106 protein-coding genes, 2 tRNA genes and 1 riboswitch (1 of these 109 cut by a window edge) are annotated in these 112,129 nt (G+C 57.0%); of the genes, 59 read left to right on the top strand and 49 right to left on the bottom strand.

The window, feature by feature from the left end:
- Nucleotides 1–265, bottom strand: the beginning of a protein-coding gene (locus tag MDHKLMBL_RS13800; protein ID WP_104271045.1) for a DUF938 domain-containing protein. It extends 338 nt beyond the left edge of the window; only the first 265 of its 603 coding nucleotides appear in the window; it begins with the start codon at nt 263–265; its stop codon lies off the left edge, out of view.
- Between the two features lie 28 nt (nt 266–293).
- Here MDHKLMBL_RS13800 and MDHKLMBL_RS13795 point away from each other — a divergent pair, with 28 nt between their 5' ends.
- Complete coding sequence (locus MDHKLMBL_RS13795; RefSeq protein ID WP_062784479.1) at nt 294–887, top strand: GNAT family N-acetyltransferase; 594 nt, start codon at nt 294–296, stop codon at nt 885–887.
- Here the strand turns inward: MDHKLMBL_RS13795 and MDHKLMBL_RS13790 are convergent.
- On the bottom strand, nt 884–1,159 hold the full coding sequence (locus MDHKLMBL_RS13790; RefSeq protein ID WP_008174451.1) for an acylphosphatase: 276 nt from the start codon (nt 1,157–1,159) through the stop codon (nt 884–886). The genes MDHKLMBL_RS13795 and MDHKLMBL_RS13790 overlap by 4 nt on opposite strands.
- 85 nt (nt 1,160–1,244) lie before the next feature.
- Here MDHKLMBL_RS13790 and MDHKLMBL_RS13785 point away from each other — a divergent pair, with 85 nt between their 5' ends.
- The gene (locus tag MDHKLMBL_RS13785) at nt 1,245–2,018 is read left to right on the top strand and encodes a fructosamine kinase family protein (RefSeq protein ID WP_104271044.1); all 774 of its coding nucleotides are present in this window, start codon (nt 1,245–1,247) and stop codon (nt 2,016–2,018) included.
- On the opposite strand, the gene MDHKLMBL_RS13780 is transcribed toward MDHKLMBL_RS13785, so the two are convergent.
- The 3 genes from MDHKLMBL_RS13780 to MDHKLMBL_RS13770 form a co-directional block, all read right to left on the bottom strand.
- A complete protein-coding gene (locus MDHKLMBL_RS13780) occupies nt 2,015–2,962 on the bottom strand; it encodes an AEC family transporter (RefSeq protein WP_104271043.1) in 948 nt (315 codons plus the stop codon). The two genes, MDHKLMBL_RS13785 and MDHKLMBL_RS13780, sit on opposite strands and share 4 nt — an antisense overlap.
- 152 nt (nt 2,963–3,114) lie before the next feature.
- Nucleotides 3,115–5,448, bottom strand: coding sequence for a xanthine dehydrogenase family protein molybdopterin-binding subunit (locus tag MDHKLMBL_RS13775; protein WP_104271042.1), 2,334 nt, complete (start codon nt 5,446–5,448; stop codon nt 3,115–3,117).
- On the bottom strand, nt 5,445–5,906 hold the full coding sequence (locus MDHKLMBL_RS13770; protein WP_008174459.1) for a (2Fe-2S)-binding protein: 462 nt from the start codon (nt 5,904–5,906) through the stop codon (nt 5,445–5,447). The genes MDHKLMBL_RS13775 and MDHKLMBL_RS13770 overlap by 4 nt, the downstream gene beginning before the upstream one ends.
- A gap of 161 nt (nt 5,907–6,067) precedes the next feature.
- Here MDHKLMBL_RS13770 and MDHKLMBL_RS13765 point away from each other — a divergent pair, with 161 nt between their 5' ends.
- A complete protein-coding gene (locus MDHKLMBL_RS13765; protein ID WP_014576954.1) occupies nt 6,068–6,472 on the top strand; it encodes a DUF1330 domain-containing protein in 405 nt (134 codons plus the stop codon).
- Nucleotides 6,473–6,483: 11 nt separating this feature from the next.
- Here MDHKLMBL_RS13765 and MDHKLMBL_RS13760 read toward each other — a convergent pair whose 3' ends face one another.
- Nucleotides 6,484–6,813: a branched-chain amino acid transporter permease gene (locus MDHKLMBL_RS13760; RefSeq protein ID WP_008174462.1), complete on the bottom strand. Its 330-nt coding sequence runs from the start codon at nt 6,811–6,813 to the stop codon at nt 6,484–6,486.
- Nucleotides 6,806–7,510, bottom strand: a complete 705-nt coding sequence (locus MDHKLMBL_RS13755; RefSeq protein ID WP_104271041.1) for an AzlC family ABC transporter permease — start codon at nt 7,508–7,510, stop codon at nt 6,806–6,808. The genes MDHKLMBL_RS13760 and MDHKLMBL_RS13755 overlap by 8 nt, the downstream gene beginning before the upstream one ends.
- A 168-nt stretch (nt 7,511–7,678) precedes the next feature.
- Between MDHKLMBL_RS13755 and MDHKLMBL_RS13750 the strand changes: the two genes are divergently transcribed.
- From MDHKLMBL_RS13750 to pgsA, 5 genes are all read left to right on the top strand, one after another.
- Nucleotides 7,679–9,298: a methyl-accepting chemotaxis protein gene (locus MDHKLMBL_RS13750; protein WP_104271040.1), complete on the top strand. Its 1,620-nt coding sequence runs from the start codon at nt 7,679–7,681 to the stop codon at nt 9,296–9,298.
- 84 nt (nt 9,299–9,382) lie between these two features.
- A complete protein-coding gene (locus MDHKLMBL_RS13745; RefSeq protein WP_008174466.1) occupies nt 9,383–9,634 on the top strand; it encodes a hypothetical protein in 252 nt (83 codons plus the stop codon).
- Between the two features lie 99 nt (nt 9,635–9,733).
- Nucleotides 9,734–10,396 carry a UvrY/SirA/GacA family response regulator transcription factor gene (gene uvrY / locus MDHKLMBL_RS13740; RefSeq protein ID WP_008174467.1) on the top strand — a complete coding sequence of 221 codons (663 nt, stop codon included), beginning with the start codon at nt 9,734–9,736 and terminating at the stop codon, nt 10,394–10,396.
- Nucleotides 10,380–12,242, top strand: coding sequence for an excinuclease ABC subunit UvrC (uvrC, locus tag MDHKLMBL_RS13735; protein ID WP_053115088.1), 1,863 nt, complete (start codon nt 10,380–10,382; stop codon nt 12,240–12,242). Before uvrY ends, uvrC begins: the two co-directional genes overlap by 17 nt.
- Before the next feature lie 7 nt (nt 12,243–12,249).
- On the top strand, nt 12,250–12,828 hold the full coding sequence (pgsA, locus tag MDHKLMBL_RS13730; protein WP_053115089.1) for a CDP-diacylglycerol--glycerol-3-phosphate 3-phosphatidyltransferase: 579 nt from the start codon (nt 12,250–12,252) through the stop codon (nt 12,826–12,828).
- Here the strand turns inward: pgsA and MDHKLMBL_RS13725 are convergent.
- From MDHKLMBL_RS13725 to MDHKLMBL_RS13710, 4 genes are read right to left on the bottom strand one after another with little or no spacing between them, the layout of a single operon-like run.
- A complete protein-coding gene (locus MDHKLMBL_RS13725) occupies nt 12,761–13,414 on the bottom strand; it encodes an ABC-type transport auxiliary lipoprotein family protein (protein ID WP_141201851.1) in 654 nt (217 codons plus the stop codon). The two genes, pgsA and MDHKLMBL_RS13725, sit on opposite strands and share 68 nt — an antisense overlap.
- Complete coding sequence (locus MDHKLMBL_RS13720) at nt 13,411–14,349, bottom strand: MlaD family protein (RefSeq protein ID WP_053115091.1); 939 nt, start codon at nt 14,347–14,349, stop codon at nt 13,411–13,413. Before MDHKLMBL_RS13720 ends, MDHKLMBL_RS13725 begins: the two co-directional genes overlap by 4 nt.
- A gap of 2 nt (nt 14,350–14,351) precedes the next feature.
- Complete coding sequence (locus tag MDHKLMBL_RS13715; RefSeq protein WP_227507910.1) at nt 14,352–15,185, bottom strand: ABC transporter ATP-binding protein; 834 nt, start codon at nt 15,183–15,185, stop codon at nt 14,352–14,354.
- A 2-nt stretch (nt 15,186–15,187) separates the two neighbouring features.
- The gene (locus MDHKLMBL_RS13710) at nt 15,188–16,354 is read right to left on the bottom strand and encodes an MlaE family ABC transporter permease (protein WP_053115093.1); all 1,167 of its coding nucleotides are present in this window, start codon (nt 16,352–16,354) and stop codon (nt 15,188–15,190) included.
- Between the two features lie 224 nt (nt 16,355–16,578).
- Here MDHKLMBL_RS13710 and MDHKLMBL_RS13705 point away from each other — a divergent pair.
- The 9 genes from MDHKLMBL_RS13705 to MDHKLMBL_RS13665 all read left to right on the top strand — a co-directional run bounded on the left by MDHKLMBL_RS13705 (nt 16,579) and on the right by MDHKLMBL_RS13665 (nt 31,952).
- A tRNA-Gly gene (locus MDHKLMBL_RS13705) sits at nt 16,579–16,654 on the top strand.
- A gap of 60 nt (nt 16,655–16,714) precedes the next feature.
- Nucleotides 16,715–16,788, top strand: a tRNA-Cys gene (locus tag MDHKLMBL_RS13700).
- A gap of 168 nt (nt 16,789–16,956) precedes the next feature.
- The gene (locus tag MDHKLMBL_RS13695; protein WP_104271039.1) at nt 16,957–18,672 is read left to right on the top strand and encodes an NAD(P)H-dependent oxidoreductase subunit E; all 1,716 of its coding nucleotides are present in this window, start codon (nt 16,957–16,959) and stop codon (nt 18,670–18,672) included.
- A gap of 11 nt (nt 18,673–18,683) precedes the next feature.
- Nucleotides 18,684–21,575, top strand: coding sequence for a formate dehydrogenase subunit alpha (gene fdhF / locus MDHKLMBL_RS13690; protein WP_104271038.1), 2,892 nt, complete (start codon nt 18,684–18,686; stop codon nt 21,573–21,575).
- A 136-nt stretch (nt 21,576–21,711) separates the two neighbouring features.
- On the top strand, nt 21,712–22,836 hold the full coding sequence (locus MDHKLMBL_RS13685) for a metallophosphoesterase family protein (protein WP_104271037.1): 1,125 nt from the start codon (nt 21,712–21,714) through the stop codon (nt 22,834–22,836).
- Nucleotides 22,833–25,481 carry an AAA family ATPase gene (locus MDHKLMBL_RS13680; protein WP_104271036.1) on the top strand — a complete coding sequence of 883 codons (2,649 nt, stop codon included), beginning with the start codon at nt 22,833–22,835 and terminating at the stop codon, nt 25,479–25,481. The genes MDHKLMBL_RS13685 and MDHKLMBL_RS13680 overlap by 4 nt, the downstream gene beginning before the upstream one ends.
- 312 nt (nt 25,482–25,793) lie before the next feature.
- Nucleotides 25,794–28,922 carry a DEAD/DEAH box helicase gene (locus MDHKLMBL_RS13675; protein WP_104271035.1) on the top strand — a complete coding sequence of 1,043 codons (3,129 nt, stop codon included), beginning with the start codon at nt 25,794–25,796 and terminating at the stop codon, nt 28,920–28,922.
- Nucleotides 28,919–30,601, top strand: coding sequence for a class I SAM-dependent methyltransferase (locus tag MDHKLMBL_RS13670; RefSeq protein ID WP_104271034.1), 1,683 nt, complete (start codon nt 28,919–28,921; stop codon nt 30,599–30,601). The genes MDHKLMBL_RS13675 and MDHKLMBL_RS13670 overlap by 4 nt, the downstream gene beginning before the upstream one ends.
- Nucleotides 30,602–30,629: 28 nt before the next feature.
- Nucleotides 30,630–31,952 carry an NADH:flavin oxidoreductase/NADH oxidase family protein gene (locus MDHKLMBL_RS13665; protein WP_104271033.1) on the top strand — a complete coding sequence of 441 codons (1,323 nt, stop codon included), beginning with the start codon at nt 30,630–30,632 and terminating at the stop codon, nt 31,950–31,952.
- Here MDHKLMBL_RS13665 and MDHKLMBL_RS13660 read toward each other — a convergent pair.
- The 5 genes from MDHKLMBL_RS13660 to MDHKLMBL_RS13640 form a co-directional block, all read right to left on the bottom strand.
- The gene (locus tag MDHKLMBL_RS13660; RefSeq protein ID WP_008171225.1) at nt 31,945–32,763 is read right to left on the bottom strand and encodes an SDR family NAD(P)-dependent oxidoreductase; all 819 of its coding nucleotides are present in this window, start codon (nt 32,761–32,763) and stop codon (nt 31,945–31,947) included. The genes MDHKLMBL_RS13665 and MDHKLMBL_RS13660 overlap by 8 nt on opposite strands.
- The gene (locus MDHKLMBL_RS13655) at nt 32,760–33,296 is read right to left on the bottom strand and encodes a CIA30 family protein (RefSeq protein WP_008171223.1); all 537 of its coding nucleotides are present in this window, start codon (nt 33,294–33,296) and stop codon (nt 32,760–32,762) included. Before MDHKLMBL_RS13655 ends, MDHKLMBL_RS13660 begins: the two co-directional genes overlap by 4 nt.
- Before the next feature lie 79 nt (nt 33,297–33,375).
- A complete protein-coding gene (locus MDHKLMBL_RS13650; protein ID WP_199185513.1) occupies nt 33,376–33,636 on the bottom strand; it encodes a ZIP family metal transporter in 261 nt (86 codons plus the stop codon).
- Nucleotides 33,637–33,721: 85 nt separating this feature from the next.
- Nucleotides 33,722–34,012 (bottom strand): type II toxin-antitoxin system RelE/ParE family toxin, encoded by a 291-nt coding sequence (locus MDHKLMBL_RS13645; protein WP_008171220.1) that lies wholly within the window; start codon nt 34,010–34,012, stop codon nt 33,722–33,724.
- Nucleotides 34,012–34,236 (bottom strand): addiction module protein, encoded by a 225-nt coding sequence (locus MDHKLMBL_RS13640; protein WP_104271032.1) that lies wholly within the window; start codon nt 34,234–34,236, stop codon nt 34,012–34,014. The genes MDHKLMBL_RS13645 and MDHKLMBL_RS13640 overlap by 1 nt, the downstream gene beginning before the upstream one ends.
- A gap of 112 nt (nt 34,237–34,348) precedes the next feature.
- Here MDHKLMBL_RS13640 and MDHKLMBL_RS13635 point away from each other — a divergent pair, with 112 nt between their 5' ends.
- From MDHKLMBL_RS13635 to MDHKLMBL_RS13620, 4 genes are read left to right on the top strand one after another with little or no spacing between them, the layout of a single operon-like run.
- Nucleotides 34,349–35,131 (top strand): hypothetical protein, encoded by a 783-nt coding sequence (locus MDHKLMBL_RS13635; protein WP_104271080.1) that lies wholly within the window; start codon nt 34,349–34,351, stop codon nt 35,129–35,131.
- Nucleotides 35,124–38,063, top strand: a complete 2,940-nt coding sequence (locus tag MDHKLMBL_RS13630; protein WP_104271031.1) for a hypothetical protein — start codon at nt 35,124–35,126, stop codon at nt 38,061–38,063. The genes MDHKLMBL_RS13635 and MDHKLMBL_RS13630 overlap by 8 nt, the downstream gene beginning before the upstream one ends.
- On the top strand, nt 38,056–39,456 hold the full coding sequence (locus MDHKLMBL_RS13625; protein ID WP_053115290.1) for a hypothetical protein: 1,401 nt from the start codon (nt 38,056–38,058) through the stop codon (nt 39,454–39,456). The genes MDHKLMBL_RS13630 and MDHKLMBL_RS13625 overlap by 8 nt, the downstream gene beginning before the upstream one ends.
- Complete coding sequence (locus tag MDHKLMBL_RS13620) at nt 39,449–40,018, top strand: condensin complex protein MksE (protein WP_104271030.1); 570 nt, start codon at nt 39,449–39,451, stop codon at nt 40,016–40,018. The genes MDHKLMBL_RS13625 and MDHKLMBL_RS13620 overlap by 8 nt, the downstream gene beginning before the upstream one ends.
- Before the next feature lie 11 nt (nt 40,019–40,029).
- Here the strand turns inward: MDHKLMBL_RS13620 and MDHKLMBL_RS13615 are convergent, their stop codons facing one another.
- Both MDHKLMBL_RS13615 and MDHKLMBL_RS13610 read right to left on the bottom strand, forming a co-directional pair.
- Entirely contained in the window at nt 40,030–41,736 is a 1,707-nt protein-coding gene (locus tag MDHKLMBL_RS13615) for a putative bifunctional diguanylate cyclase/phosphodiesterase (protein WP_053115292.1), read from the bottom strand.
- A gap of 124 nt (nt 41,737–41,860) precedes the next feature.
- The gene (locus MDHKLMBL_RS13610; RefSeq protein ID WP_053115293.1) at nt 41,861–42,952 is read right to left on the bottom strand and encodes a DUF3336 domain-containing protein; all 1,092 of its coding nucleotides are present in this window, start codon (nt 42,950–42,952) and stop codon (nt 41,861–41,863) included.
- 105 nt (nt 42,953–43,057) lie between these two features.
- A riboswitch (glycine riboswitch) is annotated at nt 43,058–43,150 on the top strand.
- 163 nt (nt 43,151–43,313) lie between these two features.
- Here MDHKLMBL_RS13610 and MDHKLMBL_RS13605 point away from each other — a divergent pair.
- A complete protein-coding gene (locus MDHKLMBL_RS13605) occupies nt 43,314–44,534 on the top strand; it encodes a D-amino acid dehydrogenase (RefSeq protein ID WP_104271029.1) in 1,221 nt (406 codons plus the stop codon).
- Here MDHKLMBL_RS13605 and MDHKLMBL_RS13600 read toward each other — a convergent pair.
- From MDHKLMBL_RS13600 to MDHKLMBL_RS13580, 5 genes are all read right to left on the bottom strand, one after another.
- Nucleotides 44,515–46,074, bottom strand: a complete 1,560-nt coding sequence (locus tag MDHKLMBL_RS13600; RefSeq protein WP_104271028.1) for an FGGY-family carbohydrate kinase — start codon at nt 46,072–46,074, stop codon at nt 44,515–44,517. The genes MDHKLMBL_RS13605 and MDHKLMBL_RS13600 overlap by 20 nt on opposite strands.
- The gene (locus MDHKLMBL_RS13595; RefSeq protein ID WP_104271027.1) at nt 46,064–47,662 is read right to left on the bottom strand and encodes a glycerol-3-phosphate dehydrogenase/oxidase; all 1,599 of its coding nucleotides are present in this window, start codon (nt 47,660–47,662) and stop codon (nt 46,064–46,066) included. The genes MDHKLMBL_RS13600 and MDHKLMBL_RS13595 overlap by 11 nt, the downstream gene beginning before the upstream one ends.
- A 26-nt stretch (nt 47,663–47,688) precedes the next feature.
- Nucleotides 47,689–49,293, bottom strand: coding sequence for an FAD-binding oxidoreductase (locus MDHKLMBL_RS13590; protein WP_104271026.1), 1,605 nt, complete (start codon nt 49,291–49,293; stop codon nt 47,689–47,691).
- Between the two features lie 123 nt (nt 49,294–49,416).
- Nucleotides 49,417–50,079, bottom strand: coding sequence for a transglutaminase-like cysteine peptidase (locus MDHKLMBL_RS13585; RefSeq protein ID WP_008171198.1), 663 nt, complete (start codon nt 50,077–50,079; stop codon nt 49,417–49,419).
- 8 nt (nt 50,080–50,087) lie between these two features.
- Nucleotides 50,088–50,738, bottom strand: a complete 651-nt coding sequence (locus MDHKLMBL_RS13580; RefSeq protein ID WP_104271025.1) for a type II secretion system protein N — start codon at nt 50,736–50,738, stop codon at nt 50,088–50,090.
- A gap of 166 nt (nt 50,739–50,904) precedes the next feature.
- Here MDHKLMBL_RS13580 and gspE point away from each other — a divergent pair, with 166 nt between their 5' ends.
- From gspE to gorA, 11 genes are all read left to right on the top strand, one after another.
- Nucleotides 50,905–52,413: a type II secretion system ATPase GspE gene (gene gspE / locus MDHKLMBL_RS13575; protein ID WP_053115298.1), complete on the top strand. Its 1,509-nt coding sequence runs from the start codon at nt 50,905–50,907 to the stop codon at nt 52,411–52,413.
- Between the two features lie 3 nt (nt 52,414–52,416).
- The gene (gspF, locus tag MDHKLMBL_RS13570) at nt 52,417–53,628 is read left to right on the top strand and encodes a type II secretion system inner membrane protein GspF (protein WP_008171191.1); all 1,212 of its coding nucleotides are present in this window, start codon (nt 52,417–52,419) and stop codon (nt 53,626–53,628) included.
- A 67-nt stretch (nt 53,629–53,695) separates the two neighbouring features.
- Nucleotides 53,696–54,148, top strand: coding sequence for a type II secretion system major pseudopilin GspG (gene gspG / locus MDHKLMBL_RS13565; RefSeq protein ID WP_014576991.1), 453 nt, complete (start codon nt 53,696–53,698; stop codon nt 54,146–54,148).
- 6 nt (nt 54,149–54,154) lie between these two features.
- Entirely contained in the window at nt 54,155–54,685 is a 531-nt protein-coding gene (gspH, locus tag MDHKLMBL_RS13560) for a type II secretion system minor pseudopilin GspH (RefSeq protein ID WP_053115299.1), read from the top strand.
- Entirely contained in the window at nt 54,682–55,056 is a 375-nt protein-coding gene (gspI, locus tag MDHKLMBL_RS13555; RefSeq protein WP_008171187.1) for a type II secretion system minor pseudopilin GspI, read from the top strand. Before gspH ends, gspI begins: the two co-directional genes overlap by 4 nt.
- Entirely contained in the window at nt 55,053–55,832 is a 780-nt protein-coding gene (gene gspJ, locus MDHKLMBL_RS13550; RefSeq protein WP_104271024.1) for a type II secretion system minor pseudopilin GspJ, read from the top strand. Before gspI ends, gspJ begins: the two co-directional genes overlap by 4 nt.
- A gap of 6 nt (nt 55,833–55,838) precedes the next feature.
- Nucleotides 55,839–56,843: a type II secretion system minor pseudopilin GspK gene (gene gspK / locus MDHKLMBL_RS13545; protein WP_104271023.1), complete on the top strand. Its 1,005-nt coding sequence runs from the start codon at nt 55,839–55,841 to the stop codon at nt 56,841–56,843.
- 2 nt (nt 56,844–56,845) lie between these two features.
- Nucleotides 56,846–58,150, top strand: a complete 1,305-nt coding sequence (gene gspL / locus MDHKLMBL_RS13540; protein ID WP_008171184.1) for a type II secretion system protein GspL — start codon at nt 56,846–56,848, stop codon at nt 58,148–58,150.
- Between the two features lie 3 nt (nt 58,151–58,153).
- Nucleotides 58,154–58,684: a type II secretion system protein M gene (locus tag MDHKLMBL_RS13535; RefSeq protein WP_008171183.1), complete on the top strand. Its 531-nt coding sequence runs from the start codon at nt 58,154–58,156 to the stop codon at nt 58,682–58,684.
- 56 nt (nt 58,685–58,740) lie between these two features.
- Complete coding sequence (locus tag MDHKLMBL_RS13530) at nt 58,741–59,412, top strand: GNAT family N-acetyltransferase (RefSeq protein ID WP_008171182.1); 672 nt, start codon at nt 58,741–58,743, stop codon at nt 59,410–59,412.
- Between the two features lie 26 nt (nt 59,413–59,438).
- On the top strand, nt 59,439–60,800 hold the full coding sequence (gorA, locus tag MDHKLMBL_RS13525) for a glutathione-disulfide reductase (protein WP_104271022.1): 1,362 nt from the start codon (nt 59,439–59,441) through the stop codon (nt 60,798–60,800).
- Between the two features lie 38 nt (nt 60,801–60,838).
- On the opposite strand, the gene MDHKLMBL_RS13520 is transcribed toward gorA, so the two are convergent.
- The 3 genes from MDHKLMBL_RS13520 to MDHKLMBL_RS13510 all read right to left on the bottom strand — a co-directional run bounded on the left by MDHKLMBL_RS13520 (nt 60,839) and on the right by MDHKLMBL_RS13510 (nt 65,908).
- Entirely contained in the window at nt 60,839–62,782 is a 1,944-nt protein-coding gene (locus MDHKLMBL_RS13520) for an ATP-binding protein (RefSeq protein ID WP_104271021.1), read from the bottom strand.
- Complete coding sequence (locus MDHKLMBL_RS13515; RefSeq protein WP_241956239.1) at nt 62,775–63,584, bottom strand: ABC transporter substrate-binding protein; 810 nt, start codon at nt 63,582–63,584, stop codon at nt 62,775–62,777. The genes MDHKLMBL_RS13520 and MDHKLMBL_RS13515 overlap by 8 nt, the downstream gene beginning before the upstream one ends.
- 200 nt (nt 63,585–63,784) lie before the next feature.
- Nucleotides 63,785–65,908 (bottom strand): TonB-dependent receptor plug domain-containing protein, encoded by a 2,124-nt coding sequence (locus tag MDHKLMBL_RS13510; protein ID WP_241956238.1) that lies wholly within the window; start codon nt 65,906–65,908, stop codon nt 63,785–63,787.
- A gap of 157 nt (nt 65,909–66,065) precedes the next feature.
- Between MDHKLMBL_RS13510 and MDHKLMBL_RS13505 the strand changes: the two genes are divergently transcribed.
- Nucleotides 66,066–66,710 carry a molecular chaperone DnaJ gene (locus tag MDHKLMBL_RS13505; RefSeq protein WP_104271019.1) on the top strand — a complete coding sequence of 215 codons (645 nt, stop codon included), beginning with the start codon at nt 66,066–66,068 and terminating at the stop codon, nt 66,708–66,710.
- A gap of 14 nt (nt 66,711–66,724) precedes the next feature.
- On the opposite strand, the gene MDHKLMBL_RS13500 is transcribed toward MDHKLMBL_RS13505, so the two are convergent.
- From MDHKLMBL_RS13500 to MDHKLMBL_RS13485, 4 genes are all read right to left on the bottom strand, one after another.
- Nucleotides 66,725–67,720: a bile acid:sodium symporter family protein gene (locus MDHKLMBL_RS13500; protein WP_104271018.1), complete on the bottom strand. Its 996-nt coding sequence runs from the start codon at nt 67,718–67,720 to the stop codon at nt 66,725–66,727.
- Nucleotides 67,721–67,723: 3 nt separating this feature from the next.
- Nucleotides 67,724–68,401: a FadR/GntR family transcriptional regulator gene (locus tag MDHKLMBL_RS13495; RefSeq protein WP_104271017.1), complete on the bottom strand. Its 678-nt coding sequence runs from the start codon at nt 68,399–68,401 to the stop codon at nt 67,724–67,726.
- 81 nt (nt 68,402–68,482) lie between these two features.
- Nucleotides 68,483–69,979 (bottom strand): flavin-containing monooxygenase, encoded by a 1,497-nt coding sequence (locus MDHKLMBL_RS13490; protein WP_104271016.1) that lies wholly within the window; start codon nt 69,977–69,979, stop codon nt 68,483–68,485.
- Between the two features lie 84 nt (nt 69,980–70,063).
- Nucleotides 70,064–70,975, bottom strand: a complete 912-nt coding sequence (locus tag MDHKLMBL_RS13485; RefSeq protein WP_014577006.1) for a LysR family transcriptional regulator — start codon at nt 70,973–70,975, stop codon at nt 70,064–70,066.
- Between the two features lie 100 nt (nt 70,976–71,075).
- Between MDHKLMBL_RS13485 and MDHKLMBL_RS13480 the strand changes: the two genes are divergently transcribed.
- Together MDHKLMBL_RS13480 and MDHKLMBL_RS13475 are read left to right on the top strand one after the other, a co-directional pair.
- Nucleotides 71,076–72,695, top strand: coding sequence for an NADH-quinone oxidoreductase subunit L (locus tag MDHKLMBL_RS13480; RefSeq protein WP_104271015.1), 1,620 nt, complete (start codon nt 71,076–71,078; stop codon nt 72,693–72,695).
- Nucleotides 72,692–75,148, top strand: coding sequence for a YbcC family protein (locus tag MDHKLMBL_RS13475; RefSeq protein ID WP_104271014.1), 2,457 nt, complete (start codon nt 72,692–72,694; stop codon nt 75,146–75,148). Before MDHKLMBL_RS13480 ends, MDHKLMBL_RS13475 begins: the two co-directional genes overlap by 4 nt.
- A 30-nt stretch (nt 75,149–75,178) precedes the next feature.
- Here the strand turns inward: MDHKLMBL_RS13475 and MDHKLMBL_RS13470 are convergent, their stop codons facing one another.
- Both MDHKLMBL_RS13470 and MDHKLMBL_RS13465 read right to left on the bottom strand, forming a co-directional pair.
- Entirely contained in the window at nt 75,179–75,451 is a 273-nt protein-coding gene (locus tag MDHKLMBL_RS13470) for a YebG family protein (RefSeq protein ID WP_008171158.1), read from the bottom strand.
- Between the two features lie 148 nt (nt 75,452–75,599).
- Nucleotides 75,600–76,568, bottom strand: coding sequence for a beta-ketoacyl-ACP synthase III (locus tag MDHKLMBL_RS13465; protein WP_062784387.1), 969 nt, complete (start codon nt 76,566–76,568; stop codon nt 75,600–75,602).
- A gap of 167 nt (nt 76,569–76,735) precedes the next feature.
- Between MDHKLMBL_RS13465 and MDHKLMBL_RS13460 the strand changes: the two genes are divergently transcribed.
- The 3 genes from MDHKLMBL_RS13460 (at nt 76,736) to MDHKLMBL_RS13455 (ending at nt 77,796) form a co-directional block, all read left to right on the top strand.
- Entirely contained in the window at nt 76,736–76,987 is a 252-nt protein-coding gene (locus MDHKLMBL_RS13460; RefSeq protein ID WP_008171152.1) for an HP1242/YdcH family protein, read from the top strand.
- 170 nt (nt 76,988–77,157) lie between these two features.
- The gene (locus tag MDHKLMBL_RS21005) at nt 77,158–77,310 is read left to right on the top strand and encodes a hypothetical protein (RefSeq protein ID WP_008171150.1); all 153 of its coding nucleotides are present in this window, start codon (nt 77,158–77,160) and stop codon (nt 77,308–77,310) included.
- Nucleotides 77,311–77,544: 234 nt separating this feature from the next.
- Nucleotides 77,545–77,796 (top strand): hypothetical protein, encoded by a 252-nt coding sequence (locus MDHKLMBL_RS13455; RefSeq protein ID WP_008171147.1) that lies wholly within the window; start codon nt 77,545–77,547, stop codon nt 77,794–77,796.
- Between the two features lie 3 nt (nt 77,797–77,799).
- On the opposite strand, the gene MDHKLMBL_RS13450 is transcribed toward MDHKLMBL_RS13455, so the two are convergent.
- The 7 genes from MDHKLMBL_RS13450 to MDHKLMBL_RS13420 form a co-directional block, all read right to left on the bottom strand.
- Nucleotides 77,800–78,690, bottom strand: coding sequence for a peptidoglycan-binding domain-containing protein (locus MDHKLMBL_RS13450; RefSeq protein WP_241956237.1), 891 nt, complete (start codon nt 78,688–78,690; stop codon nt 77,800–77,802).
- Between the two features lie 116 nt (nt 78,691–78,806).
- The gene (locus MDHKLMBL_RS13445) at nt 78,807–80,672 is read right to left on the bottom strand and encodes a methyl-accepting chemotaxis protein (RefSeq protein ID WP_241956236.1); all 1,866 of its coding nucleotides are present in this window, start codon (nt 80,670–80,672) and stop codon (nt 78,807–78,809) included.
- Between the two features lie 256 nt (nt 80,673–80,928).
- The gene (locus MDHKLMBL_RS13440) at nt 80,929–81,894 is read right to left on the bottom strand and encodes an ABC transporter substrate-binding protein (protein WP_104271011.1); all 966 of its coding nucleotides are present in this window, start codon (nt 81,892–81,894) and stop codon (nt 80,929–80,931) included.
- 286 nt (nt 81,895–82,180) lie between these two features.
- Nucleotides 82,181–84,019, bottom strand: a complete 1,839-nt coding sequence (locus tag MDHKLMBL_RS13435) for a protein kinase family protein (RefSeq protein ID WP_104271010.1) — start codon at nt 84,017–84,019, stop codon at nt 82,181–82,183.
- 9 nt (nt 84,020–84,028) lie between these two features.
- The gene (locus tag MDHKLMBL_RS13430) at nt 84,029–85,627 is read right to left on the bottom strand and encodes a dihydrolipoyllysine-residue acetyltransferase (protein WP_104271009.1); all 1,599 of its coding nucleotides are present in this window, start codon (nt 85,625–85,627) and stop codon (nt 84,029–84,031) included.
- Nucleotides 85,628–85,653: 26 nt separating this feature from the next.
- Entirely contained in the window at nt 85,654–86,631 is a 978-nt protein-coding gene (locus tag MDHKLMBL_RS13425) for an alpha-ketoacid dehydrogenase subunit beta (protein ID WP_014577016.1), read from the bottom strand.
- Nucleotide 86,632: 1 nt separating this feature from the next.
- Nucleotides 86,633–87,817, bottom strand: coding sequence for a thiamine pyrophosphate-dependent dehydrogenase E1 component subunit alpha (locus MDHKLMBL_RS13420; protein WP_104271008.1), 1,185 nt, complete (start codon nt 87,815–87,817; stop codon nt 86,633–86,635).
- Between the two features lie 277 nt (nt 87,818–88,094).
- On the opposite strand from MDHKLMBL_RS13420, the gene MDHKLMBL_RS13415 reads away from it, so the two are divergent.
- The 4 genes from MDHKLMBL_RS13415 (at nt 88,095) to MDHKLMBL_RS13400 (ending at nt 92,538) form a co-directional block, all read left to right on the top strand.
- On the top strand, nt 88,095–89,564 hold the full coding sequence (locus MDHKLMBL_RS13415; protein ID WP_104271007.1) for a malate:quinone oxidoreductase: 1,470 nt from the start codon (nt 88,095–88,097) through the stop codon (nt 89,562–89,564).
- A gap of 29 nt (nt 89,565–89,593) precedes the next feature.
- Entirely contained in the window at nt 89,594–91,330 is a 1,737-nt protein-coding gene (locus MDHKLMBL_RS13410; protein ID WP_104271006.1) for an isocitrate/isopropylmalate family dehydrogenase, read from the top strand.
- A gap of 115 nt (nt 91,331–91,445) precedes the next feature.
- Complete coding sequence (locus MDHKLMBL_RS13405) at nt 91,446–91,883, top strand: PAS domain S-box protein (RefSeq protein WP_104271005.1); 438 nt, start codon at nt 91,446–91,448, stop codon at nt 91,881–91,883.
- 85 nt (nt 91,884–91,968) lie between these two features.
- Nucleotides 91,969–92,538 carry a pyridoxamine 5'-phosphate oxidase family protein gene (locus MDHKLMBL_RS13400; RefSeq protein WP_014577021.1) on the top strand — a complete coding sequence of 190 codons (570 nt, stop codon included), beginning with the start codon at nt 91,969–91,971 and terminating at the stop codon, nt 92,536–92,538.
- Nucleotides 92,539–92,543: 5 nt separating this feature from the next.
- Here MDHKLMBL_RS13400 and MDHKLMBL_RS13395 read toward each other — a convergent pair whose 3' ends face one another.
- On the bottom strand, nt 92,544–93,038 hold the full coding sequence (locus MDHKLMBL_RS13395) for a MarR family winged helix-turn-helix transcriptional regulator (protein ID WP_227499729.1): 495 nt from the start codon (nt 93,036–93,038) through the stop codon (nt 92,544–92,546).
- A 148-nt stretch (nt 93,039–93,186) separates the two neighbouring features.
- On the opposite strand from MDHKLMBL_RS13395, the gene MDHKLMBL_RS13390 reads away from it, so the two are divergent.
- Together MDHKLMBL_RS13390 and MDHKLMBL_RS21000 are read left to right on the top strand one after the other, a co-directional pair.
- Nucleotides 93,187–94,167: a LysR family transcriptional regulator gene (locus tag MDHKLMBL_RS13390; protein ID WP_014577023.1), complete on the top strand. Its 981-nt coding sequence runs from the start codon at nt 93,187–93,189 to the stop codon at nt 94,165–94,167.
- Between the two features lie 77 nt (nt 94,168–94,244).
- A complete protein-coding gene (locus tag MDHKLMBL_RS21000) occupies nt 94,245–94,415 on the top strand; it encodes a hypothetical protein (protein ID WP_014577024.1) in 171 nt (56 codons plus the stop codon).
- A 68-nt stretch (nt 94,416–94,483) separates the two neighbouring features.
- Here MDHKLMBL_RS21000 and MDHKLMBL_RS13385 read toward each other — a convergent pair whose 3' ends face one another.
- Nucleotides 94,484–95,353, bottom strand: a complete 870-nt coding sequence (locus MDHKLMBL_RS13385) for an AraC family transcriptional regulator (protein ID WP_104271004.1) — start codon at nt 95,351–95,353, stop codon at nt 94,484–94,486.
- Nucleotides 95,354–95,462: 109 nt separating this feature from the next.
- On the opposite strand from MDHKLMBL_RS13385, the gene MDHKLMBL_RS13380 reads away from it, so the two are divergent.
- The 8 genes from MDHKLMBL_RS13380 to ccoG all read left to right on the top strand — a co-directional run bounded on the left by MDHKLMBL_RS13380 (nt 95,463) and on the right by ccoG (nt 101,866).
- Nucleotides 95,463–95,933, top strand: coding sequence for a YHS domain-containing (seleno)protein (locus MDHKLMBL_RS13380; protein WP_062784365.1), 471 nt, complete (start codon nt 95,463–95,465; stop codon nt 95,931–95,933).
- Between the two features lie 84 nt (nt 95,934–96,017).
- Nucleotides 96,018–96,302, top strand: coding sequence for a BufA1 family periplasmic bufferin-type metallophore (locus MDHKLMBL_RS13375; RefSeq protein WP_014421587.1), 285 nt, complete (start codon nt 96,018–96,020; stop codon nt 96,300–96,302).
- 5 nt (nt 96,303–96,307) lie between these two features.
- Nucleotides 96,308–97,219 carry an MbnB/TglH/ChrH family RiPP precursor modification enzyme gene (locus tag MDHKLMBL_RS13370; protein WP_104271003.1) on the top strand — a complete coding sequence of 304 codons (912 nt, stop codon included), beginning with the start codon at nt 96,308–96,310 and terminating at the stop codon, nt 97,217–97,219.
- On the top strand, nt 97,206–97,955 hold the full coding sequence (locus MDHKLMBL_RS13365) for an HvfC/BufC N-terminal domain-containing protein (RefSeq protein WP_104271002.1): 750 nt from the start codon (nt 97,206–97,208) through the stop codon (nt 97,953–97,955). Before MDHKLMBL_RS13370 ends, MDHKLMBL_RS13365 begins: the two co-directional genes overlap by 14 nt.
- A gap of 12 nt (nt 97,956–97,967) precedes the next feature.
- On the top strand, nt 97,968–98,423 hold the full coding sequence (locus tag MDHKLMBL_RS13360; protein WP_062784359.1) for a DoxX family protein: 456 nt from the start codon (nt 97,968–97,970) through the stop codon (nt 98,421–98,423).
- 109 nt (nt 98,424–98,532) lie between these two features.
- A complete protein-coding gene (locus MDHKLMBL_RS13355) occupies nt 98,533–98,871 on the top strand; it encodes a thioredoxin family protein (protein ID WP_104271001.1) in 339 nt (112 codons plus the stop codon).
- An 84-nt stretch (nt 98,872–98,955) separates the two neighbouring features.
- On the top strand, nt 98,956–100,356 hold the full coding sequence (locus tag MDHKLMBL_RS13350; protein WP_104271000.1) for an aminotransferase-like domain-containing protein: 1,401 nt from the start codon (nt 98,956–98,958) through the stop codon (nt 100,354–100,356).
- Nucleotides 100,357–100,471: 115 nt separating this feature from the next.
- A complete protein-coding gene (gene ccoG, locus MDHKLMBL_RS13345; RefSeq protein ID WP_104270999.1) occupies nt 100,472–101,866 on the top strand; it encodes a cytochrome c oxidase accessory protein CcoG in 1,395 nt (464 codons plus the stop codon).
- Nucleotides 101,867–101,932: 66 nt separating this feature from the next.
- Here ccoG and MDHKLMBL_RS13340 read toward each other — a convergent pair whose 3' ends face one another.
- The 3 genes from MDHKLMBL_RS13340 to MDHKLMBL_RS13330 form a co-directional block, all read right to left on the bottom strand.
- Entirely contained in the window at nt 101,933–102,268 is a 336-nt protein-coding gene (locus MDHKLMBL_RS13340) for a hypothetical protein (RefSeq protein WP_241956235.1), read from the bottom strand.
- Nucleotides 102,269–102,629: 361 nt separating this feature from the next.
- The gene (locus tag MDHKLMBL_RS13335; RefSeq protein WP_088557309.1) at nt 102,630–103,100 is read right to left on the bottom strand and encodes a nuclear transport factor 2 family protein; all 471 of its coding nucleotides are present in this window, start codon (nt 103,098–103,100) and stop codon (nt 102,630–102,632) included.
- 46 nt (nt 103,101–103,146) lie between these two features.
- Complete coding sequence (locus tag MDHKLMBL_RS13330) at nt 103,147–103,743, bottom strand: RNA polymerase sigma factor (protein ID WP_049784467.1); 597 nt, start codon at nt 103,741–103,743, stop codon at nt 103,147–103,149.
- Between the two features lie 189 nt (nt 103,744–103,932).
- On the opposite strand from MDHKLMBL_RS13330, the gene MDHKLMBL_RS13325 reads away from it, so the two are divergent.
- Nucleotides 103,933–104,502: a TetR/AcrR family transcriptional regulator gene (locus MDHKLMBL_RS13325; RefSeq protein WP_104270998.1), complete on the top strand. Its 570-nt coding sequence runs from the start codon at nt 103,933–103,935 to the stop codon at nt 104,500–104,502.
- Nucleotides 104,503–104,528: 26 nt separating this feature from the next.
- On the opposite strand, the gene nrtS is transcribed toward MDHKLMBL_RS13325, so the two are convergent.
- Genes nrtS through MDHKLMBL_RS13310 form a run of 3 tightly spaced genes read right to left on the bottom strand, consistent with a single transcriptional unit; the run spans nt 104,529 to nt 106,506 of the window.
- The gene (nrtS, locus tag MDHKLMBL_RS13320) at nt 104,529–104,774 is read right to left on the bottom strand and encodes a nitrate/nitrite transporter NrtS (protein WP_014577039.1); all 246 of its coding nucleotides are present in this window, start codon (nt 104,772–104,774) and stop codon (nt 104,529–104,531) included.
- A complete protein-coding gene (locus tag MDHKLMBL_RS13315; RefSeq protein WP_104270997.1) occupies nt 104,761–106,182 on the bottom strand; it encodes a dihydrolipoyl dehydrogenase in 1,422 nt (473 codons plus the stop codon). The genes nrtS and MDHKLMBL_RS13315 overlap by 14 nt, the downstream gene beginning before the upstream one ends.
- A gap of 30 nt (nt 106,183–106,212) precedes the next feature.
- Nucleotides 106,213–106,506 (bottom strand): glutaredoxin family protein, encoded by a 294-nt coding sequence (locus MDHKLMBL_RS13310; protein WP_241956234.1) that lies wholly within the window; start codon nt 106,504–106,506, stop codon nt 106,213–106,215.
- A gap of 220 nt (nt 106,507–106,726) precedes the next feature.
- Here MDHKLMBL_RS13310 and MDHKLMBL_RS13305 point away from each other — a divergent pair, with 220 nt between their 5' ends.
- Nucleotides 106,727–107,557 carry an alpha/beta fold hydrolase gene (locus tag MDHKLMBL_RS13305; RefSeq protein WP_104270996.1) on the top strand — a complete coding sequence of 277 codons (831 nt, stop codon included), beginning with the start codon at nt 106,727–106,729 and terminating at the stop codon, nt 107,555–107,557.
- Nucleotides 107,558–107,615: 58 nt separating this feature from the next.
- Here MDHKLMBL_RS13305 and MDHKLMBL_RS13300 read toward each other — a convergent pair whose 3' ends face one another.
- Nucleotides 107,616–107,867 carry a hypothetical protein gene (locus MDHKLMBL_RS13300; RefSeq protein WP_088557304.1) on the bottom strand — a complete coding sequence of 84 codons (252 nt, stop codon included), beginning with the start codon at nt 107,865–107,867 and terminating at the stop codon, nt 107,616–107,618.
- A gap of 292 nt (nt 107,868–108,159) precedes the next feature.
- Here MDHKLMBL_RS13300 and MDHKLMBL_RS13295 point away from each other — a divergent pair, with 292 nt between their 5' ends.
- The 4 genes from MDHKLMBL_RS13295 to MDHKLMBL_RS13280 all read left to right on the top strand — a co-directional run bounded on the left by MDHKLMBL_RS13295 (nt 108,160) and on the right by MDHKLMBL_RS13280 (nt 111,633).
- Complete coding sequence (locus MDHKLMBL_RS13295) at nt 108,160–109,185, top strand: lipid A deacylase LpxR family protein (RefSeq protein ID WP_241956233.1); 1,026 nt, start codon at nt 108,160–108,162, stop codon at nt 109,183–109,185.
- Between the two features lie 117 nt (nt 109,186–109,302).
- Nucleotides 109,303–109,626 carry a thioredoxin gene (gene trxA / locus MDHKLMBL_RS13290; protein WP_104270995.1) on the top strand — a complete coding sequence of 108 codons (324 nt, stop codon included), beginning with the start codon at nt 109,303–109,305 and terminating at the stop codon, nt 109,624–109,626.
- 103 nt (nt 109,627–109,729) lie between these two features.
- Nucleotides 109,730–110,683 carry a LysR family transcriptional regulator gene (locus tag MDHKLMBL_RS13285; protein WP_104270994.1) on the top strand — a complete coding sequence of 318 codons (954 nt, stop codon included), beginning with the start codon at nt 109,730–109,732 and terminating at the stop codon, nt 110,681–110,683.
- 191 nt (nt 110,684–110,874) lie between these two features.
- Nucleotides 110,875–111,633 carry a BUD32 family EKC/KEOPS complex subunit gene (locus tag MDHKLMBL_RS13280; RefSeq protein WP_041645203.1) on the top strand — a complete coding sequence of 253 codons (759 nt, stop codon included), beginning with the start codon at nt 110,875–110,877 and terminating at the stop codon, nt 111,631–111,633.
- A 111-nt stretch (nt 111,634–111,744) separates the two neighbouring features.
- Here the strand turns inward: MDHKLMBL_RS13280 and MDHKLMBL_RS20995 are convergent, their stop codons facing one another.
- On the bottom strand, nt 111,745–111,888 hold the full coding sequence (locus MDHKLMBL_RS20995) for a hypothetical protein (protein ID WP_167450406.1): 144 nt from the start codon (nt 111,886–111,888) through the stop codon (nt 111,745–111,747).
- Nucleotides 111,889–112,129 lie beyond the last annotated feature (241 nt).

Raw genomic sequence — 112,129 nt, 5'->3', positions numbered from 1 at the left:
TCAATACCTCCAGGGCAATGGGCGGGTTGATATTCGTAAGGTGCGCGTCGTCGATCCACGCCCGGGAAAGCTGGGCGTTCTGAGGGTGATCGGTCGGCTGCCAAACCACGTGGGGTAAGTGAGCGGCAAAGTGAACGGCGTGCTGGCCAGTGCCCGTGCCGATTTCCAGAATGGTGCCCGGCTGTTTGAAAAGCTCGACAAGTTTTTCCAGAATCGGCGCTTTGTTATTCTCGCAGGCTTGAGAAAACGGCTTGTCTTTTTGCATGCTCCGACCTTTCGACAGGGGGTAGTTTATGGCGGTTTCAATACGCCGGCTCAGCGGTGACCAGATTAAACCATACCTGGATGATCTCGCGCGCCTGAGGATCGAGGTGTTTCGCCATTTTCCCTACCTGTACGACGGTGATATGGACTACGAGCGCAAGTACCTCGATACCTACGCCCGCTCGCCAGAGAGTCTCTTCGTGCTGGCCCTGGATGGCGAATCGGTTGTTGGCGCCGCCACGGGCATCCCGATGGACCACGAAACGGACGAGTTCAAAGGGCCGTTCATCGAGCAGGGTTATGAGCCAGACAAGATCTTCTATTTCGGTGAGTCGGTGCTGCTGCCGAATTACCGGGGGCAGGGCATCGGGGTGGCCTTCTTCGACCACCGGGAAGGCCATGCCCGGGAACAGGGCCGTTTCACGCACTGCTGTTTCTGCGCGGTCGAGCGGCCTCAAGATCATCCCCTGAGACCCGCCGATTATCAGCCGCTGGACTCGTTCTGGCACAACCGCGGCTACCGAAAGGTACCGGAGCTGACCACCACCTATTCATGGAAAGATGTGGATCAGGCGGCGGAAACCGCCAAGCCCATGACGTTCTGGCTGAGGCGTATTGCCTAACGAACGCTGAAGTTGCTGAATTCCCCGGTTGGCGATTCCGGCGCAATATCCACCGCATCCACACGCGCATCCGGTGGGCCTTCGGCGCACCAGGTTCTGAGTTCGTCCAGGCGTTCCTCCGGGCCTTCGGCCACAATCTCAACTCGTCCATCGGGCAGATTGCGAGCGAACCCAGTCAAGCCCAGGGAAGAGGCCTTCTGTTCCGTGGAGGCGCGATAGTAGACCCCCTGTACCCGGCCGGATATCAGAAGTTGCCAGCGTTTGGTATCCATGGTTTGCTCCCGCTCGTTCTGTCGTGTCAGGCTTTATTTCAATCTACCGGTTCGGGCACGACGACTTCAAGGAGAGAGAACGCTGATGGCCTCCACCCACCTGAAACACAATGCAACTGGTTATGCCGATGCCCTGGTCTGCGAGGCGGAGGGATTGGAACGCCTTGCCAGCGCGCTTGATGAGGCCGGGGTGACTGACGTCGGTGTGCCGCACGTTTATCGGGTGAACGAAACCGAACTCGAAATCACCGCCATCCGGTCTTCCGGTGGCTCAGATCGGGCGCGGGAGGTGCTTGGTGAAGGGCTGGCCAGAATGCATGCCCTGCGTCAGGAGGCGTACGGCTGGGGCAGGGACAATTACATTGGCCTGGCACCGCAACCGAATCGCTGGTGCGACAACTGGGGTGAGTTTTTTGTCCACGACCGCCTTGGCTACCAGGTCTCACGTATTCGTGACGCCAGCCAGAGGACTCGCTTCGAACAGGTATTGGACCAGCACGGGGGCTTGCTGATGGACTGGCTGAACGCCCACTGTGAGCACCCGAGCCTGCTCCATGGTGATCTCTGGAATGGTAACGTGCTCTATGGCTCTGACCGCCCCTGGCTGATTGATCCGGCCGTCTACTGCGGTGATCGTGAAGCGGATATCGCCATGACACAGATGTTTGGTGGTTTCGGCGAAGCGTTCTACCGGGCCTACGACTCGTGTTACCCACGTACACCGGTTTATGGCATCAAGCGTGAGGTCTACAACCTCTACCATTACCTGAACCACTACAACCTGTTCGGAGGTGGTTACCTGGAGGGTTGCCAGCTGGGTTTTGCCGCGATTGAAGCAATAGGCCGGGGCAGGGCCTAGATCAGGCCGGTACTGCGAAGCACGAAGACTCCCAGAGTGACAGTAATGCTTGCCAGAAGGGTCGTCAGGGCGATGATATTGGCCGCCAACCGGTCATTACCGCCCAGCGCCTTCACCATCACGAAACTGGCGGCCGCCGTCGGGCTGGCGAAGAACAGGAACATCAGGCCCAGCTCCGAACCCCGAAAACCGGCCAGCCACGCTGCGGCGGTGCAAAGCGCCGGCAGTATCACCATCTTGAACAGGCTGGAACCCAAGGCCGTTTTGCTGTCACTCCGGATGGCGCTCAAGGATACGGTTGCGCCGATGCAAAGCAGCGCCAGGGGCAGCGTGAGTGAGGCAAAGTAATCGCCGCTGGTCATGACCCAGCCCGGCAGTGAGATATCCAGTGCAGCGAAGGGAATCGCCACGAAGACTGCCAGGATGAGCGGGTTGCGTATGATGTCGTGGAAGATCTTCGTCCAGTCCGTTGTTTGCCCCGGTTGGTAGGCCACCAGCACGATCACCGAAAGTATGTTGTAGGAGATGATCACCAGGCCAAGCAGGATGCCACCTGCCGACAGGCCGAAGTCGCCATAGAGATTGGCAGCAAGCGCCAGGCCGACGATTCCGCAGTTACCCCGAAACGCGCCCTGCACGTAAACGCCACGATCCTCCCGAACCACACGCCAGCGGGCCCAGAGCCAGGTGATAACAAAACTCCCCAGAGTCGCGCCCAGGTAAAACACCAGAAGCCCGGGATTGAACGCGGTATCCAGATCGGCCCGGATGATGCTCAAGAATACCAGGGTCGGCAGGGTGGCCTTGAACACCAGCGCCGAAGCAGTATTCACAAACGCGTTATCGATCCAGCCGATCCGGCGAAGTCCCAGGCCGATAAAGACCATGGCAAACACGGGCAGTGTCGTTTCCATGGTTTGCAGGAACAGATCGATCAGGGTCATCAAGGGTGGCCGTCGGGTCGAGGAGAGTGACTGGGTTAACCTGAATTATAAGCGGGGAGAAAGCTAGGATGCTATGGGAATACCACGAAGGTATGGGGCGGAGAGGGGGAGTGCCGTAAAAAAAACAGGGCCCCGAGGGGCCCTGATCACTTTCAGGCTTTCAGTTGGTCGCCAACGGGCAGGCGCCGGATGCGTTTGCCGGTTGCGGCATAGATCGCATTGCACAACGCCGGCGCTACCGGAGGCAGCCCTGGCTCACCAACACCACCCATGGCTTCATCCGGGTTGTCGACCAGGTGAACCCGCAGGGTTTTGGGTGCATCCGGCATGCGCGGGATCAGGTACTTGTCGAAGTTACCCTGCTGCGCCACACCGTCTTCGAATGTCACCTCGCTTTGCAGCGCGATGCCAATGCCCATCACTATGGCGCCTTCCAGCTGGGAGCGAATCCGCTCCGGGTTGGCCTGCGGGCCGCAATCGAAGGCAATGTCTGCCCGATGGATGGTGAGCTCGCCCTGATCATCGACTTCCACATCAAAGACAATCGCGGTGTACGATACGAAGCTGTGGTGGAAGGCGAGGCCCAACCCTCGATTCTTGCCGGTGGATTTACCCCAGTCTGCCTCCTTGGTTACCCGCTCGATTACGTTACGCATGCGCCCGATGTCGATAGGGTAGAGATCCGGGTCTTCGCCATAATTCCAGCCATCGCCCACCGTGAGATTGTGGATCTCCCGGTCCGGGCCGAGCAGGTCCAGCACGTAGTCGCGATGGTCCTTGCCGGCGGCTACAGCCATCTCATGGGCAAAGCTCTGGATCGCCCAGGCATGGGGCAGGTTGTAGACCGAGCGGAACCAGCCGATTCGCACATGGGCGGGCGCATGTGGATTCTCCAGCCTCAGGGCCGGCACCGAGAACGGCATGGTGTTAAAGCCCATGCCCAGTTCGAACTCACCTTTGTGCTTCGGGTCGGGCGCAAACAGCGAGCCAATACTGGGAGAGAGGGTCCGGTGCAGCCAGCCGGTGGCCTGCCCGTTGTTGTCCAGTCCCGCTTCGAGATAATCCACAGACACGGCGTGATAGTAGGCGTGGTGAATATCATCTTCCCGTGACCACTGCAGCCGGACCGGCCGACCTTTGAAGGCCTCGGCGATACTGGCCGCTTCAATGGCAAAATCCGGTTTGGACTTGCGACCAAAGCCACCGCCAAGCAGAGTAACGTGAACGGTCACGGTCTCCGCATCCAGACCCAATCGCCCGGCCACGGTATCGCGGGTCGCCTGCGGATTCTGGACGGGCGCCCACACCTCAGCCTTGCCGTCTTTGATCCGCACGGTCGCCACCGGGGGCTCCATGGTAGCCTGGGCCATGTGGGGCATGTAGTAGGTGGCGGAAACGCGTTTGTCGGCGTTTTCCAGAGCTGTGTCCAGATCGCCATGCTGACGGACGACCTTGCCGGGTTGCTGCGCCGCTTTCTCAAGGGATTCCCTGTAAGTGGCGGACGTATAGCTTGCGTTGTCGCCGGCAGGCTCCAGATTCCAGTCGATCTTCAGAGCCTTGCGACCCTCCATCGCGGCCCAGGTATTCGATGCCACCACGGCAATACCACCGAGCGGGCTGAAACCTGCCGGTTGGCCGGTGCCCTCAACCTTGAGTACTTTCTCAACACCGGGCACCTTGAGGGCCTCGGTGTCGTCGAAATCGCCAACAGTAGCCCCGTAAACCGGTGGACGGGCGATCACCGCATAGAGCAGATCCTCGAACGGAACATCAGCGCCATACACCGCCTTACCGGTGACAATATCCTCACCGTCGATGGCTTTAGGGTATGCGGACTTCAGCTCGCCGTTAATGAGGCCGGTTTCCTTGCCGACAAATCGCAGCTCATCGTCGCGCTTGAGTACCAGTGCATTGCGCCCGGGAACGTCGAGCTCCCGAGCCTTGGCTGCGAGTTCCCCAAAGCCGAGTTCCTTGCCGGAAGGCGTGTGAACGATGGTGTGTACGCCAGCCTGCACCTCACTAACCGGCACGCCCCACTCATTGGCGGCCGCCTGCTCCAGCATCTGTCTGGCCGCCGCTGCGGCTCGGCGCATGGGCTGGTACCAGTGGCGCATGCTGCGGGAGCCGTCGGTGTTCTGATTGCCGTATTTGTCGTGATCGCCTTCGGCCTGCTCGACCCTTACCTGATCCCAGTCTGCGCCAAGCTCGTCGGCACCGACCATCACCAGGCTGGTCCGGATGCCCTGACCCATTTCGGAGCGGTTGTTCACAATGGTAACCAGGCCATCAGCATCGATATGGATGAACACGTTCGGGTCGTCCACCCAGCCGCCGGGCATGGCTCCGGCACCGAATTGAGCCTTTTCATTGCCAGCCAGGGCCACATCCCAACGGGCTGCAAGTACCAGGGCAGAGCCACCCGCCAGGCCCATCAGGAAGCGCCTGCGGCTCACGTTGGCTATCATCAAGTTGTCATCGGCGCTCATGCTTCACCCTCCTTGCCGGAAGCTCGTTCGATCGCCGCCAGAATGCGGTTGTAGGTGCCGCAGCGACAGAGATTCCCTGCCATGGCATCCACAATCTCCCCGGTCTCGGGATTCGGTGTTCTTTTGAGCAACGCTGTGGCGTTCATGATCTGGCCACCCTGGCAGTAACCGCACTGGGCCACCCCGAGATCGAGCCAGGCCTGCTGAACCTTGCTGCCAACCGGGTCGTCGGCCATGGCTTCAATGGTGGTGATCTCGCCACTGGCCGCAGAGACCGGTGTGACGCAGGAGCGGATTGCCGTTCCGTTCAGGTGAACTGTGCAGGCGCCGCACTGGGACATCCCGCATCCGAACTTGGTTCCTTTGAGGCCGACAACGTCGCGGATTACCCAGAGCAGGGGCATGTTGTCGGGCACGTCGAGCTCGTAGCGCTCGCCGTTGATCGTGAGGGTAGCCATAACGTCCTCTCGTTTATGAGTTTTGCGTCTCCTTCACTGTAGCCCTACGAACTGGCAGAGTAAAAACAGCAATCTGGATGAAAGGTAATAAAATCGCTTGCACGCTCGCCTCGGGCCTGGGCTATAGTAGGCCCCGGAAACAAGAGAAGAAGAGGATAAGGATGGACGCCGTTAATCCCACCCCCGAACAGCTGCAAAAAGTCCTGGCGGATACCCCGAAAGACCAGCCCGTTGTCATGCTGAATCTGCTGCGCTTCCGTGATAGGGCCAATTACAAGGAAGAGGCGCCGGAGCGAAGCGGGCGCGAAGCCTACAAGCTCTATATGGAAGAGGCTGCCGCCTGCGTAAAATCGGTCGGCGCAGAAGTCATCTGGTCTGGCCGCAGTGTTGGATCGCTGATTGCGCCCCCGGATGAATCCTGGGATCAGGTGCTTCTGGTCAGGTATCCCTCAATTGATGCCTTCATGGCCATGATCGAAAGCCGGGAATACAAAGGCGTGGTCAAACACCGCACCGCTGCCCTTCAGGATTCACGGCTCGTCGCCAATCTTGAAACCAGGATGTAAATAAAACCGGATCAAAGCCCGGCTTGCTGGATGGCCATGTAGCTGATGGTGCCTGCGGCGATAGAGAGCAGGGCATTGCGGCGCCAGAGGTGAATAATCACCACGAGGACGCCGGGAAGAAGGGCATCGAACCCCATCCATGAGCCGGACCAATCCGCCGAGCGCTGCAGAAATACCGTGGCCAGCAACGCCATCACGGCCGCAGGAAGGTAGCGCCCCAGATGGCGCACCAGCGGATGCTCCGTGTGCCTCTCGAAAAACAGAAAGGGAATCACCCGCGTGGCAAAAGTCGCGACTGCCGCCACCGCAATGAATGCCGCCAGATAGCCGGATTCACCCATGGCTGCTCTCCTCGCCCGGTGCCTGCCCGCGATGCTTCCGGTATTCGAACAGCAGGACGGCAGTGACCAGCGCAATGGCACCGATCAACTGGTGTGCCGGTGGCAAAACCAGCATGGCGACGCCCGCGGCCGCTGCTCCGAGCCAGATCGGGAAACCTTCTCCCAGGGCTTTGAATTGCTCCAGAGTCAGAACAATGAACAGAGCCACCAGCGCGAACTCGATGCCGGTGCTGTCAAAGGCGACATTGTCGCCAAGCAATGCACCAATTGCGCACCCCGCCACCCAGTAACACTGGTTAAAGCCGGTAATTCGGAAATCGACCTCCTGTTCGTGGGCCCGGTCGCTTCCTCGTGGGCGGCTGGTGAGCAGGGAATAGGTTTCATCGGTCAAACCGAAAATCAGATAGAGTTTTCGCCAGCCAGCGCCCTTGAACTGGCCCAGCAATGAAAGCCCGTAAAACAGATGGCGGGCGTTCAGAACAAACATCGCAATGAAGACTTCCAGCAGGCCCGCGTTAACGGCCAGAAGGCTGACGGCCAGTATCTGGCCGGCTCCGGCGTAAATCACGATTCCCATCAACGGCGCAGCCCACCAGGCATACTCGAGCTGGGTTGAGAACAGCACACCAAAGGCCATGCCCAGCGGAAGATAGCCGAACAAGATGGGCAGCGTGAGTCTGAAGACGGACTGGTTCATTAGCATCCAAACGGTCAGAAAGCGGCGATCATAGAGAATCGGTGGAATTTTTTGAAGTGGTTAACACCATTAACGAGGGCGAGCGATGAAAAGCTGACGCTGAGAGCGCAATAAAAGTGTCACAAAATCGGCATACCATCCGCGGCATAGCCCGCTGTTGGAGTTGTCATGTTCGGCACAGTAAGAACCCGCATCCTTTTTTTCGCCTTTCTCTCGGTCTTTGCCGTCGCAGGACTTTCCGCTCTGTCCTGGAGCATCATCCTGAAAGCGGAAGACGCCTCCAAAACCCTGATCCAGACCAACCTCAACGAAGCCTGGCTACTGGCGGATCTCGAACAGGACCATCGGCACCTCCAGGATCTTGCCTACAAGATCAAGGCTCAGCTTCTGCTGTGGGATGAAATCGAGACCGAGTTCACCCGTTTGGAGACCGCTTTGCCGGCACATTGGCAGAGTCTGGAAACGGATCCGGGGTTGAGCGAGTGGGCAGAGGCACATCGTGAGGATTTCGAGCGGGTACTGGCGCTTATCGCCCGGATGAAAGAGGGCATTGCAGAGAAAAGCTATTACCGTGTCGGCCAGGTCGTGGATTTCGATCTGTTCCCGGCCATGGAGCCGATGCTCGAAGCGATTGCTGGTCGCCAGTTTCAAAGCAGGAAGTCTGTATCTGACGGCGCCGACGAGTTGCTGTCGTTTCTGGCTGGCCAGCAGACCTTTGTGATTGCCGGTTCCGTGTCCTTTCTGCTTATTGTTATCGCCATGACCTGGTGGTTGAGGCAGTCGGTTATTCTGCGCTTGCAGGCTATGCAAAACGATCTGGTTGCCATGGAAAAGAACGCCGATCTTACACGGGTGCCAGTCCTGAAAGGGCGGGACGAAGTAGCCGGTGTTGCCAATGCACTGGGTGGCTTGGTTTCCCGGTTCGAGCATTTCATCGCAGACATCCGGTCGGCTGCCGGTGGTCTGGATGAGCGTTCCGGCGCTCTGGATAACGGTGCGGAATCTCTCCAGGCAGCATCAGAGAAGACTCGGTCGCAGATTCACGACGTCAGCCAGTCCATGGCCGCCATTGCCGATCAGGCCTCGGCCATTGAGCGAGCCACAGATGAGTCGGCCAATACCGTGAAATCTGCGGTGGCGGCCAACGAAGAAGTCCAGCATCGACTCACCACCAGCGAGGGCGCTGCGGAACATACGGTGGATGTCATTTCGCGCGTTTCGGGATCCATTCATGCCCTTAACGAATCCACGGGCAAGATTGAGCAGGTCATCGGAGTGATTGCCGATATTGCCGAGCAGACCAACTTGCTGGCACTGAACGCTGCGATCGAAGCGGCTCGAGCAGGGGAGCACGGTCGTGGATTTGCGGTGGTAGCCGATGAGGTTCGGACCCTGTCCCGTCGCACCTCTGACTCTACCCGGGATATATCCCAGTGGGTGCAGGACCTTGTATCCGGCGTAAGCAGCGTCGATGCGCTTTTGGAGGAAATGCGCGATGCCGGCAGCAGCAACCGAGAGCATCTGGCTGCCCTCAAGGGACACCTTCAATCCCTGCAGGGCCAGTTCGTGGATCTTGAGAACCACAGCGCCGAGATCAGCTCTGCGGTTGCGTTTCAACGGGACGAGATCGGTCGGGTAGGCCGCCGTTCCACAGCGCTGGACGAAAGCGCCGATTTCCTCATTGAAACCGTCGAGCAAACCCGGACCATCAGCGAAGCGCTCAGGCAGGAGTCAGTCTCAATGCGGCAATTGATCGCCCGTTTCCGAACGGCCGCAGAGCCAGCCTGATCAAGGATTGTTTGCCCGGATCCCCTCTCCGGGCTTCTACCTCGCCACCATAACTCGTAACATGGTGGCGTCTAAGGAGGTAGTATGACCGACAGCGCCGAAAACCAGCCCGAGCAAGACCCCAGACAGGAAAAATTCGTTGTCGACACCGAATTGCTGACCGAAGACCAGCTCCAGGGCCTGGTGGAAGAGTACTGCACCCGATACCACGGACTGAACGACACCGAAAACCCCATGGGTGAGCAGAGCAGGGTCATGTCTGCGGTGCGCCGGGGCGATCTGGTGGTCTGGTTCGATCCCGTGGAAAACACTGCCGGGCTGGGTGTGCCGGCTTAGGCGTCAGGTGTGTCACGGTATTTGTGTTTGCACCTACCCGGGGCAGGAACTAAACGTTACAATCGCGCTGTTTTCCGAAAGCCGTGTGCGAGGTGAATTTTGATCAGGGTACTGGTTGTAGATGACCATGAGCTGGTGAGGTCCGGTATTACCCGGATGCTGGCTGACAACCCGGACATTGAAGTCATCGGGCAGGCGCCATCCGGAGAGGATGCCATCGATTTCGTCCGCCAGGAGCGGCCGGACATCGTGCTCATGGATATCCGCATGCCAGGCATCGGGGGCCTTGAGGCGACCCGTCGCATACTCCGCATTGATGATTCCATTCGCGTGATCGTGGTAACCGCCTGCGCGGACGACCCCTATCCGACGCGCGTCATGCAAAGCGGTGCCACCGCCTACATCACCAAGGGTGCGGATATCAAAGAGATGGTCCGCGCCATTCGTATGGCTCACACCGGCCAGCGCTATATCAGCCCGGAAATTGCCCAGAAGATGGCCCTGAAACAACTGGGCGGCGGCGATCGGGACGAGGATGGCGAGCTCTCGCTGTTCGACCGGCTTTCCGAGCGGGAAATGCAGATCGCGATGATGGTGGTGGATTGCCAGAAGGTGCAGGACATTTCGGACAAGCTGTGCCTGAGCCCTAAAACCGTGAACAGCTACCGCTACCGGATCTTCGAGAAACTGGAAATTTCCAGTGATGTCGAATTGGCCCTGATGGCAGTGCGGCTCGGGTTGCTTGATGCCGACAAGGTCTGACCCTGAGAGCACCCACATCGGGGAGTTTGACAGCAAGAGCTTCCTGAAACAGTTGACCGAGCGGCCCGGCGTCTACCGAATGTACGACGAGGGTGGCTCGGTTCTTTACGTGGGCAAGGCCCGCAACCTTAAAAAACGGGTTGGCAGCTACTTCCGCAAGACCGGTCTGGCGCCCAAGACCGAAGCCCTGGTTGGCAAGATTGCCTCTATCGAGGTGACGATTACCGGCAGTGAAACCGAGGCGCTGCTGCTCGAACAGAACCTGATCAAATCGTTACGGCCGCCCTACAACATCCTGCTCCGTGACGATAAGTCCTATCCCTATATCTATTTGTCGTCGCACAGCGATTACCCCTCGCTGACGTTTCGCCGTGGGCGCACTAAAAAGGGTGGCGGCACCTGGTTCGGGCCGTTTCCCAGCTCGGGAGCGGTCAAGGAAAGTCTTAATGTATTACAGAAGATTTTCCGCATAAGAAACTGTAGTGAAAGCTTTTTCAGGAATCGCACAAGGCCTTGCCTGCAGTACCAGATAAACCGTTGCACGGCACCGTGTGTTGAATACATCACGCCCGAGGAGTACCAGCAGGACATCCGCCACGCCACCATGTTTCTGGAGGGCAAGAACCCTGCGATTCTCCACGATCTGATGAACGCCATGGAGGCCGCCTCGAAGAATCTTGAGTTTGAAAAAGCGGCAGCCTACCGGGACCAGATCAACCACCTGCGCCACGTGCAGGAGCAGCAATCAATCGAAGGAGAGGGCGGCGAGGCGGATGTCATTGCCATTGCCCAGGATGCGGGTATCGTCTGCATCGTGGTGATCATCGTGCGCGGTGGCCGTGTGCTCGGTACCAAGGACTATTTCCCTCGTTACTCCATCGAGCAGACCGAGGGTGAACTGCTCAGCGCCTTCCTCGGGCAGTATTATTTCGGCGGCAACACCCGACGGGAGATTCCGCGGGATATCCTGGTGCCGGTTGAAGTGGAAGGCCAGGAATTGTTGGCCCAGGCTCTCAGCGAGTCCGCAAACCGGGAAACCCGGATTCGGGGCAATGTTCGCGGTGAACGCCGCCGGTGGCTGGAACTGGCCATGACCAACGCCCGCCAGACCCTGCTCACTCACCTGGCGAGCAAGGAGACCGTATACCGGCGCCTGCTGGCCCTGAGGGATCTTCTGGAGCTGTCGGAGACGCCGTCACGCATGGAGTGTTTCGATATCAGCCACAGCCACGGGGAAAATACCGTCGCATCCTGTGTGGTTTTCGATGAGAATGGCCCCCTGAAGAGTGATTACCGCCTGTACAATATCGAGGGGGTGACGGCCGGCGATGATTACGCCGCTATGCGCCAGGTGCTCTCCCGCCGTTACAAGCGGATGGTGGCCGGTGAGGGCAAGCGGCCGGATCTGGTCTTCATCGACGGTGGTAAAGGACAGCTGAACATTGCCCGGGAAGTATTTGACGAGCTTGAGATTTCGGACATCCCGCTGATCGGCGTCGCCAAAGGCGTAACCCGTCGTGCAGGCATGGAGCAACTGATAGACGCCATGACTGGGGATGTCTTCCGGGTGCCGGCCGATTCGCCCGCGTTGCACCTGATCCAGCATATCCGGGACGAGTCCCACCGGTTTGCGATAACCGGGCACCGGGCGCGCCGTGATAAAAAGCGCCGGCAGTCTACACTGGAAGGCATTGAGGGCGTGGGACCGAAGAAGCGCCGCGACCTGATTCGATACTTTGGCGGGATACAGGAACTCCGCAAGGCCGGGGTCGACGAGATGACCAAGGTTCCGGGCATCAGCAAATCACTGGCCGAAACCATATACGCAGCATTGCACGACGAGTAAGGACAGCATGAATTTACCAAACATCCTCACCCTCTCCCGCATCATCATGATTCCGGTGTTCGTGGTGATTTTCTATCTTCCGGTGGGTTGGAGCTACCTCGTGAGCGCGGCCATTTTCGGATTGGCGGCGGCCACCGACTGGCTGGACGGTTATCTGGCCCGCAAACTCGACCAGAGCACCCCGTTCGGCGCGTTCCTGGACCCGGTCGCGGACAAACTCATGGTAGCCGTTGCACTGGCTGTGCTGATCGAGGAGCACTCGGCGATTCTGCTGACGATTCCGGCCACCGTTATCATCGGCCGTGAGATAGTCATTTCCGCCTTGCGGGAGTGGATGGCGGAAATCGGCAGCCGCGCCAGCGTGGCGGTTTCGTACATCGGCAAGATCAAGACCACCGCGCAAATGGCCGCTATTGTCGGCCTTCTGGCGTTTCCTCCCGGTGTACTCTGGGCCAATGTCGCCCTGGCGTTGCTCTATATCGCCGCGATTCTCACCCTCTGGTCCATGGGCCTCTACCTCAAGGCTGCTTGGGCGGATCTATTCCCGGAGAAGGCCTCAGGTCAGACGGATAGTCACACGTCGTAGCCCATTCAATCACCCTGGCGGCCAGATTGCTGCCAGCGGTTCCGAAGGCCTCAACAATCTGGTCAACCGATGTGCCTGATGCCGGTGCCACAACCCGCACAGAGCGAGTGCACAGCCTGGCCCGCGAGCGGTTGTGAATCATCTGCAGGTGCAGCTCGATAACCACCTGCGGACCGGATTCCGGGGTTTCCGAATGAAATGCCGAGAGTTCGGTGACCAGGGTCAACTCAGCCTGTGCCGGATTGGTATCCGTAATAACATTCGCGTAGGCGCCACTCTGACGAAGGCTGCTGACCAGCATATCCCGAACCACCACCGGTGCCGAATCCCGCCAGCGGGTTCCCTCGTAGGCCCGGAACTCCTGATGCGTGGGTTTGGCCAGAATCAGCGATCCGTTAAAAGGCTCTGAGGCGTAGGGTGTATCAACGCGAAGGGATGCCTGAACCGGTTGCTCCGCCGTTGGAGCCGCCTGGACCACTGCCAGGTCCATAACCCTCGGTGGCTCCGGGTTCGGAAACACCGTGCACCCACTGGCGAGTGCAGCACCGAGGAGAAGCGTCAGGTTTCTGATTGACCTCAATGTCACTGTGCCATCTCCTTCATGGTTTCATTGCCGAACAGAGTGCCCGTGGGATCCTGCTCCAGCCGGTGCGTAAACTGATTCAGGCTGCGCAGGGTTGCCCGAAGCTCCCGTAGCGCGGGCGCCAACTCTCCCATACCCTGCAGTCCGGCATCCATCGCCCCCTGGTTGTTTCGGGTCAACTCATCAATTCGCTCCATGGTGGTGGTCATTACCGCGAGCGCTTGGTCCATGGATTGCAGAACCCGCTGGCCATCGTTTTGCAGCAGTTCGTTGGCGTTATCCGAAACGTTGGAGACTTTGATCGCAGCTTCTTCGGCGCGAATGGCGGCGGCATCGAATTGTTCCAGCAGGGCGATCAGCTGGTCCCGGCGGTCGAGCAGGGCGTCTGTGGCTTCCCGTGTGTTTTCCAGGATGGCCGATGCGTTGTCGATGTTGTCAGCCGATAACAGCGCCGTCGCGCTGGTAAGCAGCTGGTCGGCTTTGGCCAGGAGTTGCTCGCCGTTGGAAAGCAGGCTGGTGAACGCCGAGGGCTCGGCAATGATTACCGGCGGGTTGTCCTCGTCACCTTTCAACGCGGGTTTGTCCGGGCTTCCACCACTGAACTGGACGCTCATGCTGCCGGTGATGTTGGCGAGCACCAGGCCGGCCTTGGTGTTCTCACGAATGGGAACCGACTGATCCACCCGGACCAGCACCCGCACGTGGCCGGGGTTGTCCGGATCCAGGGTCAGCTCTACCACATCACCAATCTGAACGCCGCTGTAAAGCACAGGGTTACCCTCGGACAGGCCACCAACGGCATGGTCGAAGACGATTTCATAGTAGCCCCATTCCCGATCGGCAGAGGATTTCGCCAGCCACAGGGAAAAGATCAGCGCGGCCGCAAAGGCCAGGATGGTAAACAGGCCAATGATCAGGTGGTGGGCCCTTGGCTCCATGGTTACTGCTCCTGATTCCGTTTGTTCGAATGGTCCCTGAATGCGTAGCTCGCTGCCCGGCCCCGGGGGCCGTTAAAGTAGTCCTGAATCCACTCATCTTCCGTGGCGGCAACGGCTTCCAGCGTATCAGCTACCAGCACCTTGCGCTGTGACAGTACCGCAACCCGGTCGCAGGTTGAGTAGAGGGTGTCCAGATCATGGGTGACCAGAAACACAGTCAGCCCCAGGGCATCCCGGAGCGTCACAATCAGCCGGTCGAATGCCGCTGCCCCAATGGGGTCCAGGCCCGCCGTGGGCTCATCCAGAAACAGGATCTCCGGATCGAGTGCCAGGGCCCGGGCCAGGCTCGCCCGCTTCACCATACCGCCGGAGAGTTCGGACGGGTAACGAACCGCTGCGTCAGGTGGTAAACCGGTCAGCGCCAGCTTCATCCGGGCCAGCTGTTCGGCCTCAGACCGCTTCAGGCCCGCGTGTTCGACCAGCGGAACGGCGATATTCTCCTGCAGGTTCAGGGACGTAAACAGGGCGCCACCCTGGAACAGAACCCCGAAGCGTTGCTCTATGCGCGAACGCGCCCGTGCCGAAAGCTGGATAAGATCCTCGCCAAACACCCGGATATGGCCAGAAGCTGGCGTATTCAGGCCAACGATGCTGCGCAAAAGTACCGTCTTGCCCGTACCGGAACCTCCGACCACGCCCAAAATTTCACCTCGCAGGAGATCCAGGTCGAGGTCCTCGTGCACAATGTGATCGCCAAAGCGGTTGCACAGGTCCCGCACCTCAATGACCGGCTCATTGCTTGTTTGAGGATTTGGAGACGCTGCCATATCTGCCATGATCACCAGCCCATTTCCATAAAGAATAGTGCAGCAATGGAATCCAGCAGAATCACCATGAAGATCGACTGAACCACGCTGGAGGTGGTGTGCTCACCTACCGATTGGGCACTGCCCGCCACCTTGAAGCCTTCCAGACAGCCAATTACGGCAATCAGGAAGGCAAAGATAGGCGCCTTTACAATGCCCACAACGAAATGCTGAAGGGCAATGTCCCGCTCAACGATGGCCATGAACTGCGTCGGCGTTATATCCAGCACCAGCGCGCAGACCATGGCGCCGCCCACCATACCCGAGATCATGCCCACAAAGGTGAGAATGGGCAGGCTCACCATCATGGCCATCACCCGGGGCAGCACAAGCAGTTCAATGGGGTTCAGGCCCAGGGTGCGGATAGCATCGAGCTCCTCGTTAACCTTCATGGCGCCAATGTGGGCGGTAAACGCGCTGGCGGTTCGGCCGGCCAGAAGGATTGCGGCCAGCAGCACCCCGAATTCCCGCAGGAAGGAAAACGCCACCAGGTTTACCGTGTAAATGGTGGCGCCGAAATCGTCCAGCACGGTTGCACCCAGAAAAGCCACCACAGCGCCCACCAGAAACGTCAGCAGTGCCACGATGGGCAGGGCATTCAGGCCGGTGTCATGAACCGCAGCCACAAAGGGCGTCATCCGCCAGCGCCAGGGCCGGGGAAGGTTCCAGGCCAGGGTGCCGAGGGTCTGGCCAATAAAGCCCACAAGGATCCACAGCAGCCGGAAGATGCTTTCCACCTTCTGGCCGGTTCCGGTCACAAAGCTCCAAACGAGGGAGGGCGCCCGCCGATCCGCCTCGGGCTGATTTTTCATGGCCTCGCAAACAGCAGCGATCAGGGCGGATGTTTCCCGGGGCAATTCGCTATCGGCCGTAGCGGCTTCGAGCAAACGCTCCGGGCCGATCAGGGTGGCCAGTTGTGAGGCTCCGGCGGTATCAATTCGCGTCAGCCCCGAGAGGTCGATCGACAGTTTATTCATATCCCTGGGGGACATGGATGACGCCAGGGACGCCAGAGACCGGTAATGGCTCAACAGCCAGTCGCCGTTCACACTCAGAGTGCCGGCTTCAACGCTGACGGATCCGGGGTTGGACGTCGGTTGTTGTGGATCGGTCTGCTCGGATGAATCAGGACTGGGCACGTTCTGTCGAATCCCTGAGTGATGTTGCCTGCCAATCCCTAGCTTAAAGAGTGCGGGGGATCTCTGCCAGTGACGAAGGTGCATGTTTTCATGCTGCCGCGCAATTGGCCAAACTTTGCCCACAATCTCCAGTAAAACAAAAACTTGATAAAAAACTATTGACGCCCGAACGGTAATCCGTAGAATACGCAGCCGTTGACGAGGCAATGCCCCGGAAACAAAGAGCGGGAATAGCTCAGTTGGTAGAGCACAACCTTGCCAAGGTTGGGGTCGCGAGTTCGAATCTCGTTTCCCGCTCCAATTTCAAGTCTCTCATTGCCCACCTGAGAGCACAAAGATCCGATCCCTTCGATCTTTTCCGGCGCGGTGGCAGAGTGGTTATGCAGCGGACTGCAACTCCGTGTACGCCGGTTCGATTCCGACCCGCGCCTCCATTATTTCTCCTTCTTTCGATCATTTCAGCTTCAGGCCAGATTCGTCTCGCTATGCAGCAAATTTGCGATCATCTGGCGCCTCAACACCCTGATATGCTTCAATGACTTGTATCTTGTCAGACCAGCCACCACGGCTGTCTGCTGTATCTCGGTGCGTGGTCGAAAATAATGAAAACAGACGAACAGAAGGTCAAACGCAGGCGTTCCGGCCTTCGTGGCCGACAGCTGGAGCCCACTGTGCTGTCGGGGCTTCGGGAACTGATCGGTGACGAACGCGTTGATTCGTCATTGCGTCATCGCGATCGACTGATCGAGCACCTGCATCTGATTCAGGATGCCGACGGCTACCTCTCCATGCCCCGTCTGCGGGCCCTTGCGTCTTTCATGAATTTGCCTATGGCCGCCGTTTATGAAACGGCCACGTTCTACGCCCACTTCGATGTTGTTCACGACGAACAAACGCCGCCACCGGCAATAACCCTGAGGGTCTGCGATTCGCTCTCCTGCCAACTGGCGGGTGCAAGCGCACTCCATAAAACACTGGCTGACGGGACTGACCCTGCCCAGGTGCGTGTGGTTCACGCGCCTTGCATGGGCCGCTGCGATACGGCGCCCGTGGTCGCCGTGGGGCACCATCACGTGGGCAACGCGACTGCCGAAACCGTTGGCGCCGCCGTCGAACAACAGCAGGTGCAACCGGATGAGATCCATTGGCAAAAGCTGGCGGATTATCGCTCCGCGGGTGGTTACCAGTTGCTGAAGGATTGCCGCGACGGACGGGTTACCGTTGAGTCCCTTGCGGAAGAACTTGAGCAGGCCGGCTTGCGGGGCCTCGGCGGCGCGGGTTTCCCCACCTATCGCAAATGGCAGGCCGTGCGAGCCGAACCCGGGCCACGTTACGCGGTAATTAACGCAGACGAGGGAGAGCCTGGCACGTTCAAGGATCGCTATTACCTCGAACGTGAACCCCATGGATTCCTGGAGGGCGCCCTGGTCAGTGCCTGGGCGGTTGAGGCTCAGGCTCTCTATATCTACCTTCGGGACGAGTATCCCGGCCTCCTCGTTGTGTTGAGAGACGCCGTTGCTGAATTGGAAGCTGCCGGCATTGTAGAACCGGGCTTTGTGATCCTGCGCCGCGGTGCCGGTGCCTATATCTGCGGCGAAGAATCCGCCCTGATCGAGTCGCTGGAAGGCAAACCCGGCAAGCCACGCCATCGCCCGCCTTTTGTGGCCCAGAAAGGCCTGTTTGGTCAGCCCACCCTGGTCAACAACGTAGAGACCGTTTACTGGATCCCTCGCATTCACGCCCAGGGCGCCGAGTGGTATGCGAGCCAGGGGCGGCATGGTCGTAAAGGGCTTCGAAGCTTTTCGGTCTCCGGCCGGGTGGCTCGCCCCGGCGTTCATGTGGCGCCTGCGGGGATCACGCTTAATGAGCTCATTGAGGAATACTGCGGCGGTATGGCTGAAGGCCATCGCCTCCTGGCCTATCTGCCCGGTGGCGCGTCCGGCGGCATACTGCCGGCCAGCAAGGCCGATATTCCGATGGATTTCGACACGCTTCAGGAGCACGGTTGTTTCATCGGCTCCGCCGCGGTGATTGTTCTGTCTGATCGGGACAATTTGCAAGCCGCGGCCGCCAATCTTTTGGGCTTCTTTGCGGACGAATCCTGCGGCCAGTGCACGCCCTGCCGTGTGGGCACTGAAAAAATGCTGACGTTGCTGGAGCGGGATACCTGGGATGAACAGACGCTCCAGCAACTGGCCGCCGTGATGGCCGATGCGTCCATCTGTGGTCTTGGCCAGGCCGCTCCCAATCCGGTGCTGAGCCTGCTCCGGGATTTCCGCAGCGAACTGGCCAGCCAAAACCTGATCGCCAAAGGGTAGGGAAGGCAGCCATGAGCGAATCGAAAAAAGCCATGAGTGATTCCAGCACAAGTTTTACCCTCACCCTCGATAACGTCGAGGTTCAGGCCTACCCCGGCGAAACCCTTTGGCAGGTCGCCAAGCGGGCCGGAGAAACCATCCCGCACCTGTGCTTCAAAGACGCGCCGGGCTACCGTGCCGATGGCAACTGCCGGGCCTGCATGGTGGAAGTGGAAGGCGAGCGGGTACTCGCCGCAAGCTGCATTCGGGAGGCCGCACCCGGCATGGTCGTGCGAAGCGCTGGCTCCTCACGGGTTCAGGCAGCCCGTAAAGGCGTTCTGGAATTACTGCTGGCCGACCAGCCTGAGCGGGAGAGCAGCCCTGATCGGTCCAGCCATTTGTGGAACACGGCGGACCAGCTGGCCATCGATGCCGCTGCCGTGCGCCAGCGCCTGCCGGCTCGTTCAGACCGGGACGAGCCTACGGTACACCACGTTGAACCCCGTTCCGATTCGCTGCCACACGCAGGCGGCCACGACGCCACCCATTCGGCCATGAACGTGAATCTGGACGCCTGCATCACCTGCGGCTTGTGCGAGCGAGCCTGTCGGGAAGTGCAGGGCAACGATGTCATCGGACTGGCGCATCGCGGTGCCGCTTCCAAGATCGTATTTGATTTCGATGATCCCATGGGCGACAGCACCTGCGTTGCCTGCGGCGAATGCGTGCAGGCCTGCCCGACGGGCGCGCTCATGCCCGCCACCCTGATGGATGCCCAGGGCCGCGGAGACTCCGCCACGGCCGACCGCACGGTGGATTCCGTTTGCCCCTATTGTGGCGTGGGCTGCCAACTGACCTATCACGTGAAAGACGAGCCTGCGAGTGCCCAGTCTGGAGCGGGCGAGCAGCGAGGGCGTATTCTCTTTGTGGAGGGTAAAGACGGCCCCTCCAACCAGGGCAGGCTCTGCGTGAAAGGCCGCTTCGGGTTTGATTATCCGTCTCACCCGGCGCGGCTCACTCGCCCCCTGATTCGCCGGGAGGGCGTCCCCAAAGGGCTCGATCCCAATTTTGATCCGGCCAACCCGTTAACGCATTTTCGAGAGGCCAGCTGGGAAGAGGCGCTGGATCTTGCGGCAAACGGACTGACCCAACTTAAAACACAGCACGGACCGGATGCGCTCGCCGGCTTCGGCAGCGCCAAGTGCTCCAACGAAGAAGCCTGGCTGTTCCAGAAGCTGGTGCGCACCGGTTTCGGCTCCAACCATGTGGACCATTGCACCCGGCTTTGCCACGCCAGCTCCGTCGCGGCGCTGATGGAGTGCCTGGGGTCCGGGGCCGTAACCGCCTCCTTCATGCAGGCGCTCCAGGCAGACGTGGTGATTCTGACCGGCTGCAACCCGGCGGTGAATCACCCGGTCGCCGCTACCTACTTCAAGCAGGCAGCACGCAACGGCACCAAACTGATCATCATTGATCCCCGGGGCCAGTCGCTGGACGCCTATGCCTGGCGCAGCGTGCGTTTCTCGCCCGGTGGCGACGTATCGCTCTTCAACGCCATGCTCAATGTGATCATCAGCGAAGGGCTTTTCGACAAGAACTACATCGATACCCATACCGAAGGCTTCGAGGCGCTAGCGGCAAGTATCGAAGGCATGACCCCGGAAGTGATGAGCCCCGTATGCGGCGTCGATCCCGACACGATTCGGGAAGTGGCCCGTGCCTACGCGCAGGCCGAAAACGCGATTATCTTCTGGGGCATGGGCATTTCCCAGCATGTGCACGGTACCGACAACGCCCGCTGCCTGATTTCCCTGGCGCTGACTTGCGGCCATACCGGCCGGCCCGGCACCGGTCTGCACCCCCTGCGGGGGCAGAATAACGTGCAGGGCGCTTCCGATGCCGGCTTGATCCCCATGGTACTGCCAGACTACCAGCCCGTTGGGGATGCCCAGTTGCGAGCCGCTTTCGAAGAACTCTGGAGCACCGAACTGGACCCGGAGCCGGGGCTGACCGTGGTGGAGATCATGGACGCCATCAGGGCGGGCACCATCAAGGGCATGTACATCCTCGGTGAAAACCCTGCGATGTCCGATCCGGATCTCACCCACGCACGGGCCGCGCTGGGCGCCCTGGAGCACCTCGTGGTTCAGGATCTGTTCGTCACCGAGACGGCCCAGTTTGCCGATGTGATACTGCCGGCAGCGGCCTGGTCAGAAAAATCCGGCACCGTCACCAACACCAACCGGCAGGTGCAAATGGGCCGGGCGGCCCTCACGCCCCCGGGTGAAGCAAAGGCGGACTGGTGGATCATCCAGGAAATCGCCCGGCGTTTTGGGTTGGCCTGGAACTACAGCGGCCCCGAGCAGGTGTTTGCCGAGATGAAGCAGGGTATGCACTCACTGGATCATATCTCCTGGTCCCGGCTGGAGCGGGAAGGGTCTGTGACCTACCCGTGCCAGGCCGACGACGCGCCGGGCGATGATGTGGTCTTCGCCGATGCGTTTCCCAGGTCCAGGGGGAAAGCCAAATTCTCTCCGGCCAGCCCCCTGCCACCCGACGAGCCGGTGGATGAGGCCTATCCCACGGTGCTGACCACAGGGCGTTTGCTGGAGCACTGGCACACGGGCGCCATGACTCGCAGAAGCCGGGTACTGGATGAGCGCGAACCCGAAGCGGCGGCATTCCTGGCGCCATCAGAACTGGAGCGCCTGGGCGTTGCCTCTGGAGAGGACATCCATATCGCCACCCGGCGGGGCAGCATCACCCTTACGGCGCGGGCTGATCAGACCATGCCCGAAGGCATGGTGTTCGTGCCTTTCGCCTTTGTGGAAGCGGCGGCCAACCTGCTCACCAATCCGGCTCTGGACCCGTTCGGGAAGATTCCGGAATTCAAGTACGCCGCCTGCCGGCTGACCCCGGCCTAGTGCCGGGCTGGAGCTGGGCTAGAGCTGGGATAGCCAAGCTTGTTCAGAACGACGCGCATTGTCGCCTTGCGTCTGTAAAGTATCGTTGGTTGGTCTAGAATGGCGCCAAAATTCCCCGAATTCTCAGGTAGATAAAATGCCAAAGTTTTTGCACACGGCAGACTGGCAGATGGGCCGGGCGTTTACCCGCTTTGAAACCGAAGACGGAGCCGCGCTGGTCGAAGCCCGGTTTGAGGCCATCGAAACGCTCGCACAGCTGGCCAATGAACATCAGTGCGATGCCGTTCTGGTGGCCGGTGATGTGTTTGATGCCCAAACGGTGTCTGATCGCACGATCCGGCGGGTATTCAATGCCACAAAGGCGTTCGCCGGCCCCTGGGTCATGCTGCCCGGCAACCACGACGCCGCCCTGGCAGAGAGCGTGTGGACGCGAGCCCAGCGCCTCGGTGCAGTGCCTGAGAACGTACACCTGGCGCTGCAGGCCGGCGTCATCGATCTGGAACCGCAGCGCCTCAGCATCCTATGCGCACCCCTGACCCAGCGCCATACCTACGGCGATCTCACCGAGCCATTCACCGGCTACGAATCACCGGAAGGCTTCCTACGGATTGGCCTGGCCCACGGGAGCGTCCAGGGCCTGTTGCCGGACGAGATTGATTCCACCAATCCCATCGCGCCAGAGCGTGCCGAGGCTAGCAGGCTCGATTACCTGGCGCTGGGTGACTGGCACGGAACCAAACAGATCGATGAACGCACATGGTACAGCGGCACCCCCGAGCCGGAACGCTTTCGGAACAACGAAGCCGGCAACGCCCTTATCGTTGAAGTGCCCGAGGCAGGGGCAACGCCGACGGTAACCCGAATACCTACCGGTCGGTATCAATGGCACCAGTGGCGGGAAACCCTTACCGTTCAGTCCGATCTTGACCAACTGCTGGAGCGGTTAAACGCCTTGCCCGAATCCGCCGTTGTTGATCTGCGGCTTGAGGGTTCGATAACCCTCGCCGGGGAGGAAACGCTCTTGAAAGCGCTCTCGGTGGCGGAAGCCCGATTCCGAAGCCTGCGATGCGAACGCAGCGGCCTTCAGCTTGCGCCGACCGACGAGGACATCGCAGCCCTGAAAGCGGACGGCTACGTGGGCGAAGTCGTCGAGAGCCTGCGCGAGCGTCAACAAGAGGGCGCACAGGATGACGCCGCCCGGGATGCGCTGGCCATTCTTGCGGGCTTGCTCAGAGAGCGGGAACAGGAGGCCAGCCAATGAAACTGCAGCGCATGCGCATTGAGCAGCTACGCCAGTTCCGCAAACCCTTTGTTCTGGACAACCTGCAGCCCGGCCTCAACCTGATTCACGGACCCAACGAGTCCGGCAAAAGCACCCTGGTGCGTGCCGTCCGCGCCGCGTTTTTCGAGCGCTACCGCTCAACAGCCGTTGACGACCTTCGGCCCTGGGGCGATTCCGCGGCTGCACCCACCGTTGAACTGGATTTTGAGCACGAGGGCCGTTCCTGGCATCTCACCAAGAGCTTCCTGCAGCGCAAACGCTGTGACTTGAAAGTCGGCACCGAGACTTATAGCGAAGACGACGCGGAAGAAAAACTGGCCGAGTTGCTGGGCTACCAGTACCCGAAACGCGGCGCCAGCAAAGCCGAACACTGGGGCATACCGGGACTGCTGTGGGTGGAGCAGGGCACCGGGCAGGACATCGAACAGGCCATCGAACACGCTGGTGACCACCTGAAGTCCGCCCTGAACTCCATGGTGGGCGAAGTGGCCAGCTCCGGCGGCGACGACCTGATCGAGACGGTTCGAAGCCAACGGGACACGCTGCTTACCGGAAAGGGGAGTGCTCGTGGGGAGTACCTACAGCTTAAGAACGACCGTGCCCAATACGAGACCGAAATCGAAGGACTGAAGGACCGGGTGCTTAAGTACCAGGAGCAGGTCGACCGGTTGAGTAAATTGACCCAGGACTACGATCAGGCTGAGGCCGAGCGCCCCTGGGAAGATGCCCAGCGACAACTGGAGCAAGCCCGCGCGCGCTATCAGCAGGTGGAGCGCCTGGAACAGCAGCAAGCCCAGGAAAGGGCCACGCTCGGCCAGCTGCAGCAGAATCACCGATTGCTGCAACAGAATAAGGAACACCTGGAAGGCCTGAGCCGCCAGCTTGAGGGCAGAAAAGCCGAACTGGACCGTGCGGAGCGAGACCTCGCCACCGCACAAGCGCAAACCCCGATGATTGCAGGCCGTTTGCAAGAAGCCAGAACCGCCTATGAGCAGGCAGAGAAGCAACGCAAGCTCGCCGGCTTGCTGCAAACCCGGGAAAGGCTGGAGCAGGATGTCCGGAGGCTTGAGCAACAGAAACAGGTACTGACCAACAACCTCACCAAAGCCAAGGACTACCATCAGCAGCTGGAGCAGGCCAGGCAGCAGGCCAGAGACAACCGGATTGATTCCGCCGCGGTCAAAAACTTGAAAGCGGCCGCGAACCAGCTGAACGAAGAAACCATCCGTTCACGAACCATCGCGACCCGGTTGAATTGGCAGCTGGAAGCCAGCGCGTCGTTAACGCTGAACAACGAACAACTGACCGGGCAAGGCGAGCAGCAGCTTCTGGAAGAATCAACACTGGTTATCCCCGGCGTGGGTACCCTGGGCATAACGCCCGGTGGCGAAGAGCTGGCCAGCACCCGCCGGAAGCTCAAATCCCTTGAGGACAGCTTTGCCGAACAGCTGAAAACCCTCGGCGTGGCATCCGTGGAACAGGCCGAAGACCGGCTTTCAGCTTTTGAAAGTGCCGGAAGAGCCCATAAGCACGCCGAAGATTTGCTGAAGTCCGTGGCACCGGCTGGCATTGAGCAACTGGTTTCCGAACAGAGCGAGGCAGAAAGCGAACTGGAGAAAGCGAAAAGCCAGTTGCAGGCCACGCCAGAACCCGACCAGAAAGAGAACGTGCCCGCCCTGGAGGAGGCAGAAGCCGCTTTCGTTCAGGCCGGCACCGCGCTGGACAAGGCCGAATCCGATGAGCGTGAGCACCAGGCAAAGCGGTCGGCACTGAAGCAGGCGCGGGACAACGCTAAAACCGAATGGCAGCGGCTGGCGGATGAAGAAAAGAGCCCGGAACGGCAACAGCAGCTTCAGCAAATCACCACCGACCTGGCGAACCTCGAAAAACAACAGGCCGAGCTGCAAGCCAGCCTCGAACGCCGCGAACGGGAAATCCGCGAAGCCCGACCGGACTTTCTCAAGCAAGACATCGAACGCTACCAGAATGCGGTCAATCAACTACGCCAGACCCAGGAAAACCGCGGGCGTGAGCTCAGGGATATCAAAGTCAGGCTTGAAGCCTGGGGTGCCGAAGGGCTGGAAGAACAGCTCAATGAGAAAGAGGCGGAGTACGACCAGTGCAATCGCCGCTATCAGGAATTGCACCGCCGCGCCCAGGCCCTGGATCTGCTGCTGAACCTGCTCACAGAAAAACGCCAGGCCCTCACACGCCGCCTGCAGGCACCGCTGCAAAAGCACCTCAACCATTACCTGTCGGTGCTTTTCCCCGAAGCTTCCCTGGAAGTCGACGAACAGCTACGGCCCGGTACCTTCAGCCGCGGCAGCGAACTGGGGCAAATCACCGAACTGAGTTTTGGTGCCAGGGAACAAATGGGCCTGATCAGCCGCCTGGCCTATGCCGATCTGCTTCGGGAAGCCGGCAGGCCGACCTTGGTCATCCTGGACGACACTCTGGTGCACAGTGACAGCGACCGACTGGAAGACATGAAACGCATCCTGTTTGATGCGGCTAGCCGGCATCAGATATTGCTGTTTACCTGTCATCCAGGGAACTGGAGCGACCTTGGTGTACCACCTATTGACCTCCAGAGCTTGAAGGTTCATGCAGTTGCACAGGCATAACTAGCGACGCCAAGCAGTGCTTTGCAAGTTACGGCCGGCTGACCGGCAAGCTGGATATTCGGTTGTGGCTGTCCGGTGCGTCCACGATGTGGAAGCGCTGGATCTAACTGGTGTCATGTGAGGCTACACTGTAATCGATAGCAATCGCTCGATTGCCAAAAAAAGCCTGTCGGGAGGATCGCGGATTTCGTGGAAATCCGACATTTTAGGGGTTAACGTCATTCCACCGGATTTAGTTAGATTGCGAGATATAAGGAATGCCGGTGGCCACCGCGCCGTTCTTCTGGAAGTCATCAATGTGGGACGTACACGATGCAGCAGACCGGAATCTACGAGCAGCTTATTACCCGGCTCGTAGAAAACAGATTGGACAGGAAACAATTTTACGTAGGTGAGCGCCAGCTTAGCAGTGTGGAAGCATCTGTATGGTTGTCACGATTCCTTACTAACATTCTGGAGTTCGCTATTGGGTCGGTGCCTTCGGGCGATAACCGACTTCAGGAGCAAATCGAGTTATCGAATCAGTTGCTGATGTGGCTCAAGGGGAAGGTGCAGGATGATGGGTTCCTGGATGAGAACCTCCTCGATAGCCAAGGAAAGATCCTCACCGCGCTTTATGAGCTGGAAAACCCGGTTGCTGCGAACCTGAAGCAGTATGTTGAAGACGTTTTCCCGCTCACAGGACTCACACAGAGTGAGTTATTTTCAGGCAGTAATGCTGGCTTGTCACTGGAGTCAGAGCTAAAGCGCGAGATTTTGTCAGCGGACCGGATTTACTGGTTGGTCTCGTTCATCAAATGGGCCGGAATTCGGATATTCCGGAAAGAACTGGAAGCCTTCACCGCGAGTGGCCGAGAGCTGAAAATCATCACCACCTCCTACATGGGGGCAACGGATGCCAAAGCCGTTGAGTATCTGGCTAGCCTGCCGAACACCGAAGTGAAGCTGAGCTACAACACCGAGCGTGAAAGGCTGCACGCCAAGAGCTATTTGTTCCTCCGGAACACGGGTTTTCACACCGGTTACATCGGTTCATCAAACCTATCTCGATCGGCGCTGACCAATGGCCTTGAGTGGAATCTTAAGATCACCGCTCAGGAAATCCCTCACATCATCAACAAATCGCTCAGCACCTTTGAAACCTATTGGGCTTCGGAAGACTTTGAATGGTTCGATGGCCGGGCTGAGAGTACCGAAAAGCTCAACCGCGCACTAAAACAACAAAAAGGGTTGGACGCTCCCGGCTCCTCCCACTATTTCGAAATTACGCCGTTTCCGCATCAGAAAGACATTCTAGAGCAACTCTCTGTTGAGCGGGACGTGCACCAGCGTTTGCGAAACCTCGTGGTGGCCGCCACTGGCACCGGCAAGACCCTGATCTCGGCGTTTGATTTTCGGCGCTTCCTGAAAGCAAAACCAAACGCCCACTTTCTGTTTGTGGCGCACCGGGAAGAAATTCTGCGCCAAGCCCGGGAAGCTTACCGTGGCGTGCTGCGTAATAATGCTTTCGGTGAACTCTGGGTAGGCGGCCAGTTGCCGGAACACTACCGGCAATTGTTCGTTTCGATTCAGACTCTGAATAACCAGCTGGATCAGCTAAAGCTCACTGAAGGCTATTACGACTACATCGTAATCGACGAAGTGCACCACATCGCCGCATCGAGTTATCGGGCGGTATTGGAACACTTCTCGCCCGAAATACTGCTGGGACTGACAGCGACTCCGGAGCGACACGATGGCGGCGATATTCTCAGCGACTTTGGTGGCGTGATTGCCGCCGAACTCCGGTTACCGGAGGCCATCAACCGCCGCCACCTTTGCCCCTTTCAATACTTTGGAATAGATGATGACACCGACCTGCGCACTATTCCTTGGAGTCGTGGGCGTTACGATATTGCTCAGTTGACGAACTTGTATACGCACAACCAGAATCGCGTAAAAAAGATTCTGCGAAGCTTGCGGGAAATCGTCACCGATATAGCCAGCATGAAAGCTCTCGCTTTCTGTGTGAGCCGTGAACACGCGACCTTCATGGTGGAGCAGCTCCTGTTGCACGGCATCAAGGCCGATGTGCTCACTAGTGACAACAGCCACGAACGCCAACAAAAGCAGCAAGCCATTCGCTCCGGGCAAATCAACGTGCTGTGTGTGGTCGACATATTCAACGAAGGCGTCGATATTCCGGAAGTCGACACCCTGTTATTCCTGCGCCCAACCGAAAGCCTGACCATCTTCCTTCAGCAACTGGGTCGGGGTTTGCGCCTTGCTGACGACAAAGATTGCTGCACAGTCTTGGACTTTGTTGGTAATTCTCGGCCTGAATATGATTTCGCCAATAAATTCCGGGCACTGGTGGGAAAGTCAGAACGCTCAATTTCGGAAGAACTGAAGCAGGGCTTTCCCCATGCACCACTGGGTTGCCGAATTGAGCTCACCAAGAAAACCCAGGAAATGGTGCTGAGCAACATCCGGCAAGCCACGCTGACCATGAAGGGGCTGGTGTCTCTTGTTCGGCAGTTCCCACAGCATTCCACTCAGCCACTCACGCTGAAGAACTTCATAACCCATCATCCCCACATCGACCTGAACGAACTCTACAAACGGGGCAGTTGGGCCGAGTTGGTGAGCAAGGCAAAAGACGAAGACAGAGCCGATGACTCGTTTAAACTGGCGAAGAAGGCCATCCACAATCGGATTTTGATCTGCGACGATCACCAGTACCTGCTGTTTCTTAAGAAGCTATGCCAAGCAGGGTTTAGCTGTGACGACCCGAAAGGTCGCCAGGCACTCATGTGCCATTACGACTTCTGGCAGAAAGCAGGGCCAGAGCTGGAATTTGATTCGCTGACACAAAGCTTGGCAGGACTCAGCAAGCTGGGGCTGGAACAGGAGCTGGTGGACGTGCTCGACTGGAAATTGGCGAAAACCAAACACGAGCAGCCGGCGATGCCGGAGTTGCGGGAAGTCCCGCTACGATTGCACGCCCGCTATTCCCGAGAGCAGATTCTGGTTGGCTTTGGTGCGATGACGTTCGAGCATAACCCACCATCGAGGGAAGGTGTATATGTCATTCAGGATCAAAATATTGAGCTGATGTTTGTCACCTTGGACAAAAACGAAAAGCAGTTCTCCCCAACCACCATGTACCACGACTACGCCATCAATGAGCAGTTATTCCACTGGCAGTCGCAAAACAGTTCCCGGCCTGACCGTGGTAAAGGGAAGGACTATATTCAACACCAAGCCATCAACAAGCGGTTGTTCTTGTTTGTAAGAGAGCAGGCGAAAGACGAATATGGTCGCACGATGGGGTTTGTGAATTATGGTGAGGTGGATTACGTGTCTCACACCGGTTCCCAGCCGATGAGTATTACCTGGAAACTCCGAACGCCGATGCCAAACTTTATGTGGCAGCAGGCAGCGAAGCTGGCGGCGGCATGAGTTACCGTCCCTACAACAAAAACGCCCAAAACTTCTTCACCCAATACCAGTCCCTGACCTTCGAACAGGTTCACCAAGACTGGCTCTCCTTCCTGGGCGATAAAGCAGGCCTTGCTCTCGATGTCGGCGCAGGCAGTGGTCGCGATTCCAGTGCCCTTGCAGAACGAGGCTGGGATGTTGTCGCGGTAGAGCCCGCAGATGGCTTAAGAGAGTTGGGGCAGGACGCTACTCGCATTCAGAGCATTCACTGGGTAGACGATCAATTACCCGATCTAGGTAAGATCCGGAAGCTGAGCTATCGCTTCGATCTGATTCTTGTTTCCGCTGTCTGGATGCATATCCCGCCCTCCGATCGTGATCGTGCCTTTCGAATCCTGACTGAGCTTTTGGCACCCGGTGGAATGCTGGTGATTACGGTTCGGCATGGGCCCGGTGATGGCGAACGACTTTTTTACGACGTCAGTAGGGAAGAGCTGGAGGTTTTTGCCAAACGCCGGGCACTGATTCCGCTCCCGTTGCCGGTCGAGCGCAAGAAGGATGCGCTCCAGAGGGACGAAGTTTCTTGGGAGACGCTGGCTTTTAGGTTGGCGGACGATGGCACCGGAGCATTGCCGACAGTCCGTCACATTATCGTTAATGATAATAAGTCTTCGACTTACAAATTGGGTTTGCTGCGAACCCTAGTCCGGATTGCTGACGGAGCGCCCGGCTTGGCGCTTAAACGTAGTGATGACTGGGTGGATATTCCGCTTGGGGCGGTCGGGCTGTTCTGGATTATGCTTTATCACCCTCTGGTTCTGCGGCATCAATTGAGGCAAGCACCAGGCACTCGCGGCTATGGCTTTGCCACGGAGGATTTCTTAAAGCTGCAGGATTTCACGCCTCTGGATTTCAGAGTGGGCATGTCGCTGTCGGCGGATGTTGCTCCAGTAGTCCTGCGCGCTATCCGGGATGCTTGCTCGACCATTCTCAAGAACCCCGCAAATTTCACGACTTGGCCTGGTAGTAACCGTCCGATCTTCGAGGGCGGTTCGGCCAGGATGACCATCAAGAAGGCACCCGTGCGTTTGGACAAAGCAACGCTTTCCCGGTTCGGTACCTTCCGTGTTCCTTCATTTCTCTGGGATGCATTCAGTCGCTATGCGTGCTGGATTGAGCCTGCGATTGTTAATGAATGGATTGATCTGATGGGTAGCTGGGATCTGCGTTACCGCATGGATGACTATCATCGTGGTTTACAGTGGGTGGAAGGTCGGCGCGATACGTCAGCTGTCCGTCACATGATTAACCAGCAGCTCGAGACTGGTCGGGTCGAGTGCGTATGGACAGCCCAAAATCTCAAAGCGAAGCGGTTTGACGTTGACCACTGTTTTCCGTGGTCGCGATGGAACAACAACGATCTCTGGAATCTGATGCCATCAAGCCACACGGCTAATGCTTCGAAGTCCGAAAAGCTTCCCGGGGACTTGCTGCTCAAAGAGGCGCACCCTCGAGTAGTGAACTGGTGGGAGCAAGCGATTGTGGGCACGTCTCGTGAGGAGCAGTTTTTCTCAGAGGCTGAGGCCTCACTGCCATTGCTGGGGCAGGAACGAACCGTGGAAGGCGTCTTTGAGGGGATGCTTCAGCAGCGACTGAGGCTGAAAACCAATCTTCAGCTGGCAGAGTGGTTGGGGCTGTAAACTTATGCTTGAACAGCAGGAATTATCCATGACCGAATCACCGCTTGCCCAACCTCTGAAGCTCCCCTGCGGAGCAGTCCTGCCGAACCGACTTGCTAAGGCTGCCATGACCGAGGGACTGGCAGACGATCAGCTTCACGCTACCCACCGCCATGAAACCCTTTACGGTCGCTGGTCCAATGGCGGGGCGGGGTTGCTGATTACCGGCAATGTGATGATTGATCAACGGGTGCTGGAGCGGCCGGGTAACGTGGCCATTGATCCGGCGCCGGCTGAAGGCGAGCCGGAGGGTATGGCGCAGTTGCGTGCCTGGGCCGAAGCGGGCACCCGCAATGGCAACCATCTGTGGATGCAGATTTCCCATGCCGGTCGGCAGTCGCCACGATACGTGACCACTCGTCCGATGGGGCCTTCGGCGGTGCAGCTATCGCTGATGGGCAACTATGCCCGCCCACGGGCACTCACGGAGCCGGAGATCCTCGATTTTATCGAGCGTTTTGCCAACGTCGCCCGGGTTGCTAAAGAGGCGGGCTTCACCGGCGTTCAGGTGCATGGGGCCCATGGGTATCTGTTGTCGTCTTTTCTGTCGCCGGTCACCAACCAGCGCACCGATTGCTGGGGTGGGTCGCTGGAAAATCGCGCCCGTTTCCTGATCGAGGTAGTGCGGGCGACGCGCGCTGCGGTGGGGCCGGAGTTTCCGGTGGCGGTAAAGCTGAATTCCGACGATTTCCGCAAAGGCGGCTTTACGCTCGACGAGTCTGTGAACGTGGTGCGCTGGCTCAATGAGGAGGGTATTGATCTGCTGGAGGTGTCTGGCGGCACCTACGAACAGCCGCGGCTGCTCGGGTACAGTGGTGATGCCGACACGGCGAGCGAGGGGCCGGCCATGCGGGAAAGCACTCGCAAGCGGGAGGCTTACTTCCTGGATTATGCCCAGACGATTCGAGAGGTGTGCGATTGCCCGCTGATGGTCACCGGTGGATTCCGTACGCGCACGTTGATGGAAGAGGCGATTGCCAGTAGCGAAACCGACGTGATTGGCCTTGGCCGGCCTCTCTGCACGGATCCCGATACGCCCAAAGATCTGCTTGATGGCCGCATCGATAAGACGGTTTGCTACGAAGATTACGTCAAACTTGCTCAACGAGGGTTTTTCTCACCAGCGAGTCCGCTGATGCCAATCAAAGTCATTAACGTGTTGGGCGGCCAGGCGTGGTACTACCAGCAGATTTTCCGGCTGGCGGATGGCGAAGAGGCTGATCCGGACCTGGGTATCCTCAAGGCCGTCGGGGCTTTTGTTAAGGATGAATTGAGCCGGTCCCGGCGGGTGAAGAAGGCCCGCCTTACCTAAAGATGATTCTCTGGATCGACCGGGGAATAAACCGGGTGATAAATTCGGCAGCGTAGGTCTGGGGTGTAACCAGGTATCGAGGCTTGGGTCGTGTCGCCTCTGCTGCCCTGACAATCTTTTTCGCGACGTCCGACGCACTGGCTGTAAAGGGCTTGATTCTGGCGCCTGGCGCGAGCGCTGCTTCCATTGCCTTGTACTTTTCCCGGTGCACGGCGCTGGCCTGGCCAAGCACGGGCTGCAACGCGGCCAGGGCATGCTCTCTGAACCGGGTCACCACGGGGCCCGGGAGCACCAGCGAGATACTTTCCAGGCTGTTGCTGCCCTGTTCATCAAACCAGAAACTCTCATGGGCCGTGTTCATCGCGGATTTGGCGGCACAGTAGGCGCCTTTCATTTTCTGGGGCGCGATGGAGAGAACGGAGCTAACCGCGATGACCCGCAAGGGTTTACCGTGCTGTTCGCAGAGCCCCAGGCAGACAGCAGCCAGCTTGATGGGGCCGAATACGTGGGTACTGAACTGCTTTTGCCACATGGGTTCGGAGAGATCGCGAAGCGCGCCGAATTGCCCGTAACCGGAGTTGTTGACCAGAATCACCCGCTCGGCTGCTGCAATTTCCGTGTCCAGAGCGCCCGCAAGCCCTTCGATCTGGTCAAAGGACTCTAGATCCAGCGCCAGCTCCAGATCGGCAGACTCGACACCAGCTGGCTGTCGGGACAGGGCGATCACCCTGTAGCCTTTCCGGGCAAAGAGGGCGCAGGCTTCACGGCCAATGCCGGCGCTGGCACCGGTTATCAGAGCGAGTTTGGTCATCGGATCAACCTCCAATCCTGCATCCGCAGCTGAAATTCACCAGCCTGTCGTCCGGAAACAAAAAGGCTGACCGAAGCCAGGTGCGAAAGATTCAGTGCTGCCTCATCGGTCAATGTTTTGCCGCGCCAGGTAGGGATGAAATCACTGAAGGGGAGTCGGATGCGGCTCCATTCTTCTGTACCTGGTGTGAATGCATGCTGGTACACAATGCTGCGCCGGTTGGTGCTGTTGCGAAGGCCGATCTTGTAGGTTTTTCCGTCGCCCCGAGCAAGAAGCTCGATACCGGTGTAGTCAGCTGCATCGAAAGGTTCCGGCAGGTCAGCTTTCACAGACGAAAATCCGCCGCCGTTGTCCAGTCGCACAGTGCCGTGAAAGACGCCAACGCCGCCCTCTGCAAGATCAACGGTGCCGTTAGACTGCCCGCCCATCACGCGGTCACCGAGGGGCTGCCAGGTTAACTGGCTTGCCTCTGAATGGAACGAGACAAGTATCGGGTTTTGCGTGGCGTTCCCGGAAATATCCCGGTTCTGCATAGAGTTACCTTCGATAGTTCAAAAACGTATTAAGTGTCGTTCGCCGCAATAGCTTACTGGCTATCCAGTACTTCCGCGGTCAGTGGATGGCGAGCTGGAAAACCATCATGCCCAGAAAGGCCAGTACAATCACAACACCAACTGAAGCCGGCTCCAGCTTTTTATTAGCATCCGGCAGAAGCTCGGCAAACACCATCCAGATCATAGCACCCGCAGCCAAACCAAGGCCGAAGGGAAGCATGGGTTTGAAGGTACTTACGAACAGGTAAGCGGGAATGGCCATCAATGGTTGCGGCAAGCTGCTGAAAATACTCCAGCCGGCGGCCTTGGTGACGGACATGCCTCTTGGCACCAGGATAAGTGCAATGGGTGTGCAGCTGTTTCTGTGTTCCGGGAATTATCGGTAACTACCGAGGAATCCTCGGTTATTGCCTGTTTTCCCAATAATCTGGCTCGCGATGAAGATTCATAACAGCAAGAATGAAAATGCTGTTCTTCTTTTCAACGTAAAGAACGCCATAGGGAAATCGTTTGACGAGTGAGCGACGAACAGGCTTTCGAATGAAGCTCCAGGCCTGGGGGAATTTGACAGCTCTGGCTACTGCTTGCTCGACTTGCTCGGCGAGATCTACTCCGAGGCCAGTTTGAATTGATTCGTAGTAATCGATTGCATCATTCAATTCCGCTTCCGCTGCGGGGTGAAAGGAATAATCCATTATTTCTGCAGCCTGCTCCGAATCTTTCTGAAAACCTCATCGCCGGGCACAGGATTCACCCTGCCGGAATCCAGGTCGTCCAGGCGGCACTTGGCAACTTCTACCCATTTTTCGTCAATACTGGCTTCGTTTGGGTTTAGGCTTTTCAATAATGACTCTATAACCAGCGCTCGTTCGTCGACGGGAAGAGCGCGAGCCTCGTCAATTAAATCCTGAAGGCGCATATTTTTTGCTCCAAGAGTGGTGAGGGGCCAAGTACGGTATCCATATTAACGCTTTATGAGTTATTTTGCTTCCCAGCCCATACGCAAATCCAAGAATAACCGTGGTACGCCCTTGAACGACTATCTCGACAAAATCCTGCGTGGCCAACCGATTAATTATGAAGCCTTCCTGAAAAAGCTTCCGGAGCAGTTTCGCCGGCGCCATCGGGACATGTTTGCCACAGAAAAGGTCCAGTCCAACCGATGGCTGGTCACGGTCCGGGATGAAACCGCTTTCGCGGAGCTGCAGAACGTCGCGGAGGCTCCCTTAAACAGAGTAGACGCCGCTAGAAAAGGTGACTCTCATCGCCATGGTACTGAGGTAAGTTTTCTTCTGGTTTACCATGGGGTATTGGCATCCAGCCGTCCGGATGTGGTTGTTATCAAGAGCGATTCTGTTGACATCGGTTTTCAGCGCGCCGGCTCCGTGCTGGTAATAGAAAACGAGCGTAACTTCTACCAATATCAGCAGATGCTGAAGTTTACCGGTGAGGCTCTTGGCTGGGCCTTGCATCTGGCGGACTGCGATGTGGTATTGGGCAGTGGTAACCGGGTGACCCGGCGCGCGATTCTCGACTGGTTGCAGGGCTATGAAGAAGTATTCTGCGCATTCGATTATGATGCGGGTGGTCTGCAAATGTTCTCGACGATCGCAGCCTCGCTCGGTGACAAAGCCACCTTTGTTCAGCCGCCCGACTGGCAGCCATGGCTGGGCCGGTTCCGCAAACTACCGGACACCACCGAACGATTCACAAGGGCGATTTCGTTGGCAGAGGGGCTTGGTTTTGTACCCCTGGCAGAGGCGTTTCGAGCTACCGGCAAATTTATGGAACAGGAGATGATTCTGGATGAGTGACTCCCAGGGGAGCCCAGGCAATTTCAATTTTGGTATTCGCCGTCTGGTGTTGGTGGATTCCGCCGGCTTCTGTTACGTGGAAATTCCGGTGGATAACCACGGCCTGATCCTGGGCCCGGGCAATCTGGGCAAGTCCAGTCTGCTGAATTCCCTGCGTCTGTTTCTGCTGCCGGAAAACAACTTCAAGAACAGTCGCAAGAAATTCGCGTTCCGCAATGCCAGTGCCGGCAGCTTCTACTCTAACGAGGAAAGCTACCAGCATTATTTCCCCAGTCAGTTCAGCTTCCTGATCATGGAAGCGGAGAACCCGGCGGGGGTGCATTGCCAGATTTTGTACCGGGACAGCGCCAGCCAGCTCAGTTATGCCCGCGCTTTCGTGCCGGTTGGTTACGACCAGCTGCGGCCGCTGTTCTGGAATGGCGATGGTGAGGACGGAATCGGCCAGGCGGTGCCGGAGCTGTCGTTCAGCCGTTTGTCCGAGGCGCTGAAAAAGTTCTCCAAAGATACCCGACTGGTCAATGAACCGGCCAAGCTTAAAAAGATGTTGTACAGCAGCGAGCTAATGAACGCCGATGCCGTACGCTATTCGGTGCTGCCCCTGGGTGAGTCCGACGAGCGCCGGGTGCAGTCGCTGCGCACGCTGATCCTGTTGCTGTTTGAGATGAAGGCAGACGATCAGGCCATGTCCAATGCGGTGGCCAGCATTATCGAGGCAGACAAGAAGTTCGCCGACGATGCCTTCGATTTCAATATCGATGAGTTTCTCAACCGGCACGATCAACTGAAGCAACAGCAAATCCAGCTTAATCAGATTGAAAAAGAGCGTTCACGGTTCGAGAAGCTGCAAAGGGATTATCAGGCCTACCAAACCCTGCTTCGCAGCCAGCATGATTTTGCGGCTTTCCGGGATGGCGTCACCCATGCCTTGCAGGATATTGGCGCCAGGCGTAAAGCCGCAGTAGAGGCGTTCAATGAACAGAACGAGACCCTGCGCCATGTGCTCCAGGCTCTGAAAAAACTGGAGCAGGACGCCAGTGGCCTGAAGGGCGAGATCCGTTCCGCCGACCGTCGCATCAAGCAGGCCGAGCAGAACCAGAAAGATGGCGATCTGCTGGTATCCCAGTACGGGGAGATGACCCTTCAGGAAATCGAGGACATCCAGAAAGAGGAACTCGATAGCAAGAAAGGGCACCTGGCTGCTCTCAAGAGTGCCGCCCAGGCCGAGATCCGTCTGGAACAGATCCAGAAAAAGAAGCAGGAGCTTGAGCGCAAGCTGGAATCCCTGAAGGAACGGGAAAGCAAGCAACATTGGCAGCTTCAGAACCAGCTGGACGAGGCCACTGCCGCGCCGCTGCGGGCGGTGGACCCCCGGTTGGTGATGGCGAGCCCCGGCCAGGACCTGGACGCCGACAGTAAGGCGGCCATCGAGGCATTCGCCCGGCTGTTTGTACCCACCGATAAAGGCTTTGACTGGTTCGATACCGAATATCAGGCCCAGCCAGCGCGGCAGACCGACTTTGCAGAGCAGCGCCGGCATATTGAAGGTGAGCTTCATGGGCTGGAGAAGGAGCGGGCCGAGCTGGCGGACACTGCCAACCAGGAACACGATCGGCCACGGTTGATCGAGCGCACGGAAAAAGAGATCCGCGCCATCGAAAAGGATCTGGATACCCTGAGCCGTTACCCGGCAGCGGCAACCACACTTAGGGACGCTACTGAGGAGAAGCAGGCGGCGGAGGAACAGCTGGCCAGGCTGGAAGAACAGGCCCGGCTGGAGCAGGAAAAGCAGGATGCGGTGCAGCAGAAGGCCGCCAAAGCCAGGGCTGAAAAAGAGCGGATCGAGGAGCGGGAACGGGAACTGGCGGGCCTCAGCCGGAGTGTTGGCACGGTAGAGCACCGGTTCCCGCATCTGAAAGCGGTGGAAGCGGAACAGCCTTTGGACATTGAGCAGGTGTCTGTGGCGGCGTTTGATGACCTTCAAACCCAGCTGGACGACCTGGAGGAGCGCCGTCGCAGTATCCTCGACCACCTTCGTCAGTTCGTGTATCTGGGCATCCACGACGACACCGAAGGCGAATTGCAGAAAGACAGCCCCGCGTCATCGGCTATCCGGGAAACGTTCAAAGGTCTCTCAGATCTGTTTGCCGGCATGGCAGAGCGCTGGAATGTGCTTGAGCAGCAGGTGGGCATCCACAATGAAACCGTGGCCAGCTACCGGCAGGCCCTGAAATCCAACCACGAGCACATTGCCCGTTTCGAGGCGCAACTGAACCGTGAGCTCGAAGGGGTGCGCATAAACGATCTGGTGGAAATCCGCGTGGATATTCATACCGATCCGAAATTCCGCAATCTGGTGGAAGAAGCGAACAACATCGACCCCTATGGCAACCAGCTGCAGTCGGACGCGTTTTATGACCGTTTGCGGGTGTTCGTGGCGGACTTTTTCGGGGAGGGCGGCAGCAAGCGCCTGACCATGGACAAGGTGATCACCGGCATTTCCTACAGAACCCGGAAGGAAAACGCCACAAGCCTCGACAAGAAGGGCCAGTCCACCTCCACCACGGCACTGATCAACCTGGAACTGGTGTACCGGCTGCTGAAGCGGGTGTTGTATCCGGGTGTGCAGCTGTCGTTCCCCATGGTATTGGACGAGCTGGCCAGCGTGGACATCAGCCAGATGCCTTCGCTGCTGGAACGATTGCGCAAGCAGGGCTTCAATCTGTTCTCCGCCGCGACTCACAGTGCCAGTGCTGAAGTGATCTACCTGATCGGCCGGCACCTGGAAGTGGGGCAGATGCGCACCGCACGCCCCTACAGCCCGCAGCGCACCCTGGTGTTCTGGGGCGGGGCCGAGGGCTTTACCAACGGCGAATCCCTGAGCCAATGGGCCGATCAGACCCAGAACAGCCTGCTGGAGCCGGCGGATGAGTAAACGCTTCAGCACCCTGGATACCACCCGGCTGCTGTTCGAGCACCCGAAGATCCTGTTCCGGATGATTGAGCGGATGGACCGTAACGAAGCCCGGTATATCCGCGAAAGCGATCTGGTGGCCGAGGTGATGGACTATACCCGCAGCCTTGGCAATGCCGACCGGGATCGGGTGCGGCTGGCTTTGAATACCGACAACATGTTCCGCAGCGGCCTGGTGATCGACATCATAAAGGCCGAAGGTGAGCGGCGGCTGGTGTTCCAGGATGCCCTGATCAACCTGATGCGCGCCTGCAACGCCTCGCTGTACCAGGAACTGACGGATGCTCGCCTTCGTGGCCATCTTGTAACCCTTCGGGACGTGCGCAATCGGCTCGAGACCAGCTCTTTCAGCGACGCCGATCCGGACTACACCGAACTGAGGGATGACCTGAACGAGCGGGTGAGCCAGCTCATCGGTTTGCTGCGCCAGAATGTGCTGCGCATGCAGACCATCAGTGCGCAGCTTGCGGATCTCTCCGGCGACGCCAGCCGGGCGCCGGAAAAATTCCTGGAGTTCCGCCAGAATCTGTTTGAGCAGATCGTTACCCTTTACGAGCGCCACATCAAGCCGACCCTGGTGTTCCTGAACCCGGATACACGGCTGCCGGATGGCAGCAACCTGTTCGAGACCCTGGAAGCCATGGTGCGGTTGCTGGAAAATCACGGCGATCACAGTCTGGCGGACCAGTTGTTCCGTTCGTCCATCAGCCTGAACGCCCTGTACAAACCCATTCAGGCGGTGGCCCAGGAGGTGGAACACTTCCTGCGCAAGACGCGCCAGGGCATGGTCCAGTACAACGCCATGGAGCATTTCTACGGTAAGTTGCAGGAACTCAAAGGCGAAACCGAGACCCTCAGCTTGAAACGCAAGTGGCTCGAAGGCGGTGACTTTGCCCGCAGCACCGGCTTCCTGATCGGCCTGCGGGCCCAGCAACGCCCGAAACACTACGCCTTCGGTGAATCGTCCAGCTACTACCAGCTGTTGTTCAGCGAACTGGAGCTGCGCCTGAACGACCTCCGACGCAAGGCTGAAGTGCCGGTTCTGCAGCAAGTGGATGGCAGCGGCCGGCACACCCGGATTGATGTCCAGCGCATCAACCAGCTGTATCAATGGCTGGAGACTCTGGAGCTGCGGCCAACAACCGATCTGGTACGTGAGCTTCACGGGCGCCTGGACGGGTTTATCCCCGGCTATCGCTTCCCGGACCTGCTGGCGGCGTTGAACCGGCTGGTAAACTCGCCCCCCGAGGGCTTGCAGGTGGTGACTACCAATCGCTTCCGAATCCTCGATCAGTCATCCGACAGTGAACAGTTTGTCTACCGAAAGCGTCGCCTGGAGCAACAGAATGTCTGAATTTGAAGAAATCCTCCCGGCCCACAGCGCCGCGATCTACCGGGAATTCCAGGCCGGCCGGGTGATTGTGCGTGATGTGTGGGACAGCAACCGCTCGGAGTTGCGTGCCAATCCGCTCTACAATCTGCTGTATAACCATCTGTCCCATTTCCGGACCTTCTATGAGCACCTGGGCAGTGAGCTGGTGTTCAACGAAACCGGCGCGTTTTTCTTTCTCAAGGAAAGCAGCGAAGAGGAGAACGAAGAGCACGATGAGAACGCCTTCCGGGTGCAGGTAATCCTGCTGCTGATCGGGCGTTATTTCGCACGCAGCGGTCGGGATCTTGAATACCTTGGCCGGCCCGATGCCGGGTTGAATGAGCAAGACCTCTCTTCCCTGGCTAGCGATGAGGAATATCAGGAAATTCTGCGTGCAGCCCGTTTTGAAAAGGGCGTGCCGGAAGCGCTGGATTACCTGGAAAAACGCCATCTGCTGTTTCGCGCGGGTGCGGGGCGCTGTTTCCTGAGTTCGGCGGGGCTGTATTTTCTGCAGGAGCTGGTTCGGGAGTTTGAACAAGGGTAGTGTTTTCCTGATCAGAAGCTGGTCAGGAATTCTTCAACTTTGTTTGCCGGCATGGGCTTGGCATAGAGAAAACCCTGAGCGAGATCACAACCCAGTTCGGTGACCAATTGGGCCTGTTCATCCGTCTCAACACCTTCGACCAGCACGCTTAGGCCCAGGCTGTGGCCAACGGTAACCATTGCCTCCATGATGGCCATGTCGGCGCTATCCTGCATCGCATGTTGCAGAAAGCTCCTGTCGATTTTGATTCCACAAACCGGGAGTTTTCTGAGATAGACGAGAGAGGAGTGCCCGGTACCGAAGTCATCGATCGAAATGTGCACGCCTGCCTGTTTCAGTTTTTCTAACTGTTTGGTTTGGTTTTCATCGCTGCCGAAAACCTCGTTTTCAGTCAGCTCCACCCCAAGCTGGTGAGGCTGAAGATTGTAACGTTCCACCGTTTCGAGAATATGGCTCGCAAGGTGTGGATTGGTGAGCTGTCGTCCCGATAGGTTGATATCAACCCGCAGGTTTTTCAGAGGGGTTTCCTGCCATGCGTCGAGTTGCTTGCAGGCTGCTTCGATAACCCATTCGCCAATCCGGTTGATGAGACCGGACTTCTCAGCCACTGGAATGAAAGTAGCTGGCGACACTGCTCGGGATTGACCGTGAAAACAGCGGAGAAGTGCCTCGCAGGAGTCGCTTTTTCGATCAGCCAGGCTGATCTGGGGCTGGAAAAACAATTCCAGCCCATCGTTATTCAAGGCGTCTCTGAGCAGGTTGGTGATTTCTTGATAATGGACCAGCCTGTCGTTGATGTCGGGGGTATAGAAACACACGCCGTTCTTGCCGGTTTCTTTGGCCTGGTACATGGCCGCGTCTGCATTGCCCATCAGCTCGGCCACGGTGGTGCCATTATGCGGGAAAAGACTCACGCCGAAGCTGGCGGTAACCTGGTAACAATCGCCCTCCAGATGCACTCTGTGTTCCAGAGCGTCTATCAACCGACAAACAAGTTCGTGAATACCTTCAGGGCCTTCGAAATCGAAGATCAGCAAGACAAACTCGTCCCCGCCAAAGCGGCTCAACAGGTCTCCGCCTCGAAGTTCGGCCCTCAAGGTTTCGGCCACCGCTTTCAGAAGGCTGTCACCATGATGATGGCCAAGCGTATCGTTGATAATCTTGAAATTGTCCAGATCGATAAAGACGACTGCCAATTCCTGCTGCAGGCGATCAGCCTCATCCAGTCGACTCGACAACTCGGCTTCCATAAAGTGCCGGTTGGGTAATCCGGTCAGGTCGTCAAAACTCGCGCGCCGATAAAGCTCGTCTCTGGCTTGTTTCTGCTCTTCGAGGCTTATGTCGATGCAGAACATTTCACAGGCCCCGCTGTCCTGTTTGATCATCACATGGCTTGAGTAAACGGGAACCAGATGTCCTTCTTTGTGTTTCAGTTCAAGTTCGTCGGAGGGAATGCTGATGTTTTTTTCAAGCCAATTGCGGTGCGCTTCGATCACACCGTTACGCATGTGATCGGGAATGATGAGGTCTTCCAAAAGCTGCCCAAGTGCTTCGTCGCGGGAATAGCCGTATAGGCGGGCGCTTGCTTCATTCCAATAAATTACCCTACGGTGTCTGTCGTATCCCTGCACAGCCACCATGGGCAGACTTTCGATCAGCTCGTAAAACCTGTTTTCACTGTCCTCGGTAGCCGATCGACTTCCTTGTCCAATATCCATTGCTTGTCAGCATCCTCATGATTAGCGATAAACGTTTCGCGAAGCGATGATGCAATAGAATGAGAATAGTTCGGGATCCCAGGGTTATCTAGTTGGTTTACTGATCGGTAGGGCGGTGCTGTCTTTAGAGCGGCGTTGCAGTCTGCTCTGCGGTTTCCTGCTCCAGCTCTTGCTCCAGCCTGGCGATACAGCGATCGAATGCCCGGCTGATCCTGGTCTGGTCCTTGATCATGGCCAGCCGTGGCCATGTGGCCTGTTCACCGAGATTGATATACATCTCGAGATCTTCAGGGGTCGGGTTGGAGAGGACCTTTCGGTAAAGGGACGCCTTGGGCGGGAAATGGATGTTGATGTCCCCGAGGTATTGCTGACTGGTCATGGCGTAGGCCTGCTCGATGAGTGGCCGTGGCTTCTGCTGGGTGCGGGTGGGGGAGACGGAGATATTCAGTGTTCGGCCACTGTGCTCATAGGCTTCCTTGAAACTGACGCTGCCAAGATTGTGCTGGAGATGCTCCTGAAGTTGGCGCGGATCCATGGCATGGCCAGCCCTCAAGCCTTCCGTGACGCCGAGCCAGTGGAAGGCATTCAGGTGAATCCGTTCCGGATGGTTAAAAAACTCTGCCAGTTCCTTGTCGTCCCGTTTGCAGATGGCACCCGCCACGATGGCACCCATGCTGGAGCCTGCCATGACATCCGGCAGCAGATCCTGTCGCCAGAGCGCCCGGGTAACACCGATATGGTAAATACCAAAGGCCGCACCCCCGCTGAGCATCAGGGCTGGCCGGCCATAGACCCGCTCGGCGTCCTGAAACATTTTCAGTTTTCGGGCGGTTGTCACTTCCGGAATAGGGTGATCGCAAATGAATTCCATGGACGTCTCGACGGCATCCAGGAATTCACCCACTAACCGGTTGGTGCCGCTGCGCGCCACGGTGTAAAGATCGGGATTGGATAATTCGCCCAGGTGACGGTAGAGGCTCTCCTGAAGGATCCGGATCAGTCGCCGTGTGTCGCCATTCTGCCGGCAATGGTCCATGAGGCCCATGTGCTTGCGCATCAGGCTTTCATGCAGCATCCCGGTTTCTTCCTGCTCGCGCCAGGCCAGCAGCCCGTCCATGTCATCGAGCGCGGTAGCGGCCTCGCACCACTGCTCGTAGTCGTGGGCCTGTTCCAGTTGCTGCTGGAGCTGTTTGCGGGTCTTCGAGGCGTGTTTCATGGCTTTTACCTTAACCCATACGGCCCAAGCTGTGCAGAGGCCGGTTTCCTGGCTCCGGGTTATTTGCTATGTTTAGGCCCGTGGGTTGGGTTTTATTACCAATCAGACATGTCTGCGGGAGAGACTGAATCCCTTGCGATCAGCGCCGAAGGAGCAACTGCCCCGGAAACTCTCAGGCAAAAGGACCGCTGACATGAATACTTTCCGAAGAGCTGTCGACAATCGCGTCAGTCGGCACACCGAAGGAGCAAACGACCGTTTTCGTTAAAACGGCTCGTGAATCTCTCAGGTCCCGTGACGGAAGGGGTGCTTTCTGCCATTTCGAGCAGGGAGGAAACCCTTGGCGCTCACGGAGATTGGAATGAAGCGAATCGCAGTAATTGGCGGTGGTATCACTGGTATTACCACGGCCTACACCCTTGCCAAGCGCGGGCTTGACGTTACGGTTTACGAGAAGCATCGCTATGCGGCGATGGAAACCTCCTTCGCCAACGGTGGACAGCTCTCCGCTTCCAACGCAGAGGTCTGGAACAACTGGCAGACCGTGATGAAGGGCATCAAGTGGATGTCCCGCCGGGATGCGCCACTGCTGGTCAATCCCAAGCCTTCCTGGCACAAGCTGAGCTGGTTCGCCGAGTTCATTGCCGCCATTCCCCAGTATGAAAAGAACACCACGGAAACTGCCCGCCTGGCCATTGCTGCCCGTGACCACCTGTTTGCCTGGGCGCAGGAAGAAGGCATCGATTTCGATCTGAAGAAGCAGGGTATCCTGCACATCTACCGGGACAAGGCCGGGTTTGATCACGCTGAAAAAGTATCGCGCCTGCTGGCGGCTGGTGGCCTTGAGCGCCGGTCGGTGACCCCGGAGGAAATGAAATCCATCGAGCCGACCCTGGCCGGCAACTATTACGGCGGGTTTTTCACAGAGAGTGACTCCACCGGTGATATTCACAAGTTCACCAATGGACTGGCGGATGCCATCAAGCGGCTGGGCGTTAAAACCTGTTATGGCCACACGGTGACCGAGCTGAGCGCCGATGAGCGTAATGCCTGGGTGACCGCCCTCGATGGCACCGAACAGTCCCGGGACACATTTGACGGCGTGGTGATCTGTGCCGGCGTCGGCAGCCGCGGGCTCGCGAAAAAGCTGGGTGACCGGGTGAATATCTATCCGGTTAAGGGGTACTCAATTACCGTGGAGCTGGACGACGAAGCCTCGCAAAAGGCGGCACCAACCGTCAGCTTGCTGGACGATGCTACCAAGATCGTCACCAGTCGCCTGGGCGATGGTCGTTTCCGGGTTGCCGGTACCGCCGAGTTCAGCGGTTACAACCGCGATATCAAGGACGACCGCATCCGCCCGCTCACCCGTTGGGTTGAGCAGTGCTTCCCAGGTGTCTGTACTCGCAAGGTAGTGCCCTGGGCAGGCTTGCGGCCAATGCTGCCGAACATGATGCCAAGGGTTGGGCCAGGCCGCCTGCCGACCGTGTTCTACAACACCGGTCACGGTCACCTGGGCTGGACGCTCTCTGCGATTACCGCTGAGTTGGTTGCTGAGAGTGTTACCGGGGATAGCCGGTAATCTCGCGGATTTTCCGGTACAGGGGTTGAAGCTGAGGGTACATCTTCAGATAAACCTCGGAATACAGCCGCTGGTAAAGAGCCCGGGTTTCTTCGTTGGGATGAAAAACGTCGCCAACCCGGGTCATCTTCGCCACGGCGGTGTCGAAATCCGGATGTAGCCCCAGCCCTACAGCCGCATCAATGGCGGCGCCGAGCCCGGAGGTCTCATAGGTGTGAGGCCTCTCGGCCGGTAACCCGAACACATCGGCGGTAAGCTGCATCGCTGCATCGCTCTGTGAGCCACCGCCGGCCACTCGCAACTTCCTGATCTTCACGCCGCTTCGCTTCTCGATTTTTTCCTTTCCTTCCCGGAGCGCGTAGGCAAGACCTTCGAGGATTGCGCGATAAATGTGGGAGCGGGTGTGAACGTCCCCGAACCCGATGATCGAGCCTTTCGCTTCCGGCCCCGGCTGGCGCACGCCGGGTGACCAGTAGGGCTGCAGCATCAGGCCCATGGATCCGGGCGGCACTGCCTTGACCAGTTCATCGAACAACGCTTCCGGCTCGATACCTCTTTCCTCGGCCAGTTTCTGCTCTCTTAGCCCGAACTCCCGCTTGAACCAGCTCACCATCCAGAAACCCCGGTAGATCATGACCTCCGTGGAATAGTGACCGGGCAATGCAGAGGGATAGGGCGGCATCAGCCGGATCGGCTCGACGTAACGCTGGCTGGTGGTGTTGATGGTGGCAGTGGTGCCATAGCTCATACAGCCAATATCGGGTGTCAGCCCGCCGGAGCCGAGAATTTCACAGGCCTTGTCGGAAGCTGCGGCGATTACTGGGAGGCTTCTTGCCAGGCCCAGGTGCTTGCAGGCTTCGTCGGTCAAATGGCCCAGTGTTTCGCCGGGTGCAACCAGCTCAGGCAGCATGGCGGGCTTGACCGGCATGGTCTGCCATTTGAAATCCCGCCGGCCGGCCCAGCGATGCTTTTTATAGTCGAATGGCAGGTATCCGACCTGGCTGCCGGTCGAGTCCCGGAATTCTCCGGTGAGTCGGTAGTTGAGATAGCCGGACAGCAACAGGAAATGCCGGGTTTTGGCCCAGATCTCGGGTTCATTCTGGGCGATCCAGTTGGCCTGGGTTTTTTCCCGGAACCGGTTGATAGTGTCTTCCAGACGGGCAACTTTGAACAGCCATCCCCAGGGCCCTTTGACGGAGCCTTCGACCCTTGCATGGCGCTGGTCGAGCCAGATGATTGCCGGGCGTAGAGGCTGTCCATTTGCATCCAGATTTATAACGGTGCCGCGCTGGTTGGTCACGGTAACGCCGGCAACCTGATCCGGTGTCGCGTCTGTGGAGTTCCAGAGCAATTGGCAGGCTTCCCCGAGCTGCTCCCAGAAGTAGTCCGGGTGCTGCTCGGCCCAGCCGGGCTCTCTCGAAAAATAGGGCTCGATTTCCTGCTTGCCTTTGCCCACCAGATTGCCACTGGTATCGAAGAGCAGCGCCCGAACGCTCTGGGTGCCATTGTCGATGGCCAGGATGAGCGGCTCAGCTGGCATCGGATGCCTCCTGGGGTGGCAGCGAATAGGCGTTGTGATAGATCGACAGGTAGCGGGCCTGTTCCTCCTCCCAACGCTGGTCAGCCCAGCCAAGCAGGGGCTGGCAGTGGTTACGAATCTGCGGGAGAAGGGCTTCGCCGGCATTCGGTAGTACCATGCCTAACCGCGTTCGTCGCAGAAGCAGGTCATCCAGATGCTGCACATCTTCTCTCCGGCACGCCCAGCAAAGCTCCGCCCAGAGCAGGTTGGAAGCCCGATTTGGAGTGACAGGCTCCAGTGGGCCCGAAGCAAGCAGTTGATCAAGCTCGGGGCCATAGAACCCCTGCAGTCGCTGCCAGCACTGGTGGCTAATGGTGGCTGGCCTTGAGGGGTGATCTGTGCCCTGAAACACCGGTTTGGATGCGGGCCGCAGAACCTTGCTGGCGTCTTCTCCAAGCCCCTGGACGAGTGCCTCGCGGGCGATGACCCGGAAGGTGGTGAGCTTGCCGCCGGCAATGCTGACCAGCCCCCGATCCACCCGAAGAGCGTGTTCCCGGTTTTCCTTGGACGGTGCCTTACCCGTGCCATCGGTTACCACCGGCCTTACACCGGCCCAGGTTGAAAGGATGTCGCTTCGCGTAATAGGGCTGCCCGGAAACAATCGTGAGGCGATCTCAAGCAGGTAGGCGGTCTCGGGTTCAGAAATCACCGGCTCCTGATCCAGGTTGCCCTCATGGTCGATATCGGTGGTGCCGAGAACGGTGGTGCCCAGCCATGGGAAGGCAAACACCGGGCGGCCATCTTCCGGATGAAACAGGGAAACCGAACAGGACACCGGCAGACTGGACCAGGGCAGCACGAGATGGCTGCCACGCAGGGGCCGGATGTGCATGGTGTCTTCAGAGGTCTTGCTGGACTGTAGCCGATCTGCCCAGGCACCGGTGGCATTGATGACCAGGGGCGCGAAGACCTCAATGGGCGTATCGTTTTCCTCTGCTTGAATCAGCAAGCCGGATACATCGCCGTTGCTGCGCTTTATTTCACCGGCTCTTGTGTAATTCAGGCACATGGCTCCGTCCCGCCGGGCTTCGGCAATCAGGCGCAGGACCAGGCGCGAGTCGTCGGTGACTGCATCGGTAAAACCGCTGGCGCCGGCGAGTTTTTCGCCCGTCAGGCCCGGCACCCAGAGCATGGATTCGGCCGGGGTCAGAAAGTGGCGGCTTCGGTTGCGGGCAATAAAGTCGTAAACCCGAAGCAGTGTCTGGAACAGGCGCGGTCCGGGGAACTGGCCTTTAAAGTGCGGCATGATGAAGCGCAGGGGCTCAATTAACCCCGGTGCTTCCGCCATTAACCGTTCCCGCTCGCGCACGGCGTCCCGGGTAAGACCGTAATGCCCGCTGCCCAGGTACCGAAGGCCACCATGCACCATCTTTGAGGACCGGCTGGAGGTACCCCAGGAAAAGTCCTTCTGTTCCACCAGAAGCGTGCGCAGCCCGCTGCCTGCTGCTTCCCGGGCCACGCCAGCGCCGGTAATTCCGCCGCCGACCACCACCACATCAAATTTGTTGGTCCCTGAGCGCAGCGCATTGAGAATGTCAGTCCGGTTCATATTGGGGCTCCCTTTGGGCGTTGCGCTCATTTGACCAGTGTTTCCGGGTTCAGGATCGCGTCCGGGTCAAAGGTGCTGCACAGGGAGCGTATCGCCAACATGCCCAGTTCGCCTTTTTCCACCGGCAGGTAAGGGGCGTGATCCTTACCGACACCGTGTTGATGGCTGATGGTGCCGCGGTTGTTCACGATCAGTTCGGAGGTGCTGGTTTTGAGCGTTTGCCAGCGCGCGAGTGTTTCCTCGTAGCTGTCGCCCACCCGGAACACATAGGTGGTGTAAATGCTGCAGCCCTGGCTATAGAAATGGGAGAGGTGGGTGAACACATGGGTGTTCTCGTTCTGGTCTTTCAGCCCGTCACGCAGGCTGGTCTCGATCAGACCCAGCAGATTGTCGACGTTGTCCCAGTCAGTGGCCGTTTCCAGAGTGTCGACCGCATAGCCCATCTGCCAGAGGGCCTCTCTCAGATAGGGCATGGTAAAACGCTTGGCCGCCCATTTGTCGCCGAGCCGCGTGCCGGTATAGACGCCATTTTGGGCCTTGCAGATGCTTCGGGCCTCTTTCAGGGCGTTTCGGGTCTGCAGTCGGGAGCCGGTGATCCCGAAGGTCATCATGCATTTGCCCTCACCAGCGCCCCTCAGCGAAAGGAAACGCTCGAGCATGCCGATAAGCCGGGGGTGGCCGGCCAGCGCGAGCTGGGTCTCGGTCTCTAAGGCATTGCTGAGCCTGAGCATGGATAACTGGGTTCGGTTCTGCACCAGCAGGCGGCTGGCTGTGCGGGCGCTCTCCCAATCCGGAAAAAAGACCACATGAAAGCTCTCGTGTTCGGGCAGCGGAGTAACCCGCACCTTCACCTCGGTAATCAGCCCGATACGGCCTTCCGAACCCAGAATCATTTCCCGGATATCCGGACCGGCGCTGGAGGCCGGTATGGTGGGCAGGTTAAGGGTGCCTTTCAGGGTTTCGACCCGGCCCCCGGCAAAGAGTTGTTCAATGCGGCCATAGCGCAGGGATTGCTGGCCACTGGATCGGGAGGCCACCCAGCCGCCGACGGTGGAAAGCTCGAAAGACTGAGGGAAATGCCCCAGTGTGTAGCCATGGGCCCGGAGTTGGGACTCAACGAGTGGCCCGGGTGTTCCCGCACCAAACGTCGCGATCTGGCTGTCCGTGTCCAGGTCGATCAGGCGATTCATCCGGCTCATGTCCACAGTCAGTACTGGCTGGCCTTTATCCACCGGATTTATGTGCCCGGCCACACTGGTGCCGCCACCGTAGGGAATCAGGTGAATGTGTTGTTCCGCGGCCCAGGAGAGCAGGGTTTGAACCTCTTCGCTGGTGGTAGGGTAGGCCACGCCATCGGGGAACACACCAAACTCGCCGCTGCGCATGGCCAGCCAGTCCGCAAGACTCTGGCCGCGGGCATGGCGCACTCGCGCTTCCGGGCCTGTATCGATCAGTGATTCCAGATCTGCCGGCCGGGTAAGGCGGGTTTCCGGTACTTTGGCGCAAACGGAATCCAGGGTCGCGTCCGCCAGAGGCCGGCCACTACCGATGCGTGATGCCAGAAAGTCCTGGCCCTGTTCCGGCATTGCCAGATTGAATCCCTCGTCGCCCCAGCCGTTCCAGCGTCGCATGTGCTTTATTCTCCAGATTAAAAACGAATGTGGCGCATTCTATAGGCTCTGCGTCGTTCGCCGCTGTCGCTTGGCGCCATGGTTCCTGTCATTTGCCGCCAGTGGCTGGCTTTGGCAACCCGCTCAGGGTCGGAGCGATTCCGTCAGCCGGCTGTTGAGGTCCTGCCACCGTGAGAGTTTGCCCGCTTCGCCGATCCGGGTGCGCGCTCCGCCGGACTGGTTCAGCCAGAGGCCTTCACCGTTGAAGCTGTAAACGGGTTCAAGATCAGTACGTTGAGATGCAGGTTTAATGTCATTTATCAGGTTGTCCAGAATCAACGGATCGGCGTCTGGCTCCGGGTACCACGCCAGCACCATGTGGGCCTGGTTCAATTCCAGCGCTTTGACATACACGATTCGGAGCTGATCATCGGGCACGCCCATGGACTTGAGGGTCAGGTATTTGGCAATCGAGAAATCCTCACAGTCGCCTCCGTTGGTGGTCAGCAGTTCTACCGGGGTTGCCCAGTAGTCTTCCTCGCCCCAGTGGCGGATATCGCTGACAAACGTGACTCGATTGAAGAAGGAGTTCACAAGCCGGAGCTGTCGGTCGATGGGGGCGTTTGCGGCAAGAGCATGCAGGCGCTGCCAGTTTTCAAGGCGCTGGTGGGCTTCGGTTCCGAATTCTTCCTGAACATAGTTCATCAGACGGGAGCCGAGCTCGAAGGCACTCACAAGAGAGACCACGAGCAATAACGCAGGCAGAAGCGTGGAACGGCGGCGTATCTGAAGGGCGGCCGTTTCCATAGCGCGCCTCAGTTATTGTTCCGTAGGCGTTCCCTGAGCTGCTCAAGGCGCCGGCGGATTTCCTCCCGGCGCTGCTCATCGCTGGTGGCGGAAGCGGGCGCTCTCGAGGGTGAGGGGGATGCAGCCTGCTGGACAGCGGGCGAAGGCTCTGCCTGCTGGTCGGCCGTGAAGGATATGCCGCTGCGGTCTTCGGATTCCGGGAAGTATAGGTTTTCGAGTTTGCCGGAACGTTCAATGATCACCCGGTTCGGATGTACCGAGCGCAGTGTGGCATTGCCGGGCAGTTCGTCACCCACGAGGTAGGCTTCGGTTTTACTTTTGTCATCTTCGATCAGCGCGCTGCCCGGGAAATCACCATCCGCGGCCAGTACGCCCCGAAGGAACAGTCGGAGGTTGGTTTCAGGGAGATTCTCGGTATCCATTTCTACCGGCTCGCTTTCGCCGGATGCAGCTCCGAACAGATCCAGGGAGGAAAGGTCCACGCTGGGTGGCTCACGACCGGCGGTCGGGTCGGAGACCAGTGGCTGCACGTTATCGTACTGTCCCTGCTGGCCTTCCATTTGCCAGAAACGGTAACCCTGCCAGGCTGTCAGAGCGACCATGGCCGCCCCTGCCACGAGCGCGAGAATCAGGGGAAACCGTTCATTGTTTAGGAGCATTGATCATCCTGAATGCAAGTTTGTGGGCCGGGAAAAAGCTCACAGGTTATCAGACTGCAACGTTTTATTGGGAGTATAGTGTATAGAGTTATTCAGCGGGTCCATATCCTGTGGTAGCCTTTCTGAATTAGTTGAATCGAAAAGGGTTTCACGAACGAGGACGACCTTGACCACAGACACTGAACTTCAGCCGCAGGATGCTCCGCTGGGCCGTCTTCCGTTTACTTTTGCCAAGCGCAACGGAGTAATCCTGACCCGTTCGGACGCCGGCGAGCCGGTTATTCTGGTGCGTCCCGGTGCGTCCCATTCTGCGCTGGCGGAAGCGAACCGTATCAGTGGCGGTCGTGCCCGTTTTGCCACCATCGATCCGGACCGGTTCGACCAGGCTCTGAATTCCGCCTATCAGAACGATTCTGCGGAAGCGATGCAGATGGTGGAAGGCATCGGCGATGACATGGACCTGGCCTCGCTCGCTGACTCCGTGCCGGAAACCGAGGATCTTCTGGAGCAGGAAGACGATGCTCCAATCATCCGTCTGATCAATGCCATTCTCACTGAAGCAGTGAAAACCAGCGCCTCGGACGTTCACATTGAAACCTATGAAAAGCGCCTTGTGGTTCGCTTCCGGGTGGATGGTGTGTTGCGTGAAGTGGTAGAGCCCAAGCGCGCACTGGCCCCGCTGCTGGTGTCCCGGATCAAGGTTATGGCGAAGCTGGATATCGCTGAGAAACGGGTGCCCCAGGATGGCCGTATTGCGCTGAGGGTCGCTGGTAGGGAAGTGGATATTCGTGTGTCGACCATGCCGTCTTCTAGCGGTGAACGCGTGGTTCTGCGTTTGCTCGACAAACAGGCAGGTGCCATACGGCTGGAATCCCTTGGCATGGCGGGGCAGGACCTGAAGGTTCTGCGCAAGCTGATTTACCGGCCTTATGGCATTTTGCTGGTCACTGGCCCGACGGGTTCCGGTAAGTCCACCACACTCTATGCTTCGCTCCAGGAAATCAACGATCGTAGCCGCAACATCCTGACTGTTGAGGACCCCATCGAGTATAACCTGCCGGGCATCGGCCAGACCCAGGTGAATACCAAGGTGGACATGACCTTTGCCCGGGGTCTTCGTGCCATTCTGCGTCAGGATCCCGACGTGGTTATGATCGGTGAGATTCGGGATCTGGAAACGGCAGAAATTGCCGTACAGGCGAGTCTGACGGGCCACCTGGTCCTCTCCACGTTGCACACCAATACCGCCGTTGGCGCGATTACCCGGCTTATGGATATGGGTATCGAGCCCTTCCTGATTTCATCAAGCCTGGTGGGCATTGTTGCCCAACGGCTGGTTCGGGTTCTGTGCAAGGAATGCCGGGAGCCGTATACACCTACAGAAGAGCACTGCGAGTTTCTGCAGCAGGATCCCGCCAACCCGCCCACCATTTACCGGGCAACCGGCTGTAGCCATTGCAACCAGCTCGGTTACCGTGGGCGTATTGGTATCTATGAGGTGGTGGAGATCTCCGAGGAAATCAGTTCTCTGATCCACAAACGTGCCGGGGAGCTGGACCTGGAAAAGGTGGCTCGCCAGCATGGCCCGAGTATTCACGCAGACGGCGTGCAGAAAATCCTGGATGGTGTGACCACGGTGGAAGAAGTACTCCGCGTTACGCACCGGGGTCAGTAAACCATGCCAGCATACGAATACAAGGCGCTCGATTCCCGAGGCAAGCAGAAACAAGGTGTCGTGGAAGCCGATGCGCCGAGAGCCGTTCGCCAGCAACTTCGGGAGCGAGGCCTCACGCCGCTGGCCGTCGAACCGGCCGCCGAGAAACAGGCCAGGAGCAATCCCCTGGGCAGCCGGGGTTCGCTGGCCGCGGCCGATCTTGCACTGGTTACACGCCAACTGGCAACCCTGATCCAGTCCGGCATTCCCATCGAGCAGGCGCTCTCGGCGGCCGCTCAGCAGTCACCGAAACCCAGAATACGCAGCATGCTGATCGCCATTCGCGCGAAAGTCATGGAAGGCTACACCCTGGCGGACAGCCTGGGTGAGTTTCCCCGGGCGTTCCCGAGGCTGTACCGGTCTACCGTTGCTGCGGGTGAGCACGCCGGCCATCTCGATCTGGTTCTGAACCGGCTGGCGGATTACACCGAAAACCGTCAGGAGGCTCGCCAGAAAATTCAGCTGGCGGCCATCTACCCCATCATTCTCAGTATCGTCGCCATTGCCATCGTCGTGTTCCTGCTGACCTACGTGGTGCCGGATATCATTGATGTGTTTCTGAAGCAGGGGCAGGAGCTGCCAACGCTGACTATGGCCATGCTTGCGGTGTCGGAATTTCTGGCGGATTACGGTGTCTATCTATTTATACTGCTGGTCGCCGCATTGATGGTGTTCCGCTTTTTCCTGACCAAGCCCGGGTTTAGACTGCGGTTTCACAAACGTCTGTTACATCTCCCCTTGTTTTCAGGGATGGTTCGTGGCGTTAACACTGCCCGATATGCCAGCACCCTCAGCATACTGACGACCAGTGGCGTGCCGCTGGTCGAGGCAATGCGCATTGCCGGTGAGGTGTTATCCAATGATTTTCTGCGGCAGGAACTGCGGGATGCAGCCAGAAAGGTCAGCGAAGGCGGCTCATTGCACCGTTCCCTCGATCAGACCGGGTATTTTCCGCCGATGATGCTGCACATGATCGCCAGCGGGGAGGCCAGTGGTGAGCTGGACAGCATGCTGGAACGAACCGCGCGCATGCAGGAAAACACCCTTCAATCAAAGATCGCTGCGATTGTGGGGCTGTTCGAGCCGATGATGCTACTGGTGATGGGCGTGGTGGTGCTGATCATCGTACTGGCCATCATGCTGCCGATACTGAATATGAGTAATCTCGTGGGATGAAACCCGCGCCGGAGCGTCAGTCGACGAGCCCGGACCAAAGCAATCCATGCCAATAACGAGTGAGACAATGACGACCAAAAACCTCAATTCACACAACCGTAACCGCGGCTTTACCTTGATTGAAATCATGGTGGTGATGGTGATCCTGGGCCTGCTGGTGGCCATCGTGGCTCCAAACATCATGGGTCGGAGTGACCAGGCCAAGGTTACCGTGGCGGAAACCCAGTTGAGCAACATTGCCAATGCGCTGGACCTTTATCGCCTGGATAACAGCCATTATCCCTCCACCCAGCAGGGTCTTGAGGCGCTGGTTTCCAAGCCAAGTGGCAGCCCGGAGCCCAAGAACTGGAATTCCGACGGTTACCTGAAGAGCGTGCCGGAGGATCCCTGGGGTTCTGAATACCAGTACGTAAGCCCGGGTACCGAAGGTCCCTACGATCTGTATTCCTATGGCTCTGACGGCCAGGAAGGTGGCGACGGCGACGCTGCGGATATCAGCGTCTGGGACACCGAGGGCTAAATCACTGTGCAGGTCAGATCCCGACAGACCGGTTTCACCCTGATTGAAATACTGGTGGTCCTGGTGGTTGTGGGTCTGCTGGCTTCTCTTGCCGTGTTTACCATGGGGGGAAGCTCCCAGCAGCGCGAACTGGAAAATGAGGTCCGGGAGCTGTACCTGCTTATGCAGACGGCCTCGGAGCAGGCGGTTCTGAATAACCTGGAGCTGGGCCTGAAGCTGGAGGAAGACGGCTACCAGTTCGTGGCTTACCAGGATCAGACTGGCGACTGGAAGGCCTCCGGTGAGCGTATGTTCCGGGCCCGGAGCCTGCCGGAATGGCTCACTGTCACCGAGTTCATCGAAAGCGACGCGCCCAGGCTGGCATCATCCGAAGCTACCCTGTTGCCGGACGTCGTTTTTTTCTCCAGTGGCGAGACAACGCCGTTCGAGCTTGAGTTCACTATCGGAAACGGGTCAGACACGATGCACGTTCTGGCCTCGGATGGGGTGTCGCCCATGGACTGGCGCAAACCGGGCGATGAGGGGAGCAGCGGGTGAGGACGCAGAAAGGGTTTACCCTGATCGAAGTACTCATTGCCCTGCTTGTGTTCGGCCTGATTGCAACGGCTGCGGCCGAAGTTGGAAGCCAGTACATTTCCAGTTACGAACGGGTTCGGGACAAAACCCTGGCGAGCTGGTTGGCAGATAACCGAATAAACGAAATTCGACTGCAGGAAAACATTCCGGGCATCTCCGAGAACTCCAAGGATACCGACTTCGGGCCGTATCGTTGGCGGGTGACCACCGCGATTCTTGCAACCGCCGAGGCGAAGATGCGTCGTGTGGAGGTTACGGTTGCCCGTTATCGCGAGGAAGGCGCGACGCCGGAGCCGATCCATACCCTGTCGGCTTTCGTGGGGGCACAATGAGGTTCCCGTCCGCACACAGCTGCCATCCGCAACAACGTGGTTTTACCCTGCTGGAGGTTTTGATCGCGGTTACCATCACCGCCGTTATCGGGCTTGGCGTTTGGCAGGTTATCAACGGAGTGGTCAATTCCCGCGATCGGGTGAACGAACTGGCGGAACAGTTCGACGGTTTGCAGCGGTCCATGCTCCTGCTTGAGCGGGATATCATGCAGGTGGTCAACCGGCCGGCCAGGGACATTTACGGGGATTTCCAGCCAGCGCTCTCCAGCCGTGCGGACGACTTTTCCCTGTTGCTGACCCGTCAGGGGTGGCGGAACCCCCTGGGTATTCGCCGCAGTTGCCTGCAGCGTGTCGGCTGGGAATATACTGGCAGCGAACTGCGGCGCCGGTACTGGCCGATGGTGGATCAGGGCCAGGAAGATGAAAGCCGCGACGTGCTGCTGCTGGAAGGCGTAAAGCGCCTGGAAATAAGGTTTCTGGATGCCAACCGGAGCTGGCAACCGCAATGGCCAACCGATGAGGTGATGGCCGGACTGACCCCGGGTAGCCGCCCGGATATTCCACTGCCGCTGGGCATGGAAGTAACTCTGGAACATGAACGTTTTGGAACGCTGGTACGGACCTTTGCCTTACCGGATTTTGATCCGGCCGTTGCCCAGGGTGCAGTAAACCAGGCCAACCAGGCTGCCAGCGAAGCGGAAGAAGAAAGCACAGAAGAAGAGGCTACCGGAGAACAAACCGGAGAGAATACCGGTGCAACGGGGCAGGGAGGCTAGGTAGCGATGGGCCAGACCCCGAGGTTATCGAATCGTCAGCGCGGCGTTGCTCTGATCATGGTGCTGCTGGCCATGGCTCTGGTGGTCATGCTTGCTTCGGGGATGACCCAGCAGCAGAGCTTGCGAGTGTTCAAGGCGGGACATTATCTGGCTCAACAGCAGGGTCAGAGTATCGCACTTGGCGCCGAGGCGTTCGCCCGCCAGATCCTGCGCAGGGATTATGACGAGGACAAGGAAGAAAGCCTGATGGTCGACAGCCTCGACGAGTTCTGGGCCGCCAATGCAGCCGTTCTGCCGCTGGATGACAATGGTGTGGCTGAGGTCCAGATTGACGACCTTGGAGGTCGGCTTAATCTGAACGACCTGGTCGGCGCCAATGGCCAGGTGGATCCCATCGTCAGAGATCGTTTCGTTCAGCTGTTTGCCGCACTGGGGATTACTGCAGTTTCTGTAGATTCGCTGGTGGACTGGATCGACCCCAATGACCAGACCGTCACGGCGTACGGCGCCGAGGATGGCCAGTATCTGATGGCTGAGCAGGGTTACCGGGCTGCCAACCAGCCGTTCACCACGGTGACCGAATTGCGCCTGATCGAAGGCATGACCGAAGAGATTTATCGGGCCCTGCGGCCCCACGTGGCGGCACTTCCTGTAAATGGTACGGGGATCAACGTGAACACCGCGACGGCCATGGTGATCCGCTCTCTCCATGAAGAGCTGACGGACGCCCAGGCTGCGTCTATTCTTGAGAAGCGGGAAGAGGAACGGTTCGAGAATCTCCAGGACTTTCTGGCGTTACCAGAGTTCGCCGGGCTCGGGCTCAAGTCGGTTGGACTGGGGTTGCAAACACGGTTTTTTGAAGTTGCCTCGCGGATTACCTACGATAACCGTGTCGTGAATATGGTCAGTACCGTGTTCCGGACTCCGGAAGGCGAAGTCCAGACGGTTAACAGGGATATCGGTCAGAAAAACCGAATCACCAAAGAGCCTTTCACAATTTCAGAAGGATAATCATGTCTTATCGCCTTTACGTCCGCCCAATACCGCCGTTTGCGGACGCTGACCAGGACCCCGGTGCCCAGATGTTCAACTGGGTCCTGCACGATGCCAGTGGCGATGCGCAGGCTCGCGGCGCAGGCGACAGTCGGGAAACCATCGAGCATACCCTCGGCCAGAATGCACTGGATAATGTTCTGTTGATCGGCCTTATCCCCGGCGAAGAAGCGATTTATTGTCTGGCTGATATTCCCGCGAAGCAAAGCCGCTTTATCAATCAGGCGTTGCCCTACGCTGTCGAGGAGCAGATTGCCCAGGACATTGATTCTGTTCATCTGGCGCTGGGCGCCCATACCGATCACGGCTACCGCGTAGCGGCCATTGATCGCGAACGGATGGGGCAGTGGGTGAATCTGTTCAGCGGCTGGGAGCATGTTCGCCTGGAAGCGATTTTTCCGGATGCCTCATTGTTGCCGCGCACCGAAGGCGGCTGGTCGGTCTGCCTGGATGGCGAAACGGCAATGATGGTGAGCGAACGCGGCGAGTGGCTGAGTATGCAGTCTGCGAACCTGGGAATGTTTGCTCACACGCTGGCTGCACCGTCTGCGGAGGAAGTGGTGGCTGAAATTCCGGTCACGCTTTACGGCACCGCTGAAGAATTTGATCTCCAGCAATCGGCCATCTCGGAGTTGAACGGTTCTGGTCGGCTTGCCGTTCGCAAGGAAGTTCTTGAACTCATGCCTCTGGAACTGCTGGCCTACGCCCATCACCATCATCTGTGCGAACCGGTAAACCTGTGCCAGGGCATGTTCTCGTCCAAATCGGGCAAGGCGAGTCCGCTCAAACCATGGAAACCCCTCATCGCAGTTGCCGCCGTCTGGTTCGTGGTTCAGGTGGCGTTGAATGCCGGAATGGGATTCTACTATCAGAATCAGGCAGAAAAACTGCGAAACGAGGCCATGGCAATCTATCGCGATGCGTTTCCGAATGACCGGCGTACCCATGCCGGCAACGTCCGGCGCGTGATCGAAGGCCAGTTGCGGGTTGCCGGCGCAAGTGGGCCGGAAGTGGACTTTATTACCCTGATGAAATACACCGGACAACAGTATTCCCGTTTGCCGGGCAGCCAGGGAGTGAATTTCAATTCAGTGAATTACAGCCGCTCACGGGGTGAGCTGGTCGTAGACGTGAGAGCCGATAGTTATGACCGTTTGAGCGCTCTGCGCAACGGCCTCGCGAACCAGGGGCTGGAGGCGCAGATTGGTTCGGTGGTGAACGAAGCGAGCGGCGCCCGCGGCCGCCTGACGGTCTCAGGAGGTTAAGGTATGTTTTCCCGAATCAAGGATCAGCCGGCGGTCGGCAAACTCATTGCGCAATACGACCAGTTGCCCCGTCGCGACCAGCAGGCTTTGGTGGTGCTGGCCATCGCTGTGTTTCTTGGCCTTCTGTATTTTGCCGTTTGGCGACCGGCGGCCGGGTTCTACGACCAGGCGGAAGCTGCCAGAGACAATGCCGGCGAATTGCTGGCCTGGATGCAGGCAAACCAGCGGACAATTCAGCGTCTTGGCAATACAGGCGGTGCCAGCACCACGGCGTCGGCAGACAAACCTGCGGATGGCCGTGCCCTGATGGCGCTGGTGACCCGTTCCGCCGGGGAGGCGGGTCTGTCACTTCAGCGCTTTGAGCCCAGCGGTGAAGACGCCATCCGAGTCTGGCTTGAGAATGTGCCTTTTGCAGAGGTTGCCGCTTGGTTAGAGCGATTGAATGGCAACCATGGTGTCGTCATTGACCAGGCGGCCATGGACAGGGCCAGTGAGCCAGGGCGGGTTTCCGTTCGTCTCACACTGGCCATCTGATTCTGAAAACCAGATTCCGGGCCTTTTGTCCGGAACTGACGCAGGAGAGGGAAGCGATGAGTAACGGCAGCGACAACAAGAACAAATCCGAGCCAGCCATTGTTCGCCTGGACGAAACGGCGCGGAATGAAGCCAGATCCATTCTGTTTCACGCCTACCGGAACGAACCGACGTTCCAGTACCTGTTTGATCACCGGCGCCCCGGCTACGATCAGAGGGTGAGGGCGACCATAAGGGAGCTGATAGACCTTTATTTTGAGCTCGAACAGGATGCCATTGGCGTGATGGTTGACGACACGCTTGTGGCCGTTGCGTTCATCGGGGATCCCGAATTAAGGATGAACCTGGCTGATCAGATCAGCTGGCGGATTCGTATGGTGCTGACGACGGGGTTTGCCTCTACACGTCGGTATCTGGACTACCACGAGAAAATTCGCGACATGTTGCCACAACCACTGGCGCATCAGTTGCCCATGATGGGGGTTAATCCCAAATACCAGAATCGCGGCTACGGCCGTTTGCTGCTGAAAACCGTTGAAAAACTCTGTGCCGAGAACCCGCGTGGCAGCGGGTTGGTGCTCGATACGGGTAACAACCGTTATCTGCCGTTTTACGAATCCGAGGGCTTCCGGAGCCTTGGCAAGATTCAGCTCGGCGATTTTGAAGATCACGTGTTGTTCAGGGAAGTGCATCCGGAAACCAAAACGGCCACCTCCGGCCAAACCTGATTTTAAAATGTGTAACGGGAGAAGCTGTGTCTGACCAGCAGGATTTTGATCTGATCGTTATCGGAGCCGGCTCCGGCGGCGTTCGCCTCGCGCGGATGTCTGCCCAGCGGGGCGCCAGGGTGGCCGTGGTTGAATCCAGGTATCTTGGCGGAACCTGCGTAAACGTTGGCTGCGTGCCCAAGAAACTGTTTGTGTACGGCGCTCACGTTCACGATGAGCTGGAAGATGCAGCCGGCTACGGTTGGCAGGTTCCACTCGACGATGTCAGTTTCGACTGGCCGAAGCTGGTTGCCAACAAGAATGCCGAGATCGAGCGTCTGAATGGCATTTATGGCCGGTTGCTGGAAAACGCCGGTGTGACCATCATCGAAGGAACGGCGTCATTGTCAGACGCCAATACCGTGGTCGTCGGGGATACCTCCTATCGGGCCAAACACATCACGATTGCCACCGGCAGCTGGCCGGTGATTCCGGATGTGCCCGGCAAGGAATGCATTCTTACGTCCAACGAGATGTTCTACCTGCCGCAGCTGCCGAAGCAGGCCGTGGTCTGGGGCGGTGGCTACATCGCTGTGGAGTTTGCCGGCATCCTGGCCGGGTTGGGTGTTGATACAACCTTGCTGTATCGCGGTGATCTGTTCCTGCGCGGGTTTGATGTCGACATCCGACGGTTTACCGAACAGGAAATGCGGAAAAAAGGCGTAAACCTGCAGTTCGGGGTGACCATTGAATCGGTTGAGGCCGAAAACGCCCATTACCGGGTTCAACTTAACAATGGCGAAACCCTGGAGACCGGCCTGGTGATGGCGGCAACCGGTCGTCGTGCCCTGGTTGACGGTCTTGGTCTGACTGATCTTGGCGTTCAGCTCAGCGCCTCGGGTCATGTTGTCGTGGATGATCACTTCCAGACTGCCGTGCCCTCAATTACTGCGCTGGGTGATGTCATTGGAACTCCTCAGCTTACGCCGGTTGCCCTGGCACAGGGCATGGTGCTATCCAGACGTTTGTTCGGCGATGGCAAAGGTGAAATGGACTATTCGGCGATTCCAACGGCCGTATTCTGCCAGCCAAACATCGGGACGGTTGGGCTGACCGAGGAAGAGGCCCGGGAAGCGGGGCATCGACTGCGGATTTACCGTTCGGAGTTCCGCCCGATGAAATACACCCTCAGTGGTCGTGACGAACGGAGCTTGATGAAGCTGGTGGTAGACGACGAGACTGATCGAGTATTGGGTGCCCACATGGTGGGTCCGGACGCTGGTGAGATTACCCAGGGGCTGGCGGTTGCCATCAAGGCTGGTGCGACCAAGGCCCAGTTCGATTCCACCCTGGGCATTCATCCGACATCTGCTGAGGAGTTTGTCACCATGCGCGAGCCGGTGGCGTGATTTAGTGCCGGCGTCCTGTTCTGGGCGCCGGAATCTTTCTAGAGCTTGATCCAGCGGCTGAGCACTTCGCGGAGCATTTCCTTGCGAACAGGCTTGGCCAAGTAGTCGTTCATGCCACAGTCGAGACAACTCTTTTCCGTGCCGGGCAGAACGTCCGCCGTTAGTGCAATGATCGGTGTCCCTATCTGCCCGTTGCTCTGCTCCCATTCCCGGATATAGCGGGTGGCCTCGTATCCATCCATCACAGGCATCTGACAGTCCATCAGGATGATGTCGTAGCCCGTGTGGTTAGTGGTCACCCTGTCCAGTGCTTCCTTGCCGTTGTTGGCGGAATCGGTATGGAAACCCAATCGCTTGAGCATAGCCGTGGCAACGCGCTGGTTTACCGGGTTATCTTCCACCACCAGGGCGTGGCTGGTTCCATTAATCGTCTCCCTTGGCGGTGTACCGGTCGGCTCGGGCTCGCTGGGTCGGTCCGCCAGCTCGAAGGGCAGCTCAAACCGGAACGAGGAACCCTTACCCAGATCCGTTTCCACCTGAATGTGTCCGCCCATGAGTTCAACCAGCCGCTGGACCAGGGACAGGCCAAGCCCGGTGCCCCCGTATAGCCGGCTGTTTCCGCCGTCGACCTGTTCGAACGAGTTGAAAATGTCGTGAAGACGCTCGGTCGGAATGCCGGATCCGGAGTCGCTGACCGAGCAATTCAGAATGATGCAGTTGTCTTCCAGGGCGAAAAAGCCCGCCTGGATATTGATAAAGCCATCGCCAGTAAACTTGATGGCGTTGTCAGCCAGCCCCGCCAGAATTTGCCGCAAACGCGCGGGGTCACCGATGACAACGGCGTTGTCCGGCCAGTCGCCAAAGAACTTGAGATTGAGGGCTAGGCCCTGTTGCTCGGCGAGGTGTCGGTAGGTGGCGGTGCAGTTGGAAATCAGTTCCCGAAGGTTAAACTCCTGGCTGTCGAGCTTCAGGGTGCCGCTGTCCACCTTCGAGTAATCGAGGATGTCCCCGATGACGGTCAACAGATCCTCGGTGGACTGGCGGGCAGTGTTGAGGTATTCGCGCTGGCGTTGGGTAAGCGGTTCTTCCTGGATCAGATCGACCATCCCAAGCACCCCGTTCAGGGGCGTACGCAACTCATGGCTCATGGTTGCCAGAAATTCGGATTTTGCCTGATTTGCCATCTCGGCCTTTTCCCGGGCACCTTCAGAGGCGGCGAGGGTCTGGTCCCGTGCTGTTTTCAGGCCGGCCAGATGATGAGCCAGCTGGTTAAGTTGCTCTTCAATGGCAACGATCTCCTTCGAACTCTGGTGAGTATTCAGGGGACGTTCCTGGTAGTCACCATCGGTGAGTTGACCGATTCGCCCGGCGAGGTCCCGTATCGGTGCCAGAATTACTCCGAGGAAATGATTGATGATCAGAATGCTGAACAGCAGCAGGGCCACGCCAACGGCGATCGATGTCCAGAGAATATCCTGCCGCCGTTCCGCAAGAACATCCTGACTTACGCCAACCTGAACAGTGCCAACCCGCAGAGAACCCGAACCGAAGCCATAGTCTGGCTCAAACCACTCCGCAGTGCGCTCCGAACCAAATTCCAGGGGCTGCTGGAGAATCTCGGCTTCGTAGATCTGGTAGCGCTCGGGTATCTCACCCGGATTGATCGGTCCGTGGGAAACGAAGCCAAGTTGGTCTCCCATAACGTCGGAGACCCGGATCCAGTCGGCTTTACTGCGACGCAGCGACTGGGAAAGGATCTGGTCCAGTGCCAGAGTGTTGCCAGAGACAACAGCGTATTCAAGGGCAGGAGCGAGGCTGTCGGCAAGCATCTGACTGCTGTCGGACAGATCCCGGCGGGCATCCTCAAGACGCACGGACGTGAAGAACACCATCAGAACGATAAACATGACGATGGCTGGCAGAGCTCCAAGGAGCAGCAGCTTTCGCGACATGGGGCGCTGTTGTCTGTGGCTGTTATTCATCAGACGCCTCCCCATTAACCGTTAATTGTCGATCCACCCGTGTGGCAATGTCCTCACGGCTCGGCAAAGGAATGTTCAGAGAACGTGCAACCTGGGCATTGACCTCGACCCGAAACTCTTCGGGATACGAGGGTTCCGGGTATGCCCCGGTTTCGAAAAAGGTCGATAAAAAGTTGCCGGCCATCTCAACCATTTCAGGGAACGGGGCATAACTGGAGGCCAGGGAGCCTGCTTTGACATAAGCCTGAGTGGGGCCGATGACGATCTGATTACGGCGGTAGGCGGTCAGCAGTATATGTTTGATGGTTCGCGGGTTGTAAATGGCGCTGTCGGGCGCTGCAAGCAAGAAATCACCGTAACCAAGGGCCCGGACAAGCGTCGGAATCAGCTCATCGTTGCTGTCGACAAGAAAGATCTTCGCCGACATGCCATAGGCCGGCAGTTCATCGATCAGCGGCTCGTACAGTTCAACGGAATCCGCGGTTGCCAGCAGGGCAATCTTGTTGGCCTGGGGCAAAATGGCCTTTCCCGTCAGAGCCTGGCGGATCAGCGGCACGTCGTACAACACCGCCGAGATCTGGCCCGGCGACCGCTCGGCAAAGGCGGAGATAAAGGACCGGTCGACCAGCATGGCCAGGATCGCTGCGGACCGGTTGGCTTGACGTGCCCGGGAGAAAGCGGCGGGGCCGACCGTAATGACCGGACTGTTCTCCAGAGTGGCCAGCTGGTCGTCGGAGACCTCGGTCAAGGAGGTCGCTGGTCCCAGCTGCCGTTTCAGGAGAGCAATCAGATGTTGATCCAAAGGTGCGTTACCTGAGCCGACAAAATAAACGACCCTTGCCGGCGCTTCCTGAGCATTGGCCACCGTGGCGCAAACGGCGAAAAGCAGAATGCACAGGGCCTTGAGTAAAAGGCCCGGGTTTCCGCATCTATTCCGGTTTCGGTGAATCGTGCCTGTCCTTCGCTCCATACCGTCCAGGGCTCGCGCTTTCCTTGTTAACTTCAGAAACGAATACCAGCCTCAACAAAGAACTGGTTCTGATCCTCAATCCGGTTATCCGGGCTGATCCATGGCTTGGGATTCAGATAATGCTGCATCGTCAGTGCCAGCATATAACTGTAATCGGCTTTGTCCACCCGACGGGCCAGACGGAAATCGGCTCGCTCGAACCGGGATTCCCTTACCTCATTGGTCCAGTACATTGCTGCGGAGGTCATGAAACCCATAGGCAGATCCTGAATCCATGCGAAGCTGCCAGAGTCTCGGGCTGAGAGCCGTGCCAACAGATCCACAGCACGTTCCTGCTTGTCCACCGGCAGTGCCGCCGGGTCGCCGGTGTAACGACCTTCCTGCTCAAGGTAGGCGTAGGTGGCGCGAAGTTTGGTTCCGGAAAACTCCAACGAGGTTTCCAGTTCCACGCCTTCTTGCTCCAGATCGACATTGTTGGCGATATACCACTCTTCTTCGTTGATGACACCGCTGATCATGTCACGGAAATCGTCGTTGAAGTAGCGGACTTCCACCGAGAGCAATGCTCTTTCCAGATGGAACTGGCCAAAATAACTGATCTCCCGAGAGGTGATCCATTCCTCTTCCAGCTCCTGGCCGTAGGTGGAGGTTGTCGGGTCCAGAAGGCCCTCGACTTCGATTCTCTGGCCGTCCAATGCTTCAAACGGGGCCTGCACATTTCTCGGCGTATAGCCCCAGTCAGGATTCTGTTCAAAGGCGTCCGGTGTGCGAACCGCTCGGGAAAACACGAAACGCAGGGCATGGTTGTTGTTCAGGATGAAGTTTGCGGCAGCCCTGGGCGAGAAATAATCTTCATCGGTGGTGGTGGTCTGTTCCCAGTTCCCGCCAGCGTTAAAGGTCAGCCATCGAAAGGGCGAGTACTCGGCATTCGCGAATACACGGGATTGGTAGTTGTCTCCCTTTCCGTTGAAGAAGGTCTCGGAATTGAAAGAGTCCTTTCTATAGCCCACGCCGGAAACCAGCTTGAATTCATCGCTGAAAATGATGGTGTCCTGAAGTTCGATTTCCTGCCGGGTTTCCTCGAGGTCTTCGTTCAGATCAGCAATGAACGGACCCTGGTCTTCGGGGAAGGGCGGGAACCCGGATGGCAGAAGCGCGTTGATTTCCGCTGCCGGGGCGGAAACCGTCCAACGCTGGCGTTGCCGTTGGTTCTGATAGCTTGCCTGAATATGGTAGAAGTGACTGGGAGAGGTCGCTCCGTCGAACCGGACATGGAGATAGTAGTCGTCCATGATGATGTCCGGGTTGGTGATCGCCCCCAACTTGCCGGACTTCTCGAAGTCCTCTTCGTTTACGCCATCCAGCACGCCGGCGCGCACATCGATGGAATGCTGACGATCAATCCGGAACACGCTGTCGAAATTGAAGTTGTTGATGTCGTGGCCATCGTGGAAGGGGATCTCCTCGCCGCCATCGACTTGGCTGTCAAAGCCATTGGATTTGCGCTTTTCGTATGACAACCTCCAACTCTTATCGGCATCGGTATCGCCCACAGAGGTGAACGTTCGAACATGTCCCCGCGAGCCGACCGAGGTGTAGGCCTCCACGCCGGCGGTATCCTGAGGCGATCGGGTGATGATGTTGATGCTGCCGAGGAACGCGTTGATGCCGTAGGCCGCGGAATTGGGGCCCCGACTCACTTCAATTCGTTCGATATTTTCCAGAGCCACTGGCATGCCCAGCCAGTCCACGTCTGCGAGGCTGATCCGATAGGCGGTTCGTCCGTCAATCTGAACCTGCAGCCGACGCTGTTCGTATTGGGACGTACCGTGGTAGGTTGCCACCGGATTGGTGCTTCCCCAATGACCAACAACCATACCCGGTACCAGCCGGAGCGCCTCCACCAGGTTCATGACACCGAGATCTCGGATCATGTCGCCGGTAATGATGGTGGTTGTGCCGGGAACCCGAAGCTTGGACTGGCGCAGTCGGGTTGTGGTCAACACTTCGGGAATTTCGCTGTGTTCGCCTTCGAGGCCAAGCAAGCCGGGCATGAAGTCGGGGGGTTCAGTCTGTGCCTGGACCGTCACAGGCAACAGCGCAAAGATAGCAAGGCTGACGCCAAGGCAGGTTACGAGAGGGCGACAGTTACTCATTCCTGCCATTTTTATCGATTGATGCATGGTTGACGTTCTATAATCTGCCGAGAAATTGAGTAAAGCGGTTTTATTATGTTTGGGTCCTATCGTAAGGGACTACAGACGGTTTGTCTCTCTGAAATGTAATGAATCTAGGCCCGGGAGTTGCAGCTTTATGAATTGTTGGGAAATCCTTGGAATTGAGCCGACCGGCGATCGTCGGAAGATTCAGGATGCGTATGAGCAACAGCTCAAGTTTGCTTCGGGAGACGAGGCAAAGAGCCTGGAAGCGGCTTTCCGGGAGGCAGTCGGGGACGATCCGGGCCCGGTAAAGCAGGCTTCTGACACGGTTCAGACTGAACCGCATCGCGAGGTGCAGGACGAGGAGCCTGATTGTCCGCTGGATGCCAACGAAGGCCAGGTGGTTCGTGAGGTGGTTATCCAGATCAAGGCCTTGCTCAATGATTCCTCAAGAAGCAAGGACCCGGGCATCTGGAAAGCCATTCTGGACGAGCCGCCCGCTGATCAGCCGCGGTTGCGACGTGAGATCGGACGCCAGTTGGAGCCCCAGATACGTCCGATGGCGGAAAACGGCACCTTTCCGGCACCGGTGGCCCAGTTTCTCGGTGAGTGGTTTGGCTGGTTCACTATGGAACAGGCGCCTGAGGTGGCCGACGATCGGAATTACCCGGAACCCGACATGGCGGAAGAGCAGGGCGAACAGCCACCGCAAATGGTCAATTTCTGGCCGGCGGTGATTGGCTGGATTGTCGGGCTGGCGATTCTCGCCACACTTTTTGGCGGAATGGGGGGCGGTTGAGTCCGCCGCCCGTATCAGCCCGTTTTCTCTGCATTCGCCCTTTCAATTTTATCCCGGTACTTCTGGGCCAGGAAGGCTCCGACGATAACCTGTATCTGGTTGTAGCACATGATCGGTAACACGATCATGCCGAAGCCCGGGTGCCCTGAGAACAGGACCTTGGCCATGGGCAGTCCCGACGCCAGGCTCTTTTTGGAGCCGCAGAACACCACAGCGGCTTCGTCCTCCAGGCTGAACCCGAATCGCCGTACCAGGAACCTGGCAAACACCATGAATAGCAGCAGCAAGCCCAGGCAGAGCGCAATGGCGAAAAGGATGGCCTGCAGGGGCAGATTCTCCCAGAGTCCGCTCTCTACCGAATGTGAAAAAGCGGAGTAGACGATCAGCCAGATCACGCACTGATCGTATCGGGCCATCAGTGTTTCGTTTCTGCCAAGAAACCCGCCGAGCCATGGTCGGAGCGCATGCCCAACCGCAAAAGGCAGCAGCAGTTGCAGGATGATGTCTTTCAGGGCTTCCGCTACGGAGAAATCCCCACCGCCGGATGTGCTTACCAACAGCAACAGCAGGAATGGCGTCAGCATCATGCCAAAGACATTGGAGGCGGCTGCGCTGCAGATTGCCGCCGGAACATTGCCACGCGCCATTGCGGTATAGGCGATGGAGGAGGACACCGCCGACGGCAGGACGCCCAGGTAAAGAAACCCCAGACCAAGATCTTTCGGCATCCAGGAGGGTGCGATATTGCTGAGGCCGTTAATCGGCAGCACCGCGAGTGGAAAAAATACGAAGGTGAGCGAAGTGATCAGAATGTGCAGCCGCCAGTGGGTGGCACCGGCAATAATCTGCTCGCGGGACAGCGCTGCGCCATGGAAAAAGAAGAGCAGGGCGACGGCGACCGTTCCGGCGGTGGCCAGTGCCTCGCCTGCCTGGCCAGTTGCAGGCAGAAAGGTGGCCAATACGATGGCGCCCAGGAGCAGCAGGGTAAAGGTGTCGATCCGGAACTTCATGAATCAGGACTCCCGACGCTTCAAGGCCTGGAGGCTGGGTTTCAAAAGCGCCCGTGCCAGGGATTCTGCCTTGCCCTCATCCTGACGCCGGACCGCCGCGAGCAGGAGTTCATGGTCTTCCTGGGAGGGTTCCGGCAGGTCTGCGTCGGTCTCGGTCTGCTCGATGGTCTGGCTGACAGCGTGGGAAAAGTAGTCGTAGAGCTCGATCAGCGCTGAGTTATGAGAAGCCGCAACCAGGGCATGATGGAAGGCTTCGTCGTGCCGGATGCGAGCCTGCAGGTCATCTCCCGCTTTGGCGCGAGCGTCCAGGGCTGTGGTCATGTGCCGGAGATCCTGTTCTGTGCGCCGGTGCGCTGCCAGCTTGGCGGCCTCCGTTTCCAGCATGATCCTGACCTCCAGCTGCTCCGCCAGTTGGGTGCGGGCAATTCTCCGCAGTGTCTCCCCGGCGTCCCGTGTCGCTCGTACGTATGTGCCATCCCCCTGGCGGGTTTCCAGCATCCCCACGTGTACCAGCACCCGAACCGCCTCACGAACCGTGTTTCGGCTTACTCCCAGGGATTCGGAAAGTTCTGATTCGACGGGCAGGCGATCGCCAACCGACCAGTCACCTTTTTCGATGGCGTTTCTGAGACTCTCGATAGCGGTCTCAACCAGCGAGCCTTTGCGAATACGTTCCAGCATGGTGTATATCATCCTTCAAACCGATAACCCAATCATCCTATGAATATAAGCAAGGTTCAAGTGCAAAAGGCTTTCACCCGATTACCCCGCGGTCTGGCCAGGGTAAAGAAACTGGTAATCAGCGGTGTCTACCCGGCGGGTGGCGAACCGGTAGGTGAAGGTGAATCCTGGCCAGTTGATGGTATTGCGCCCATGCTCATCGAGGTACCAGGAGGTGCAGCCAGAGCTCCAGACTGTGTCTTCCAGGCCCTGTTGAACCACATGGGTGAAACGGTCCTGCCGGTCTTGTCGGACGTCCATGGCGGAGTCAGGGTACTTTTCGAGTGCCTCCAGACATTCCAGGACGTAGCGAAACTGGGACTCGAGCATATACAGGATAGAGTTATGGGCCAGGTTGGTGTTGGGTCCATAGAGCATGAACATGTTGGGGAAGCCGCTGACGGTGATGCCTTTGAACGCGACAGCGCCGTTCTGCCAGGCCTCATTCAGCGTCTTTCCGCCCCGGCCTGTTATCCGGATGGGTGACAGGAACTCCGAGGCCCGAAAACCAGTGCCGCAGATAATGGCGTCCACTTCATGGTGGTGGCCTTCGTGCGTAATGACGCCGGACTCGTCAATGTGGTCAATAGGGTCGGTAATCAGGTTCACATTCGGCCGGTTGATGGCCGGATACCAGTCGTTGGAAATCAGAATCCGTTTGCAGCCGATCTTGTAGTCCGGAATGATCTTTTTCAGCTTGGCGGGATCTGTGACCTGTTTTCTGGCCTCCCGCTTTGCCATGTTCGCGTAATACTCGAGAAGGCCACTGAATTTGGTGAAAGCGAGGGCGCGACTCTCGTTTTTCCAGTAAATAAGGTACCGATAGAGGCGATCCCAGGCAGGCACTTTCTGGAACAGCGTCTGCTCCCAGCGCTTGAAGGGCCGATCCGGCTTGGGCAGGACCCAGGCCGCCGAGCGCTGAAACAGGTCGAGCTGCTTTACCTTCGATGCAATCTCGGGAACAAACTGAATGGCACTAGCGCCAGTACCAATGACCGCTACCCGTTTATCGGACAGGTCGTAATCATGATCCCAACGGGCTGAATGGAACATTTTGCCCTGGAAACGGTCCAGGCCCTTCAGGTTTGGCCAGGCAGGTTGATTGAGCTGTCCGGTGGCGGTGATGAGTACATTGGCGGTCAGCTGCTCACCGTTTGCGAGGGTCACCGACCATTGATTTGTTTCGTCGTCAAAAGCGGCTTCCTGCACCTCGGAGTTAAACCGGATGTGACTGCCCAGGCGATATTTCTGAACGCAGTGCTCCATATAGCCGAGTATTTCGCGCTGCAAGCCGAATTTCCGCGACCAGTCGTGCTTGGGTTCGAAGGAGTATGAATAAAAGTGCGATTGCACATCGCAGGCGGCACCGGGGTAGGTATTATCACGCCAGGTACCTCCAACCCGCTCGGCTTTTTCCAGCAGGGTCAGGTTATTGAACCCGGCCAGTTTCAGTTTGATGGCCATGCCCAGACCACCAAAACCGCTACCGATAATCAGAATGGACGGGTGTTCTCGCAGGCTGGCTTGGCTCATGATCATATGTCCGGCGTTATTATTGTGGTCTTTCTGCTTCAGTATACGGATGTAAGTCAGCCTTATGGATGACATTTTTCGCCACTCGGGCTAGTCAGAATGACCAATCGGCGTCCGGGTCAGATAATTGTCCTGAGTCTGGGATAGCAGTTCCCTGAGTGCCGGCGTCTCGAACTGGCGTCGGATACTGATGGCATAGAACTCCTCGAAGACGCCTGGCAGGGCGCCGTAGTCTGCAAGGGTTCCGCTCTTCATTTCGTCGCGCACGACCACCGGAGGCATGATGGCGAAATGACCGGTATCCCGGGTGAGAAGTCGCATCATCGCCATGTCATCCACCTCGGCGGCGATGTTGGGACGCAGCCTGTGATACTCGCACAACTGATCGAAGGCCTGGCGTATGTTGTTGTCCGGGCCCGGCACAATCAGGCTCCGGCCACGCAGTACGTCGACAAAATCGCCCTGAACGTCTATTCCCCGCGGCCCGATGATGCTGACCGGCTGTTTGGCAATCAGTCGTGACCGCCAGGGATTCTGTTCATCTCCCTGTACCGCCTGGTTTGCGAGGATCAGGTCCAGTCGATGCGCCGAAAGGCGTCTTAGCAGCTCATCCATGTGGCTACTTTGCAGGCTCAGCTCAAGGTCCTCCCGGTTCAACAGCGGCTGCAGAAAGCCTTCCTGGAAGTTACGGGAGAGGGTGGCCACCGCCCCGATCCGGAGTATCTCGCGGTTTGGTTGAGCGCCGGAGGCGAATAATGCCGTCAGTTCCTCACCCTGGCGGAAGATCTCCTCGGCGTAGGAGAATGCCATTCTCCCGGCTTCAGACAGCTTGAGACGCCGCCCCTCGCGAATGAAGAGGTCGTGTCCCAGGCTGTCTTCCAGCTTGCGTATCTGACCCGACAGCGCCGACTGGGAAATATGCAGCGAGTCCGCTGCCCGCGTCAGGTGGCCGGTTCGCGCGACCTTCCAGAAGTAGTAAAGGTGATGGTAATTCAGCTTCATGTGGTTTCGTTCTCTAAAAACGAATGATCTGATAAGTATAAACCATTTTTTATATGTGACGAGGATCGGCAAAGTACTTGCAATCAGGAGGTTTGCAAGTATGAATCCAATCGCCGAATTTTCATTGCTCTCGATCCTCGCACTCTGGCTGCTGCTGCCGGTCGGTCTCTTCCTGCTTGCCGGGTTGACTGGCTGGCTGAAGAATCCTCTGAAAGTGAACCACTGCTGGCGACTTGCCGGATGGGCATTGTTGGCTTCCATGGCCGTTTCGGTCGTGATGGGAATCCTCCTCCTGACTCAGCCCTTTACAGGAGACGACAGCAATCGTCTGGCCACCCTGGGTGGGCGCTTCGGCCTGTATCCAGACGGGATAGCGGTCTGGATGGCCACGATGGTGGCGTTTATCGGCTGGGTCATTCTTCGGTTTGCAGACAACTACCTCAGCCAGGACCCTGGCCGTGACCGTTTTCTTCCCTGGTTTCTGGTGACGGTTGCCTCTGTTCTGGTACTGGTGTTTACCAATCATCTGCTGATTCTGGCAGGCGCCTGGATTGGTGTCAGTCTGGCCCTGCATCATTTGCTCACCCTCTATCAGGACCGGCCCCAGGCGCGAATGGCGGCGGTGCAGAAGTTCATCGTCAGCCGGGTGGGGGATGCGCTGGTGGTATCTGGTGTGGTGGCGCTCTACCTGAATTACGGCACGTTTTACCTGCCAGACATGGTCCAGAATGAGGGCGCCCGAGCCGGTGGCTCAACAGCGCTGACAGTTGCCTCGGTGGTTCTGGCTCTGGCGGCGGTTCTCAAGTGCGCCCAGATTCCCTTTCACGGCTGGCTCATCCGCGTTATGGAGGCTCCCACGCCTGTGTCTGCGCTGCTCCATGCCGGGGTTATCAATCTTGGCGGTTTCCTCTGGCTTCGTTTATTCCCGGTGTTCGACGGCTTTACGGCCGGCCACATGATTCTGCTCGTGATCGGCGGCATGACGGCGGTCGTTGCGGTTCTCACCATGATGACCCAGTACTCGGTCAAACATGCTCTTGCCTGGTCAACCTGTGCGCAGATGGGCTTTATGCTGTTTGAAATTGGCATGGGGGCCTACACACTGGCACTGCTGCATCTACTGGCCCATTCGCTGTACAAGGCGCATTCGTTCCTGGCTTCCGGTCGCACGGTGGCGGTATCGGCAGCAACGCGTTTTCCCGAATCTCCCTCTGCCAACCGGCTTTCCTGGGCCGGGCTTACCGGCCTGTTGGCGGCGGCGATCCTGGTTCAGTTCCCGTGGATCGTGGAAAACAATCCGGTTTTCGGAGCATTGCTGGTGCTGGCGGTATCGGCGGCCGCCACGGGCATCCCAGCCGGAGCAACCAAAGCGGTGAAGCTGAAGCTTGCAGGACTGGCAGTGCTCCTGGTTCCGCTGTACTCATTGTTGCACCTTCTCATCGGCCCGGCCGTTCCCGAGCAGGAAGGGTTTGCCATCCCCGGCATTGCTCTGGGAACGGGCGCCACTCTGGTCACGCTGCTCGCCGTGTGCTCTTTGATGATTGTATTCGGTGCTCGCTTCCCGGCCACCCGTGCTCTGAGCGTTCATTTTCGTCAGGGGCTTTACCTGGAACTGCCCTTTGATCGGTTGACCCGCTTCCTGGCGGCGGAGGCTTTGAAGGTGCCGGCCATGTTCCGCAGGGTTCCGCATCATCCGTTCAGACTGGAGGAGAGATCATGAGCGATGTAAGCGCCCCGTTACCGGAACTGCAGTGGCTGAGCGATGACTGGCGTAAACCGGTTAAACAAGCCTGCGACCTGATCGCTCCTGTCTGGCCGCTTGACCAGTGGATAGCGGTGAATCCGTTCTGGGGGCTGAGACACTTTCCGGCCCCGCGGGTTGACCAGGTGCTCAACGAGCGCGCGGGTTTCAGTATGCTTATGCCAACCGAGTTTTATCGGGAAGCCTGGGAAGGTGGCCGGATTCGGGAAGACGATCTGAGGGCAAGTATTGCGGAGCGCGGCGATGAGCGGAATACCGTCTGGTACCTTGATTGGCTGGGTCGAAAGGGGGCCATAACTGCGCCATTGCGCGGTTCTATTCTGGATACCTTTGCGGTTACGAATGCCCACGAGGAGGCCGGTGTTCTGACTGACATCGTTTGCGACCAGGTTTCTCGCGTTTGCGGCGCCTTTTTCGATCAGCGCCAGAGCCGATGGTCCGTTTCGGGCAACCAGGCCAATGGGGGCCTGTTCGGTTTTTGGCTTGAATCAGTCAGGCAGGACCTGGCGCTTGATTTTACGACCGGGTTGAAAGGGGGCCGTGCGTTCTTCAAGACGGTTCCGGACGGCAGGGATCAGGCAGTACAGGAGGCGCTGAATCGGATCGGCGCTCGTGGAGATGAGTTGGAAGCGCTGTGCCATAGCCTGTTGTTGAGAGTGAACGGCTGGGCCTCCTGGTGTCGCGGAGAAGACTGGCGGGCAGGCCTTGAGGGGCGTTCATCCGATCGGTGTGAGGACATTCTGGCGATCATGCTGGTCTGGGAGTCCGCAGGGGTAGCCTTCGCCTCGACGGCACAGAAAGCAGAGTGGCGGAGGCAGAGAGCCCGCGCGAGTCGCAGGGGCGACTACGATGACCGCAGCAGGCTGTGGGTGTGGCAGCGAGCCTTCGAGATTGGTTACCAGCGCACCTTGTGGCAGGCACTTGAATCTGGGCCGCTCAAGCAGGCGTTGCCAGACTCCGGGCGTGGCATTCCCGCAGCCCAGGCGGTTTTCTGTATCGATGTTCGCTCCGAAGTGATGCGACGCCACCTTGAAGCAGTGTGCCCCGACGTGCAGACGCTCGGATTCGCCGGTTTTTTCGGAATGCCAATCGATCATCAGCAACACGGACCGCTTGCCCCGGCCCGCCGACTGCCGGGCCTGTTGCCCGCGTCTTTCCGGTTGATTGATACCAAGGGCAGCCTGCGAGAGGATCTGGCAGTGAATCGCTCTCTCGATCAGAGAGAGATCGCCCGTGAATCAGTCAGAAAGGCGAAATACACCAGCTTGTCGACGTTCACACTGGTTGAGACCACCGGTTTGGCCTGGGCCTGGAAACTGGTGAAAGACACTTTGAAAAAGGGCCACAAAACCCGCCCTGACCAAAATGTAGAGGGGCGTCTGGTCCATAGCCACGGAGGCGATCCGCTCTCTGATGCCGAGAGGGTTGCGCTGGCGGCCAATATGCTCCGCGGGATGTCTCTGACCAGTGGTTTCGCGCCTTTGCTGGTACTGGTTGGCCATGGCAGTCATACCGATAACAACCCGAACCAGGCTGGTCTCGACTGTGGTGCATGTGGCGGCCAGAGCGGCGGCGTGAACGCCCGGCTTGCAGCAAGCCTGGTCAATGATCCACAGGTCAGGGCGGGGCTTGCCGACGAAGGTATCAGAATTCCGGACTTCACCTGGGCGGTCGCTGCCGAGCACTGCACAGCGACGGACAAGGTAACGATTGCTGATCGCCATCTTATCCCGGATTCGCACATGCAGCACCTGGCAGATCTGGAAGCCGGATTCGAAACAGCCGGCATCCGGGCTCGCAAAGAGCGGGCAACGCCGCTGAAATTGAACGGGTTGGACGACGATAACCTCAAGCAGGCCATGGAAACCCGGACCCGGGACTGGTCAGAAGTTCGTCCGGAGTGGGGGCTGGCCAATAACGCGGCAATTATCTTCGCGAAGCGCAGCAAGACCCGGGGCTGCAACCTGTCCGGCCGCGTATTCCTGCACGATTACGATCCAACTCTGGACGAAGATGGCGGCCTTCTGGAGGCTTTGCTGGCGGCACCAATGATCGTCGCCAACTGGATCAACCTTCAGTACTTTGCTTCGGTAACGGTTCCCGAAGTGTATGGCTCGGGTAACAAGCTCCTGCACTCCGTGGTTGGCGGGAATGTCGGCGTTGTCGAAGGTAATAACGCACGATTGAGAATTGGACTGCCGCTGCAGTCCGTTCACGATGGCACGCATTGGCGTCATGAACCGGTTCGTCTTACTGTTCTGATTGATGCGCGGGAAGATCGGATCGAATCTGTGTTGCGTCGCCAGCCAGATGTGGCGGCTCTGGTTGAAAACCAGTGGGTCAGTCTGCACCGGATGTCTGGCCAAGGCGTAGCGCGTTACGACAATGGCAACTGGGTAGCCGTGGCATGAGAGAAGGGCGGCCACGCCGCCCCTGTCCTGCTATTCCTGTTCTGCGTTCAGCAGCTCGGGCTTTTTGAGAGCTTTCTGGAACAGGTCTTTGTCCTCCGCTATGGCCATGGCACAGCGTTCGGCCAGATCGTCGCCCAGGCCTTCAACCTTGCGGCCAAGGAATACCTGAATTTCCTCCGCCAGTTCGAGCACTTTGTCCCGGGCGTCGGCTTCGGCTTTTGAAGTGAACAGCATCGTCTCAGGATTTTTCAGTGCCATATCCAGGCCGTCCCTATCAGAAAAGTAGACTGCTTGTACTGCCATGGTTATTCCTCGCAGTGAGCGTTATTGGTACTGTATAAAAATACAGTCTATCTGACAGGGTGCGGTAAACACAATGAAAAAACGGGCTTCAACAAAAGCTGAAGCCCGTCTTTGGTTCAAAACGAGTGGTGATGAGAAAGCTGGCCGATCAGTAACGGAGCAGTGCAGAGCCCCAGGTAAATCCGCCGCCAAAAGCCTCAAGGAGAAGCACCTCGTTGCGCTTGATCCGCCCATCTCGCACAGCCACATCAAGGGCGAGGGGGATAGATGCAGCGGACGTGTTGCCGTGCTCATTAACCGTTACGACAACCTGATCCATGGACATGTTCAGTTTCTTTGCCGTGGCCGAGATGATTCTAAGGTTGGCCTGGTGCGGAACCAGCCAGTCGATCTCGGATTTCTGCATCTGGTTGGCTGCCAGGGTTTCATCAACGATCTTGCCCAAGGTGTTGACCGCTACCTTGAACACTTCGTTGCCTTTCATTTCCACAAATGCTCGCCCGGCCTTGACCTGGTCGTAGCCATCGGCAATACCGCAGGGAACGTGCAGCAAATCGGCATACTGGCCATCGGCATGGATATGGGTGGAAAGGATGCCGGTTTCTTCGTCGGCCTCCAGGATCACCGCGCCGGCACCATCGCCGAACAAGACACACGTACCACGGTCTTCCCAGTTAATGATGCGGGAGAACACCTCGGCGCCGATAACCAGGGCTTTCTTGCTGCTTCCGGTCTTGATGAACTTTTCTGCCGTTGCCAGGGCGTAAACAAATCCACTGCAGACAGCCTGAATATCAAAGGCAGGGCAGCCATGGATGCCCAGGCGCGCCTGGAGGAGGCATGCAGAGCTTGGGAAGATCTTGTCCGGAGTGGAGGTGGCAAACACGATCAGATCAATATCTTCTGCCTTGATGCCAGCGGCTTCAATGGCGTTTTTCGCGGCCTGTTCCGCCAGATCCACCGTGGTCTGGCCTTCAACGGCAATATGACGTCTTTCGATTCCCGTGCGCTCGCGAATCCACTGGTCGGTGGTGTCGACCATTTTTTCGAGGTCTTTGTTGGTAACAATGTTTTCAGGCAGGTAGGAACCGGTGCCGGTAATTCGTGCAAAGGTCATTCGCAAGTGTCCCGAGGCGTAACTGGATAACGTACTAACATGCTATACCCATGCAACGTCGTGCGTAATTAGCGATTTGTCAAAGACGCCCAGAAACTGGCACGCTCGTCTATGCTGAAGGTGATCAGCCTTGATCAACACTCTGCAAAGAAGAGGAGAGGAATACGATGGGCATTTCCAGCCATGAGCTTCACGTAGAATTCCCGCAGTACCGAGAACTGATTCAGGAACTCAAGAACAATGATCTCAAGTTCAACGAAAAGCTTCAGGAGTACACGCATCTCGACCACGAAATTGAAGGGCTGGAAAAGAGGGATTCTCCCATCGGTGACGACAAACTCCACCGCATGAAGCAGAAACGCGCACAGCTGAAAGATGACCTTTACCAAGTGTTACTTTCAAACGCCAAGGCGTCATAAGACTGCCATCAAAAGTACACAATTCTGACACCCAATAATGCTTGGAGCCCCTGTTTATAGGGGTTTCCAAGTATTCAGAAAGCTCCTCGTCAAGCTTAGAATAGGACCCTAATTAAACAAGGTCCCGGTTTTCGGAGACCAATATTCTGGGTTGACCAAGGAGTAATGAAATGAAAAGAGCTGCTTCGCTTTACAAAGGCTGGCGGATGAAGCGCAACTTTATCCATCTTGTGATGACTATGGATCGTCGGTTGCTGAACGATGTGGGATTTTCCCCTGAACTGGTTGAACAGAAACTGAGCACTCCGTTCTGGAAATTCTGATCCTCGTGACTGATCGACTCTGCTTTCGGTAACCTTCTGAACTGGTTGAAAAATAATCAGCCCAGAAGGTTACAGACTGTCACAAGAATGAAATATCCCATTGTTCTTAAAGCCCTTTTATCTCGAAAAAATCTAAGAAAATTGATCTGAATCTGTATTCTCTTCTAGCGGATCGTCCTATAGTTACGCTACCTCCAGAACCACACCGGTTCACCCTGAAAGGAGAGCTTGACGATGATCCAGGAATTCCTTCAAAGTAACTTGCCCCTAGACTCTTCCGTAAGCCTCAAGCGTTCAGATACAGAGCCTGATAAAGACATTGCCAATGCCCGCAGCGAAGCCTTTGAGATCGTCTCAGACTCCGGTGAAACCGTAGGCTTTGTGAAGGCCTGGGAAGATGACCCGAGTTTCCGCGGATACGTCCACTTCGATTCCGACGGCAACGTGATTGACTGGAAAGTCTTTAAAGACCGGTTGCAGAGCTGACGCTCACACCAGCCAGCCAAAAAAGAAATCGAATAAGACGGCGAAAAACCCGCCGCCGGTGCTCTGAGAATTATCGGCAACCGCGGAATTTGTCGATGCAGTGGTTTCTCCCTCGATTGGCTGGGCTTTCTTCGTATCCGCTGCTTTCGGCTCGGCAGGTCCCGCACTGGTGGGCTCTGCAGGGAGCTGGGCCAGCACCGGGTCTGGTTCTTTGGTGGCTTCTGGTGTTGTTTCCTCGGCGACCGCAGGTTCCGGCGCGGGAGCTGGAGCTGAAGTTGGAGCTGAAGTCGGAGCAGGGTGCTCTGAAGCTACCGGTTCGGGCGCTTTCGGGGCTGCTTCCGCCACTTTTTCTTGTGCCTTCACTTCAGGTTTTTTCGAGGGTACCTCAGTAACTATCTGGTTTTCATCAGGTTCGGCATCGAGCGAAGTTGTTGGCTCGCCCTGTTCGGAAGATTTTTGAATGGGGTCCGGGGTAGGTTCTGGTGCAGGCTTTGGTTCAGCCCTGGCAATGGTCGGGGTATTGGGCGCGGGCTCGGGGAGGGACAAACCGAGCTGTGCCAATGACGCCTTTCGACTGCCGACTGAATTTGCAGTGATGGGTGCGCTGGATGTTTTGGTCACGCCGAGCGCTTTCAGTGTTGCCGTATCCAGGTTGCCGTTGGTTTGCAGCCCATTTTGAGCTTGATAGGCGCGTATGGCAGCTCGGAGTTGCTCATCAATCCAGCCATCCGCGCGTCCGATATCATGACCGGCACCGTAAAGTGCATTTTCGGCGGCGAAAATGACTTTTTCGGGTTCGGCGGCTTGAGCAGTGCCGAGGCAGGCAGCCGCTGTCAGCATGGCAATGACAGGGCCGCGAACGCCTTGCCTCCTGGGTGATTGAGAGCGCGTCATGGCGGGATACCTCCGGGCAGTCCGTTTCCGGTTACATTGTGTAACTTGAAACCCAAAGGTATCAGGTAATCATCTGCGCTCTCGTGAATTGGTTAACATCTGCAACCATTGTGTGTTCAGGATTCACTGGCCCTGAAGCGTCGCACGAGCGTATTCAATTCATCAGCCATGTTCGCCAGAGAGCGGCTTGAGTGATTCACCTGGGAAATGTCTCCGGCCAGTTCCTCAATTGCGCCACTGCTTATTTCCACATTCTGGGTCATCTCCGCGGCGGTCGCTCTCTGCTGCTCGGTTGCACTCGCAATCTGGGTGGTCATTTCAACGATGCTGTTGACCGCCGCGAGAATATCCGTCAAGGCTTCGCCCGACTTGCTTGCCTCCTCGCTGGCCTCTTCGGCCATCTGCTTGGCCTTGCTCATGTCCACTACTGCGCCGGCCGCGCCACTCTGGAGCTGGGACACAATCCGCTCGATATCGACGGTTGATTCCTGAACGCGCTTGGCCAGTCCTCGAACTTCATCGGCAACCACGGCAAATCCCCGTCCGGCGTCACCGGCTCGAGCCGCCTCAATGGCGGCATTGAGCGCAAGGAGATTCGTTTGCTCAGCAATGCTCTGGATAACAGCCAGCACATTGCCGATTTCGGCCGATTCGTTCTCCAGTTGTTGGATCCGGGTAGACCCCTTCTCAACCTGATTGGCGAGGTTGGTAACCGCCCGAATGGCAGAGCCAACGGTTTCTTGTCCGGAATCCGCAAGCGATGAGGCCTTACGGGCCGATTCGTCAGTTTCGCTGGTGTTCGAGGCGATCTCTTCGGAGGTGGACACCATTTCCTGCATGGCGGCAGACACCTGCGTGATCTGGTCGCGCTGTTGCTCCGAATTGGCTGTTGTACGCTCTGTGATACCGGAAAGTGATTCGGACTCGCCGGTCAGTTGGCGAGACGCCGTCACAATTCGGGAAATCGTTTCCTCGAGCGTTTGAAGGAAGGTGTTGACTGCGTCGATGAAGTCACCGATTTCGTCTGGGCGACCCGGGGTCAGCCTGGTGGACAAGTCGCCGTTATTGTTGGCGATGTCGTCGAGGTAGCCCAGAATTTCTGTTTTCGCACGCTTCACGCTTGAGCCCATCAAGCGACTCATCAATACCGCAACGATCAATCCGAGAACCGCAGAAGCCACAAAAGCGATGAGCGTGAATTTGAGTGCAAGATCAGTGGCAGCCGTTGCCTCATCCGCTTCCATCTCGAGAGACGCGAAAATACTGGCCTCCAACTCGCGCGCCATGCGGGCGATTTCGGGCCCGAGTACATCGAGTCGGTCTGCCTTGACGCTGACGACGATATTCTGCTGTTCCACCATTCTCTGAACTGCAGCCTGATAGTTTGCCAGCTCTTCGACAACGGTTTGCATGTACACCTGCACAAAGTCCGGGCCATTTTCAGGTTGCAGCAGCTCCAGTGCATCGGTCAGGTCTTCTATGGCCCAACCGAGAGCCTTGCGGGAACCCTCATCGCCGTTGGTCAGGTAGCGTTGGGCGGTCAATTGCATGACCATGGCATCGTTCAGCAGTTGCTCAAGGCCGGCCCTCAAATCGCTTTCGGGTTCCCGGTTGGCAACCCCGTTAAGGGCCATCCGCAATGCCTTGGTGGCATTTGGACCGTATACGTCCAGCTCATCCTTGATAATTTTCAGGACCTGGCGTTTGGCCGGAACCAGCTCGTTCTGGAATGCCTTGATGTATTCATCGGTGGTGGTCTTGATCCGATCCACCAGTTTGGCCGCATCAGGGTCCTGGATGTTCTCCTGCGCTCTCGCCATCACCTCATTGAACTCGGCTTCTAGCTCGCCGAAGTGGGCAAGGGTTTCTTCATCGCCAGTGGTGAAATAGTCGAAAACACGCAGGCGCATCCGATAGACGCTGATGACCGATTCGGTCCCAATAGAGGTGTCCGGTGCCAAGTCCCTGGCGACGGTGTTCATTCGACGGTCTAGTTCCTGGAATTCATAAACACTGAAAAAAGTTACCGAGGCAAAGAGCAAAAGAATGAATACCGGCGCAATCAACAGTTTCCCTGGGACACCCAGTTTACGCTCTATAGATGAGAGGACAGAGGAAGCCAAAACGTCATCCTTCAGTAAGTTGTTTTAGTGATTATCGGCAGCGCCACTGAAACCTGAAGCCTTAAGGCCGGTGTTTCATTTGGGCGCAGCCGTCTCTGGTTGAGCGGCGCCCCGGTTACTCGACAAAGTTGGCCTGGCTCGCAATCATGGGGGAGAGATCAAGATTCCAGTGTTCAAGGCCGCTCGCACTGTACACGTAATGCCCACTTAGGGATTTAAGCTGCGGTATCTGATCGGGTCTCATGCCATTGAGGATCAACGAGGCCAGCCTGGCTGCGGTGAGCCCCTCTTGTTTGGCCGAGATAGTGAATCCGCCGATGCTTTGTTCTTCGCCAACAAAGATATCCCAGAACGAAAACAGGGGGAGTTGCGCCCGATAAAAGGCGTCCTTCAAGAGATCATGCGGTATGACGTACTGGCCATCTTTATCGCGGATTGTGTGGTGGGTGCCCAGCACAACAGCATCGTAGCGCTCATGGGCATTCAAGACCGTGTCCAACCAGGTGTCCCTGTCGTTAGTCAGAACGATGTCCAGTTCGGAACCATAGATCGTGGCCTGACGCTTGTCACCAAAGTACTCGTTCACCGCATTACGCATGGTAGGTGAGTCATCCATCAGCACAAGGAAACGCTCTTTCTGCCGGAGTATCTTCCTCAGGTGACGGATACTCTCCGAGAAAAACGGACGTTCGAGGATGCCAGTGACCAGCGGGTGCTCAAGGGTAGGGTGCTGAACAGGGCCGCCATTGACACCAAGAAATACCACCGGAATCTGCTGCTCTACCAGGTGATCAGCCATCAAGGTAAAGGCGTTGTCATCACCCAGAATGGCAACGTCGGGGTTAACGTTTGCAATCTTTCTCTGAATTTCAGCCACTTTCTGTGGCCATTCCGGTTTCGAAAGGCGCTTGGTGTCGAGTTCGAACACGTGAAGGTCGTGATCCTGACCGAGTACGGAGCGGACCGCATCGATATAGTCCGCGTCCCATTTGTACTCGAGGTGGTAACTCTGGATGATGACGACGGTTTTGCCAAAGCACAAGGGGCTGACCAGCAAAAGAGCCAGGAAGAGTAAACGCATAGATGTTCCTTATTATTGTCCGAGAAGGTGAAAAACCGAATACTTAACGATTTGTTCTTCAGGCAGTTTTTATAATTGTGACCGGCTTGAATACAGAAACCGTGCCAGTTAGCCAACTCACTGAAAATAAGGGTTTTTTAATGATATGGAGGGTTTGCTTTCCCGTTTTTAGCGTGAAGTGTCCGGTGTACTGGACAGTTGGCGGCGTGCTGGGCTGAATGTGTTGGATTTAACGGACAATTGCGTCCGAAAAATCGGACATGGAAAAGCGAGTCTGGGCCGAGGTTTACGCGAGCTCGGTCCTTGGATTGCGTGGGTAATACCGCTCAGGGAGGCGTTCGATGTGAGGGAAGAAGCGGGTGTCCTTGTAGGGCATTTTCATGAATCCGGAGACACCCAGGCCGCTAATCTGTTCCACCGATGACAGGATTACGTCCAGTAGTCGGCGGAACTCCTGTTCCCGGTCCGGATCCAGGAGCCGGTAATGGCTGTGGATTTTGAGATGGCGGGGCAAGGCCTCGAAGATGATCATGCCGGTATGATGAATGGCGTTAAGCTCTTCGAGGGCATGGATAATGGTGTCGGGTAACACCAGGAATTCCTCCGGATCCGGGCCATCCTCGAAGTAGGAGTGGACCCGGCTTTCGTCTTCTACTTCCGGCGCGGGGCTTACCTCGTAGTGCAATTTCATATCCGGTGATACAACAAAGGAGTGGGTTGGTTCATCGCGATCAACGTGCAGGGTATTGCGGGCGTTGAACAGACAGCTTTTGAAAATCCCCTTGCGATAAATCGCCTGGGCCAGGTAGACCATATTGTTGACGGCCTGCACAAACGCCGACTTCAAGGCAGGATCGTGCAGATTCAGGGAAGTGTCGATGTAGATGCCATCGGTTTCCCAGCGCACCGCTAGTCCACCTTCCACCGGGTAGCGCCCGAGCCGGCTCACGGCTGCCAGAAACGCCTTTTCGGTTTCGCCCATGCCCTGCATGAAATTCTTGTAGTAGCGGTCCAGCTGTACGTCATTGACGTCGTTCAGGGTTTCCGGTGCGCCTTCCTCCCTGAGAAAGGATTTACGCGAGCTGTAAACCACGGTGTCAATTTCCTGATCAGAGGCACGCACCCACACGGGTACCTGGGCCGCGACCGGGGTTTCCGGCAGGTCAATCATCACCGTGCGGGCCATACGCGGCATCTCTGTCAGGTAGTAATCGCCGGCTTTGCGGCGAGTGTCCGGATCCTGGGATAGCATGCCATCCAGCATGCGGGCGAATTCCATGGGCAGTCCCAGTGAGGTGGCCGGGATGGCCCGATGGCCAAAACGGCAGGATTGGGCTGACGCCAGGGCGTAGAGCGTGCCGGCTGCTCCCTGTTCATCGAAACGGGGAGACGACAGCCCGCCGTTGAGCTGTTCCTCGCCGATAAAATAGACATCGCCGAGCCGGGCGTTGGTTTGCTGAAGGTTGTCGGACATCAGCTCCATCACGTTGGCGGTGATGAATTGCTGGTTGGCGTCCAACTGAGCAAACACGGAGGAGCCCCAGTCAATCAGGGCAATGTTTTCATTGCTGGCGTCGAAGACCAGATTGGAAGGTTTGATATCGCCATGAACAATTGGCCTGCCGGCCGGGCCATTTTCGCGCCGCAGATTACGCAGGATGTCGGCCAACTGGTCCGCGATGCGCATGATGAGCCGTGGTTTCAGACGACCATCACGCAGGGAAACCTCTTCCAGATTTAATCCGGCAGCACGCTCCATCACCAGAATCGGCTGGTTATTGGCTCGCTGGTAGGAAATCAGCCGCGGGACTCTGGGGTGGCGGACCTGCTCCAGAATGTAGGCTTCATCTTCAAGCCGGTCCTGAAGATGCCGAGGCAGATTGATGCGGGTGAATTTGAAAACATGTTCCGGGCCCCCGGCTGCGGTGCCGGGCAGGCGGCCTGAGAATACAAAGCCGTAAGCACCCTTGCCAATCAGCTCTATGTCCAGGTAGCCGAGTTGGCGGAGCTGGGCAGCGCAGAGCGCCACCCAGTCTTTGAGCTTTTTGGCATCATCATGGCTGAGCAGGTAGATCGACTGCTCTTCGGGTATGTAGAACTGCTGCAGTTGCGTCTTCTGCGCCATGATGAAACGTCAGCCCATATGCAGGAGCATGGTTTGAGGCGATTCGAGGTAGCCCTTCCAGCGGTTGCAGAACCGGGCGATGGTGCCGCCGTCGATAATGCGATGGTCGCCGGCCCAGCTCACGGTCATGATGGCGCGCTCCACCACCTGGCCGTTGGCATCAAACCGGGGCAGTTTCTGGGTGCGCCCAAGGGCAACGATGGCCACTTCCGGCGCGTTGATAATGGGCGCGGTGTAAGTTCCGCCCAATGCGCCAATGTTGGAGATCGTAATGGTGCCGCCCTTGAGGTCTTCCTGGCTAACGCGGCCAGATCGGGCTGCTTCGGTCAGGCGCGCAACCTCGTCGGCAATGCCCAACAACGAGAGGCTCTCCACGCCTTTGATGTTCGGCACCGTCAGGCCGGCTTTGCCATCCACCGCCATACCGATATTGCACTGGGGCAGGTAGTGAATCTCCGTGACATCATCGTTGAGCTGGCTGTTAAGTACCGGGAATTCCTGAACCGCCAGGGCCATGGCCTTCATGAAGAAGGGCATGAGCGTCAGCCTTGAGCCCCGCGCTTCTGCCTCCGGTTTCAGTTGTTCCCGCAACTTGAGCAAATCGGTGACATCAATATCCTCGCTGTAGATAAAGTGAGGAATGGTGGTGGCCGATTTGACCATGCTTTTCGCCATCGCAGCTTTTATTCCGCGGATGGGTTCGACTCGCGCTTCCTGATCGGCGGCAGGCGCCCTGCGGGCACTTCTGGTGGTGGCCGTTTGCGCATCGTCGGCGGGAGCCTGGTTTTGGGCCGGTTTCGGGCCTTCCTCGATATGAGCCAGTACATCGGCTTTCAGAACACGGCCATCTTTGCCGGATCCCTGAATATCCGAGAGGTTGAGCTCATGCTCCCGAACCAGACGGCGAACGGCAGGGCTGGCCGGAATACGCTGTCGGCTGGCCGCAGCGACAGGCGAGGCTGTCGCGGTTGAGAGTTGAGCCGCGGGCTCGGGTTTGGTTCTAGCTTCCTCCGGCTCTTCACGATCCCGGGGAATGAACGCAAACAGCGGGGCATGAACCTTGGCCATGGCCTGCTGCTGGTGATAAAGCTTGGTGACGCGCCCGGCTTTAGGGGCGGTAATCTCGACCATGGCCTTGTCGGTCATAACATCCACAACAGGCTGGTCTTCCTCGATTTCGTCACCTTCGGCAACGCGCCATTCCACCACCTCGCACTCAACGATACCCTCGCCGATATCCGGCAGGATAAAGTCTTCGGTGGCGTTATCGTCCGATTCGGCGCCGGAGGCCGGCTGTTTTTCCGCCTCGGGAGCCGGCTTTGCTTCGGCAGGTTCCGGAGAACTGGCCGCTGACGCCTGACCACTGCTTTCGCTTTCATCCACCAGCTCGAACAGCGGGGCATGGACTTTGGCGATGTCGCCTTCCTTGTAGTAAAGGCGTGTCACGCGGCCTTTGTAGGGTGCAGGAATCTCCACCAGGGCCTTGTCGGTCATTACCTCGGCGACTGGTTGATCCTCATCAATCACATCGCCTTCGCTGACCAGCCATTTGACCAGTTCACATTCCACGATACCTTCGCCGATATCGGGCAGTATAAAATCACTCATAGTCACTCTCCTGTCCTGATATCAGCCTAGAATTCAACGCTCGCCCTGATGGCCTCATAGACCTTCAGATGGTTGGGCAGGTGCTCTTTTTCCAGCACCAGCGGGAAGGGGGTGTCCATCCCGGTTACCCGTGCGATCGGAGACTCCAGATACAGGAAACAGCGCTCCTGAATCGTGGCGGCGATTTCACCGGCGAATCCGCCGGTCAGGGGAGCTTCGTGGGTGACCACCAGCCGTCCGGTCTTGAACACGGAGTTGGCGACGGTTTCCACATCCCAGGGCAGAATCGTCCTGAGGTCGATGACTTCGCACGAAATGCCATCTTTCTCGGCCCGTTCCACGGCCTGGTCAATCACTTCCATCTGGGCGCCCCAGCCCAGAATCGTGACGTCCGTGCCTTCCTTGGTGACTTCGGCTTCGCCCAGGGGCAGGCGATAGTCTTCATCCGGCACTTCACCCACCGAGGCCCGGTACAGGCGCTTGGGCTCAAAGAACAGGGTCGGGTTGGGATCGTGGATAGCGGCAAGCAGCAGCCCTTTGGCCTGATGCGGGTTGCGCGGTACTACGATTTTCAGGCCCGGGGTATGGGCAAAGTAGGCCTCCGGTGACTGGGAGTGGTACAGGCCGCCGGCAATGCCGCCGCCGTAGGGGGCGCGAATGGTCAGTCCGCCCACGTTGAACAGGTTGCCTGAACGGTAGCGGAACTTGGCGGATTCGTTCACGATCTGATCGAAGGCCGGAAAAATGTAGTCGGCAAACTGGATCTCGGCCACCGGCACCGAACCCTGTGCGGCCAGGCCGTTGGCAAACCCGATGATGCCTTGCTCTACCAGAGGCGTGTTAAAGCAGCGGGCTTTGCCGTATTTCTGTTGCAGGTTGCTGGTGGCACGGAATACGCCGCCAAAAACGCCGACATCCTCACCGAAACACAGAACCCGCTCGTCCTCCGCCATGGCGGTGTCGAGGGCATTGTTGATGGCCTGGAGCATATTCATCTTCGACATCTCAAGCTCCTCCCTTGGCGTGTTCGGCACTCTTCGGGTATTCGTCCGGGTGACGGCCGATGTGCGCTTTCAATTTTTCGAACTGCTCAACCAGGGCAGGTGGCACTTCGTCGTAGACGTCGCTTACCAGGGATTCGAGCGGTGGTGGTGGACGCTTCTGGGCACGTTTCATCGTTTCCAGTACTTCGCGGCGCATGTTTTCCTGCAGCTGCTTTTCGTCGTCATCACTCCACCATTTCTTGCTTTCCAGCCAGAGGCGCATACGCAGGATAGGATCTTTCTCGCGCCAAACTGCTTCTTCATCCTTGCTGCGATAGCCGGAGGGGTCGTCCGAGGAGGAGTGGGCGGCCAGGCGATAGCTCATGGCCTCGATCAATACCGGACGGTTGTGTTCCACGGCCAGTTTGCGGGCTTCCTGAGTGGCCTGGTACATGGCAAGAATGTCGTTTCCATCCACGCGGATCACGTCCATCTTGTAACCGTAAGCCCGGGGTGCAACGCCGTCGGCAGCAAACTGTTCGGCGGCCGGCGTGGAAATGGCGTACCCGTTGTTGCGGCACAGGAAGATCACCGGCACCCGATGAACCGCAGCCATGTTCAGGGCAGCGTGAAAGTCGCCTTCCGAGGCAGCGCCTTCACCAAAATAGGTAATGGTGCAGAGACCTTCGCCCCTGAGTTTCTGACCATAGGCATAGCCCGCGGCTTGGGGAATCTGGGTGGCCAGCGGCGAGGAAATGGTCATGTAGTTCAGCTTCTTCGAACCATAGTGGACCGGCATCTGGCGGCCCTTGCCATAGTCCATCTCGTTGCCGAACAACTGGTTCATGAATTCATCAATGGTAAAGCCGCGGTAGGCCAGGGCACCTTGCTCCCGGTACTGCGCCATGATCATGTCGCCATCGTCCAGTGCTGCCGCACTGCCGATCACGGCAGCTTCTTCGCCGGTACACTGCATGTAAAAGCTCAAGCGGCCCTGCCGTTGGGCAGCAAGCATTCGCTCGTCAAGAATTCGGGTAGTGACCATGGCCCGGTATATGCGGAGGGCCTTGTCTTTGTCGAGATCAGGAGCTTTGGCGCTCTTGTAGAGCTTGCCGTCCTGTTTCAGGAGCTTGAAGGTGGGAATCCGGAATTCCGCACCGTCGGTAAACACTGGGGAATACACAACTTTGGACTTTGTTGTTGTCATAATCCTCTTCCTGGGGTAGTGGCCTGAGGAACAAACACTCCTTGTGGGAGTGTAGTTAATGTCATTGTAGACAGCCTGGCGAAATCTGGTGTGATTCCCGCCAGTTCATGTTTACCTTAACGTAAACTGCGAAACAGGGGTAGACCCTTCTGTTCAGAATTTTCCTTTGTTAAAGAACGCTCGGCACGCGTTTTCCGTGTCTGCCGAAGCGTGCTACCGTCAATACACACACTTTTCCAACCTTGTTCAGACATTCGACTCACGCGGGTAGGTTTTAATGAACGTAATTATCATTGGCGCAGGGATCATGGGCACAACTTTCGCGACTCTAGCGAAAGAACTGGCACCGGAACTGGATATCACCATTCTCGAGAGACTGGATGGCCCCGGGGCAGGCAATTCCTGGGTGTTCAATAACGCCGGAACCGGGCATGAGGCGAATTGTGAGCTGAACTATACGCCGGTGGACGAAGAGGTTATTTCAGTCGAAAAGGCGGTGAAGATTCACGCTCAGTTCAATGTGGCCAAGCAGTTCTGGGCGTACCTGATCCAGAAAGGGGCCATCAAAGACCCCAAATCGTTTATCAACCAGACCAAGCACTGCACCATCGTCTCCGAGCCTTCTATTCAGGAACTGAAGCTCCGGTTCAATGAGATGTCGTCCCACCATTTCTTCGAACAGATGCGTTACTCCGAGGATTTCGACGAGATCAAGAGCTGGATTCCATACACCATGGAGGAGCGGCCCAGACACGAGAAAATGGCGGCGACCGTTATCGAGACGGGCACGGACGTCAACTTTGGCGCCCTCACAGAGCAAATGGCCAAGCATGCTGTTGACGATCTTGGGGTGAAAATTGAATACGGGACGCACGTCAAGCGAGTGCATCGCAGCCCCGCCGGAAGTTGGCTTGTGGAAACCCAGAGCAGGGGCGTTGATCGCCGCTACAAGGCCGACGTTCTTTTCGTCGGTGCCGGCGGAGGGGCTTTCCCGATTCTGAAAAAGAGCCACTTGCCATTCGCGCGCCGCTTTACCGGTTTTCCCGTTGGCGGCCGGTTCCTGCAGGCCGAGATCACCGCCGAGCAGGCCGAGCAGTACAGAGCGAAAACTTACGGAAAGGCGAAAGTGGGTGCACCTCCGATGTCCGTTCCCCATCTGGACCTCCGGGTTTCGGATGGAAGGTATTATCTTCTGTTTGGTCCTTTTGCCTCCTTTAAACCGGTGCTGGAGCGGGGCCGGGGGTTCCTGGACTACCTCCGCTCCATGCGCCTCCACGATATCCCGAGCCTGCTGAATGTCGCCATTGAGCACTTCCCGTTGGTCAAATATCTGGTTTCAGAGACCTTCAAGGGTGAAAAGAGCATGTTCGAGGAGCTGGACAGTTTCGCACCGGGCATGAGCAAGAAGTTCAACTGGAAAGCCGTTGAGGCCGGGCAGCGGGTTCAGATCATCCGCGACGGAGATCTGCAAATGGGTACAGAGATCCTCGTCTCGAAAGACAAGACCTACGGCACGCTCCTGGGGGCATCGCCCGGAGCGTCGGTATCGCCGGAAGTCATGCTACGTTGCCTTGAACAGCTTTTGCCGTCTATTTTTACCAGTGAGGAAGCCGGCAAAAAGAAAAAAGAGATATTCCCCGAGGACAATCTGGATTTCCTGGCGAAAAATCCCGAGCGTTACCGAGAGATCCGGGATGCCGTCAATGAACGGCTAGGGATCAAGCAGTCGGCATCGCAGCAGGACTGACCAGGCCAACAAACAGCAGGGAGATTTTCATGGACAGTAGAATCAGTGTGACCTCGCCCCTTGTAATCCTTCACGGCGACGAGATGGCTCAGGTTGCGTTTGAACACATTCTCAAGAAGTTTGTGAGCTCACGGCTTGATATTCAGCTTGAGGAAATCGATCTGTCCGCGGAAAACCGGCTGCTGACCAATGGCCAGGTGGTTATTGATGCCATCGATTCGCTCCAACGCCACGGAGTGGGTGTAAAGAACGCTGGCATGACGGTAAACCGCCAGCAGTTGGAGGACTTGCTCAGGAAACACCCGGATGTGGATGGCGAAAATCTGCACCCGCTGGCGACCAAGTCCCCCAATGGTGCGATCCGCAAGGGCATCAGTGGCAATATTACCCGCGAGGATATCCAGTTCCGCAACCTCAACATCCGCCGCCCCCAGTGGGTCGGGCGTGACATTGAGGTGGATACCATGGAATTCGGCGGCATCAAGGACAGCTTTAACCAGCTTTCCCTGGCAACCGGCGTGGTCAAGCTGATGTTTGTGGGCAGCAGTGGCGACCCGGTAGAGCTTCATCGCCGAGAGATTCGCAAAGGCGATCCGTGGCTGCTTGCGACGAATGACATCGAGGATGTGAAAGCCTGGGCGCATCGCTTTTTCCGGCGTGCAATCGCAGAAAAGCGAGACGTATACCTCGGCCTCAAGGATACGGTGATCCCCGGCTACGATGGGGCCATGCGCTCGGTGATCGAGGACATCTATCACAGTGACTACAAGAAGCAGATTGAAGACCTGGGGCTGAATTACTACTACGAACTGATTGATGCCCAGGCAGCCCGCATTGTTTCCAATCCGCCGGAGCGTGCGCTCTGGGGTGTGCCGGATAACACCACCGGGCGCAAACTGCTCAAGCTGGTGAACCAACTCAAGGAATTCGGCATTCCAGGCCGCGGGGCTCATGTGTCCATCTCACGTATGAGCGCTGGCGGCGGCGACCAGTATGGTAGCTTTAACATGGCGGCCAAGGAGGATGGCATTCTCAAGGTGATCGTCGACGGTGAGGAGAAGCATGCCCGCCGGGTTCGGAAAGGCGACCCAATGTTGCTTATGTCCAATGACCGTGAAGCCATCAAAGACTGGGTTCTGCAAGTCTTTCGGGATGCCTCGCGCAAGGACAAAGAGGTGTATTTCGGTCTCAAGCGCGAGTACATGGAGTACGACGAAGTCTACAGCGAGGTCATTACCGAAGTGCGCAGGGAACTGGCCAGTGAGCATACACCGCCGCCCTCGTTCATGATCATGCGGCCGTCCAGCCAGCTAAAAAAGATGATCACGGATCCACCGAGAAATGCGCTTTATCCCTCCCAGAACCTCGACGGCGATATCTTCTCGGACATTTCCGCCGCTCTCGGGGGAAGCCTGGCGACGGCCAGTTCAATCATCGAGAGCAAAGACGGAACCATGCTGTTCGAGGCGCCCCATGGCACCGCCCATGATCTTTACCTGAAGTATCTCGAGAGCGACGGTAAGGTAGCTCATTTCAACCCATCGGCGCTGATTTTTGCGCTGGGCAACGCCTTGGAAACTCTGGGTGAGCGCGAAGGCAACGAGCCCCTGAGCCAGTATGCGGTGCAACTGAAGGCAGCATTGACCGACACCGTTGACCGGGGCATTGTCACTGCCGATCTTAAAGGCAAGACCGTGGAACCGGATTCGGAACAAGTGGTCGATATGATTGGTTTTCTGGAGGCGGTGGAAAAGGCGCTCCAGTGAGCCGTTGACTCCCTGATCCGGTTAAAGGCGGCAACGTAAGGTTCTGGGGAGGGGCAACAGCCATTAATTTGCTCCCATACCGAAGAACAGACCTTTCAGACAGGAGCCGCCTCTGATGGCGTTTTACAACCGAAAGAAACTGGAATTACAGGAAGCGCTCGCAAAGCTTGAGGCTGCCGAAAACCGTATTCAGGAACTGGAATCGGATTTCCAGGCCGTTGAGAAAGCCATGGCGGTTCTCGTTATGACGCAGGATGGCATTATCGAGCGGGCGAACCACAGGTTGTTGGACTTGCTCGGCTATCAGCCAGAGGCCTTGATCGGTCAGCACCATCGGGTTCTTTGCACCAACGACTACGCGAAAAGCGAAGACTACATCCGGTTCTGGCGTGAGCTGGTTACCGGTAATGTTAAAAAGGGACGCTTTCCAGCTGTCCACGCTGACGGACACGAACTCTGGTTAGAGGCTAGCTATTCGCCGGTGAAGGGAGAGCAGGGCGTGGCTACGCGAGTCATTGCTCTGGTTAACTCGGCACAGACTGCCGAAAAATAATGGCTGTGCGCCGTAACATCTGGGCCGGTCGGGTTACTGATAGCGAATAGGAACGCCAACGTAGCAGAATCCGCAGGAGCCCAAGATGGCGCACAAATTTGCAGAAATAGCGTTTACCAGAACCGTAAAACAGGTTCAGGAGGAAATGGGCAGTCGCTCCGGTTATGCATCCATTGAGACCGGTCCTGACCGCAATAACGTTCTGAGGGATCGCGAACGCGGTTTTATTGAGGCCCGTGACAGTTTTTACATCGCCAGTGTTGGCGAAACCGGCTGGCCCTACATCCAGCATCGGGGCGGGCCGGCCGGCTTTCTGAAGGTGATTGATCAGTCGACAATCGGCTTTGCCGATTACTCTGGCAATCGCCAGTACATCACCACGGGCAACGTACTCACCAATGATCGCGTCTCGCTTTTCCTGATGGATTATCCGAACAGGAGGAGACTCAAACTGCTCGGACGAATGACTCTGGTTGGCCCCGAACAGCCGGGGATTCTGGAGCAACTGAGCGACAGCGATTACAAAGCACTGGTTGAAAGGGGCGTGATCATCCGTGTTGAAGCGTTCGACTGGAACTGTCCGCAGCACATAACCCCGCGATACACGCAGTCAGAAGTTGAAGCGTTGATTGACTCAATGGCCAACGATGGCTGAGCGCTTCAGAGGGTCGACTGCAGTTTGACGCTATAGCGCCTTAACTTGCCGACAGTCTCTGACCAGTCATCGGCCCCTACCATCTCCGTGAATTCATTGTGCGCGTCTTCCCACCTTGCGAGGGCCTGTTGGTAGATGTCCTCGCCCTCTTGCGTCAGAGAGAGGCCCAGGGAACGTTTTTGCCCCGTCGGCCGGGACTCGAGGAGCCCCTTGGCAATCAGCTTTTCGACCGTTCTCTGGAGTGAAGTTCTCTCCATCCCGAGGAGTTCCGCAAGTTCGTTTATGGAGTTGGGCGGAGAAAGCTTGATTGCGTTGAGTATGGAGAACTGTGTGATCCGAAGCCCTGTCTCCGCCAGGTGATGGTTGTAATGACGGGTTACCAGGCGTGAGAAAACGCGGGAGTAGAGGGCGGCGCAGGTTCTGGCAACATCCAGCGGCGTTGTTTCTTGTGATGAGTGGTCGACCATGATGGCAATCCGATAAATGAAGTGTATATGCATGATGGTAGGTTTCATCCCCCGAATAGTCCAGCGAGCCACTGGACAAGACCGAGTGAATTAAGACATCTGTTCCGTAACAGATTGGTGTTGCGAACGTCTGTGCAATAGGCGTCAGTTTTCTCAGTCTCCCAATGACAAGCGAGGCATTATGAAAAACCAGGAACTCAACCTACTGCACGTATTCAGCGCGATTATGACGGAAGGTTCCATCACCAGAGCGGCGGATCGTCTCGGCATGACCCAGCCCGCCGTTTCAAATGTGGTCTCAAGAATGCGAACGGCCTGGAAAGATCCTCTCTTTGTAAAACGGGGGCGGCAGGTGGAGCCAACCTCCTATGCCCAGAGTCTCTGGGACCAGATCCGCAATCCCTTGCACGAGCTCTCCAACGCGGTAAATTCCACGCGCTTTACGCCAAGCGAGTCGCGTCGGACGTTCCGGGTTGCTGTCACCGACCTTATTCTTGAGATGGTCTGGCAACCGCTGGTTTCCGAGTTACAAGAGGCGGCTCCGGGCATTGACTTGCATGCGGTTCCTTTCTCGCCGGCTACCGCAGCAAACCATCTGCGCGAGGCCAGCGTGGACTTTGTGATCGGTTTTTTCGAGCAGCATGATCACAGCCTCAGAAGCCTATGGCTCTTCGATACCGGCTACGTTCTTGCTATGAGGAGCGGGCACGAGCTGAGCGGGCGGCCCGTCGATCTCGAGTCTTTTCTTTCAGCCCAGCACCTTCTTGCAACCATGTCTGGAGAGGCTCACGGTGTTGTAGACGACACTCTGCACAGGCGAGGACTGGAGCGGAGAGTGGCGGTTACCGTCAACCATTTCTCCGCAGTGCCGAATTTGCTCAGGAATTCGGATCTGGTAGCCACGATTCCGGAGGTCATCACCGGAGACTGTGAGTTTTGTGCTGGTATTTCGCTCACAAGCCTACCGATTGACGTGGAGCCAACGAGTCTGTACTTGGCGTGGCACACCCGCCATGACCGGGATCCCGGAATCATCTGGATCCGGAGTGTTATCGAGCGTGTGGCAAAGGCGTGCTGGGCAAAAGCAATGGCCGCCCGGGAGCTTGATTGTGGGCCGCTGACCGTCATTGAGCCCGGTTTGTACAATCGGCCCAGTAACTAGAACGCCTGTCCATTTGTCGGGCAGCTCCAGTGGTTAGTATTTCTCTCGTAGACATCAACCACTGGAGAAAACCCATTATGAAAAACGTCACTTCCAAAGCACTGCTACTTGTTTCTATTGCCCTGATCTCGGCGTCTGCAAGCGCCTCTCTTGCCGATCGAAAATCAGATGTTGATGATCACGGTGAGGCCGTAAGCAGCCCTTACTCAGGCCAGAAAGTCATTCGTGGTCAGGTCGTTTTGAAATAGCACACAGTCACAAAAAAGGGGGCAAGGATTCGTAATCCTTGCCCCCTTTTTTGTTGCGCCTTCAGTATCTAGGCAACGTGCGCTTTTTCGGCAACGCTGGCGCTTACTGCCTCCGCTGCTGTCGTGTTCAATTTTTTCCATTCCCTGGGTGTCATCCCGGTGTTTTTCTTGAAGGCCCTGGAAAATCCCGATGCATCCTCGTAGCCCACTTCAAAGCAGATGATGGACATGGGTTTGTCTTTGAGAATCAGCTTCTTCGCAGCAGCTATCCGGGTGTTCTGGACGTATTCGCCGGGTGCCAATCCGAGGATGTTCTTGAAATGTTGAATGAAGGTTGATCGGGACATGGTTGCAACCTCTGCCATCCTGTCCACGGACAGATCGCCATTCAGGTTTGAGTCGATGCAGCTTAGTACCTTACTTAGTTGCCTATCCGCCAATGCCGACAACAAACCTTTCGGCGTTTCTCCATCCGAGACGACATGCCGAAGCACATTGACAAATATCACCTCAACCAGGCGATTCATGACGGCATCTCGCCCTTCCTGCGCCGCTTCGGCCTCCGCGAACAGCACATCCACGAAGGACCCAAGCCCCTGAACCGAAGATAGAGGCAGCACCACGGAGTCGGGCAGGGCGTCCAGGACAGGGTTCCGTGAACCTGTCTGGAACTTGATTGAAGCGCAAATCATCTCCGCGCCCTCACGATTGGCACCAAAGAGCTGATGCGGTTGGGAGCGAACCGAAAAAATCATGGTCGGTTCTGACAGCGTGAGCTTCTCCCGGTTCGCTTCAATAATGTCGAGCACTCCGGATCGAAGCACGTGGATGTAGCCGGTTCCTTCTTCTTCGAAGGACGCCAGCCCGCAGAGCTGGCCCCGGAAGAAAACGCCGGCGTTCACATTAAGTTGGTCGAGGATGTAAGAAAGCCTGTCCATAAGCACTCCAGATAATTGGCATAGAAGTTTGAACGATCGTACGCATTCAGTACCGCTCGAAGCCTTATTGTTTCAAACGTAGTCATCATTCATTCAAAGGAGATACCCAATGACTCGTTTCAACAAACTTCGTGCCTTCGTTGCTGTTGCTGCCTTGAGCGCTGCCTCTGGTGCTTTTGCTGCCGATATCGACATGAACGCCGACGCCAATGATGTTGCCATCAGCGGTTACGACCCGGTGGCCTACTTCTCTGATTCAGAGGCTACCAAAGGTTCTGCCGAATACACCGCTACCTACAAGAACGCGATCTACCATTTCTCCAGCGCAGAGAATCGTGATCTGTTTCGTGCCGACCCCAGTGCCTACGCGCCCCAGTACGGTGGCTACTGTGCGTTCGGCGTAACCATGGAGAAGAAGTTCGACGTTGATCCTGAAGCCTGGCGGATTGTCGACAACAAGCTTTACCTGAACCTGAACAAAGACGTGCAAACGCGTTGGCTCACGGATGTACCTGGCTTCATCGCCAATGCCAACGACATCTGGCCCGAGATCAAAACTGTGGAAGCAGCCGAGCTGTAATCCTCTGGCAACGATATGAGCACGTCCCGGGGGCCTTGGCGTTTTCGGTCGAGGACCCTGAAACAAACTGTGAAGGTGATCGATATGAACCAGAAACTTCTTTTCAGTGCGGCACTGGCCGCGGCATTGGCCGGTGCCATGTCTGCTCCCCTGGCTCACGCAGGTGGCAAAGAAAAGTGTTACGGCATTTCGCCTGTAGGTGGTAACGATTGTGCGAACCTTGCCGGTACCCACTCCTGTGCAGGGCAGTCCAAAGTCGCCAACGACCCCGGTGAGTACAAGATTGTCGAGAAGGGCACCTGTGAAGATCTGGGTGGCTTTGACAAGGAAACAGCCCTGAAAATCATTGCTGAGAAAAGCAAAGGTTAAGTGGCATGGGTAATCGTCAGGACAACGTCCCAGCCAAGCCCGAACTCGCGAGCAGCACTGTTGGGGTAGGGTTGCGACCAGACCATTATCAGGACGTTCTCGAGCACACCCCTTCGGTAGATTTTCTTGAGGTGCACTCGGAGAATTTCTTTGCGGAGGCAGGAATCGCTGTCGATGTGTTGAAGGAGGTTTCGGCAAGTACGCCAATCAGCCTTCATGGTACTTCGGCAGGTCTGGGCTCCGTTGAGGCGATTCCTGACGATTACCTCAAGCGACTCAAACGTCTTGTGGATCGGGTTGACCCGATATTGGTGTCAGACCACCTGTGTTTTACCTGGGCAAGGATCGGTGGACGGCTCTTTCATGGTGGTGATCTTCTGCCGATTCCCTACACCGAAGACAGTCTCAGGCACGCGGCGAACAACATTGACCGAATGCAACAGGCGCTGGGCCGCCAGATCGCGGTGGAGAACGTCTGTGCGTACATCGAGTTTGACCACAATGACTTCGACGAGGCCGCCTTTCTTAATGAAATCGTTGCCCGCACGGGCTGCGGTTTAATCCTTGATATCAATAACGTGATGGTGAACGCCCGTAATGCGCGAGTAGGCGATCCGGCGGATTTTGTTGACGATTATGTTGCCTCTCTCGATCACTCCGCCATTGCGGAAATTCATCTTGCGGGCTCAACGCCCGTGGATCGGGAAGAACTGCTGATCGATGACCATGCCTGCCCGGTACCCGAGGCTGGGTGGCACGCCTATGGGCGTGTGCTCCGAAAGATCGGCCCGCGGCCCACGTTGATTGAGTGGGACAACAACCTTCCATCATGGCGCGAGCTTCAGGGTGAAGCCATCAAGGCCAGGAAAGCACAACGCCGTGTATTGAACAGGGAGCGAAGCCATGAACCTGTCTGAATATCAGAGCCAGTTTCTGGCGTTCCTGTTCGGCGATATTAAGAACCCTGGGCTGCCCAATTCAGACGTGTATCGATTTGGCGTAGAGGCGAAAGCGGTTCGAGCCCTTGAGCACAGCTATCCGACGGTAAAGGCACTACTAGGACCGTCTGCTTTCGAGGAACTGGCCCTGGATTATTTCAGAGTGATCCGGAAACAGAGCGGCGATTGGAGTGATTTCGGCTGGGGATTTCCGAGCTGGATCATCTCGCATCGGATTTCAGACCGGGCTCCCTATCTCTCTGATGTGGCGCGACTCGACAACTACGTGGGCCGGGTCGAGCGCAGCCAATATCAAGAAGTGGACTTCCAGAGCTTTTCTGCGATTGGCGAAGATCTTTCGACCTGTCGGCTCATTCTCAATAGCGGGCTTGAGTTTTTCAGGTCCGTTTATCCGATCGCCAGCATATGGGAAGCACACAAAAGCCACACCCCGCAGGACACACTCAGCTTTGCCCAGGCAAAAAGAATGATCGCCAAAGGCCGGGGCCAGAACGTCCTGGTCTATCGATCGGGTTGGCGAGGGATGGCGGAAGCCATTTCTGAAAAGGATATTGCGCTGCTGGAGCGGCTGAGAAAACAGCCAAGTATTGCCGAAGCCTTCGGTGAAGGTGTTCTGGATGAAACGAATTTTACCGGTTGGCTGCAAGACATGATCTCAAAAAGGGTCATCGTCGGCGCCAGAACCATTCATTGAGAGGAAAATGATATGAAAACGTTAGCTTACAGTTTTTATGGATTAAACGATTCGGTCCAGCGAATTGTCGGCGGCATGCTACCTGTTGCACTTCTTCTTGGACGTCTCTACGTAGCATGGGTCTTCTTCAAAGCCGGCCTGACAAAGATTGATGACTGGGGAACAACACTGTTTCTGTTTGAAGAAGAGTACAGCGTTCCGCTGTTGAGCCCCGAGATCGCAGCTTTCCTCGCAACGTTCGGAGAACTGGTTTTTCCGGTTCTTCTGGTGATTGGCCTGTTCTCGCTTGTGTCCTCGCTGGGGCTTTTTGTCATCAACATTGTTGCAGTTATCAGCCTTGAAATGATCGCGCCCGCAGCCGAACTGTATCACGTGGTCTGGGGCCTGATTCTGATGGCATTGGCCATGTGTGGCCCAGGCCTGTTATCGCTGGACAAACTGGTTGGAAACCGTTTGAGGAGAGCCTGAGCCGGTCCTGTTTACCCCTTGGCGTATTCGGTTTTCACCCTCGCATCGACATTGTTCGCCGAATACGCCCTTTTTATTCCTGAAGAACTTTCCCCGGAGGAAATTCGTTGTGCCGATTGTAAATCTGAATACGTTTGACGAGCTGGGCGATCTGGCAAATCGACATGAGTGGTTGTTGCTGGATTTCTGGGCTCCCTGGTGTGCACCGTGCAAAGTGATGAACCCGGTTATGGAACAGTTCAGCGAATTGAACCAAGACACAGCGGTGATCAAGGTTGATGTGGATCAGAAGCATGACATCGCAGCAAAGTTCGGCGTGCGAGCCATCCCAACGCTGGTTTTGCTCAGGCGTGATCAGTTCATGGGTCAGGAAACCGGGTCCAAATCTCTGAAGGATCTGGCCAGCTGGATCGACGGGCTGAAGCAAAAGGTATCCCAACTGGCGTGAATTGTTGTCGTTTTTGAGAGTAAACTCAGTTTGCCGGGCCCGCGCCCGGCTTTTTTGTGAGAAGGCGGGGAGACAGATCAGACCATGGCAAAGCCATTGCCGAGATACCAGAAACTTGAGGTAACCCTGCGAGACCAGATTGAAACGGGTCGATGGCGAGCTGGCGAGCGGCTCCCCTCAATAAGATCACTCTGCCAGGACTATCATCTCTCCAAGATTACTGTGCAGCATGCGCTGCAGCGACTGGAAGCGCTCGGGCTCATAGAGGCCCGGGAACGCAGCGGTTTTTTTGTTGTATCTCCCCAGAACAAATTCGAGGTTCCCGGGCAAGCACCGACGCCGGACGAGCCAAAGCCTGTGTCGGTAAGCCAGGTATTCCAGGACATAATGACCCGCAGCGCGGCTTTTGATCTGCTGCCGGCTTGTAACCGGGATGAGCCGCCACCGGGGATCATTCAACTCAACCGGTCGATCGGTCGGGCTCTGAGGCGGCAGTCCACAAGATTTCAGTACTATGACGAGCCAGCAGGGGATCAGGAATTGCGTAATCAGATCGCTCTGAGAGCCGCCCGAAGAGGTTGGATTGCGCAAGCGGATGACTTCTGTATCACGTCGGGGTGCCAGCAATCGTTGTTTCTCGCGCTGATGGCTGTTTGTAAGAGTGGCGATGTGGTCGCGGTGGAAACTCCCGGGTTTTATGGCGTGCTGCAGCTACTTGAACAGCTTCAATTACGGGTGATCGAGATACCTGCATCGCCGGAAAGTGGCATGAATGTGAGCGCGCTTGAGGATGTACTGAAGGTCTGGGATGTTAAAGCTTGTGTGGTGTCGCCAGCGTTTGCTACGCCTACCGGTTCTGTCATGCCGACTGAAGCGCGGAGAGGGTTACTGGCGCTGGCAGATCGCCATGACGTCGCCATCATCGAGGATGACATTTACGCTGAATCTGGCTGGTTGAACGTGCCCGATACACTGAAAGCCATCGACACCTCTGCCCGGGTTATCCACTGCAGTTCCTTTTCAAAAGTTCTATCCCGCGATCTCCGTCTTGGATGGGTTTCAGGTGGAAGATGGCATGACGAAATCCTCAAACTGAAACTGACCTCCCAGTTGGCGAGTAGCCGATTCCTCCAGGAAGGCGTGGCAGGTTTCATCGCTGAGGGCGGTTACGCGTCGTTTTTGCGCCGCCACCGGCAGGACTTGCGGCGGCGACGGGATCAGTTGCTTGAGCTTCTGAGTGGCTGGAACGTCTCTCTGCGGGTAACAACCCCCCATGGTGGTCTGGCTCTCTGGGTAGAGCTTCAGGAAGACGTCGACACACTGAGGCTCTACGGCAGGGCGCTGGAGGAGGGGATTGTTATTACGCCGGGAAATCTCTTCTCTGTATCCGGAAAGTTCTCCAACTGCCTTAGAATCAGCTTTGCTCACCCCTGGAACGCCGCCCGTGTTTCCGCCTTGAAGAGACTCCCTGAATTAATGATCTGAACTTCCACCAACTGTCCCTATAAAAATTTAAAAAAGTGGTCCTGCCCCCATTCATCGCGACCGATTATCCTCCTGCCTTCCGTTTCTGATCGACCATGGCATAGGTGCGAAGCAAATGAGTCGCCTGATCTCTGTTAAACAGATTGAATCTCCTGCTCCGGCCCCTGGGGCCACCCACAAAATCCAGCCCCGAAGCTTTTCCGGCGTTTATCGCCGACTCCGGATCGCGGGAGGACTGGTACTTTTCGCACTGTACTTCGGTGTCGCGTGGCTGGATTGGGGCGGAAGGCAGGCTGTGCTCTGGGATCTCGCAGAGAAGAAATTCCATATTTTCTCTGCGACGTTTTGGCCGGAAGACCTGGTGTTGCTTGCCGCGATTCTCCTGATCTGTGCCTTCGGCCTGTTTTTTTTGACGGTTCTGGCGGGTCGAGTGTGGTGTGGATACGCCTGCCCGCAAAGTGTCTGGACATGGGTTTTCCTGTGGGCAGAGCGATTGGCAGAGGGAGATCGGAACAGGCGGCTCAAACTCGATGCCGCACCTCTCACCGCCAATAAAGTTGCTCGCCGGGGAATGAAACATGGTCTTTGGTTGCTGATTGGACTGGTTACGGCCATCACCTTCGTGGGGTATTTCACGCCTATCCGGGGCCTGGTCGCTGACCTTATTGCCATGGAAGCTTCGGGCTGGGCGGTCTTCTGGATCTTCTTTTTTACCAGCGCCACCTACCTGAATGCGGGATGGCTGAGGGAGAAAGTCTGTTTCCATATGTGCCCCTACGGCCGCTTTCAGTCATCCATGGTAGATGCCGATTCCCTGGTTATTTCCTACGATGCCGCGCGGGGGGAACCGCGAGGCTCACGTAAAAAAGACGATCTACAGGTCTCTCAAGAGCTTGGAGATTGCATCGATTGCCAGATGTGTGTGCAGGTATGCCCGACCGGTATCGATATCCGCGATGGCTTGCAAATGGAATGTATCGGATGTGCCGCGTGTATCGACGCCTGCGACTCGATCATGGACAAGATGGGATACGCCCGTGGATTGGTACGTTACGCCAGCGAGCGCGACCTGAAGGGAGGGAAAACGAACCTTCTGAGGCCACGACTGGTGGGGTATTTTGTGTTCCTCGCCTTGATGATTGGACTTTTTTCCTGGGGCGTGGCGTCCAGACCACTGGTAACCCTCGACGTCGAGAGGGATCGCGGAATGTATCGCTATACAGGCGGGGGCAACATTGAAAACAGCTATTTGCTCAAGCTTACCAATAAAGACAGTAGCCCGAGATACCTGGTGATCGAGGTTGGCGGTTTTGAAGAATTTTCAACCACAGGTCCCGGAGGTATCGTCGTTGGAGCAGGTGAGCGGGTTGAAGTCCCATTATCTGTCGCTGTTCCATCCTCTTCCCTTGATTCCGGGGCCAACGACGTTGTTTTTGAGGTCAGTACGCTGAATCAAGAAGGGGCAGTGATAACCGGCACCACCACCTTTCTTGGCCCCCCTAAACACTGATGGGATCGGTTTTTGGGATGAACAAAGGGACGGCCGCGAATCTCCATGAGCCGTCCCCTTGGCGGCCTAGGGATTCAAGATGCGATTCAGTTCACTCTCTGGAGGCAGACCAAGGCGCATCTTCACATTACCGGTGGAATCTTTGTAATAAATTCCGGGAGTGGCACTAACGCCGAGGTCGGACATCAAGCGGTTATTCGCTTCCACCTGGGCTTTGCCTCGCTCCGAGGCTGCATGTACCGGCACGATGCCTCCACTTCGGAAGGTCTCAAAGTTCTTGATGTACGCGCCGTGAGGTCTGTTCGAGCCAAGGATTGTTGAGGCTTTCGCAATACTGTCGCTGGCAAGCACTCCGACCACAATATGCCTGATTTGAACTTTGCCCTCGTTAATCCAAGGCAAGGCGGCTGTCCGGAACCTGTGACAATAATCGGAGCATGACTCCCGGAGCCATGAGCTGTTGCCGAGAAGAGAAAGGCCGCACTGATCACTGCCGCCAGCCCAGAGATCTTTTTGTCCATGACGTTTACCCTTTTTCAGAGGTGGATCAAGTCGTTGAGGGCTCTAATCTAGTGCTTTTCAAAGGCGGGAAGGCGGCGAATCGTGCTGAAAACTCGGCAGGATGTCTGAGAAGCAAACTCGGGGAAAAAGCGATGGGAAGATTGCGAAAATTAAGGCGGCGCCCGTGGGCATTAAAGTATCACTGGGCCGCCGGAATGGGATATGGCGCAGCATTCCCGGAGGGAACGCAACGCCGCAAACATCAGAGACCCAGGTCACTGAGGCCAGGATGGTCATCCGGTCTACGACCGAGTGGCCAATGGAAAAGCCTGTCTGACTCTTTGATGGGACTGTCGTTGATGCATGCGAAACGGCGCTGCATCAGGCCGTCGGCATCGAATTCCCAGTTTTCGTTTCCGTAGGACCGGAACCAGTTTCCACTGTCGTCGTGCCACTCGTAGGCATATCTCACGGCAATGCGGTTGTCAGTGTAAGCCCACAGCTCCTTGATCAGGCGGTAATCCAGCTCACGATTCCATTTACGTGTGAGGAACTCCTCGACCTGTTTGCGGCCATTGGCGAACTCGGCCCGGTTGCGCCAGCGTGTGTCCTCTGTGTAGGCGAGGGCGACCTTCGCAGGGTCACGGCTGTTCCAGCCATCTTCTGCAAGGCGGACTTTTTCAATGGCACTTTCCCGTGTGAAGGGAGGTAGTGGTGGACGTTGGGTACTCATAGGGTTTCTCCAGTTGTGGCAAAACACAGTAACAAGGCCGCCTTGATTAGAGCAGGGCGGCCAACTCGTTTCGTGCACGGTGCAGAATGACCCGCAGGTTTCCGTGAGAAATCTCCAGCACTTCAGACACCTGCGAACCTGTCATGGGGCTCATGCCCTTCAGCAGAATCGCGTTAGCGTGGTCCCGATTCATCTTCTTCAATTCAACGCGAATGCGTTCCTGAACCTTTGCAGTCTGGGTAGCCAGCTCCGGTTCGCTAAGATGCCCGGCGGTGCCACTAAATTGGTTGTCCTGAGAGCTATCGGATAACAGGGCGAGGCTGGGCGTTGCGGGAAACTCTTTCCGATTTTCCCGATACGTGTTGAAGGCTTTATTGGTGACAATACGGCACAGCCAGGTCTTGAGTGACGAACGGCCCTCGAAAGACCCAATGGCTCCAATGGCCGCCATCCAGGCCTCCTGAGCGATATCTTCGGCAACGGCTGCAGAGGTATATTTGGCCGCAACTCTCAGCATTACCGGATGATATCTCCGGTAAGCTTCCGCAAAGGCTTTCGGGTGTCCGGCCTGCAAGCCATCAATCAGATCAGCTTCAAGCCCAAACACGGGCGCCTGCCGGGTAGTTTTGATTTGTATGTCCATCGTGCTCTTCTCCGTGCCGTGTTCGCTGGTGATTCGCTAATGAAACCGACAACAACACCAGTCAAAAAACACCCTGTTCATAACGGCGCGTGGTATTTCTTGAAGTAGACAAGTCGGTCTATTTTTAATTCTAGACAGATCTGTCTAATTTGGTCAAGATATATTCAATGAAAAAACGGAGGTCCGCAGATGGGACGAAGACAGGTTTTAATTGATACGGCATTGAGACTGTTCTATGAACATGGGATCCACGCTATCGGTATTAACCAGGTGCTCCAGGAGTCAGGTGTAGCAAAGCAAACGCTCTACAATCATTTCGAGAGCAAGGACAGCCTGGTAGAGGCTGCTGTCGAGCATCGCGACAAACTGTTTTTCCAATGGTTGGAGTCGCGAATGAGCAGTCAGCCCGCGGGAAGAGAGGCACTCATGGAGATGTTTGATGCGGTGCATGATTGGTTTAACAATCGCGTACCGACACTGCATCGTTTCTATGGGTGCTTCTTTATCAATACCTGTGGTGAGTACAGCGATCCCGAGCACCCGGTACACAAACGATGTGCGGCTCATAAGACCAGGATTTTTGAACTCCTGAAGCAGCACACCCGGGAAATCTGCAGTTCAGAAGCCGATGCAGAAGAGTTGGCTAATGCGCTGTTTTTGTTGAAAGAGGGCGCCATTGTAAAAGCGCATGTTGAAGGCGATCTGGACGCAGCACTAAAGGCTAAGGGGGTTGCCTCAAGAATGATATCGCCGCACTGAGACACAGTGCGGCAATATTCGAGTGGTTAACGATACCTTGAAACGGGCACATTCAGTCCGGAGGATCTCTGGCAATCCCGTTCGCTGGACAGTTTACCGAGCATGAAAACGCAGAATGGGACGCAGTAGGTCAAGACTGCCGGCAGCCATTGAATTTTCTGATATCCAAACAGCGCATCATGTTGGTTGATCAGCAATAGAATCGAACCTACTACAAGGGCAACCTTTGCCGCCTGTTTGTGGTAACGCCGGAACAGTTCAAGCAACTGCATGGGATGCCTCCTCACGTTCTATCTTTTTCAACTGTTCTGCCGCATTCCGGAAGGCGGTGCGAACACCTTCTTCAATAACCGGGTGATAGAAAGGCATCCCGAGTATCTCGTTTACCGTTAGAGACTGTTGCACGGCCCAGGCCAGAAGGTGACCAATATGCTCCGCAGCCGGTCCAAACATTTCTGCGCCAAGCAGAATGCCGCTGTGCTTGTCTGCGTAGACCTTGAGCATGCCCTGGTTTTTGGCCATTACGCGGCTTCTTCCCTGGTTGTGAAAGCTGACCGCCCCAGTGATGAAGGTGTGTGGCGCCAATTCGTGCGCTCGCTTGCCTATGCTGGCAACCTGGGGGTCGGAAAAGACAACGCCCAACCCGGCACTTCGATGGCCGCGTTCCACAGTGGGAAAGGTTCCCGCGTTGCTGCCCGCGATACGCCCCTCATCTGAAGCCTCATGTAACAGGGGCAACTCATTGTTGGCGTCACCCGCAATGAATATGTGCGGTGCACTGGTTTGCATGGTGTACCGATCAGAGTCTGGAACGCCGCGGGCATCCAGGGCGATGCCGGTATTCTCGAGGCCGAGTTTGTCAGTGTTGGGAATGCGACCGGTTGCGGCCAGTACATAATCAACCACTACCGTGTGAACGATGCCTCCGGATGTGCGATAGGTCACCTGCACGCCGTTCAGGGTTTCCTTTGCTGCGAGAACTTCCGCGTGAAGGACGAGATCAAATTCGGACTGGAAAGTATCCGCAGCAATTTTCCGGATTTCGGAGTCGGCAATTCCACCGACCGATTCGTTGCGCGACAGCATCGTAACGTTGACGTTGAGTCGGCTTAGGGCCTGCCCCAATTCCAGACCGATAACACCGGCCCCGACAACAAGTACGGATGTCGGAAGATGTTCCAGTTCGAATACATCGTCGTTAACGAGCAGGCGGTTACCCGCGCCCTCCAGTACTTCAGGAATAAACGGTCTGGAACCTGTTGCAATAACAATCCGGTCGGCAGTGATTTCAAGACCGTTATCAATCTGCAAACGATGGGTATCCACGAACCGTGCGTAACCACGCACCTTATGGCTATCGTCAAACTCGTCGACATCGTCAACAACAAACCCGACGAACCGGTCGCGTTCTCTTCTAACGCGTTCCATGACCGCAGCACCGTCGGTTTCAACCGTCGGGACATTAAGCCCGAAAATCCCCGCATGCCTGGCGCCATGGGAGGCTTCTGCGGCGGCAATCAGAAGCTTACTGGGCATGCAGCCGACACGTGCGCAAGTGGTGCCATAGTGACTCCCTTCAATCAGCGCGATGCTGTCGGTATGTTTGCGAGCTTCGCGATAGGCACCCATACCGGCTGTGCCTGTGCCAATAATGGCAACATCAACTTTGCGTTTGAGCATTTTCGCTCTCCTGAATGTTGTGAGGATCGTTCACAAGGTTTGATTGTGATCAGCCGACTGGGCGGCATGGCGCTGGAGGTAATGCACGATGTCCCGGGATTCGTACAGCCAGCGAACCTCTCTGTTCGATTCAATTCTCAGGCAAGGAACCTGTGCCCTGCCGCCACCTTTGATCAGTTCCTCGCGGTAGGCCGGGTTTCTGGCGATATCACGTTCTTCCACTTCGATGTCGATGTGCTTCATCGCAGAGCGGGTGTATGCGCAAAAAGGGCATGAACGGTAGTGGTACAAAGAAAACGATGTGGCTTGTGAGCTGACAGACATGAGCTGTCTCCCTGGTCGTGAATGTGAGTGCCATTCTCCGCAGTTTGACCAAGGAGGAGGTGGCAGGACGGTTGGAAAAATTATCCATCTGTCTGAACTCGGCGCTTGAGGCGATTGCGTGTACAAGAAATGAACAACTAACGCTTGCATCGTCTTTGAAGATGTATATACACTTTATAAAGATGAAGAACCGGTGTTCAACTAATTTAGGAAGACGGAAATGAACCTTTCTCTGAATATGTTTCAGGCTGCGTTCGGTGTTTACAGCCGATTGCTGCCATCCAGCGCGGCATCAAAAGCTGTCGGATTGATGACCAGTCCCCGAATCAAGGTCGAAAGGCGCGCCTCATCCCGTGAATTGTTTGAGAGGGTGGTGCCACTCAATAACGATGGCTTGCTGTCAATTTATGGGAGTGGGCCAAAGAAAGTTCTGGTCCTTCATGGGTGGTCGGGTTGGATCGGTCAATTCAGGGATCTGATCCGTGAGATTGATCCGGATGAATGCACCGTTTATGCGGTTCATCCGGCCGGCCATGGCGATTCAACGGCCACCAAATCTCATCCCGGACGGTTTATTGAGGCCGTTCTGGACGCCCATGAATACGTGGGGAGTTCTTTTGATGTTGCGATCGGGCATTCACTGGGCGCTGCGGCCCTTGTATACGCCCAATCCGCCAGGGGGTGCTTCGACCGTCTGGTACTGGTTTCAGGCCCGGCAACGATAGAGGGCGTGCTAAGTCGATTCGCCCGGTTTGTAAATCTTGGCGAGCGCAGTAAACGTCTTTTTGTTCGCGACATGGAAGAAACGGTAGGACTGAGTGTTGATCGATTGGATCTGATTGCGCTTGCGCCTGGAATCGAGGTACCCGTTTTGCTCATCCATGATGATTCGGATTCGGAAGTTCCGGTTACTGAATCCGTTGCACTGAACGAGGCGTTTCCAAGGAGCCGTTTAACCCATACAACGGGGTATGGCCATAGCCGGCTGTTGCGGAATCCGGAAGTCGTTCGAGAGATCGTCGAATTTACACATTCACCGTTCCGACCATAACCCGAGACTGAAAAAAGCACCGTCCATGGTGCCAGGACGCAAATGAGACATCTGAGACTCAACCGTGGCTTTCGGGCTGCACCTGGCCACGGATAACGATCTGACCGCTGTACGGAGCAGGTTTGGCCGCATGGTTGTCGGCGTCGCGATCCTGAATCTCACCGCGAATCACGATTTGGCCGCTGTAGGGAGCGGGCTGAGCCTGCTCGGAGCGAGGTTCGTCTGATTTGCGGTCTGCGAGGGTCGCATGAGCGGGCAGGGCAGCCACGGTAATAAGGGAAGCCAGGGTAACCAGTGCAAATTTACGCATTTTCAATTCTCCACAGTTTGAGTTGATTTAGCTGACTCCGATACCGGAATCGGTCGGATATCAGATGAGCAAATTGTGGGACTGAACAATGTGGAGGAATAATTCTGAAACGGTATGGCAAACATCATTGCCAGTGATGGGGGTTGATTACGACTGCCCAAAAACCGCACGTATTACTACTTATCTATCAACCGAGGTGATGTTTTAAATATCAACGCTTGATTAGTTCTGAGGGCCAGGAGTTCGAAAAATAGCAGCCATCTTTTCTACCGACACAATTTCGGAGTTGGCTATGATTTTTCGATTTTTGACCGTTTCTCTTATGGGCGTTGTTTTGGCTTCGTCAGCGCTGGCAGAGTCGGCGGATTCGGTGCTTGCGCTCTCCACGGACAACGACCTGTTCGCGCCAACGCAAACGGATCGGGATTACACCGCGGGTGTAGCGATTACCTATTCCTCCAATTCCGAGGATTTCATTGGGAATCCGGTGTCCAGGGTGAGCCAGGGTCTGGACAGTTTTGTGTTGCCCTATCTGGGTCAAGAGGAAGGGAGCCCGCAAAGCGCCGCGATTGAGCTGGGGGTGTATGGCTTCACCCCTGAGGAAATCAAGGAATCCGAGATTGATCGTAGTGATCGGCCCTACAGCAGTCTGGTCTACCTGTCCTCAAGCCAGAGTTACCAGGCTCTCGGCGTCGATTCGGGCTGGACGACATCCATGACCGTGGGTGTTCTGGGACTCGATGTATTCAAATCCGGCCAGAACGCGGTCCACAAAGTGGTAGGTAGCGACCGCGCGAACGGTTGGGACCATCAGATCTCGAATGGTGGTGAGCCGACTTTCCGATACTCGGCGGCGTATCACCAGTACCTGGATGCCAGCCAGTCGGATCAAAAGTTTAAAGTGACCTATTTCGGATCGGTCGGATACCTGACCGAGTTTGGAGCAGCATTGGTTTTCCGGGATGGCCTGATTTCCTCTCCGGACAACCGATTTAACCCCGAGCTGATGGCCTACGGTGAGCGTGCGCCCGGAGTTTCTGCACCAGGCGGACGTGAGAATTATTTCTGGGGCGGGGTGTCGGTGAAAGCCCGGGCTTACAACGCCTTTCTACAAGGCCAGTTTCGCGAATCGGACCATGAACTGGATGCCAATGATCTGAACATCCTGCTGGCTGAAGTATGGGCTGGTTATACCCACAGTTTCCTGGCGGGCACCGAGCTCAGTTATGTGTTGCGTGTTCAGAGTTCCGAAATCAAATCCGGGACGGGAAATCGCACGCTGGCCTGGGGCGGGCTGGTATTCAGCAAACGGCTTTGAAGTCCGGACCGACACTCATCATTAGGGGAAATAGAACTTATACCGTCCAGTAATTGGTTTTTCCGCGCAGCCGGCTGCAGTGTGTGAACCAATCTATTTGTAAAAGGAGTGGAACTTATGAGCAACATGATCGAAGTAACCGATGTAAATTTTGAGCAGGCCGTTGTACAGAGTGATCGCCCTGTGCTGGTCGATTTCTGGGCACCCTGGTGTGGTCCCTGTAAAACAGTAGCTCCCATGTTGGAGGCAATCGCTGATGAGTTTGGCGATGAGCTGACCATCGCCAAAGTGAACGTCGACGACAGTCCCGATGTGACTGCGAAAATGCGTATCAGGGGCATCCCAACGTTGGCACTGTTTCAGGATGGTGGCGTGATTGCCCAGAAAACCGGTGCCGGCAGTCTGAGTGAACTGAGAACGTTCGTGAAAGGAAACTTGTAAACCTCTTCAGCGGCCTCCCCATCGGGAGGCTTCTTCATACTGCAATTGCGGTTCGGGTTCTTCCGGGCCAGACTTGTCAGGGTCCATCCTTCAGGAACGTTGAATGAAAACGCAAGAACTTCAGCTGTTGTACATTTTTGATGCGATCATGACCGAACGCTCCGTGACCCGAGCAGCTGATCGACTTTCCATGACTCAGCCTGCCGTCTCCAATGCGATTTCCCGAATGCGCCAGATCTGGAACGATCCATTGTTTGTGCGAAAGGGTCGTAACATCGAGCCAACGTCTTACGCGCTCAGTCTGTGGGATCAGGTGGGGGATCACATGTACGCATTGACGAATGCGGTGAGTGCCACGCAGTTTGATCCGGCAACCTCAAAGCGGAAATTCCGCATAGCGGTCACGGATGTGACTGTTGAAATGATCTGGCGACAGCTGATTGAACTTCTTGAGGACCAGGCGCCGGGGGTTGATATCCACGCCGTCCCCTACACGCCGGAGGGCACGTACGAAGATTTGCGCGAGGCGCATGTTGATCTCGCGGTTGGCATGCTTACCCAGCACGATCACAGTTTGCGAAGTACGTGGTTGTTTGAAGGCGGGTATGTTCTGGCGATGCGCGCCGACCACCCGCTGGCTGGCAGGCAGATTACCATGGAGGAATTTCTCCAGGCCCGGCACCTGCTCGTGACTATGTCGGGGGATGCGCACGGATTCGTGGACAGCTACCTTGATCAGAAGGGCCAGAGCCGACGCATTGCCGCGACGGTAAACCATTTTTCGATTGTTCCCCAGGTCCTCAGGGATTCAAACCTGATCGCAGCGGTCCCCGAGTTGATAAGCCAGGATTGTGGCTTCGTGGATGGGCTATGGATGGGGCAGTTGCCTTTCGAAGTAGATCCAACCAGCCTGTATCTCATCTGGCACACACGCCACGACCGTGATCCCGGAATCGTGTGGTTGCGGAACCACGTGGAACGGCTCCTTCGCGAGCGCTGGCACGACATTATGACCAACTCGCCCTGTGGCCGGTCTGCAGTAAAAGCCATCGCCTGAAACAATTAAACATTCACTCATCATTTTCCGTGATGACAAAGATACGGCAACGGAATTATTCAGCCTCCCGAAAACTCCCAATAATCCTAAGCAGATGTCGCGAATTGCGGCATTGGCAAGGGCTCGGTTGAACCACGATTGATCCGGCCAGCTTGCCCAATAATCTGCATTTTTTGGAGTTGGGAGGGAGAATGAACGGCCAAACGAACTGCTCGTCTATGGGCTCCAGCTGGAAGCCTGCTGCAATCACCGATACCGCTGACCAGAAATGGTACAAGCCAATCATTTCTTTAAATGCTGATCAGAGTGGCAACAGGGACGTGTACAAGGCTTTCCGATTCTCCCGGGGCCTTCTCGGGGCATACTTCCGGTTCCTTGCATCCCATGAGTACAGAATGCTGAGGAAAGTCGAGCACCTGGATTTCACCCCCGATCAGGTCAGGCGCCCATCAGACGCCGCGCCCACCATCCATTATCGTCTGATCGAGGGAAGGCCGGTAAAGGAGATTGCGGCAGGCAAGGGTGTACCGGACAACTTTTTCTCACAGCTTTTCACGGATGTGAAAACCCTGCACCAGCATGGCGTGGCCCACATGGACCTTGGCAATTCCGGAAACATTCTGGTTTCGGGGCGTGGCGACCCTGCAATCATCGATTTCGGCTCAGCCATTCCCCTGAGTTGGCTCCCAACACCCCTTCAGGGCTGGGCTTGTCGCAAGGATATCCTTGGAGTTCTGAAGCTCTGGCATCGTTTCGATAGTGAATCCATGCCTTTGTTTCTTGTGCATTACTACCAGAGCAATTATCGCAAAAACATTTACACGCCCAGGCGCTTTCTGAAGGCGCTGAGGCGTTGGGTAACGGGAGGCGCTGACAAAGAAGGCCTGTCCGGATTGACGACCGTGATCAGTGTGTTCTTCGGTCTCCTGGTACTGGTTTCTTTCACCTAAAGAGCGGCGTTCGCCGCTCCATTTTATGCCTTCCGGCTAACGAAAACTGGTGAGCGAACCAGGCAAAAAAAAGGGCGGTCACTTTGACCGCCCTTCTTCGTTGTAATCAGCTTAGTTGCTGATACCAAGCTCGACTGTTTCGATCGCTGGATTGTTTCCACGTTCGATATCTTCCTGGCTTACACCTTCAGCCTGTGCGAAAGCAGAGAAAGCGATTACAGAGAAAACGAGAAAGAACTTGTTGATTGCGTTCATGTGATATTCCACCTTTTAAGAGAATTAAGTTAGACAGCATCGCCGTATTGGCTTGATGGTTATTCTCTTGGTTTCCCGTCCTCAGAAAAAATTGCTTTGCGGTATACATCACATCAGGTGGTAATCCCCCCATTTTTAGCGGGGTTCAAAAGTAGACCTCAGGCCATCATGGCCAACTTCTGTTGAGGAGTAATCCCTCCGAGTCCCATATTGGGTCGTTCGTGATTGTAGTGCCAGAGCC

Origin of the sequence: Marinobacter flavimaris (assembly GCF_002933295.1) — a bacterium.
Taxonomy (GTDB): Bacteria; Pseudomonadota; Gammaproteobacteria; order Pseudomonadales; family Oleiphilaceae; genus Marinobacter; species Marinobacter flavimaris.
This window is presented reverse-complemented; position numbering and strand designations above follow the sequence as displayed.

Coding starts and splice junctions, on each gene's coding strand:
- MDHKLMBL_RS13795 (WP_062784479.1), top strand. CDS start 294: ATGGCGGTTTCAATACGCCGGCTCAGCGGTGACCAGATTAAACCATAC.
- MDHKLMBL_RS13790 (WP_008174451.1), bottom strand. CDS start 1,159: ATGGATACCAAACGCTGGCAACTTCTGATATCCGGCCGGGTACAGGGG.
- MDHKLMBL_RS13785 (WP_104271044.1), top strand. CDS start 1,245: ATGGCCTCCACCCACCTGAAACACAATGCAACTGGTTATGCCGATGCC.
- MDHKLMBL_RS13780 (WP_104271043.1), bottom strand. CDS start 2,962: ATGACCCTGATCGATCTGTTCCTGCAAACCATGGAAACGACACTGCCC.
- MDHKLMBL_RS13775 (WP_104271042.1), bottom strand. CDS start 5,448: ATGAGCGCCGATGACAACTTGATGATAGCCAACGTGAGCCGCAGGCGC.
- MDHKLMBL_RS13770 (WP_008174459.1), bottom strand. CDS start 5,906: ATGGCTACCCTCACGATCAACGGCGAGCGCTACGAGCTCGACGTGCCC.
- MDHKLMBL_RS13765 (WP_014576954.1), top strand. CDS start 6,068: ATGGACGCCGTTAATCCCACCCCCGAACAGCTGCAAAAAGTCCTGGCG.
- MDHKLMBL_RS13760 (WP_008174462.1), bottom strand. CDS start 6,813: ATGGGTGAATCCGGCTATCTGGCGGCATTCATTGCGGTGGCGGCAGTC.
- MDHKLMBL_RS13755 (WP_104271041.1), bottom strand. CDS start 7,510: ATGAACCAGTCCGTCTTCAGACTCACGCTGCCCATCTTGTTCGGCTAT.
- MDHKLMBL_RS13750 (WP_104271040.1), top strand. CDS start 7,679: ATGTTCGGCACAGTAAGAACCCGCATCCTTTTTTTCGCCTTTCTCTCG.
- MDHKLMBL_RS13745 (WP_008174466.1), top strand. CDS start 9,383: ATGACCGACAGCGCCGAAAACCAGCCCGAGCAAGACCCCAGACAGGAA.
- uvrC (WP_053115088.1), top strand. CDS start 10,380: ATGCCGACAAGGTCTGACCCTGAGAGCACCCACATCGGGGAGTTTGAC.
- pgsA (WP_053115089.1), top strand. CDS start 12,250: ATGAATTTACCAAACATCCTCACCCTCTCCCGCATCATCATGATTCCG.
- MDHKLMBL_RS13720 (WP_053115091.1), bottom strand. CDS start 14,349: ATGGAGCCAAGGGCCCACCACCTGATCATTGGCCTGTTTACCATCCTG.
- MDHKLMBL_RS13715 (WP_227507910.1), bottom strand. CDS start 15,185: ATGGCAGATATGGCAGCGTCTCCAAATCCTCAAACAAGCAATGAGCCG.
- MDHKLMBL_RS13695 (WP_104271039.1), top strand. CDS start 16,957: ATGAAAACAGACGAACAGAAGGTCAAACGCAGGCGTTCCGGCCTTCGT.
- fdhF (WP_104271038.1), top strand. CDS start 18,684: ATGAGCGAATCGAAAAAAGCCATGAGTGATTCCAGCACAAGTTTTACC.
- MDHKLMBL_RS13685 (WP_104271037.1), top strand. CDS start 21,712: ATGCCAAAGTTTTTGCACACGGCAGACTGGCAGATGGGCCGGGCGTTT.
- MDHKLMBL_RS13680 (WP_104271036.1), top strand. CDS start 22,833: ATGAAACTGCAGCGCATGCGCATTGAGCAGCTACGCCAGTTCCGCAAA.
- MDHKLMBL_RS13675 (WP_104271035.1), top strand. CDS start 25,794: ATGCAGCAGACCGGAATCTACGAGCAGCTTATTACCCGGCTCGTAGAA.
- MDHKLMBL_RS13670 (WP_104271034.1), top strand. CDS start 28,919: ATGAGTTACCGTCCCTACAACAAAAACGCCCAAAACTTCTTCACCCAA.
- MDHKLMBL_RS13665 (WP_104271033.1), top strand. CDS start 30,630: ATGACCGAATCACCGCTTGCCCAACCTCTGAAGCTCCCCTGCGGAGCA.
- MDHKLMBL_RS13660 (WP_008171225.1), bottom strand. CDS start 32,763: ATGACCAAACTCGCTCTGATAACCGGTGCCAGCGCCGGCATTGGCCGT.
- MDHKLMBL_RS13655 (WP_008171223.1), bottom strand. CDS start 33,296: ATGCAGAACCGGGATATTTCCGGGAACGCCACGCAAAACCCGATACTT.
- MDHKLMBL_RS13650 (WP_199185513.1), bottom strand. CDS start 33,636: ATGTCCGTCACCAAGGCCGCCGGCTGGAGTATTTTCAGCAGCTTGCCG.
- MDHKLMBL_RS13645 (WP_008171220.1), bottom strand. CDS start 34,012: ATGGATTATTCCTTTCACCCCGCAGCGGAAGCGGAATTGAATGATGCA.
- MDHKLMBL_RS13640 (WP_104271032.1), bottom strand. CDS start 34,236: ATGCGCCTTCAGGATTTAATTGACGAGGCTCGCGCTCTTCCCGTCGAC.
- MDHKLMBL_RS13630 (WP_104271031.1), top strand. CDS start 35,124: ATGAGTGACTCCCAGGGGAGCCCAGGCAATTTCAATTTTGGTATTCGC.
- MDHKLMBL_RS13625 (WP_053115290.1), top strand. CDS start 38,056: ATGAGTAAACGCTTCAGCACCCTGGATACCACCCGGCTGCTGTTCGAG.
- MDHKLMBL_RS13620 (WP_104271030.1), top strand. CDS start 39,449: ATGTCTGAATTTGAAGAAATCCTCCCGGCCCACAGCGCCGCGATCTAC.
- MDHKLMBL_RS13615 (WP_053115292.1), bottom strand. CDS start 41,736: ATGGATATTGGACAAGGAAGTCGATCGGCTACCGAGGACAGTGAAAAC.
- MDHKLMBL_RS13610 (WP_053115293.1), bottom strand. CDS start 42,952: ATGAAACACGCCTCGAAGACCCGCAAACAGCTCCAGCAGCAACTGGAA.
- MDHKLMBL_RS13605 (WP_104271029.1), top strand. CDS start 43,314: ATGAAGCGAATCGCAGTAATTGGCGGTGGTATCACTGGTATTACCACG.
- MDHKLMBL_RS13600 (WP_104271028.1), bottom strand. CDS start 46,074: ATGCCAGCTGAGCCGCTCATCCTGGCCATCGACAATGGCACCCAGAGC.
- MDHKLMBL_RS13595 (WP_104271027.1), bottom strand. CDS start 47,662: ATGAACCGGACTGACATTCTCAATGCGCTGCGCTCAGGGACCAACAAA.
- MDHKLMBL_RS13590 (WP_104271026.1), bottom strand. CDS start 49,293: ATGCGACGCTGGAACGGCTGGGGCGACGAGGGATTCAATCTGGCAATG.
- MDHKLMBL_RS13585 (WP_008171198.1), bottom strand. CDS start 50,079: ATGGAAACGGCCGCCCTTCAGATACGCCGCCGTTCCACGCTTCTGCCT.
- MDHKLMBL_RS13580 (WP_104271025.1), bottom strand. CDS start 50,738: ATGCTCCTAAACAATGAACGGTTTCCCCTGATTCTCGCGCTCGTGGCA.
- gspF (WP_008171191.1), top strand. CDS start 52,417: ATGCCAGCATACGAATACAAGGCGCTCGATTCCCGAGGCAAGCAGAAA.
- gspG (WP_014576991.1), top strand. CDS start 53,696: ATGACGACCAAAAACCTCAATTCACACAACCGTAACCGCGGCTTTACC.
- gspJ (WP_104271024.1), top strand. CDS start 55,053: ATGAGGTTCCCGTCCGCACACAGCTGCCATCCGCAACAACGTGGTTTT.
- gspK (WP_104271023.1), top strand. CDS start 55,839: ATGGGCCAGACCCCGAGGTTATCGAATCGTCAGCGCGGCGTTGCTCTG.
- gspL (WP_008171184.1), top strand. CDS start 56,846: ATGTCTTATCGCCTTTACGTCCGCCCAATACCGCCGTTTGCGGACGCT.
- MDHKLMBL_RS13535 (WP_008171183.1), top strand. CDS start 58,154: ATGTTTTCCCGAATCAAGGATCAGCCGGCGGTCGGCAAACTCATTGCG.
- MDHKLMBL_RS13530 (WP_008171182.1), top strand. CDS start 58,741: ATGAGTAACGGCAGCGACAACAAGAACAAATCCGAGCCAGCCATTGTT.
- MDHKLMBL_RS13520 (WP_104271021.1), bottom strand. CDS start 62,782: ATGAATAACAGCCACAGACAACAGCGCCCCATGTCGCGAAAGCTGCTG.
- MDHKLMBL_RS13510 (WP_241956238.1), bottom strand. CDS start 65,908: ATGAGTAACTGTCGCCCTCTCGTAACCTGCCTTGGCGTCAGCCTTGCT.
- MDHKLMBL_RS13505 (WP_104271019.1), top strand. CDS start 66,066: ATGAATTGTTGGGAAATCCTTGGAATTGAGCCGACCGGCGATCGTCGG.
- MDHKLMBL_RS13500 (WP_104271018.1), bottom strand. CDS start 67,720: ATGAAGTTCCGGATCGACACCTTTACCCTGCTGCTCCTGGGCGCCATC.
- MDHKLMBL_RS13495 (WP_104271017.1), bottom strand. CDS start 68,401: ATGCTGGAACGTATTCGCAAAGGCTCGCTGGTTGAGACCGCTATCGAG.
- MDHKLMBL_RS13490 (WP_104271016.1), bottom strand. CDS start 69,979: ATGATCATGAGCCAAGCCAGCCTGCGAGAACACCCGTCCATTCTGATT.
- MDHKLMBL_RS13485 (WP_014577006.1), bottom strand. CDS start 70,975: ATGAAGCTGAATTACCATCACCTTTACTACTTCTGGAAGGTCGCGCGA.
- MDHKLMBL_RS13480 (WP_104271015.1), top strand. CDS start 71,076: ATGAATCCAATCGCCGAATTTTCATTGCTCTCGATCCTCGCACTCTGG.
- MDHKLMBL_RS13475 (WP_104271014.1), top strand. CDS start 72,692: ATGAGCGATGTAAGCGCCCCGTTACCGGAACTGCAGTGGCTGAGCGAT.
- MDHKLMBL_RS13470 (WP_008171158.1), bottom strand. CDS start 75,451: ATGGCAGTACAAGCAGTCTACTTTTCTGATAGGGACGGCCTGGATATG.
- MDHKLMBL_RS13465 (WP_062784387.1), bottom strand. CDS start 76,568: ATGACCTTTGCACGAATTACCGGCACCGGTTCCTACCTGCCTGAAAAC.
- MDHKLMBL_RS13460 (WP_008171152.1), top strand. CDS start 76,736: ATGGGCATTTCCAGCCATGAGCTTCACGTAGAATTCCCGCAGTACCGA.
- MDHKLMBL_RS21005 (WP_008171150.1), top strand. CDS start 77,158: ATGAAAAGAGCTGCTTCGCTTTACAAAGGCTGGCGGATGAAGCGCAAC.
- MDHKLMBL_RS13455 (WP_008171147.1), top strand. CDS start 77,545: ATGATCCAGGAATTCCTTCAAAGTAACTTGCCCCTAGACTCTTCCGTA.
- MDHKLMBL_RS13450 (WP_241956237.1), bottom strand. CDS start 78,690: ATGACGCGCTCTCAATCACCCAGGAGGCAAGGCGTTCGCGGCCCTGTC.
- MDHKLMBL_RS13445 (WP_241956236.1), bottom strand. CDS start 80,672: ATGAACACCGTCGCCAGGGACTTGGCACCGGACACCTCTATTGGGACC.
- MDHKLMBL_RS13440 (WP_104271011.1), bottom strand. CDS start 81,894: ATGCGTTTACTCTTCCTGGCTCTTTTGCTGGTCAGCCCCTTGTGCTTT.
- MDHKLMBL_RS13435 (WP_104271010.1), bottom strand. CDS start 84,019: ATGGCGCAGAAGACGCAACTGCAGCAGTTCTACATACCCGAAGAGCAG.
- MDHKLMBL_RS13430 (WP_104271009.1), bottom strand. CDS start 85,627: ATGAGTGATTTTATACTGCCCGATATCGGCGAAGGTATCGTGGAATGT.
- MDHKLMBL_RS13425 (WP_014577016.1), bottom strand. CDS start 86,631: ATGTCGAAGATGAATATGCTCCAGGCCATCAACAATGCCCTCGACACC.
- MDHKLMBL_RS13420 (WP_104271008.1), bottom strand. CDS start 87,817: ATGACAACAACAAAGTCCAAAGTTGTGTATTCCCCAGTGTTTACCGAC.
- MDHKLMBL_RS13415 (WP_104271007.1), top strand. CDS start 88,095: ATGAACGTAATTATCATTGGCGCAGGGATCATGGGCACAACTTTCGCG.
- MDHKLMBL_RS13410 (WP_104271006.1), top strand. CDS start 89,594: ATGGACAGTAGAATCAGTGTGACCTCGCCCCTTGTAATCCTTCACGGC.
- MDHKLMBL_RS13405 (WP_104271005.1), top strand. CDS start 91,446: ATGGCGTTTTACAACCGAAAGAAACTGGAATTACAGGAAGCGCTCGCA.
- MDHKLMBL_RS13400 (WP_014577021.1), top strand. CDS start 91,969: ATGGCGCACAAATTTGCAGAAATAGCGTTTACCAGAACCGTAAAACAG.
- MDHKLMBL_RS13395 (WP_227499729.1), bottom strand. CDS start 93,038: ATGCATATACACTTCATTTATCGGATTGCCATCATGGTCGACCACTCA.
- MDHKLMBL_RS13390 (WP_014577023.1), top strand. CDS start 93,187: ATGAAAAACCAGGAACTCAACCTACTGCACGTATTCAGCGCGATTATG.
- MDHKLMBL_RS21000 (WP_014577024.1), top strand. CDS start 94,245: ATGAAAAACGTCACTTCCAAAGCACTGCTACTTGTTTCTATTGCCCTG.
- MDHKLMBL_RS13385 (WP_104271004.1), bottom strand. CDS start 95,353: ATGGACAGGCTTTCTTACATCCTCGACCAACTTAATGTGAACGCCGGC.
- MDHKLMBL_RS13380 (WP_062784365.1), top strand. CDS start 95,463: ATGACTCGTTTCAACAAACTTCGTGCCTTCGTTGCTGTTGCTGCCTTG.
- MDHKLMBL_RS13375 (WP_014421587.1), top strand. CDS start 96,018: ATGAACCAGAAACTTCTTTTCAGTGCGGCACTGGCCGCGGCATTGGCC.
- MDHKLMBL_RS13370 (WP_104271003.1), top strand. CDS start 96,308: ATGGGTAATCGTCAGGACAACGTCCCAGCCAAGCCCGAACTCGCGAGC.
- MDHKLMBL_RS13365 (WP_104271002.1), top strand. CDS start 97,206: ATGAACCTGTCTGAATATCAGAGCCAGTTTCTGGCGTTCCTGTTCGGC.
- MDHKLMBL_RS13360 (WP_062784359.1), top strand. CDS start 97,968: ATGAAAACGTTAGCTTACAGTTTTTATGGATTAAACGATTCGGTCCAG.
- MDHKLMBL_RS13350 (WP_104271000.1), top strand. CDS start 98,956: ATGGCAAAGCCATTGCCGAGATACCAGAAACTTGAGGTAACCCTGCGA.
- ccoG (WP_104270999.1), top strand. CDS start 100,472: ATGAGTCGCCTGATCTCTGTTAAACAGATTGAATCTCCTGCTCCGGCC.
- MDHKLMBL_RS13335 (WP_088557309.1), bottom strand. CDS start 103,100: ATGAGTACCCAACGTCCACCACTACCTCCCTTCACACGGGAAAGTGCC.
- MDHKLMBL_RS13330 (WP_049784467.1), bottom strand. CDS start 103,743: ATGGACATACAAATCAAAACTACCCGGCAGGCGCCCGTGTTTGGGCTT.
- MDHKLMBL_RS13325 (WP_104270998.1), top strand. CDS start 103,933: ATGGGACGAAGACAGGTTTTAATTGATACGGCATTGAGACTGTTCTAT.
- nrtS (WP_014577039.1), bottom strand. CDS start 104,774: ATGCAGTTGCTTGAACTGTTCCGGCGTTACCACAAACAGGCGGCAAAG.
- MDHKLMBL_RS13315 (WP_104270997.1), bottom strand. CDS start 106,182: ATGCTCAAACGCAAAGTTGATGTTGCCATTATTGGCACAGGCACAGCC.
- MDHKLMBL_RS13310 (WP_241956234.1), bottom strand. CDS start 106,506: ATGTCTGTCAGCTCACAAGCCACATCGTTTTCTTTGTACCACTACCGT.
- MDHKLMBL_RS13305 (WP_104270996.1), top strand. CDS start 106,727: ATGAACCTTTCTCTGAATATGTTTCAGGCTGCGTTCGGTGTTTACAGC.
- MDHKLMBL_RS13300 (WP_088557304.1), bottom strand. CDS start 107,867: ATGCGTAAATTTGCACTGGTTACCCTGGCTTCCCTTATTACCGTGGCT.
- MDHKLMBL_RS13295 (WP_241956233.1), top strand. CDS start 108,160: ATGATTTTTCGATTTTTGACCGTTTCTCTTATGGGCGTTGTTTTGGCT.
- trxA (WP_104270995.1), top strand. CDS start 109,303: ATGAGCAACATGATCGAAGTAACCGATGTAAATTTTGAGCAGGCCGTT.
- MDHKLMBL_RS13285 (WP_104270994.1), top strand. CDS start 109,730: ATGAAAACGCAAGAACTTCAGCTGTTGTACATTTTTGATGCGATCATG.
- MDHKLMBL_RS13280 (WP_041645203.1), top strand. CDS start 110,875: ATGAACGGCCAAACGAACTGCTCGTCTATGGGCTCCAGCTGGAAGCCT.
- MDHKLMBL_RS20995 (WP_167450406.1), bottom strand. CDS start 111,888: ATGAACGCAATCAACAAGTTCTTTCTCGTTTTCTCTGTAATCGCTTTC.